100 protein-coding genes and 1 pseudogene (2 of these 101 only partly in view) are annotated in these 112,296 nt (G+C 68.7%); 64 read left to right on the top strand and 37 right to left on the bottom strand.

Annotation, left to right across the window (positions count from 1 at the left end):
• Positions 1-1,873: the 5' portion of an acetamidase/formamidase family protein gene (locus AC1PZ7_RS18285; protein WP_482356612.1), read on the bottom strand. The gene continues 467 nt to the left of window position 1, outside the view; 1,873 of the gene's 2,340 nt are visible here — the first part of the coding sequence; it begins with the start codon at positions 1,871-1,873; its stop codon lies beyond the left edge, outside the window.
• Positions 1,874-2,166: 293 nt separating this feature from the next.
• Between AC1PZ7_RS18285 and AC1PZ7_RS18290 the strand changes: the two genes are divergently transcribed.
• Genes AC1PZ7_RS18290 through AC1PZ7_RS18305 form a run of 4 tightly spaced genes read left to right on the top strand, consistent with a single transcriptional unit; the run spans position 2,167 to position 6,722 of the window.
• Positions 2,167-3,261 carry a TRAP transporter substrate-binding protein gene (locus tag AC1PZ7_RS18290; RefSeq protein ID WP_482356613.1) on the top strand — a complete coding sequence of 365 codons (1,095 nt, stop codon included), beginning with the start codon at positions 2,167-2,169 and terminating at the stop codon, positions 3,259-3,261.
• Positions 3,258-3,803: a TRAP transporter small permease subunit gene (locus tag AC1PZ7_RS18295; protein ID WP_482356614.1), complete on the top strand. Its 546-nt coding sequence runs from the start codon at positions 3,258-3,260 to the stop codon at positions 3,801-3,803. The genes AC1PZ7_RS18290 and AC1PZ7_RS18295 overlap by 4 nt, the downstream gene beginning before the upstream one ends.
• On the top strand, positions 3,793-5,118 hold the full coding sequence (locus AC1PZ7_RS18300) for a TRAP transporter large permease (protein WP_482356615.1): 1,326 nt from the start codon (positions 3,793-3,795) through the stop codon (positions 5,116-5,118). The genes AC1PZ7_RS18295 and AC1PZ7_RS18300 overlap by 11 nt, the downstream gene beginning before the upstream one ends.
• Before the next feature lie 14 nt (positions 5,119-5,132).
• A complete protein-coding gene (locus AC1PZ7_RS18305) occupies positions 5,133-6,722 on the top strand; it encodes a gamma-glutamyltransferase family protein (RefSeq protein ID WP_482356616.1) in 1,590 nt (529 codons plus the stop codon).
• Positions 6,723-6,735: 13 nt separating this feature from the next.
• On the opposite strand, the gene AC1PZ7_RS18310 is transcribed toward AC1PZ7_RS18305, so the two are convergent.
• Positions 6,736-7,371 carry an NrsF family protein gene (locus AC1PZ7_RS18310; RefSeq protein WP_482356617.1) on the bottom strand — a complete coding sequence of 212 codons (636 nt, stop codon included), beginning with the start codon at positions 7,369-7,371 and terminating at the stop codon, positions 6,736-6,738.
• The gene (locus tag AC1PZ7_RS18315; RefSeq protein ID WP_482356618.1) at positions 7,361-7,924 is read right to left on the bottom strand and encodes a sigma-70 family RNA polymerase sigma factor; all 564 of its coding nucleotides are present in this window, start codon (positions 7,922-7,924) and stop codon (positions 7,361-7,363) included. Before AC1PZ7_RS18315 ends, AC1PZ7_RS18310 begins: the two co-directional genes overlap by 11 nt.
• Before the next feature lie 248 nt (positions 7,925-8,172).
• Here AC1PZ7_RS18315 and AC1PZ7_RS18320 point away from each other — a divergent pair, with 248 nt between their 5' ends.
• From AC1PZ7_RS18320 to AC1PZ7_RS18335, 4 genes are all read left to right on the top strand, one after another.
• Positions 8,173-8,457: a BufA1 family periplasmic bufferin-type metallophore gene (locus AC1PZ7_RS18320; RefSeq protein WP_482356619.1), complete on the top strand. Its 285-nt coding sequence runs from the start codon at positions 8,173-8,175 to the stop codon at positions 8,455-8,457.
• Between the two features lie 91 nt (positions 8,458-8,548).
• Positions 8,549-9,403 (top strand): MNIO family bufferin maturase, encoded by an 855-nt coding sequence (gene bufB / locus AC1PZ7_RS18325; protein WP_482356620.1) that lies wholly within the window; start codon positions 8,549-8,551, stop codon positions 9,401-9,403.
• A 7-nt stretch (positions 9,404-9,410) separates the two neighbouring features.
• Positions 9,411-10,193, top strand: a complete 783-nt coding sequence (locus AC1PZ7_RS18330) for an HvfC/BufC N-terminal domain-containing protein (RefSeq protein ID WP_482356621.1) — start codon at positions 9,411-9,413, stop codon at positions 10,191-10,193.
• Positions 10,194-10,197: 4 nt separating this feature from the next.
• Positions 10,198-10,653, top strand: coding sequence for a DoxX family protein (locus AC1PZ7_RS18335; RefSeq protein WP_482359674.1), 456 nt, complete (start codon positions 10,198-10,200; stop codon positions 10,651-10,653).
• A 7-nt stretch (positions 10,654-10,660) separates the two neighbouring features.
• Here AC1PZ7_RS18335 and AC1PZ7_RS18340 read toward each other — a convergent pair whose 3' ends face one another.
• Entirely contained in the window at positions 10,661-11,446 is a 786-nt protein-coding gene (locus tag AC1PZ7_RS18340; protein ID WP_482356622.1) for a DeoR/GlpR family DNA-binding transcription regulator, read from the bottom strand.
• A 157-nt stretch (positions 11,447-11,603) separates the two neighbouring features.
• Here AC1PZ7_RS18340 and AC1PZ7_RS18345 point away from each other — a divergent pair, with 157 nt between their 5' ends.
• The 7 genes from AC1PZ7_RS18345 (at position 11,604) to AC1PZ7_RS18375 (ending at position 21,241) form a co-directional block, all read left to right on the top strand.
• Positions 11,604-12,572, top strand: a complete 969-nt coding sequence (locus AC1PZ7_RS18345) for an ABC transporter substrate-binding protein (protein ID WP_482356623.1) — start codon at positions 11,604-11,606, stop codon at positions 12,570-12,572.
• 111 nt (positions 12,573-12,683) lie between these two features.
• Positions 12,684-13,751, top strand: coding sequence for a quaternary amine ABC transporter ATP-binding protein (locus tag AC1PZ7_RS18350; protein WP_482356624.1), 1,068 nt, complete (start codon positions 12,684-12,686; stop codon positions 13,749-13,751).
• A gap of 96 nt (positions 13,752-13,847) precedes the next feature.
• Complete coding sequence (locus AC1PZ7_RS18355) at positions 13,848-15,749, top strand: ABC transporter permease (RefSeq protein WP_482359675.1); 1,902 nt, start codon at positions 13,848-13,850, stop codon at positions 15,747-15,749.
• Complete coding sequence (locus tag AC1PZ7_RS18360) at positions 15,746-16,642, top strand: phosphotransferase (protein WP_482356625.1); 897 nt, start codon at positions 15,746-15,748, stop codon at positions 16,640-16,642. Before AC1PZ7_RS18355 ends, AC1PZ7_RS18360 begins: the two co-directional genes overlap by 4 nt.
• Positions 16,639-19,089 carry a GcvT family protein gene (locus tag AC1PZ7_RS18365; RefSeq protein ID WP_482356626.1) on the top strand — a complete coding sequence of 817 codons (2,451 nt, stop codon included), beginning with the start codon at positions 16,639-16,641 and terminating at the stop codon, positions 19,087-19,089. Before AC1PZ7_RS18360 ends, AC1PZ7_RS18365 begins: the two co-directional genes overlap by 4 nt.
• On the top strand, positions 19,086-20,309 hold the full coding sequence (locus tag AC1PZ7_RS18370; RefSeq protein WP_482356627.1) for an NAD(P)/FAD-dependent oxidoreductase: 1,224 nt from the start codon (positions 19,086-19,088) through the stop codon (positions 20,307-20,309). The genes AC1PZ7_RS18365 and AC1PZ7_RS18370 overlap by 4 nt, the downstream gene beginning before the upstream one ends.
• An 11-nt stretch (positions 20,310-20,320) precedes the next feature.
• Positions 20,321-21,241, top strand: coding sequence for a choline/ethanolamine kinase family protein (locus AC1PZ7_RS18375; RefSeq protein ID WP_482356628.1), 921 nt, complete (start codon positions 20,321-20,323; stop codon positions 21,239-21,241).
• A 50-nt stretch (positions 21,242-21,291) separates the two neighbouring features.
• Here the strand turns inward: AC1PZ7_RS18375 and AC1PZ7_RS18380 are convergent, their stop codons facing one another.
• Positions 21,292-22,059, bottom strand: coding sequence for a LamB/YcsF family protein (locus AC1PZ7_RS18380; RefSeq protein WP_482356629.1), 768 nt, complete (start codon positions 22,057-22,059; stop codon positions 21,292-21,294).
• 249 nt (positions 22,060-22,308) lie between these two features.
• Here AC1PZ7_RS18380 and AC1PZ7_RS18385 point away from each other — a divergent pair, with 249 nt between their 5' ends.
• From AC1PZ7_RS18385 to AC1PZ7_RS18445, 13 genes are all read left to right on the top strand, one after another.
• On the top strand, positions 22,309-24,651 hold the full coding sequence (locus AC1PZ7_RS18385; protein WP_482356630.1) for a xanthine dehydrogenase family protein molybdopterin-binding subunit: 2,343 nt from the start codon (positions 22,309-22,311) through the stop codon (positions 24,649-24,651).
• Positions 24,648-25,487: an FAD binding domain-containing protein gene (locus AC1PZ7_RS18390; RefSeq protein ID WP_482356631.1), complete on the top strand. Its 840-nt coding sequence runs from the start codon at positions 24,648-24,650 to the stop codon at positions 25,485-25,487. The genes AC1PZ7_RS18385 and AC1PZ7_RS18390 overlap by 4 nt, the downstream gene beginning before the upstream one ends.
• On the top strand, positions 25,484-26,701 hold the full coding sequence (locus AC1PZ7_RS18395) for a xanthine dehydrogenase family Fe-S subunit (protein WP_482356632.1): 1,218 nt from the start codon (positions 25,484-25,486) through the stop codon (positions 26,699-26,701). The genes AC1PZ7_RS18390 and AC1PZ7_RS18395 overlap by 4 nt, the downstream gene beginning before the upstream one ends.
• A gap of 171 nt (positions 26,702-26,872) precedes the next feature.
• A complete protein-coding gene (gene npdG, locus AC1PZ7_RS18400) occupies positions 26,873-27,523 on the top strand; it encodes an NADPH-dependent F420 reductase (protein WP_482356633.1) in 651 nt (216 codons plus the stop codon).
• A 15-nt stretch (positions 27,524-27,538) separates the two neighbouring features.
• The gene (gene cofE, locus AC1PZ7_RS18405) at positions 27,539-28,321 is read left to right on the top strand and encodes a coenzyme F420-0:L-glutamate ligase (RefSeq protein ID WP_482356634.1); all 783 of its coding nucleotides are present in this window, start codon (positions 27,539-27,541) and stop codon (positions 28,319-28,321) included.
• A complete protein-coding gene (gene cofD, locus AC1PZ7_RS18410) occupies positions 28,318-29,301 on the top strand; it encodes a 2-phospho-L-lactate transferase (RefSeq protein ID WP_482356635.1) in 984 nt (327 codons plus the stop codon). The genes cofE and cofD overlap by 4 nt, the downstream gene beginning before the upstream one ends.
• Positions 29,298-30,005: a 2-phospho-L-lactate guanylyltransferase gene (cofC, locus tag AC1PZ7_RS18415; protein WP_482356636.1), complete on the top strand. Its 708-nt coding sequence runs from the start codon at positions 29,298-29,300 to the stop codon at positions 30,003-30,005. Before cofD ends, cofC begins: the two co-directional genes overlap by 4 nt.
• The gene (cofH, locus tag AC1PZ7_RS18420) at positions 30,002-32,434 is read left to right on the top strand and encodes a 5-amino-6-(D-ribitylamino)uracil--L-tyrosine 4-hydroxyphenyl transferase CofH (protein ID WP_482356637.1); all 2,433 of its coding nucleotides are present in this window, start codon (positions 30,002-30,004) and stop codon (positions 32,432-32,434) included. Before cofC ends, cofH begins: the two co-directional genes overlap by 4 nt.
• 193 nt (positions 32,435-32,627) lie before the next feature.
• Positions 32,628-34,037, top strand: coding sequence for a pyridoxal-phosphate dependent enzyme (locus AC1PZ7_RS18425; RefSeq protein ID WP_482356638.1), 1,410 nt, complete (start codon positions 32,628-32,630; stop codon positions 34,035-34,037).
• A gap of 39 nt (positions 34,038-34,076) precedes the next feature.
• Complete coding sequence (locus AC1PZ7_RS18430) at positions 34,077-35,039, top strand: CoA transferase subunit A (RefSeq protein WP_482356639.1); 963 nt, start codon at positions 34,077-34,079, stop codon at positions 35,037-35,039.
• Positions 35,032-35,802: a CoA-transferase subunit beta gene (locus tag AC1PZ7_RS18435; protein ID WP_482356640.1), complete on the top strand. Its 771-nt coding sequence runs from the start codon at positions 35,032-35,034 to the stop codon at positions 35,800-35,802. The genes AC1PZ7_RS18430 and AC1PZ7_RS18435 overlap by 8 nt, the downstream gene beginning before the upstream one ends.
• Before the next feature lie 25 nt (positions 35,803-35,827).
• Positions 35,828-36,811 carry an LLM class flavin-dependent oxidoreductase gene (locus AC1PZ7_RS18440; RefSeq protein WP_482356641.1) on the top strand — a complete coding sequence of 328 codons (984 nt, stop codon included), beginning with the start codon at positions 35,828-35,830 and terminating at the stop codon, positions 36,809-36,811.
• Positions 36,812-36,874: 63 nt separating this feature from the next.
• Positions 36,875-38,149: an ArgE/DapE family deacylase gene (locus tag AC1PZ7_RS18445; RefSeq protein WP_482356642.1), complete on the top strand. Its 1,275-nt coding sequence runs from the start codon at positions 36,875-36,877 to the stop codon at positions 38,147-38,149.
• Positions 38,150-38,327: 178 nt separating this feature from the next.
• On the opposite strand, the gene gltA is transcribed toward AC1PZ7_RS18445, so the two are convergent.
• From gltA to AC1PZ7_RS18505, 12 genes are all read right to left on the bottom strand, one after another.
• A complete protein-coding gene (gltA, locus tag AC1PZ7_RS18450; protein ID WP_482359676.1) occupies positions 38,328-39,602 on the bottom strand; it encodes a citrate synthase in 1,275 nt (424 codons plus the stop codon).
• Between the two features lie 73 nt (positions 39,603-39,675).
• Complete coding sequence (locus tag AC1PZ7_RS18455) at positions 39,676-40,398, bottom strand: ABC transporter ATP-binding protein (protein ID WP_482356643.1); 723 nt, start codon at positions 40,396-40,398, stop codon at positions 39,676-39,678.
• Entirely contained in the window at positions 40,391-41,200 is an 810-nt protein-coding gene (locus tag AC1PZ7_RS18460; protein ID WP_482356644.1) for an ABC transporter ATP-binding protein, read from the bottom strand. Before AC1PZ7_RS18460 ends, AC1PZ7_RS18455 begins: the two co-directional genes overlap by 8 nt.
• Positions 41,197-42,234, bottom strand: coding sequence for a branched-chain amino acid ABC transporter permease (locus tag AC1PZ7_RS18465; protein ID WP_482356645.1), 1,038 nt, complete (start codon positions 42,232-42,234; stop codon positions 41,197-41,199). Before AC1PZ7_RS18465 ends, AC1PZ7_RS18460 begins: the two co-directional genes overlap by 4 nt.
• Entirely contained in the window at positions 42,231-43,103 is an 873-nt protein-coding gene (locus tag AC1PZ7_RS18470; protein ID WP_482356646.1) for a branched-chain amino acid ABC transporter permease, read from the bottom strand. The genes AC1PZ7_RS18465 and AC1PZ7_RS18470 overlap by 4 nt, the downstream gene beginning before the upstream one ends.
• A gap of 92 nt (positions 43,104-43,195) precedes the next feature.
• A complete protein-coding gene (locus tag AC1PZ7_RS18475) occupies positions 43,196-44,356 on the bottom strand; it encodes an ABC transporter substrate-binding protein (protein ID WP_482356647.1) in 1,161 nt (386 codons plus the stop codon).
• Between the two features lie 258 nt (positions 44,357-44,614).
• Positions 44,615-45,826: a diaminopropionate ammonia-lyase gene (locus tag AC1PZ7_RS18480; RefSeq protein ID WP_482356648.1), complete on the bottom strand. Its 1,212-nt coding sequence runs from the start codon at positions 45,824-45,826 to the stop codon at positions 44,615-44,617.
• 60 nt (positions 45,827-45,886) lie between these two features.
• On the bottom strand, positions 45,887-46,315 hold the full coding sequence (locus AC1PZ7_RS18485) for a CBS domain-containing protein (protein WP_482356649.1): 429 nt from the start codon (positions 46,313-46,315) through the stop codon (positions 45,887-45,889).
• Between the two features lie 29 nt (positions 46,316-46,344).
• A complete protein-coding gene (locus AC1PZ7_RS18490) occupies positions 46,345-47,742 on the bottom strand; it encodes an NAD(P)(+) transhydrogenase (Re/Si-specific) subunit beta (RefSeq protein ID WP_482356650.1) in 1,398 nt (465 codons plus the stop codon).
• Positions 47,743-47,752: 10 nt separating this feature from the next.
• A complete protein-coding gene (locus AC1PZ7_RS18495; protein ID WP_482359581.1) occupies positions 47,753-48,205 on the bottom strand; it encodes a proton-translocating transhydrogenase family protein in 453 nt (150 codons plus the stop codon).
• A 234-nt stretch (positions 48,206-48,439) separates the two neighbouring features.
• Positions 48,440-49,597, bottom strand: coding sequence for a Re/Si-specific NAD(P)(+) transhydrogenase subunit alpha (locus tag AC1PZ7_RS18500; RefSeq protein WP_482356651.1), 1,158 nt, complete (start codon positions 49,595-49,597; stop codon positions 48,440-48,442).
• Positions 49,598-49,949: 352 nt separating this feature from the next.
• Entirely contained in the window at positions 49,950-50,765 is an 816-nt protein-coding gene (locus AC1PZ7_RS18505; protein WP_482356652.1) for a GntR family transcriptional regulator, read from the bottom strand.
• 395 nt (positions 50,766-51,160) lie between these two features.
• Here AC1PZ7_RS18505 and AC1PZ7_RS18510 point away from each other — a divergent pair, with 395 nt between their 5' ends.
• Positions 51,161-52,090, top strand: a complete 930-nt coding sequence (locus AC1PZ7_RS18510; RefSeq protein WP_482356653.1) for an alpha/beta fold hydrolase — start codon at positions 51,161-51,163, stop codon at positions 52,088-52,090.
• On the top strand, positions 52,087-53,676 hold the full coding sequence (locus tag AC1PZ7_RS18515) for a rhodanese-like domain-containing protein (RefSeq protein WP_482356654.1): 1,590 nt from the start codon (positions 52,087-52,089) through the stop codon (positions 53,674-53,676). Before AC1PZ7_RS18510 ends, AC1PZ7_RS18515 begins: the two co-directional genes overlap by 4 nt.
• A gap of 181 nt (positions 53,677-53,857) precedes the next feature.
• Here the strand turns inward: AC1PZ7_RS18515 and AC1PZ7_RS18520 are convergent, their stop codons facing one another.
• The 3 genes from AC1PZ7_RS18520 to AC1PZ7_RS18530 form a co-directional block, all read right to left on the bottom strand.
• Positions 53,858-55,432: a tripartite tricarboxylate transporter permease gene (locus AC1PZ7_RS18520; protein ID WP_482356655.1), complete on the bottom strand. Its 1,575-nt coding sequence runs from the start codon at positions 55,430-55,432 to the stop codon at positions 53,858-53,860.
• Positions 55,433-55,441: 9 nt separating this feature from the next.
• Positions 55,442-55,942: a tripartite tricarboxylate transporter TctB family protein gene (locus AC1PZ7_RS18525; protein ID WP_482356656.1), complete on the bottom strand. Its 501-nt coding sequence runs from the start codon at positions 55,940-55,942 to the stop codon at positions 55,442-55,444.
• A 76-nt stretch (positions 55,943-56,018) separates the two neighbouring features.
• A complete protein-coding gene (locus AC1PZ7_RS18530) occupies positions 56,019-57,014 on the bottom strand; it encodes a tripartite tricarboxylate transporter substrate binding protein (RefSeq protein WP_482356657.1) in 996 nt (331 codons plus the stop codon).
• Positions 57,015-57,480: 466 nt separating this feature from the next.
• On the opposite strand from AC1PZ7_RS18530, the gene AC1PZ7_RS18535 reads away from it, so the two are divergent.
• Genes AC1PZ7_RS18535 through AC1PZ7_RS18560 form a run of 6 tightly spaced genes read left to right on the top strand, consistent with a single transcriptional unit; the run spans position 57,481 to position 63,689 of the window.
• The gene (locus AC1PZ7_RS18535; RefSeq protein WP_482356658.1) at positions 57,481-58,587 is read left to right on the top strand and encodes an AbrB family transcriptional regulator; all 1,107 of its coding nucleotides are present in this window, start codon (positions 57,481-57,483) and stop codon (positions 58,585-58,587) included.
• A complete protein-coding gene (locus AC1PZ7_RS18540; protein ID WP_482356659.1) occupies positions 58,571-59,365 on the top strand; it encodes an SDR family NAD(P)-dependent oxidoreductase in 795 nt (264 codons plus the stop codon). The genes AC1PZ7_RS18535 and AC1PZ7_RS18540 overlap by 17 nt, the downstream gene beginning before the upstream one ends.
• An 11-nt stretch (positions 59,366-59,376) precedes the next feature.
• Positions 59,377-60,744, top strand: coding sequence for an MmgE/PrpD family protein (locus AC1PZ7_RS18545; protein WP_482356660.1), 1,368 nt, complete (start codon positions 59,377-59,379; stop codon positions 60,742-60,744).
• Between the two features lie 10 nt (positions 60,745-60,754).
• On the top strand, positions 60,755-61,852 hold the full coding sequence (locus tag AC1PZ7_RS18550) for an isocitrate/isopropylmalate dehydrogenase family protein (RefSeq protein WP_482356661.1): 1,098 nt from the start codon (positions 60,755-60,757) through the stop codon (positions 61,850-61,852).
• Positions 61,839-62,945: a tartrate dehydrogenase gene (locus AC1PZ7_RS18555; RefSeq protein ID WP_482356662.1), complete on the top strand. Its 1,107-nt coding sequence runs from the start codon at positions 61,839-61,841 to the stop codon at positions 62,943-62,945. The genes AC1PZ7_RS18550 and AC1PZ7_RS18555 overlap by 14 nt, the downstream gene beginning before the upstream one ends.
• 42 nt (positions 62,946-62,987) lie before the next feature.
• Positions 62,988-63,689 carry an FCD domain-containing protein gene (locus tag AC1PZ7_RS18560; RefSeq protein WP_482356663.1) on the top strand — a complete coding sequence of 234 codons (702 nt, stop codon included), beginning with the start codon at positions 62,988-62,990 and terminating at the stop codon, positions 63,687-63,689.
• 166 nt (positions 63,690-63,855) lie between these two features.
• Here the strand turns inward: AC1PZ7_RS18560 and AC1PZ7_RS18565 are convergent, their stop codons facing one another.
• From AC1PZ7_RS18565 to AC1PZ7_RS18575, 3 genes are all read right to left on the bottom strand, one after another.
• Positions 63,856-64,884: a PdxA family dehydrogenase gene (locus tag AC1PZ7_RS18565; RefSeq protein ID WP_482356664.1), complete on the bottom strand. Its 1,029-nt coding sequence runs from the start codon at positions 64,882-64,884 to the stop codon at positions 63,856-63,858.
• 5 nt (positions 64,885-64,889) lie between these two features.
• Positions 64,890-65,630, bottom strand: coding sequence for an FCD domain-containing protein (locus AC1PZ7_RS18570; RefSeq protein ID WP_482356665.1), 741 nt, complete (start codon positions 65,628-65,630; stop codon positions 64,890-64,892).
• Between the two features lie 140 nt (positions 65,631-65,770).
• On the bottom strand, positions 65,771-65,944 hold the full coding sequence (locus AC1PZ7_RS18575; protein ID WP_482356666.1) for a hypothetical protein: 174 nt from the start codon (positions 65,942-65,944) through the stop codon (positions 65,771-65,773).
• Here AC1PZ7_RS18575 and AC1PZ7_RS18580 point away from each other — a divergent pair.
• Both AC1PZ7_RS18580 and AC1PZ7_RS18585 read left to right on the top strand, forming a co-directional pair.
• Positions 65,928-67,013 (top strand): tartrate dehydrogenase, encoded by a 1,086-nt coding sequence (locus AC1PZ7_RS18580; RefSeq protein WP_482356667.1) that lies wholly within the window; start codon positions 65,928-65,930, stop codon positions 67,011-67,013. The two genes, AC1PZ7_RS18575 and AC1PZ7_RS18580, sit on opposite strands and share 17 nt — an antisense overlap.
• A gap of 26 nt (positions 67,014-67,039) precedes the next feature.
• The gene (locus tag AC1PZ7_RS18585) at positions 67,040-68,467 is read left to right on the top strand and encodes an MmgE/PrpD family protein (protein ID WP_482356668.1); all 1,428 of its coding nucleotides are present in this window, start codon (positions 67,040-67,042) and stop codon (positions 68,465-68,467) included.
• Positions 68,468-68,528: 61 nt separating this feature from the next.
• On the opposite strand, the gene yghU is transcribed toward AC1PZ7_RS18585, so the two are convergent.
• Positions 68,529-69,404, bottom strand: a complete 876-nt coding sequence (gene yghU / locus AC1PZ7_RS18590; RefSeq protein WP_482356669.1) for a glutathione-dependent disulfide-bond oxidoreductase — start codon at positions 69,402-69,404, stop codon at positions 68,529-68,531.
• Positions 69,405-69,624: 220 nt separating this feature from the next.
• Between yghU and AC1PZ7_RS18595 the strand changes: the two genes are divergently transcribed.
• Complete coding sequence (locus tag AC1PZ7_RS18595) at positions 69,625-71,394, top strand: chloride channel protein (RefSeq protein ID WP_482356670.1); 1,770 nt, start codon at positions 69,625-69,627, stop codon at positions 71,392-71,394.
• 6 nt (positions 71,395-71,400) lie between these two features.
• Here the strand turns inward: AC1PZ7_RS18595 and AC1PZ7_RS18600 are convergent, their stop codons facing one another.
• Entirely contained in the window at positions 71,401-72,819 is a 1,419-nt protein-coding gene (locus AC1PZ7_RS18600) for a helix-turn-helix domain-containing protein (RefSeq protein WP_482356671.1), read from the bottom strand.
• A gap of 142 nt (positions 72,820-72,961) precedes the next feature.
• Between AC1PZ7_RS18600 and AC1PZ7_RS18605 the strand changes: the two genes are divergently transcribed.
• The 3 genes from AC1PZ7_RS18605 to AC1PZ7_RS18615 all read left to right on the top strand — a co-directional run bounded on the left by AC1PZ7_RS18605 (position 72,962) and on the right by AC1PZ7_RS18615 (position 77,119).
• The gene (locus tag AC1PZ7_RS18605) at positions 72,962-73,213 is read left to right on the top strand and encodes a hypothetical protein (RefSeq protein WP_482356672.1); all 252 of its coding nucleotides are present in this window, start codon (positions 72,962-72,964) and stop codon (positions 73,211-73,213) included.
• A 137-nt stretch (positions 73,214-73,350) separates the two neighbouring features.
• A complete protein-coding gene (gene aceA / locus AC1PZ7_RS18610; RefSeq protein WP_482356673.1) occupies positions 73,351-74,649 on the top strand; it encodes an isocitrate lyase in 1,299 nt (432 codons plus the stop codon).
• Between the two features lie 283 nt (positions 74,650-74,932).
• Positions 74,933-77,119, top strand: coding sequence for a malate synthase G (locus tag AC1PZ7_RS18615; protein ID WP_482356674.1), 2,187 nt, complete (start codon positions 74,933-74,935; stop codon positions 77,117-77,119).
• Positions 77,120-77,188: 69 nt separating this feature from the next.
• Here AC1PZ7_RS18615 and AC1PZ7_RS18620 read toward each other — a convergent pair whose 3' ends face one another.
• Complete coding sequence (locus AC1PZ7_RS18620; protein WP_482356675.1) at positions 77,189-77,548, bottom strand: hypothetical protein; 360 nt, start codon at positions 77,546-77,548, stop codon at positions 77,189-77,191.
• 80 nt (positions 77,549-77,628) lie between these two features.
• The gene (locus tag AC1PZ7_RS18625; protein WP_482356676.1) at positions 77,629-78,240 is read right to left on the bottom strand and encodes a nitroreductase family protein; all 612 of its coding nucleotides are present in this window, start codon (positions 78,238-78,240) and stop codon (positions 77,629-77,631) included.
• Between the two features lie 170 nt (positions 78,241-78,410).
• Here AC1PZ7_RS18625 and AC1PZ7_RS18630 point away from each other — a divergent pair, with 170 nt between their 5' ends.
• The gene (locus AC1PZ7_RS18630; RefSeq protein ID WP_482356677.1) at positions 78,411-78,731 is read left to right on the top strand and encodes a GNAT family N-acetyltransferase; all 321 of its coding nucleotides are present in this window, start codon (positions 78,411-78,413) and stop codon (positions 78,729-78,731) included.
• A 151-nt stretch (positions 78,732-78,882) separates the two neighbouring features.
• On the top strand, positions 78,883-81,612 hold the full coding sequence (locus AC1PZ7_RS18635) for a DNA translocase FtsK (RefSeq protein ID WP_482356678.1): 2,730 nt from the start codon (positions 78,883-78,885) through the stop codon (positions 81,610-81,612).
• A 48-nt stretch (positions 81,613-81,660) separates the two neighbouring features.
• On the opposite strand, the gene AC1PZ7_RS18640 is transcribed toward AC1PZ7_RS18635, so the two are convergent.
• The gene (locus AC1PZ7_RS18640) at positions 81,661-82,182 is read right to left on the bottom strand and encodes an MgtC/SapB family protein (RefSeq protein WP_482356679.1); all 522 of its coding nucleotides are present in this window, start codon (positions 82,180-82,182) and stop codon (positions 81,661-81,663) included.
• 149 nt (positions 82,183-82,331) lie between these two features.
• Between AC1PZ7_RS18640 and AC1PZ7_RS18645 the strand changes: the two genes are divergently transcribed.
• The 5 genes from AC1PZ7_RS18645 (at position 82,332) to AC1PZ7_RS18665 (ending at position 87,019) form a co-directional block, all read left to right on the top strand.
• Positions 82,332-83,792 (top strand): NAD-dependent succinate-semialdehyde dehydrogenase, encoded by a 1,461-nt coding sequence (locus AC1PZ7_RS18645; protein WP_482356680.1) that lies wholly within the window; start codon positions 82,332-82,334, stop codon positions 83,790-83,792.
• A gap of 87 nt (positions 83,793-83,879) precedes the next feature.
• On the top strand, positions 83,880-84,722 hold the full coding sequence (locus AC1PZ7_RS18650; RefSeq protein ID WP_482356681.1) for an SMR family transporter: 843 nt from the start codon (positions 83,880-83,882) through the stop codon (positions 84,720-84,722).
• A gap of 175 nt (positions 84,723-84,897) precedes the next feature.
• A complete protein-coding gene (locus tag AC1PZ7_RS18655; protein WP_482356682.1) occupies positions 84,898-86,244 on the top strand; it encodes an ATP-dependent DNA helicase in 1,347 nt (448 codons plus the stop codon).
• A 58-nt stretch (positions 86,245-86,302) separates the two neighbouring features.
• Positions 86,303-86,452 carry a hypothetical protein gene (locus AC1PZ7_RS18660; protein ID WP_482356683.1) on the top strand — a complete coding sequence of 50 codons (150 nt, stop codon included), beginning with the start codon at positions 86,303-86,305 and terminating at the stop codon, positions 86,450-86,452.
• A gap of 117 nt (positions 86,453-86,569) precedes the next feature.
• Positions 86,570-87,019: an RrF2 family transcriptional regulator gene (locus AC1PZ7_RS18665; RefSeq protein WP_482356684.1), complete on the top strand. Its 450-nt coding sequence runs from the start codon at positions 86,570-86,572 to the stop codon at positions 87,017-87,019.
• A 233-nt stretch (positions 87,020-87,252) separates the two neighbouring features.
• Here the strand turns inward: AC1PZ7_RS18665 and AC1PZ7_RS18670 are convergent, their stop codons facing one another.
• Complete coding sequence (locus tag AC1PZ7_RS18670) at positions 87,253-88,494, bottom strand: acyl-CoA dehydrogenase (RefSeq protein ID WP_482356685.1); 1,242 nt, start codon at positions 88,492-88,494, stop codon at positions 87,253-87,255.
• Between the two features lie 312 nt (positions 88,495-88,806).
• On the opposite strand from AC1PZ7_RS18670, the pseudogene AC1PZ7_RS18675 reads away from it, so the two are divergent.
• From AC1PZ7_RS18675 to AC1PZ7_RS18695, 5 genes and pseudogenes are all read left to right on the top strand, one after another.
• Positions 88,807-90,365, top strand: a pseudogene (locus tag AC1PZ7_RS18675) (ABC transporter substrate-binding protein).
• A 180-nt stretch (positions 90,366-90,545) separates the two neighbouring features.
• Complete coding sequence (locus tag AC1PZ7_RS18680; RefSeq protein ID WP_482356686.1) at positions 90,546-91,559, top strand: ABC transporter permease subunit; 1,014 nt, start codon at positions 90,546-90,548, stop codon at positions 91,557-91,559.
• Between the two features lie 46 nt (positions 91,560-91,605).
• Positions 91,606-92,484 (top strand): ABC transporter permease subunit, encoded by an 879-nt coding sequence (locus AC1PZ7_RS18685; protein WP_482359677.1) that lies wholly within the window; start codon positions 91,606-91,608, stop codon positions 92,482-92,484.
• The gene (locus tag AC1PZ7_RS18690) at positions 92,484-93,473 is read left to right on the top strand and encodes an ABC transporter ATP-binding protein (protein WP_482356687.1); all 990 of its coding nucleotides are present in this window, start codon (positions 92,484-92,486) and stop codon (positions 93,471-93,473) included. The genes AC1PZ7_RS18685 and AC1PZ7_RS18690 overlap by 1 nt, the downstream gene beginning before the upstream one ends.
• Positions 93,470-94,477, top strand: a complete 1,008-nt coding sequence (locus AC1PZ7_RS18695) for a dipeptide ABC transporter ATP-binding protein (RefSeq protein WP_482356688.1) — start codon at positions 93,470-93,472, stop codon at positions 94,475-94,477. Before AC1PZ7_RS18690 ends, AC1PZ7_RS18695 begins: the two co-directional genes overlap by 4 nt.
• A 42-nt stretch (positions 94,478-94,519) precedes the next feature.
• Here the strand turns inward: AC1PZ7_RS18695 and AC1PZ7_RS18700 are convergent, their stop codons facing one another.
• The 4 genes from AC1PZ7_RS18700 to AC1PZ7_RS18715 all read right to left on the bottom strand — a co-directional run bounded on the left by AC1PZ7_RS18700 (position 94,520) and on the right by AC1PZ7_RS18715 (position 98,705).
• Positions 94,520-95,389, bottom strand: a complete 870-nt coding sequence (locus AC1PZ7_RS18700) for an energy transducer TonB family protein (RefSeq protein ID WP_482356689.1) — start codon at positions 95,387-95,389, stop codon at positions 94,520-94,522.
• Entirely contained in the window at positions 95,386-95,952 is a 567-nt protein-coding gene (exbD, locus tag AC1PZ7_RS18705) for a TonB system transport protein ExbD (protein WP_482356690.1), read from the bottom strand. Before exbD ends, AC1PZ7_RS18700 begins: the two co-directional genes overlap by 4 nt.
• Before the next feature lie 6 nt (positions 95,953-95,958).
• Positions 95,959-97,062: a tonB-system energizer ExbB gene (exbB, locus tag AC1PZ7_RS18710; RefSeq protein WP_482356691.1), complete on the bottom strand. Its 1,104-nt coding sequence runs from the start codon at positions 97,060-97,062 to the stop codon at positions 95,959-95,961.
• A gap of 215 nt (positions 97,063-97,277) precedes the next feature.
• Complete coding sequence (locus tag AC1PZ7_RS18715) at positions 97,278-98,705, bottom strand: FAD-binding oxidoreductase (protein WP_482356692.1); 1,428 nt, start codon at positions 98,703-98,705, stop codon at positions 97,278-97,280.
• A gap of 56 nt (positions 98,706-98,761) precedes the next feature.
• On the opposite strand from AC1PZ7_RS18715, the gene AC1PZ7_RS18720 reads away from it, so the two are divergent.
• The 10 genes from AC1PZ7_RS18720 (at position 98,762) to mgtE (ending at position 108,074) form a co-directional block, all read left to right on the top strand.
• Positions 98,762-99,049: a type II toxin-antitoxin system ParD family antitoxin gene (locus AC1PZ7_RS18720; RefSeq protein ID WP_482356693.1), complete on the top strand. Its 288-nt coding sequence runs from the start codon at positions 98,762-98,764 to the stop codon at positions 99,047-99,049.
• Entirely contained in the window at positions 99,039-99,344 is a 306-nt protein-coding gene (locus tag AC1PZ7_RS18725; RefSeq protein ID WP_482356694.1) for a type II toxin-antitoxin system RelE/ParE family toxin, read from the top strand. Before AC1PZ7_RS18720 ends, AC1PZ7_RS18725 begins: the two co-directional genes overlap by 11 nt.
• Positions 99,345-99,391: 47 nt before the next feature.
• Positions 99,392-101,227, top strand: a complete 1,836-nt coding sequence (locus tag AC1PZ7_RS18730) for an ABC-F family ATP-binding cassette domain-containing protein (RefSeq protein ID WP_482356695.1) — start codon at positions 99,392-99,394, stop codon at positions 101,225-101,227.
• Positions 101,228-101,363: 136 nt separating this feature from the next.
• Positions 101,364-102,170, top strand: a complete 807-nt coding sequence (locus AC1PZ7_RS18735; protein WP_482356696.1) for a TrmH family RNA methyltransferase — start codon at positions 101,364-101,366, stop codon at positions 102,168-102,170.
• Between the two features lie 246 nt (positions 102,171-102,416).
• Entirely contained in the window at positions 102,417-103,025 is a 609-nt protein-coding gene (locus tag AC1PZ7_RS18740) for an amino acid kinase family protein (RefSeq protein ID WP_482356697.1), read from the top strand.
• Positions 103,022-103,588, top strand: coding sequence for a flavoprotein (locus AC1PZ7_RS18745; RefSeq protein WP_482356698.1), 567 nt, complete (start codon positions 103,022-103,024; stop codon positions 103,586-103,588). The genes AC1PZ7_RS18740 and AC1PZ7_RS18745 overlap by 4 nt, the downstream gene beginning before the upstream one ends.
• Positions 103,581-105,041: a DUF6513 domain-containing protein gene (locus tag AC1PZ7_RS18750; RefSeq protein ID WP_482356699.1), complete on the top strand. Its 1,461-nt coding sequence runs from the start codon at positions 103,581-103,583 to the stop codon at positions 105,039-105,041. Before AC1PZ7_RS18745 ends, AC1PZ7_RS18750 begins: the two co-directional genes overlap by 8 nt.
• Complete coding sequence (locus tag AC1PZ7_RS18755; protein ID WP_482356700.1) at positions 105,038-105,604, top strand: DUF447 domain-containing protein; 567 nt, start codon at positions 105,038-105,040, stop codon at positions 105,602-105,604. The genes AC1PZ7_RS18750 and AC1PZ7_RS18755 overlap by 4 nt, the downstream gene beginning before the upstream one ends.
• A 33-nt stretch (positions 105,605-105,637) precedes the next feature.
• Positions 105,638-106,369 carry a (5-formylfuran-3-yl)methyl phosphate synthase gene (locus tag AC1PZ7_RS18760; protein WP_482356701.1) on the top strand — a complete coding sequence of 244 codons (732 nt, stop codon included), beginning with the start codon at positions 105,638-105,640 and terminating at the stop codon, positions 106,367-106,369.
• A 325-nt stretch (positions 106,370-106,694) separates the two neighbouring features.
• Positions 106,695-108,074: a magnesium transporter gene (mgtE, locus tag AC1PZ7_RS18765; protein WP_482356702.1), complete on the top strand. Its 1,380-nt coding sequence runs from the start codon at positions 106,695-106,697 to the stop codon at positions 108,072-108,074.
• Between the two features lie 110 nt (positions 108,075-108,184).
• Here mgtE and AC1PZ7_RS18770 read toward each other — a convergent pair whose 3' ends face one another.
• The 4 genes from AC1PZ7_RS18770 to AC1PZ7_RS18785 form a co-directional block, all read right to left on the bottom strand.
• The gene (locus AC1PZ7_RS18770; RefSeq protein WP_482356703.1) at positions 108,185-108,985 is read right to left on the bottom strand and encodes a formylmethanofuran dehydrogenase subunit C; all 801 of its coding nucleotides are present in this window, start codon (positions 108,983-108,985) and stop codon (positions 108,185-108,187) included.
• A complete protein-coding gene (gene fhcD, locus AC1PZ7_RS18775; protein WP_482356704.1) occupies positions 108,982-109,914 on the bottom strand; it encodes a formylmethanofuran--tetrahydromethanopterin N-formyltransferase in 933 nt (310 codons plus the stop codon). Before fhcD ends, AC1PZ7_RS18770 begins: the two co-directional genes overlap by 4 nt.
• A gap of 148 nt (positions 109,915-110,062) precedes the next feature.
• A complete protein-coding gene (locus tag AC1PZ7_RS18780; protein WP_482356705.1) occupies positions 110,063-111,730 on the bottom strand; it encodes a formylmethanofuran dehydrogenase subunit A in 1,668 nt (555 codons plus the stop codon).
• Positions 111,731-112,296: the 3' end of a formylmethanofuran dehydrogenase gene (locus tag AC1PZ7_RS18785; protein ID WP_482356706.1), read on the bottom strand. The gene runs 676 nt beyond the window's last position; only the last 566 of its 1,242 coding nucleotides appear in the window; its start codon lies off the right edge, out of view — the gene reads right to left on this strand; it ends in the stop codon at positions 111,731-111,733.

Genomic DNA, 112,296 nt, shown 5'->3' on the forward strand with positions numbered 1-112,296 from the left:
GATAGACCGAAGCGCCCTGCCCGGCCCGCCAGTTGTCGACATTGCCGCCGAAATAGCCCGGCGGCACGGAATCGACGATGTCGGTCTCGCGCGGCGCCACCGCGATGAAGCCGAAATGCGGACGCACCGGAATGCGCGCGCCCTTCAGCACGCCGTGCCGCTTCGCGATGCGGGTATGGTCCACCGGCACGCCGGGATAGTCGATGGTCTCGTGGACCACGCCGAACGGGTCGGTCTGCGGCGCCCAGTGATAGGAATACACCGCCTCGGCATAGCCGCTCTCGCCAGCGGCGTCGGTGCGGTAGATGGTGATGACCTCGCGCTTGCGCGGCTCGTCGAGAATGTCGTCGTGGTGGAAGCCCCAGGCCGCCGCCACGTTGGAGCCGAAGGCGAAGCCGGCATGGGCGGGATTGGCGCAGGGGCGCGGCTTGAGCCGCAGGATCTGCACCTCCAGCACGTCGCCCGGCTCGGCCCCGTGCACGAAGATCGGCCCGGTGCAGATGTGCACGCCGAAACCCTCGCCCGCCCCGCGCCCGAAGATGCTGGCGTTCATCGGCCCGGCGCCGCGCCGGTCCACCGCCTTGTAGTCGCGGCTCCAGTGAAACACGTCCTCGGCGCCGGCGTCGCCGCGGATCATCCGCTCATGGTCGTCATAGGCGTGCTGGGTCAGCGTCTCGATCGTGACGAGCGCGCCCGAGCGCACGCGCAGCACCGGCGCGATGCTGCGCGAGAGATAGCCCCAGTGCACGCTCTCGCGCGACACCGGCAGGTGATGGTGTCCCGGCTCGCCGGGCTCCGAGGGGCGCGGCGGCGCCACCCTCGGCGCGCCCTCCTCGTTCTCCGGCGGCAGGTGCGCGGCGGCCGGCGCCGGCCGCGAGGGGCGCACCCCCGAATGCATCGGCCGCCCGCGCGTCCAGCGCGTCGCCACCGTCGAGCCCGACGACTTGCGGAAGTCGCGCGGCGAGATGCCGTAGGCGCCGCTGAACACCCGGCTGAAATGCGCCTGATCGGAAAAGCCCCAGCGGAAGCCGATCTCGGCGATGGAGCGGTCGGCGTGCTGCGGGTTGACGAGGTCGCGCCGGCACTGCTCCAGCCGGCGGTGGCGGACATAGTCGGAGAACGAACGGTCCTGCCCCTCGAACAGGCGCTGGATGTAGCGCGCCGACAGCCCCTCCGCCTTGGCGATGTCGGCGACCGACAGCTCCGGCTCGCGCAGGCGCGCCTCGATCTGCGTGCAGACGCGGGCGAAATGCGCGGCCTGCACCTGGGTGGCGGTGTCCTCCTCCGGCCGCGCCTCGGCGAGCAGCGCCGAGAGCACCAGCTCGACCACGGCGGCCTCGGCGGCCATCAGGTCGCCATCCTCCATGACGGCGAAATTCGCCGCCAGCGTCCGCATCATCGGGCGCGCCGCCGTCGCCGAGACCGATTCGCCGAGCACCAGGGTCGGCACGGTGGAGGCGCGGCCGAGCCGGCCGGCCAGCCGCTCGCGCGGCACCTGCAGCAGCAGCAGCTCGAAATCGTTGCGGAACTGGATGGCGAAGGGCGTCGCCGGGTCGCACACCCACAGGTCGCCATCGGCGAATTCGGCGGCCCGCCGGCCGGAATCGGTAAGGTGGCCGCGTCCGTAATTGACGAAGCCGATCAGCAGATGCCGGTCGCCCGCCGCCACGGCCGAGAGATCCTGCGCCGTCGAGCGCAGCAGCGCCGCCGTGCCGCCGGTCGGCGAGCGCTTGATCGACACCTCGCCGAAATGGAAGGCGACGTCCTTCGGCAGGCGCCCGGCCAGCGACAGGCTGGCCAGTGTTTCCCACCACACCGCCTCCTGCTTGCTGGCGGGAAAGGCGTTGATGGAGACGGGAACGGCTCGGTTCATGGCTGTGCTGTCTAGGTCGGAGAGGCCGGTTGCCGCCAGTGAAGCACTTTGACGAATGGCGCACAAAAACTTGTCCGTGATACCACCCGCCAGCCCGCCCAATTCTCCGGCACGACGATCTTACATATTGATACAACAACGTTTTTCGACGCGATCCTGACGTCCGAGAAGCGATCGACGGCGGTCCACTGCCCCCATTAGGGCATTGCCCATGCCGCGCCGCGGCGGAATATCTAGCCCATCTGAGGCACCGCGGCGTCAACGCGGGCCCATTCCGGATCAAGGGGACCATCATGGATCGTCGTGGATTTCTGGGCGCGGGCCTTGCCGGCACCGCCGCCGTCGCCACCCTGGCCGCGCCGCACGTCGCCCGCGCGCAGCAGGTCTTCAACTGGAAGATGACCAACGCCTACGGCCCCGGCGCGCCGTTCTACGTGACCGGCCCGGGGAGCCCGACCTATTTCTGCGAGCTGGTCGGCAAGATGTCGAGCGGGCGCCTCAACATCCAGCATTTCGCGGCGGGCGAACTGATCCCGGCGCTGGAGGGCTTCGACGCGGTCTCCTCCGGCACGGTCGAGATGAACGCGGCCAATTCCTATTTCTGGGCCGGCAAGGTGCCGGCGGCGCAGTTCTTCACCTGCGTGCCGTTCGGGCTCAACTTCCAGGGCCAGAACGCGTGGATCTATCATGGCGGCGGCCTGCAGCTCTGGGAGGAGCTCTACGCGCCGTTCAACCTCGTGCCGATGCCGCTGGGCAATACCGGCGTGCAGATGTCCGGCTGGTTCCGCAAGCCGATCGAGAAGGTCGAGGACTTCAAGGGCCTGAAGATGCGCATCCCCGGCCTCGCCGGAAAGGTCTACGCCCAGCTCGGCGTCGACGTGAAGCTGCTGCCGGGCGGCGAGATCTTCCCGGCGCTGGAGCGCGGCGTGATCGACGCGGCCGAGTTCGTCGGCCCCTATCAGGACCGCCGCCTCGGCCTGCAGAAGGCGGCCAAGTACTACTACACCACCGGCTGGCACGAGCCGAACAACGTCACCGAGCTCATCGTCAACAAGGGCGCGTGGGACAGCCTGCCGGACGACCTCAAGGAGATCGTGCGGGTGGCCGCCGCGGCCTGCAACGTCATCAGCCACACCTGGTGCGAGGCGACCAATGGCGAGGCGATGACCGATCTGGTGCAGAACCAGGGCGTCATCGCCGGGCCGTATCCGACGCCGGTGGTCGACAAGCTGCGCGAGGTCACCACGACCACCCTGCAGCAGCTCGCCGACTCCGACCCGAAGATCAAGAAGGTCTATGAGAGCTTCACGGCCTTCGCCGCCAAGCACAGCCAGTGGGCCGGCCTCTCCGAGGCGGTCTACCAGACCCAGATCCGCAGGGGCTCATGAGCGACGTCCTCGAAAAGGTGGCCCGGGGCCTCGACGCGATCGTCGAGGCCTGCGGCTGGGTCGCGGCGTGGACGGGCCTCGCGCTCGTCCTCGTCATGGCCGGCAACGTCCTGCTGCGCTACGTCTTCAACACCGGGTCGGTGGCGATGCAGGAGCTGGAATGGCACCTGATGAGCCCGCTCACGCTGCTGTGCATCGCCTACACCATCAAGCATGAAGGCCATGTGCGGGTGGACATCCTCTATGCCCGCCTGCCGGCCGGCGCGAGGAATGTCATCGACCTGTTCTCGGCGCTGAGCGTGGTGGCGCTCTCGGTGATCGTGATCGTGCTGTCGTGGCGCTACGTGATGCAGTCCTACCGCATCGGCGAAGGCTCGCCCGATCCCGGCGGCCTGCCCTACCGCTTCATCCTCAAGGCGATGATCCCCGCCGGCTTCGTGCTGCTGCTCCTCCAGAGCCTCGCCGCGACCCTTCGGGCGGTCCAGCCCTTCCTCGGCGGCGGCCCACGGCCTGCCGCGACGGTGCCTGCCGATGCCTCTTAATGAAATCCTGGCGATCGCCTGCATCGCCTCCTTCTTCGTGCTGCTGCTGGTCGGCGTGCCGGTGGCGCTCACCCTCGCCATCAGCGGATTCTTCTTCGGCTGGCTCGGCTTCGGCACCACGCTGTTCAGCCTGCTGCCGGCGCGCATCTACGGCGTCACCGCCAATTACACGCTGATCGCCATTCCGCTCTTCGTGTTCATGGGCGTGATGCTGGAGAAGTCGCGCCTCGCCGACGAACTGATGGAGGTGATCGGCCATCTCTCGGGCAGCCTGCGCGGCGGCATGGGGCTCGGCATCGTGCTGGTCGGCATGCTGATGGGCGCGACCACCGGCATCGTCGGCGCCACCATCGTCACGCTCGGCCTGCTCACCCTGCCGACCCTGCTGCGGCGCGGCTACGACAGGAGCCTGTCCTGCGGCGCCATCTGCGCCTCCGGCACGCTCGGCCAGCTCATTCCGCCCTCGACCATCCTCATCCTGCTGGCCGACATTCTCGGCGAGTCGGTCGGCACGCTGTTCGCCGCCGCCCTCATGCCGGGCCTGCTGCTCACCGGCATCTTCTGCGCCTACATGCTGATCGTCGGCATCATCTGGCCGGAAAAGGTGCCCGCCATTCCGCTTGAAGAGCGCCGCGCCATGCCGCGCCGCGAATTGTGGCTGAAGGCGCTCAAGGTCGGCCTGCCGCCGATCGGCCTGGTGCTCGCCGTGCTCGGCTCGATCATCGGCGGCGTCGCCGCCCCGACCGAGGCCGCCAGCATGGGCGCGCTCGGCTCCATCCTCGTCGCCGCCGTCGCCGGGCGCTTCACCTGGCGGACGCTGGTGGACACGGTGCAGACCACCGCCCGCATCACCGCGATGATGTTCTTCGTGCTGATCTGCTCGCAGGTCTTCGCCCTCGCCTTCCGCGGCCTCGGCGGCGAGCGGCTGGTGCACGACGCCTTCGCCCTCGTGCCCGGCGGCACGAACGGCATCCTCATCTTCATGCTGCTGATCATCTTCGTGCTCGGCTTCTTCATCGAGTGGATCGAGATCAGCTACATCGTGGTGCCGATGTTCCTGCCGCTGATGCTCAACGCCAATGTCGACCTGGTCTGGGCGGCGGCGCTGATCGCCACCGTGCTGCAGACCTCCTTCCTGACGCCGCCTTTCGGCTGGGCGCTGTTCTACCTGCGCGGCGTGGCGCCGCCGGAGGTGGCGACCGGCGACATCTATCGCGGCGTCCTCCCCTTCATCGCCCTCCAGCTCGCGGCGGTGGCACTGGTCTTCACCTTCCCGGCGCTGGCGACCTGGCTGCCCCGGGCCATCGGCTGGTAACGACGGATCCTTCCATGTTGAACACGGTACGTGCCCGGCGCGGCATGGCGACCTCGCCGCATCATCTGGCGACCGAGGCGGGGTTGCGGGTGCTGCGCGAGGGCGGCAATGCGGTGGAGGCCACCGTCGCCATGGCGGCGGCGCTCGCCGTCGTCTACCCGCACATGACCGGCATTGGCGGCGACGGCTTCTGGCTGATCGGCGCGCCGGGCGAGGCGCCGGTCGGCGTCGAGGCCTGCGGCCGCGCGGCGGCGAAGGCGACCCCGGCGCTCTATGCCCGCGCCGGCCATGCGACGATCCCCCAGCGCGGGCCGCTCGCCGCCAACACGGCGGCGGCGACCGTCGCCGGCTGGGGCGAGGCGCTGGCGGTGAGCGCTGAGCATGGCGGCAAGCTGCCGCTCGCCCGGCTGCTGGAGGACGCGATCTGGCACGCCGAGAACGGCTTTCCGGTCACGGTCAGCCAGAACGAACTGACGGCCGAGAAGCGGCCCGAGCTGGCGGACGTGCCGGGCTTCGCCGAGACCTTCCTCGTCGGCGGCGCGGCACCCGTCGTCGGCAGCACGATGCGCCTGCCGGCGCTCGCCGCCACGCTGCGCCGCCTCGGCCGCGAGGGCACGGAGAGCTTCTACCGCGGCGCCCTCGCCCGCGACATCGCCGCCGATCTCGACCGCGTCGACGCGCCGGTCGCGGCGGAAGACCTCGCCGCCTGCCACGCCCGCCGGGTCCGCCCGCTCGCGGTGGACATCCCCGGCGCGCGCCTGTTCAATTTCCCGCCGCCGACGCAGGGCCTCGCCTCGCTGATGATCCTCGCGCTGTTCAGCCGTCTCGGCGTGCGCGAGGCGGAGGGCTTCGACCATGTGCACGGCCTGGTCGAGGCCACCAAGCAGGCCTTCCTCGTGCGCGACCGCCTCATCGGTGACCCTGACGCCATGGCCGGCGATCCCGCCGACTGGCTCACCGACGCCGCGCTCGACCGCCTCGCCGCCCGCATCGACACGGCGCGCGCCCTGCCCTGGCCGGCGCCGCCTTCGGCCGGCGACACGGTCTGGCTCGGCGCCATCGACGGCGACGGGCTGGCGGCCAGCTTCATCCAGAGCATCTATTTCGAGTTCGGCTCCGGCATCGTGCTGCCGCAGACCGGCATCGTCTGGCAGAATCGCGGCTCCAGCTTCCAGCTCGCCGGCGAGGGCCCGCGCGTGCTGGCGCCCGGCCGCAAGCCGTTCCACACGCTCAACCCGGCGATGGCGAGCTTCGAGGACGGCCGCCACATGGTCTATGGCACCATGGGCGGCGAGGGCCAGCCGCAGACGCAGGCCGCGCTGTTCTCGCGCTATGCCCTGTTCGGGCAGGAGCTGCAGGCCGCCATCACCGCGCCGCGCTGGCTGCTCGGGCGCACCTGGGGCGCGGAAACCGTGACGCTGAAGCTGGAGGACCGCTTCCCGCCGGCGCTGGTCGAGCGGCTGCGCGCGGCCGGCCACGACATCGAGATGGTGGAGCCCTTCACCAGCATGATGGGCCATGCCGGCGCGGTGGTGCGCCATGCCGACGGCATGCTGGAAGGCGCCAGCGACCCGCGCAGCGACGGCGCCGCGCTCGGCTTCTGAGCCGGGTGCGCGCTCACCAGCGCAGCAGGCGGCGGCCGATCAGCGCGCCGGCGGTGGTGACGAGGGCGATGGCCAGCACGTACCAGACCGCGACGAAGAGCGGGCTGTCGTCCGGGCAGTGCCAGGCATAGAGCGCCGCGCCGATGGCGCCCGCCGACAGGCCGGCGACGGCGCCGGCGAGCGTCGGGCTCGCCGGGGCGCCCTCGCGCAGCGCCAGCAGGAGGCCGGCGAGCGGCGCCAGCGACAGCACGGGGATGAGGAACAGGCAGAAGGCGGCGTTGTGGCCCATCATGTTGGCCCGCCAATCGCCCGCCGGCACCACGGCGAGCTCCAGCGCCACCGCGGCCGCGAGCAGGGCCGCCGGCAGGAGCAGCAGCGTCCCGCGCGTGCGCAGCGACAGGCCGGGGCGGCCGATGCGCAGCGCCAGCGCGGCGGCGAGCCCCGCGAGCAGCAGCGTCGCGCCGATCTTGAACAGCACCCGCGCGGTCTCGATCACGCTGGCGATATCCTGGCGCAGCCCGTAGGTGGCGAGGAGCAGACCGCCCGAGGCGAGGATGCCCGCCGCCAGCGCGGCATAGAGCCGCCGGTCGAGATGGCTGCGCGCCGGAGCGTCGGCGGCCAGCAGGGCGATCAGATCGTCAGTTTTCACCCGAATCTCTCCGATAGAGCGCGGCCAGCGATTTCAACGCCCGGTGCAGCGCCACGCGCACCGCCCCCTCGCTCATGGCCAGCCGCGCCGCCGTCTCCCTCACGCCCGCCCCCTCCAGCGAGATGGCGCGCACGATATCCTGCTGCGGCGGCTTCAGGCGGCCGAGGAAATACTCGACGTCGAGCCTGTCCGTGGCGTCGGCGCCCTGCGGCGATTCCAGCGTCTCCAGCACGTCCTCGATCGGCACGCTGACCTGGCGGCCGCGCCGGCGCAGACTGTCGATCAGCTTGTGCCGCACGATGGTGGACAGCCACGGCCCCACCGGCCGCTCCGGGTCCCACGTCCCGCGCTTGAGATGCACCGCCAGCAGCACGTCCTGCACCACGTCCTCCGCCTCGCTCTCGGGCGCGCCGAACTGCCGGCAGCGGCGAAGGGCCATGGTGCGGATGCGCGGCGTCACATCGGCGAGGAAACGGCGATATGCCGCCGAGTCCCCCGCAATGGCGAGGCGCAGGCAACGGGCCCATTCGTCTTCGTCGGCGGAATGCGTCACCCAACGTCATCCTTACGCAGACGGGGACCTCATCATTACCGCACAGGCGGCATATTTTTCCGCCGCGCGCAAGTCCGCGCGCAAGCCATGCTCGCGCAAGTCGCTCTTGCACAAGGCTGTCCCGATCGCCCGCGGCGCGGCGGTGCCTGCATCCGGAAAAATTCTCCGCCGAGGCTGTAACGCCGCCGCCGCCTTCTCCGTAGCCGATGTGTCCGCTGCTCGCGGCGACACATCAACGGAGACCTTCCATGAAAACCACCATCGCCACCCTGGCCCTTGCCGGTTCGCTCGCCACCGCCCTGGCCGCCGTCGCCGCTCCCCCCGCCCATGCCGACGAGGGCAAGGAGAAGTGCTACGGCGTCGCCATGAAGGGGCAGAACGACTGCGCCGCCGGGCCGGGCACCACCTGCGCCGGCACCTCGAAGGTCGACTACCAGCAGAACGCGTGGAAGCTGGTTCCCAAGGGCACCTGCGTGTCGATGAAGACCCCGATGGGCCATGGCTCGCTGATGCAGGGCAAGGCGCCGTCCTGATCGCGGCTCCCGTTTCATGGCGTGCGGCGCGGCCCCGCGCCGCCGCCTTCCCCTCCTTCGCTCCCCCTCCCCTGTGCGCGAGGACGCTGCCATGATCGCTTCCGCCCTGCCCGGCCGCGCCGGCGTCGGCTTCAAGCCGCAACATTTCGCCGCCATCGACGCCGCGCCGCAGCCGATCGGCTTCTTCGAGATCCACGCGGAGAACTACATGGGCGCGGGCGGCCCGCCGCACGCCCAGCTCGGCCGGCTGCGCGCCGACTATGCCCTGTCGGTGCATGGGGTGGGCCTGTCCATCGGCTCGATGCAGCCGCTCGACCGGGCGCATCTCGCGCGGCTGAAGGCGGTGTGCGGGCGCTACCAGCCGGAGAGCTTCTCCGAGCATCTGGCCTGGTCGACGCACGACACGGTGTTCTTCAACGACCTACTGCCGCTGCCCTACACGGAAGCGACGCTGGCCCGCGTCGCCGAGCATGTCGACGAGGTGCAGACGGCGCTCGGGCGGCAGATGCTGCTGGAGAACCCGGCGACCTATCTCACCTTCGAGGAGAGCACGCTGGAGGAGACGCAGTTCCTCGCCGAGGTGGTGCGCCGCACCGGCTGCGGCCTGCTGCTCGACGTCAACAACGTCTTCGTCGCCAGCACCAATCACCAGCTGGAACCGCGCGCCTATCTCGCCCGCTTCCCGCTGGAGGCGGTGCGCGAGATCCATCTGAGCGGCCATAGCGAGAGCGTCGACGATGCCGGCGCGCCGCTGCTGATCGATTCCCACGACACCCCGGTCAAGGATCCGGTCTGGGCGCTCTATGAGAGCGTCGTCGCCCGCACCGGCCCGGTCGCCACCCTCATCGAGTGGGACAATGACGTGCCGGACTGGCCGGTGCTGCGCGCCGAGGCGCAGGCCGCCGAGGCCGTCCTGCAGCGCGCGCGCCAGCGCCGGGTGGCGTGAGGGCGCCATGTCCGACCGCGTCCAGAGCACCTTCGCCGCCGCGCTGACCGACCGCGCGCGGCCGCTGCCCGCCGGCCTCAAAGCGTGGAACGGCGCCCCGCCCGAGCGACGCTTCGGCGTCTACCGCTCCAATGTCGCGGTCGGGCTGCGCGATGCGCTGGCCACGCGCTTTCCCGCCACCGAGCGCATCGTCGGTGCGGATTTCTTCGCCGCCATGGCGCAGGATTTTATCGCCGCGCACCCGCCGCGCTCGCCGCTGCTGCTCGCCTATGGCGAGGATTTTCCCGATTTCATCGCCACCTTCGCGCCGGCCGCCGGGCTCGCCTATCTGCCCGACGTCGCGCGGCTCGAGACCGCCCGCGGGCGGGCCTACCACGCCGCCGACGCGGCGCCGCTCGACCCCGGCGCGCTCGCCCGGCTCGCGCCCGACCGGATCGCCGGGCTGGTCCTGCGTCCTCACCCCGCCATGAGCGTGCTGCGCTCACCCCATCCGGTCGTCGCCATCTGGGCGATGAATGCCGGCGAGGCGCCGCTCGCCCCGATCGAAGAGTGGAGCGGCGAGGACGCGCTCGTCGTGCGCCCGGCGCTCGCCGTCGAGGTGCGGCGCCTGCCGCCGGGCGGCGCCGTCTTCCTCGGCGCGCTGGCGGCGGGAACCCCGCTCGGCGTCGCGGCCGGGCAGGCGGCGGGAGAGGCGGACGGCTTCGACCTCACCTTGAACCTCACCATCGCGCTGGCCAGCGGCGCCTTCGCGGCCCTCGCGGGAGACCACGACCATGACCCCGATGCCTGAGACGATGACCGCAAAGCCGCCTCGCACCACGCTGGGCGACGCCTGGGCGCGCCTCGCCCGGCTGTTCGCCCGCATCCCCGACGATCTCGTCGCGCTGCTCGCCCGGCTGTCCATCGCCGGCGTGTTCTGGCAGTCCGGCCAGACCAAGGTGGAGGGCTGGCACGTCACCGACAGCGCGGTCTACCTGTTCGAGAACGAGTACCGCCTGCCGCTCGTCGACCCGTGGCTGGCGGCGCATCTGGCGGCCTTGGCCGAGCACCTGTTCCCGGTGCTGCTGGTGGTCGGCCTCGCCAGCCGGCTGTCCGCCCTCGCTTTGCTCGGCATGACGCTGGTGATCGAGATCTTCGTCTATCCCGACGCCTGGCCGACGCACGGCACCTGGGCGGTGTGCCTGCTCGTCATCCTCGCACGCGGCCCGGGCCGGTTCGCGCTCGACCACCTGATCGCCGCGCGGGCCTGAGCCGCCTTCAGGCGGCGGCGTCCTCGTCCGTCACCACCAGTTCGATCCCCGACTCGGCGATCCAGCGCCGGTCGGCGGGCGCGGGCGCCCGGTCGGTCACCAGCACGTCGATCTCGCCCGAGGCGCAGATCTCGACGGCGGCGCGGCGCCCGAACTTCGAATGGTCGGCCACCACCAGCGCCTCGCTCGACGCCTCGATCATGGCGCGGGCGATGCGCGCCTCGTCGAGGTCGAAATCCATGAACGCGCCGGTCTCGTCCACCCCCGCGACGGACAAGATGGCGAGGTCGGCGCGGAATTGCCGGATGAAGGCCAGCGCCTCCGGCCCCACCGCCGCGGCAAGGTCGGCGCGCAGCTCGCCGCCCGCCATGTAGATGCGGTTGCCCTCGCGCCCGACCAGATGGCGGGCGATCTCCAGCGAATTGGTGACGACGGTCAGGTCGCGCCGGGCGGTCAGCGCCTCGGCGACATAGGCGGTGGTCGAGCCGGTGTCGATCAGCAGCACCTGGCCGTCGCGCACGCGGGCGGCCACCGCCGCGCCGAGCGCGCGCTTGGACGCCGCGTTGACGCGCATGCGGCGGTCGAACGGCGCCTCGGCCCCCGGCCCCGCCCAGGCGACGCCGCCATGGGCGCGCGTCAGCATGCCGCCATCGACCAGCCCGCGCACATGCCGGCGCACCGTCTCGTCCGACACGCCGAGCTTCTCGGCCAGCACGCTGATCCGGCTGAACCCGTCCTCGCGCACCGCCTCAAGGATCGCCGCCTGCCAGCGCGTTGGGTGCGGAATGTTCATTCATTGCCTCCGATGCGGGCATCCTGTGGGGTTGGATCGATGAAATCAACAAATTTGAGGGAACGTTGTTGATTTTCGTGGGAATGGCACCGATCCTGCAGAGCGTCGGGTCGGTCGTCATCCATTGGCCGCCTCTTCCAGCTCGGGAGCATTTCTCATGGTCCGATATCTCACGCGCCGATTTCTCCCTCGCCTCGCCGTGACCAGCCTTCTCGCCCTCGGCCTCGCCTCCGGCGCCGCCCGGGCCGAGGTGGAATCAACCGACCCGATCAAGATCACCCTGCACGACTGGACCGGCCAGTTGCTCAGCGCCCGCATCATGGGCGAGGTGCTGAAGAAGGCCGGCTACAATGTGGATTACGTGCAGGCGGATTACCTCGCCCAGTTCGCCGGCCTCAAGACCGGCGACCTGCACCTCGCCATGGAAATCTGGGCCACCACCGGGCAGGAGGCGCTCGACGAGGGTGTGAAGTCCGGCAAGGTGGAAAATCTCGGCGAGACCGGGATGCTGGCCATCGAGGAATGGTGGTTCCCCGACTACATGAAGGAAAAATGCCCCGGCCTGCCGGACTGGAAGGCGCTGCAGAAATGCGCAGCCGAATTCTCCACGCCGGAGACCGCGCCCAAGGGCCGCTATCTCGGCGGCCCGGTCACCTGGGGCGGCTTCGACGAGGAGCGGGTGAAGGCGCTCGACCTCGATTTCGAGGTGGTGCATGCGGGCACCGACGCGGCGCTGTTCGCCGAATTGCAGAGCGCCTATGACCGCAAGGCGCCGATCGTGCTGTGGATCTACGCGCCGCACTGGGCGCCGATCAAGTACAAGGGCGAGTGGGTGGCGTTCCCGGCCTATGAGCCGGCCTGCTACACCGACCCGGCCTGGGGCCTCAACAAGGAGGCGACGCATGATTGCGGCAAGCCGCGCGGCCCGATTTGGAAGGCCGGCTGGGCCGGCCTGAAGGACAAGTGGCCGGGCGCCCACGAGGCGATCAAGCACTTCAAGATCGACAATGACGAGATGGGCGCGCTGGTCGCCCGCGTCGATCTCGACGGCGAGAAGGTCGAAGCCGTGACCGACGACTGGATCGCCAAGAACGAGGCGCGCTGGAAGGAGTGGCTCAAGAAGTAGCCGCACCGGCAGGCGGCCACCTCGACAGGCCGCCCCTCGACCGACCCATGACCCGCCGGCGACGCCCGACGCCGCCGGCGGCTCCTCTCAGCGTCAATTACGGAGCAGCCCGTGCCTGCGCCAGCGGACGACGTCGTTCTCGCCTGCCGCCACGTCTCCAAGCTCTACGGCCATGACGTCGGGCGTTTCCTCGACGGCAGCGGCCGCGCGGGCCGGGCCGGCGCGGCGCAGATGGCCGCCGCCGGCGTGGTCTCGGCCGTCATCGACGTCGATCTCGACATCGGGCGCGGCGAGACCTTCGTCATCATGGGCCTGTCCGGCTCGGGCAAGTCGACCCTGGTGCGCTGCCTCGCCGGGCTGATCGAGCCGAGCGGCGGGCAGGTGCTGTTCGAGGGGCGCGACCTTTTCCGCCTGCCCGAGCGCGAGCTGATCCAGCTCCGGCGCCACAAGATGGGCATGGTGTTCCAGCACTTCGCCCTGCTGCCCCATCTCACCGTGCTCGGCAACGTCGCCTTCCCGCTCGACGTGCAGGGCGTGCCCCGCGCCGAGCGCGAGGCGCGCGCGCAGGAGATGATCGAGCTGGTCGGCCTCAAGGGGCGCGAGCGGCATTTCCCGCGCGAGCTGTCCGGCGGCCAGCAGCAGCGCGTCGGCATCGCCCGCTCGCTCGCCGCCGACCCGGAGCTGTGGTTCCTCGACGAGCCGTTCTCGGCGCTCGACCCGATGATCCGGCGCGAGATGCAGGACGAGCTGCAGCGCCTGCAGTCCATTCTCAACAAGACCGTCGTCTTCATCACCCATGATTTCGACGAGGCGGTGCGCCTCGCCGACCGCATCGCCATCATGAAGGACGGGCGGCTGGTGCAGGTCGGCACGGCGGAGGAGCTGATCCTCCACCCCGCGAGCGACTATGTGCGCGCCTTCACCCGCGACGCGCCGCGCGCCAAGATCCTCACCGCCCGCGCCATCATGCGGCCGGTCGCGCCGGGCGAGACCGGCGTCGCCGGCATGGTGCCGGCGTCGAGCCCGATCGCCGGCTTCGCCCAGCAGGTCGAGGCGTCCGACAGGCCCTTCGCCGTGGTGGAGGACGGGCGCATTCTCGGCGTGATCGACCGCCGGGCGATGATGGACGTGCTGGTCGGGCGTGACCTCGCGCCGGCCGCCGGGGAGCCGTCGGCGTGAGCGCGCAGACCCTCGACGCCGCCCTTTGCGCCCGCGCGGCCGCGCGCGAGCGCGCTGCTGTGGCCGGCCGTCGGCGCGATCACCCTCCTTCTGGTGATGCTGCCGACCTCGGCGCTGCCGGGCTGGTTCTGGAAGCTGCCGGCCGGCTGGAAGCTGCCGGTCGCCGCCGAGGTCTCGGCCTTCATGAAATGGTTGGTGGAGGACGCCGCGCTCGGCCCGGTCAGCTTCCTCGACCTCACCCGCGCCTTCTCCTGGCTGCTCGACTGGCCGCTGGCGCTGGCGCGGGCGCTGCTGGTGGCCGGCGTCACCACCGGGCAGGGCTCGCAGGCGGTGCAGTGGTTCCCGCCCCTGCCCTGGTTCGCCGTCCTGCTGCTCGCGGTCGCCGGCGCCGCGCGGGCCGGCGGCTGGCGGCTGGCCGTGTTGATGGCCGCCGGACTCGGCTACCTCCTGGTGTTCGGCCAATGGGCGAGCGCCATGGTGACGCTGGCCTCGGTCGTCGTCGCCGCGCCGCTGGCGGTGCTCGGCGGGTTGCTCGTCGGCATCGCCTGCTACCGCTCGGCGCGGGTCGAGAAGGCGATCACGCCGCTGCTCGACCTCGCCCAGACCGTGCCGATCTTCGCCTATCTCGTGCCGATCCTGTTCCTGTTCGGCTTCGGCCCGGTCTCGGCGATGATCGCCACCATCCTCTACGCCCTGCCGCCCATGGTGCGCGTGGCGGCGGCGGCGTTCCGCGCGGTGCCGGAGGAACTCGTCGCGCTCGCCCGCATGAGCGGCTGCACGCGGCGCCAGTTCACCTGGAAGGTGCTGGTGCCGACCGCCAGGCCCGCGCTCATGCTCGGCGTCAACCAGGTCATCCTGCTCACCCTCAACATGGTGATCATCGCCTCGATGATCGGCGCCGGCGGGCTCGGCTACGACGTGCTGGCCGCGCTGCGCCGCCTCGCCATCGGCGCCGGCATCGAGGCCGGCCTCGCCATCACCGTGCTCGCCGTGCTGCTCGACCGGCTGGCGCAGGCCATGGCCCGGCGCAGCGAGCGCGGCCGGCACCATGGCGAGACCGGCGCCCGCGCCTACTGGACCGCCGTGCTCGGCACCGGCGCGGCGCTGTGGCTCGCCGCGTGGCTGGTGCCGGCGCTGGCGGTGTTCCCCGAGAGCCTGCACGTCTCCACCGCGTCCTGGTGGGACGAGCTGGTGCGCTGGATCAACATCACCTTCTTCGACGCGCTCGACGCGTTCAAGACCTTCGTCCTGCTCAACCTGCTGGTGCCGGTGAAGCGCTTCGCGCTCGCCCTGCCCTGGCCGTGGGTGGCCTTGGTGGCGGGCCTCGCCGGCTGGCGCAGCGGCGGCCCGCGCCTCGCCCTCGGCGCGCTCGCGGGCGTGCTGTTCATCGTCTTCGTCGGCCTGTGGGAATACGCGGCGCTGACGCTCTATCTGTGCGGCGTCTCGGTGCTGATCGCGGTGGCGCTCGGCGTGCCGATCGGCATCGCCTCGGCGGCGAGCCCGCGCCTGTGGCGGGTGGTGGAGGTGGTCATCGACACGCTCCAGACCCTGCCCTCCTTCGTCTACCTGATCCCCATCGTGATGCTGTTCCGCGTCGGCGACTTCACCGCCATGATCGCCATCGTGCTCTACGCCATCGCCCCGGCGATCCGCTACACCGCGCATGGCCTGCGCGGCGTGCCGGCGCCGCTCGTCGAGGCCGGCATCGCCAATGGCTGCACGCGCCGGCAATTGCTCACCCGCATCAAGCTGCCGCTCGCCCTGCCCGACATCCTGCTCGGGGTGAACCAGACCATCATGCTGGCGCTGTCCATGCTGGTCATCACCGCGCTGGTCGGCACGCGCGACCTCGGCCAGGAGGTCTATTCGGCGCTGGCCAAGGCCGATGTCGGGCGCGGCGTGGTGGCGGGGCTGTGCGTCGCCCTCATCGCCATGGTCGCCGACCGGCTGATCTCCGCCTGCGCGCAGCGGCTCAAGCGGAGGCTCGGCCTGGCATGACCGACACGCTCGACAAGGTGCGCAACCTCTTGCTCTGGCAGGGCAAGGTCGACCCCGTGCCGCTCGCCGGCGGCATCACCAACACCAACTTCCTCGTGCAAGACGCCGGCCGGCGCTATGTGGTGCGGGTCGGCGCGGACATTCCCGAGCACGGCATCTCGCGCGCCGCCGAGCTCGCCGCCAGCCGCGCCGCCCATGCCGCCGGCGTCTCCCCCGCCGTGCGCCACGCCGAGCCGGGCATCCTGGTGCTCGACTACATCGAGGGCCGGACCTACGCGGCCGAGGACGTGCGCGCCGATCTCGACCGCGCGGTGGCGCTGGTGAAGCGGGCGCATGAGGGCGTGCAGCTTCACCTGCGCGGCGGCGCCCCGGCCTTCTGGGTGTTCCATGTCGTGCGCGACTACGCCCACCGGCTGGAGGCCGCCGGCTTCCGGCTCAGGGGCGAGCTGCCGCGCCTGCTCTCCATCGCCGAGCGGCTCCGGCGCGCGGTCGGCCCGGTCGATCTGGTCTTCGGCCATAACGACCTGCTGCCGGCCAACTTCCTCGACGACGGCACGCGGCTCTGGCTGATCGACTGGGACTATGCCGGCTTCAACTCGCCGCTGTTCGATCTCGGCGGCCTCGCCTCCAATAACGGCTTCAGCCCCGCCGAGACCGAGCGCGCGCTCGCACTCTATTTCGGCGCGCCGCCGGACGATGCGCTGCGCCGCTCCTTCCAGGCCATGCTGACCGCCTCGCTGCTGCGCGAGGCGATGTGGAGCATGGTCTCGGAAGTCCATTCCAGCATCGACTTCGACTACCGCGCCTACACCCAGGACAACCTCGCGCGGTTCGAGGCCGCCTTTGATGCCTTCAACCAGCTTGCCGCGTTCAACGAAATGGACCGCCGATGAGTGCCAATGATCTCCCCTCCTCCGCCCGCGTCGTCGTCATCGGCGGCGGCATCGTCGGCTGTTCCACCGCCTATCACCTCGGCAAGATGGGCTGGACCGACGTCATCCTGCTGGAGCGCAACAAGCTGACCTCCGGCTCCACCTGGCACGCGGCCGGCCTCGTCGGCCAGTTGCGCACCAGCGCCAACATCACCCAGCTGCTCGGCGAATCCGTCGCGCTCTACAAGCGGCTGGAAGCCGAGACCGGCCTCGCCACCGGCTGGAAGATGAATGGCGGCCTGCGCCTCGCCTGCAATGCCGACCGCTGGACCGAGGTGAAACGTCAGGCCACCACCGCCAAGAGCTTCGGCCTCGACATGCAGCTCCTCACCCCGAAGGAGGCGCAGGAGCTGTGGCCGCTGATGACCGTCGACGACGTGGTCGGCGCCGCCTTCCTGCCCACCGACGGGCAGGCCAACCCCTCGGACATCACCCAGGCGCTGGCCAAGGGCGCGCGCATGGCCGGCGTCACCATCGCCGAGGAGGTCGGCGTCGACGCCATCGAGGTGGAGAACGGCCGGGTGAAGGCCGTCGTCACCACGCGGGGCCGCATCGCCTGCGACAAGGTGGTGATCTGCGCCGGCATGTGGTCGCGGGCGCTCGGCGCGCTGGCGGGGGTGAACATCCCCCTCGTCGCGGTGCAGCACCAGTACATGGTCACGGAGCCGATCGCCGGCGTGCCGCGCAATCTGCCGACCCTGCGCGATCCCGACCGTCTGACCTATTACAAGGAGGAGGTCGGCGGGCTGGTCGCCGGCGGCTACGAGCCCAACCCCATCCCCTGGGCGCAGAAGGGCGTTCCCGACGGCTTCCACTTCTCGCTGCTGCAGGAGAACTGGGAGCATTTCGAGCCGCTGATGGACCTCATGCTCGGCCGCGTGCCGGCGTTGGAGACGGCCGGCGTGCGCCAGCTCATCAACGGCCCGGAGAGCTTCACGCCGGACGGCAATTTCATCCTCGGCGAGGCGCCGGAGGTGAAGGGCGTCTTCGTCGGCGCCGGCTTCAACGCCTTCGGCATCGCCTCGGGCGGCGGCGCCGGCATGGCGCTCGCCGAATGGGTGGCGAGGGGCGAGCCGCCCTATGATCTGTGGCCGGTCGACATCCGCCGCTTCGGCGCCAACCACCGCGACGAGGGCTGGGTGCGCACCCGCACGCTGGAAGCCTATGCCAAGCACTACACCATGGCGTGGCCTTCCGAGGAACATGCGAGCGGGCGCCCGCTGCGCCGCTCGCCGCTCTACGACCGGCTGAAGGCGGCCGGCGCGGTGTTCGGCGAGAAGCTCGGCTGGGAGCGCGCCAACTGGTTCGCGGGAGAGGGGGAAGAGCCGCGCGACCGCTATTCCTTCGAGCGGCCGAACTGGTTCGCCGCGGTCGGGCGCGAGCACGCCGCCTGCCGCGAACGCGCGGTGCTGTTCGACCAGACCTCCTTCGCCAAGTTCGAGCTGGTCGGGGCCGATGCCGAGGCGGCGCTGTCGTGGATCTGCGCCAATGACGTGGCGAAGCCGCCGGGCGCGCTCATCTACACCCAGCTCCTCAACGCGAAGGGCGGCATCGAATGCGACCTCACCGTCGCCCGTCTCGCGCCGGACCGCTACTACATCGTCACCGGTACCGGCTTCGCCACGCATGATTTCGACTGGATCGCCCGCAACATCCCCGCGGGGATGGACGCGCGGCTGGTCGACGTCACCTCGTCCAACGCGGTGCTGTCGCTGTTCGGCCCGAGAGCGCGCGACATCCTCGGCGCGCTGACGGATGACGACATATCGAACGAAGGCTTTCCCTTCGCCCGGGTGAAGCGGATCAGCGTCGCCGGTGCGCCGGTGACCGCGCTGCGCGTGACCTATGTCGGCGAGCTCGGCTGGGAACTGCACCTGCCGGCGGAATTCGCCGCGACGGTGTTCGACGCCCTGGTCGAGGCGGGCCGGCCGCACGGCCTCGCGCTCGCCGGCTACCGCGCCATCGAGACGCTGCGGCTGGAAAAGGGCTACCGCGCCTGGGGCGCGGAGATCGGGCCGGATCACTCGCCGCTGGTCGCCGGCCTCGGCTGGGCGGTGAAGCTCAGGTCGAACCAGCCCTTCCTCGGCCGCGAGGCGCTGGAAGCGCAGCGGGCCCGGCCCCTGCCGCGCCTGCTCGCGGCCTTCACGGTGGACGATCCCGATGTCGTCCTGCTGGGGCGCGAGACCATCTTCCGCGATGGGCGCCGCGCCGGCTGGCTGTCCAGCGGCGGCTATGGCTACACGCTCGGCAGGCCCATCGGCTACGGCTATGTCCGCGACCCCGGCGGGGTCGACGCCGACTATGTGCTGTCCGGCCGCTACGAGCTGGAGGTCGCCGGCCTCCGGGTGCCGGCGACCGTCTCCCTCGCCCCCCTCTACGACCCCAAAATGATCAAGGTGAAAGCGTGAGCACGTCGGCGCACATCGTCATCATCGGCGGCGGTGCCGTCGGCACCGGCGTCGCCCTCCAGCTCGCCGAGGCGGGCTTCCGGGACATTCTTCTGCTGGAGCGGGAATCCTCGCTCTGCGCCGTCACCAGCCCGCAGGCGGCGGGCCTCGTCGGGCAGGTACGCTCTTCCCTCGAGCGCACCAGGCTCGCCATGTGGTCGGTCGCCACCTTCGCCCGGCTGGAGCGCGAGTCGGAGATGAAGCCGAGCTGGCGGCAGACCGGCAGCCTGCGCCTCGCCCAGACCGAGGCGCGCGTCGCCGAATTCCGCCACATGATGGCGGTGGCGAAGGAGGCCGGGCTCGAGGTCGAGCTGCTCGACGCCGCAGCTGCGACGAAGCTGTGGCCGCAGCTTGATTTTGCAGCAGCGCTTGCAGTGCTCCACTGCCCGACCGACGGCTATCTGCAACCGGCCGATCTCGTCGCTTCCTACCAGCACGAGGCGCGAAAGCTCGGCGTGCGGTTCAAGACCAGCGCCGGCGTTTCCGGCATCCGGCTGGAGAACGGCCGCGTCGCCGGTGTCGTCACGCAGGAGGGCGAGGAGATCGCCTGCGCCATGGCGATCAACGCCGCCGGCGCCCATGGCTATCATGTCGGGCGCCTCGTCGGCCTCGACCTGCCGGTGATCCCGGTGCGCCACCATTACATGATCACCACGCCAACCGATTGGATTCGCCCGGATTTTCCGGTCCTGCGCATGCCGGACGGCACGCTCTATGCCCGCGCCGACGTCAATTCGCTGCTGATCGGCGGCTGGGAGCCGGAGGCGATGTCGCTCGACCCGCGCAGCTATGGGCTGGGCGAGCGCCTGCCCGCCATCGCCGAGGACTGGCCGGTGCTGGCGAACTTCATGGAGGCGTTCCGCCCCTTCGGCGGCGCGCTGTGCGACCAGCCGATCCGCCACGTCTTCACCGGCTGGCCGACCTTCACCCCGGACGGTCGCTTCATCATCGGCGAGAGCGCAGCGGTCCCCGGATTCATCGCCGCAGCCGGCTGCAACGCCCACGGCGTCTCGGGTTCAGCCGGAATCGGGCGCCATGTGGTCGAGGCGCTGACCGAGAAGGAGCCCTCGCCCTATGTGAAAAGCCTGTCGCCCGACCGCTTTGCGGGCGGCGTCGACTGGGACGAGGCACGGCGCAAGGCGCAGCACGTCCTCGAAACCTACTATCACATCGGCCATTGAGGGAGACGGCGGTGAGCGAGCAGCAGGCCCGGGCGGCGCTCGCCTCCCTCCCCCTCTTCGCCGGACGCGACCTTTCCGGCGCGACGCTCGCGCGGCTGGGCGGGCTCACCAATCTCGTCTATCGCGTCGAGACCGACGGCGAGGTCTATTGCCTGCGGCTGCCGGGCGCCGGCACCGAGGCCTATATCGACCGCGGGGTCGAAGCGATCAACGCGCGCGCCGCCGCCGCCGCCGGCGTCGCCCCTGAAGTGCTTTCGACCGACGCGAGCGGCCTGATGCTCTCGCGTTTCGTCGACGGCGCGACGACCATGAGCCCAGAAGGCTTCCGCGCCTTCCCGGGCGCGGTCGAGCGGGCCGGGGCGGCGCTCAGGCGCCTGCATGCGAGCGGCGAGACCTTCGCCTTCCGCTTCGAGCTGTTCGCCATGATCGACGAGTATCTCGGCGTGCTGTCGAGGCTCGGCGCGCCGCTTCCCGCGGGCTATCACGACGTGGTGGCGGAAGCCGGCGCGGTGCGCGAGGCGCTCGCCGCGCGCGAATGGCCGCTGGTACCCTGCCATTGCGACCCGCTGTGCGAGAACTTCATCGACACCGGCGCGCGCATGTGGATCGTCGACTGGGAATATTCCGGTATGAACGATCCGATGTGGGACCTCGGCGACGTCTCGGTCGAGGCCGGCTTCGACGCGGCGCAGGACGAGGCGCTGCTCGCCGCCTATTTCGGCGGGCCGGCGGGCGCGGCCGACCACGGCCGCATGGTGCTCTACAAGGCGATGTGCGACCTGTTGTGGACGCTGTGGGGCCTGATCCAGCACGCCAACGGCAATCCGGTCGACGATTTCTGGGCCTATGCGGTAAACCGCTTCGAGCGCTGCAAGCGGCTGATGGCCGAGCCGGACTTCACCCGCCATCTCGACGCGGTGCGCCGGGGCTGACCAGATAGAACACCCCTGGTTCGCCGGACGCAAAACGGCGCCGGCCTCGATCATCCCAGCAGCACAGGCAGCGGAACGATTTCGATGCCCGCCGCCTGCAGCGCGGCGCGGACCGCCTTCATGACCGGCACCGCCGTCGGCTCGTCGCCATGAATGCAGAAGGAATGCACCTCGGCGGGAATGCGCTTTCCGGATCGGGTGACGAGCGCGCCTTCCTGCAGGATGCGCATCACCTGTTCGGCGGCGCGGGCGGGATCGCGGATCACCGCATCCTCGTCTTCGCGCGGCAGCATCCTGCCGGTGTCGTCATAGGGCCGGTCGACATAGGCCTCGTTGGCCACGCGCAGCCCGAGGCGCGCGCCCGCCTTGGCCATTTGCGAGCCGACATTGGCGACATAGATCAACTCGCGGTCGGCGGCGCGGATTCCCCGCCCGATCGCCATCGCATAGGCTTCGTCGTCATGCGCCATGTTGTTCAAAGCGCCGTGCGGCTTCACATGGGTGACGGCGATGCCCACCGCCCGGGCGAGCGCCTGAAGCGCGCCGATCTGGTAGGTGACGAGATATTCGAGATCCGTCGCGCTCATGCGGATCTGCCGGCGGCCGAAGCCCCAGACATCGTTGAAGCCGGGATGCGCGCCGACGGAGACCCCATTGGCGAGCGCGCTCTGCAACGTCGCCACCATGATGGTGGGATCGCCGGCATGCATGCCGCAGGCGACGTTGGCCGAGCCGATGAGCGGCATAAGTTCGGCGTCATTGCCAATGCGGAACCTGCCATAGCTTTCGCCGATGTCGGCGTTGATGTTGATCTGCATGTGCATTCTCCCCAATGAGGTCAGGCGGAGCGCGGGACCGCACCGGGCATGGGCACGCCCTGCCGGCCACCGCGCGGCGCCGTGGCATCGGCCCGCCCTTGCAAGCGGTTGCCAATGCTCCGCAATCTAGCATATTGCTATCATACTAAAAATAGTATGATATGAACCTAACCGTCTGATCCTCCATCCCTTGCGCAGGCTTGCCCGGCCAAGGGAAAGATCGGTCGACACGAATAAACGAGGGCGGGAATGACAGACCAAGGCGTTGGCGCACGCCTTCTCCGCAAGGAGGACGAGCGCTTCCTGCGCGGGCGTGGACAATATGTCGGGGACATACGCCTCGCCGGCATGAAGGACGTGGCGTTCGTGCGCAGCCCGCTCGCCCACGCCCATGTCCGCGGCGTCCATGTCCCCGCCCATCGTGCGGGCAGCGTCTTCACCGCCGCGTCGCTGACCGGCGTCAGGCCGATCCGCGCCGTCTCGGGCCTTCCCGGCTTCAAGCCGTCCGACCAGCCGGTGCTCGCCGTCGACAAGGTGCGCCAGGTCGGCGAGCTGCTCGCCATGTGCGTGGCCGACACTCGCGCCCAGGCCGAGGACATCGCGGCGGAGGTCGAACTCGACCTTGAGGAACTTCCCGCCGTCCACGACATGCTGGCGGCCCGCAGGCCGGGCTCGCCCCTGCTGCACGAGCACTGGGGCGACAACGTCTTCCTGGAGACCCAGGTCGAGGTCAACATCGAGGCGGCGCTGTACTCCCCGGTCAAGGTGACGCGCGAAATCTCCACCGCGCGCCAGAGCATGGCGCCGATCGAAGGGCGCGGCACGGTGGCGCTGTGGGACAGCCGGATGGAGCAGCTCGTCCTCTACACCGGCAGCCAGATGCCGCACATCGTGCGGCAGGGCCTCGCCGAATGCCTCGGCATCGAGCAGGGCCAGATCCGCATCGTCTCGCCGGATGTCGGCGGCGGCTTCGGCTACAAGGGCATCCTGCTGCCCGAGGACATCTGCCTGGGCTGGCTGGCCATGCGCTGCGGTCATCCGGTGCGCTGGATCGAGGATCGACGCGAGCACCTCACCGCCGGCGCCAATTGCCGCGAGCACCATTATCTGATCACCGGCTATGCCGACCGCGAGGGCAACCTGCTCGGCATCGACTGCGAGGCCACGGTCGATTCCGGCGCCTATTCCTCCTACCCCTTCTCCGCCTGCCTCGAAGCGGCACAGGTGGCGAGCATCCTGCCGGGCCCGTACGACTTCCCGTCCTATCGCTGCCGCACCTGGTCGGTGGCGACCAACAAGTGCCCGATCCTGCCCTATCGCGGCGTCGCCCGCACCGGCGTGTGCTTCGCGCTCGAACTGGTGCTCGACGCGCTGGCCCGCGAGATCGGCATGGAACCACACGAGTTCCGCCTGAAGAACCTGGTGCGGCCCGACCAGATGCCGTTCGACAACATCACCCGCAAGCACTTCGACAGCGGCGACTATCCCGAGGCGCTGCGGCGCGCCATGGCGCGCGTCGACCTGCCCGCGCTCCGCGCCCGGCAGGCGCGCGGCGAGGCGGACGGCCGGCGGATCGGCATCGGCCACTCGATCTATTGCGAGCAGGGCGCGCACGGCACCTCGGTCTATGCCGGCTGGGGCATCCCCATGGTGCCCGGGCACGAGCAGGCCACCGCGCGCATGACGCCCGATGGCGGGCTGGAGCTGCGCGTCGGCGTGCATTCGCACGGCCAGAGCATGGAGACGACGCTGCCGCAGGTCGCCCACGAGATTCTCGGCATCGACACCGCGCGCATCAGGCTGGTGCATGGCGATACCGAGTACACGCCCTTCTCGACGGGCAGCTGGGGCTCGCGCTGCGCTGTGATGGCCGGCGGCGCGGTGGCCACCGCCGCGCGCGAGCTGGCCTCGCTGGCCGCACGCATCGGCGCCCATCTGCTGCAGGCCGATCCCGCCGACGTGGTGATCCGCGACGGGCACGCCGTGGCGCCGAACGGCTCGATCAGCCTCAACGAGATCGCCCATACCTGGTACCGTCGCCCGCAGGACCTGCCGGCCGACGTCGATCCGCGCGGGCTGGAAGTGACCATCGGCTACAAGCCGGTGCGCGACAGCGGCACCTTCAGCTACGCCGCCCATGTCGTCGTCGTCGCCGTCGACCCGGAGATGGGCGATGTCGAGATTCTCGACTACGTCATCGTCGAGGACGGCGGAAAGCTGATCAATCCCATGGTGGTGGACGGCCAGATCTATGGCGGCCTCGCCCAGGGCATCGGCACGGCGCTCTATGAGGAAATGCCGTTCGACGCCGCCGGCCAGCCGCTCGCCTCCACCTTCGCCGATTATCTGCTGCCCGGCCCGACCGAAGTGCCCGAGCCGCGCCTCGACCATATGGAGTGGCTCGCGCCCTACACCGAGTTCGGCGTCAAGGGCATCGGCGAAGGTGGCGCCATCGCGCCGCCGGCCGCCATCGGCAACGCCATCAACGACGCGCTGCGCGGCCTCGGCGTCGAGATGCTGCGCGCGCCCATCACCCCGCGCCGGATTCTCGAAGCCATCCAGGCGGCGGACCAACGGAGTCATGCGTTATGAAGCCGGTCCGTTTCGACTATGCGCGGCCGGCCGATCTCGACGCCGCCATCGCGCTCGTCCGGGACGACAGCCTGACCGTCAAGCTGATGGCCGGCGGGCAGTCGCTCGGCCCGATGCTCAACATGCGGCTCGTCCAGCCCGATCTCCTGGTCGACATCTCCGCCATCCCCGCCCTGCGGCGCATCGAGGAGCGCGCCGACGAGATCGTCGTGGGAGCGTGCGTCACCCATGCCGATTTCGAGGATCGCCGGGTGCCCGACGTCACTGCCGGCGCGCTGCCGTCGGTCGCGCGGGGCATCGCCTATCGCGCCGTCCGCAACCGCGGCACGGTCGGCGGCAGCCTCACCCATGCCGACCCCTCGGCCGACTGGATCTCCATCCTGTCGGCGGTCGGCGCCAGCGTCGTGCTGCGCGGACCGGAGGGCGCGCGCGACGTGCGGGTGCAGGACTACATGCTCGGCGCCCTGTCCGCCGACCTGCGTGCCGGCGAGATACTGGAGGCCGTCCGCATCCCGCGCTGCGGCCCCCGCACCCGTTGGGGCTACTACAAGAGCTGCCGCAAGACCGGCGAGTTCGCCCACGCCATCGGCGCGGTCCTGTTCGATCCCGACCGCGACCTGTGCCGCGCCGTGATCGGGGCGACGGAGAGCCGCCCCATCGTGCTCGACGACGCGCGCGCGCTGTTTGGCGGCACGCCGCATGATTTCACGACCGCGCGCTTCGACGCCGAGGCCGCCGCCGGGGTCATCGAGGCCTCCGGCATGCAGGACCCGATCGACCGGCGCACCCATGTCGTCGCCCTGCGACGCGCCGTCCAACAGGCAGAAGCGGCATGACCCTCGTCACTCTCAACGTAAACGGCCGTCCGCTCACCGCCGAGGCCGAGCCGCGCACCCATCTCGCCGATTTCCTGCGCGAGACGCACAATCTCACCGGTACGCATCTCGGCTGCGAGCATGGCGTCTGTGGCGCCTGCACCCTCATCGTCGACGGCGAGCCGGCGCGCTCCTGCATCACCTATGCGGTGGCCTGCGAGAACGCCGATGTCACCACCATCGAGGGGCTCGACGAGGACGAGGTGGCGATTCAGCTGCGTGCCGCCTTCCGGCGCGAGCATGCCCTGCAATGCGGCTTCTGCACCCCGGGCATGATGGTGTCCGCCCGCGACGTCGTGCTGCGCATGCCGGAGGCGAGCGAGAACGAGGTGCGCGTCGCGATGAGCGGCAATCTGTGCCGCTGCACCGGCTATGTCGGCATCGTGCGGGCGGTGCTGGCGGTGATCGCCGAGCGCCGGGAGGCCGGCCAAGCCGACGGGCGGAACGCCCGCAGCACGCTCGGCCCGGTCGGCTCCGGACACGCCGCCGCGACCGGTGCGCACGCTTCCACGGCGCGCGCCGTGGCGCCCGCCAAAGCCAGCCCTGCCCGGGCGCCGGCGACACGCGAGGCCGTCGCGTTCGATCCGGACTGGAAGCCGCAGATCACCTTTGGCAAGGATTTTACCGTCGCCCATCCACCCGACAAGGTCTGGGATTTCTTCGGCAATGTCGGCGCGGTCGCCCACTGCCTGCCGGGCGCCTCGCTCACCGGCACCCCGTCCGACACGCATGTCGAAGGACAGATTCGCGTGAAGGTCGGCCCAATCACCGCCGAGTTCCAAGGCGTCGCCGACATCTCCCGCGACGACGCTGCCCGCACGGGACGCATCCTCGGCGCGGGGCGCGACACCCGCAGCAATTCCGCCACGCGGGGCCTCATCACCTATGCCCTCGCGCCCGAGGATGACGGGCGGGCGACGCGCGTGGATGTCAGCATCGGCTACACGCTGACCGGCATGCTGGCGCAGTTCGGCCGTTCCGGGCTGGTGCAGGACATCGCCGGACGGCTGATCGCGGCCTTCGTGCAGAATCTGGAAGCCAACCTCAACCACGCACGGAGCGGCGGTGCCGCCGAGGCACCGGCCATGGTCTCCGAGCTGAATGCCGCCTCGCTCGTCTTCTCGGTGATCGCCGAACGGCTGAAGGCCTTCTGGAACAAGCTTTTCGGCCGCTAGGACGCCTCTCCCGCCAGCGGATTCCGCGCGGTAGGCGACAAATCCCTCTATCATCCTATTTTTAGTATGATAGATTCTTCAGTAATCAAGCGGTCGAGGCGCTGGCTCCGCGGCGCCCGCCTCTCCGCTGGCAGCCGCGCGACGGATGCCGTTTCAACAATGGGAAGCGAAATGCCTGGCAATACGACGATCGGAATTCTCGGCGGCACCGGCGACCTCGGCTCGGGGCTCGCCAAGGCCTGGGCCCGTGCCGGCTACACGGTGGTGATCGGCTCCCGCTCGGCGGAGAAGGCGCAGGCAGCCGCCGGCGAGATGGAAGGTAATGTGCACGGCGCGGGCAATGCCGACGCCGCCCGCCAGGCCGATGTCGTCGTGCTGGCCGTGCCCTTCGCCAGCCATGAGGCGACGCTGCTGGAAGTCCGCGACGCGGTGCAGGGCAAGATTGTCGTCGACGCCGCCGTTCCGCTCGTGCCGCCCAAGGTCTCGACCGTTCAGCTCCCCGCCGAGGGTTCGGCGGCGCAGATCGCCCAGAACCTGCTCGGCGAGGGCGTGCGGGTCGTCTCGGCCTTCCACAATGTCGGGGCGACGAAGCTTCATTCCGGCGGGCGTGCCGATTGCGACGTGCTGGTCTTCGGCAACGACAAGGACGCGCGCGAGACGGTGATCGGGCTCGCCAATGCCGTGGCCACGCGCGGCGTCGATGGCGGCGTGCTGGCCAATTCCGCCGCCGCCGAGGCGCTGACCTCCGTGCTGATCGGCATCAACCGCCGCTACAAGGTCCCCGGTGCCGGCATCCGGATCACCGGCCTCGAGATTTCCTGACGCGTCCGGCCCGCCATGTCCCTCGCCACTGCCGTGCAGCCCGTCTCCTATTTCCCGATACCGGGGATCCCGCTCGTCGAGCCGGGAGACGACCTTGCCGGGCTGGTCGAGGATGCGCTGCGCGGCTGCCAGCTCGAACTGCAGACGGGCGACATCCTCGTCCTGGCGCAGAAGATCGTGTCGAAGGCCGAAGGCCGCTATCTCGACCTCGACGGCTTGGAACCCTCGCCCCGCGCGCGGGAGATCGCCGCCCGCACGGGCAAGGATCCCCGTCATGTTGAGGCCGTGCTGTCGCAGTCGGACGAGGTCGTCCGGGAGGGCAAGTACGTCCTCATCGTCGCCCATAGGCTCGGTTTCGTGATGGCGAACGCCGGAATCGACGAATCCAACATCTCCCATCCCGAGGGCACGCACCGCGTCCTGCTGCTGCCCGAGAATCCTGATGCCTCCGCCGCCGCGCTCAAGGAGCGGCTCGACGCCGCGTTCGGCGTCGACGTCGGCGTCGTCATCAATGACAGCTTCGGCCGTCCGTGGCGCAACGGCGTCGTCGGCGTCGCGCTCGGGGCGGCGGGCGTCGCCGCGCTGGTCGACCGCGTCGGCGCGCCCGATCTGTTCGGGCGGCGGATGCAGGTGACGGAGATCGCCATCGCCGACGAGATCGCCGCCGCCGCCTCGCTGCTCATGGGCCAGGCCGACGAGGGGATTCCCCTCGTGCTGGTCCGCGGCCTGCGGCGGCCGGGTCCCGCGCGTCCGGCCACCGCCCTCATCCGCCCCCGCGAACGGGACATGTTCCGATGAGCGCCACTCCTTTCCCCGGCACCTATGTCGCCCTCTCCGGCGGCGTCGGCGGCGCCAAGCTGGCGCTCGGCCTGTCGCGCGTGCTCGGGCCGTCGCTCTCCGTCGTGGTGAACACGGGCGACGATTTCGAACATCTGGGCCTGCGCATCTGCCCTGATCTCGACAGCGTGCTCTACAAGCTCGCCGGCCTCAGCGACGAGGAACGCGGATGGGGGCGCGCGGGCGAGACCTGGTCGTTCATGGATGCGCTCGCCGGCCTCGGCGGAGAAACCTGGTTCCGGCTGGGCGACAAGGATCTCGCGCTCCATGTCGAACGCACGCGGCTTCTGAGCGAGGGCGACACGCTGAGCCGCGTGAGCGCGCGGATCGCCCGCCGGCTCGGCATCGCCTCGGCGATCCTGCCGATGACCGACGACGCGGTGTCCACCGAGGTCGATACCTCCGAGGGACGGCTGGCGTTCCAGCGTTATTTCGTCGAACGCCAGTGCCAGCCGACGCTGCACGGGCTGCATTATGCCGGGGCGCGCATCGCCCGCCTGACCGATGGTGTGGCGCGCGCGCTGAAGGCGCCGGAACTGCGGGCCATCATCATCTGCCCTTCGAACCCCTATCTCAGCATCGACCCCATCCTGTCCGTGCCGCCGCTGCTGGCGGCCATCCGGGCGACGGGCGTGCCGGTCGTCGCCGTGTCGCCGATCATCGGCGGAGCGGCGGTGAAGGGGCCGACCGCCAAGATCATGACCGAACTCGGCCTCGCGCCGAGCTCCCCGGCGATCGCCCAGCACTATCACGGCCTGATCGACGGGCTGGTGATGGACGCCGGCGACGGTGCCGAGAGCGCGCAGATCGCCCTGCCCGTTCACCTCACCCCGACGCTGATGAAGACCGGAGCGGACAGCGAGAGGCTGGCGCGCGAGACGCTCGGCTTCTGCGAGCGGCTGGTGGCGGCGGGGACATCGACACGGCGGGCGGAGCGATGACGGCACATGTTGCGAGACTCCGGCCCTGGGCCGTCGTGCCGGTGAAGGCGTTCGCCCAGGCGAAGCGGCGCCTCGCGCCGGTGATGGCGCCGGACGAGCGCGCCGCTCTGGCGCGCGCCATGCTGCACGACGTGCTGGCGGCGCTGGCGGGCTCCGACGATCTCGCCGGCATCCTCGTGATCACCAGCGACCCCGCCGCCGCCGAACTCGTGCGCGACTACGGCGCCGTGGTGCGGCCGGATGGGCTCGATCAGGGCACCAACGCCGCCGTCTGCCAGGGCCTGCGCGTGCTGCAGCGCCACCGCCAGAAGGGCGCAATGATCGTGCCCGGCGACGTGCCGTTCATCACCCGCGCCGAGATCGGCGAGGTGGTCGACGCCATGACGGCCAGGCCGCTCGTTCTGGTGCCGGCGGCGCGCGACGGCGGCACCAACCTGCTGGCCGGCGCCCTGCCCCTGCCCATCGCCCCGGCCTTCGGAACGGGCAGCTTCTCCCGCCATCTCGCCGCGGCGCGCAGCTGCGGAATCGACCCCGCCGTGATCCGGCTGCAGGGCCTCGGCCGCGACATCGACGTCGCGGGCGACCTTGCCGGTCCGGCCGAGGGCGCCCCGCGCAGCCGCGCCCTGATCAACCGGTTCGCCCCGCTTGCGCCGACACCGTCGCGGGGCTGGTCCCTGCCGAACGAGGAGCCGTTGACGACATGACCCGCCATGTTTTTCTGGAGCGCCTCGCCGACGGTTCCCGCCTGATGCCCGATGAAGCCCATGCCACCGCCGGGATGGACGACCTCGCCGCACTGATCGAGGTGGCCGGGCGGCGGCGCGACGCCTTTCACGGGCGAACCGTGTCCTATTCCCGCAAGGTGTTCATCCCGCTGACCCAGCTCTGCCGGGACGTCTGCCATTACTGCACCTTCGCGCACGCGCCGAAGAAGGGCATCAAGGCCTTCCTGACCCGCGACGAGGTTCTCGCCATCGCCCGCGCGGGCAAGGAGGCCGGCTGCAAGGAGGCGCTGTTCACCCTCGGCGACAAGCCGGAGCTGCGCTACCGCGTCGCCCGCGAGGAACTTGACCGGCTCGGACACCCCACGACGCTCTCCTACCTCGCCGAGATGGCGGAGGCTGTCTTCCGCGAGACCGGCCTGCTTCCGCATGTGAATCCCGGCCTGCTGACCGCCGACGACATCGCCCTGCTGCGCAAGGTGTCGATCTCGCAGGGCATCATGCTGGAGAGCGCGTCCGAGCGGCTCTGCGCCCGGGGCGGCCCGCATTTCGGCTCGCCGGACAAGGCTCCCGCCGCGCGGCTGGAAACGATCCGGCTCGCCGGCGAGCAGGCGGTGCCGTTCACCACCGGCATTCTCATCGGCATCGGCGAGACCCGCGCCGAACGCATCGCCTCGCTGCTGGCGCTGCGCGACCTCAACGACGCGCACGGGCACATCCAGGAGATCATCGTCCAGAACTTCCGGCCGAAGCCGGGAACGCGGATGGCCGACGTCGAGGCGCCCTCGCTCGACGAGCATCTGTGGACCATTGCCGTGGCGCGGCTGCTGTTCGACCCGGAGATGAACATCCAGGCGCCGCCCAATCTCAGCCCCGGCGCGCTGAACCGTCTCGTCGCGGCCGGTATCAACGATTGGGGCGGCGTGTCGCCGGTGACGCCGGACCATGTGAACCCGGAGGCGCCGTGGCCGCATCTGCGCGTGCTCGACGCCGCGACGCGGGCGACCGGCAAGGTGCTGACCGAACGCCTCGCCATCTATCCCGCCCATGCCGCCCATCCCCGGCGCTGGGTCGACGCGTCCCTGCGCACGGCCCTGCTCGACCGCATCGACGCCGACGGATGGCCGCGCACGGACGAATGGTGCCCCGGCGACACCGGACGCCCGCCGGAGGCCGAGGCCGCGCGGCTGGCGCCGTCCTTCGTCGCCAGGCCGGGCGCGCGCATCCAGTCCGTGCTGGCACGGCTCGAAGCGGGCGCGCCGGCCCGCGAGGCCGATATTGTGAGCCTGTTCAGGGCGCGCGGCGACGACCTCGCGGTGGTGTGCCGGGCGGCGGACGATCTGCGCCGCCGGGTGAATGGCGACGTCGTCAGCTATGTCGTCACGCGCAACATCAACTACACCAACATCTGCTACTTCAAGTGCCAGTTCTGCGCCTTCTCGAAGGGCAAGCTCAGCGAGAACCTGCGCGGGCGCCCCTACGACCTCGCCATGGAGGAGGTCGCCGGGCGCGTGCGCGAGGCGTGGGAGCGCGGCGCCTCGGAAGTCTGCATGCAGGGCGGCATCCACCCCTCCTATACCGGGCAGAAATATCTCGAACTCTGCGCCGCTGTGAAGGCGGCCGTCCCCGGCATGCACATGCACGCCTTCTCGCCGCTGGAGATCCATCAGGGCGCCAGGACGCTCGGCATCGAGGTCGCCGACTTCCTCGTCCGGCTCAAGCAGGCGGGGCTCGGCACGCTGCCCGGAACAGCGGCGGAAATCCTCGACGACGAGGTCCGCGCCGAGCTATGCGCCGACAAGATCAACACGGATGAATGGCTGGACGTGATGCGCACCGCGCACCGGATCGGCTTCCGCTCCACCGCGACCATCATGTTCGGCCATATCGACCGCTACACGCACTGGGCGCGCCATCTCATCCGCATCCGCGACCTGCAGATCGAGACCGGCGGCTTCACCGAATTCGTCCCCCTGCCCTTCGTGCACATGGAAGCGCCGATCTATCTCAAGGGCCGCTCGCGCCGGGGGCCGACCTTCCGCGAGACCCTGCTGATGCATGCGGTGGCGCGGTTGGTGCTGCACCCGCACATCACCAACATCCAGGCATCGTGGGTGAAGATGGGACCGGAGGGCGTGCGCCTGTGCCTGTCCGCCGGCGTCAACGATCTCGGCGGCACGCTGATGGACGAGACCATCTCGCGCTCGGCCGGGGCCAGCCATGGCCAGGAAATGACGCCGCAGATGATGGAAGCCACCATCCGCGCCGCCGGCCGCACGCCGCGCCAGCGCAACACCGTCTACCAGGACGCGCCGGCTGTGCTGCGCGAACGCGCCTTCGCGAGCGCCGCCGCGCGTTCCGTCGCCATGGAAGACGCCCTGCCGCGCCTGGAAAGCCTCTCCGCCCACTGAGCCGCATCGTGGGCCTTTGACAGCGCCTGACGCGCAAGGTAAGTATCTATCATACTAATGTTAGTATGATAGATATCGAAGCAAACCGCTTCCTTCACGAGGTTCCCGAACGATGGCCGACCCGGCGACGCAGCCCTGCGCGATGAATTCGGAAGGCCGCCGCCGCGCCGTCCGCCAGGCCAGGGCGCGTGGCATGAGGCTGCCGACCTTCCGCGAGCTCACCGATCCCCAGACGATTCCCGATGACATCGCCGCGCGGCTGGCGACGATCGACCCGGACGCGCCCGATCCGGCGAACCTGTGGCGCATCCACTGGTACAATAGCGCCGACCGCCGCAGCCGGGTGGAGATTCCCGGCCATGTCGTGCTGCCCAAGGCGCTCACCGGGGTCGACGCCACCATCGTGGTGATGCTCGGCTGCCGCTTCCCGATGATCGGCGCCCACAAGGTGCTGCCGGCCTATGCCGGCCTCGTCGGCGCACTCGTCACCGGGGCGTTCGATCCGACCTACCACCGGGCGGTGTGGCCCTCGACCGGCAATTACTGCCGTGGCGGTGTCGCCGTCTCGCGCATCCTCGGCTGCACCGGCATCGCCGTGCTGCCGGAGGGCATGAGCCGCGAGCGCTTCGAATGGCTGGAGCGCTGGGTCGGCTCGCCCTCGGACATCGTCCGCACGCCGGGCACCGAGAGCAACGTCAAGGAAATCTACGACGCCTGCCACGAACTGGCGCGGCACGACGAGAACGTCATCCTCAACCAGTTCTCGGCCTTCACCAACTACATGGCGCACCGCGCCTGCACCGGCGCGGCGTGCGACCATGTCTTCGCCCATCTGCGCCGGAGCCATGCCGGACTGCGCCTGTCCGCCTTCGTCTCGGCGACCGGCTCGGCCGGCACCATCGCCGCCGGCGACCATCTCAAGGCGCAACACGGCACCCGCATCGCCGCCGTCGAGGCGCTCGAATGCCCGACCCTGCTCGAAAACGGCTATGGCGAGCACAACATCCAGGGCATCGGCGACAAGCACATTCCGCTCATCCACAACGTGATGAACACGGATGTCGTCATCGCCGTCTCCGACCGCGCGAGCGACCATCTCAACGTGATGTTCGGCGCCCCGGCCGGGCGCGACTATCTGGCCCGGCGCCGTCAGGTCGACCCGGAGCTTCTCGCCCATCTCGACGAGATCGGCATTTCCGGCATCGCGAACATCGTCGCGGCGATCAAGCTCGCCAAGTACATGCGCTACGGCGCCGACGACGTGGTGATGACCGTCGCCACCGACAGCGCCGCCATGTACCGCACCGAAGGCGCGCGGCACGCCGCGCGGCACTATCCCAACGGCTTCGACGAGGTCGATGCCGGCGCCGTGTTCGGCGAGTTCATCGCCGGCGCCGCCCCCGACGCGGTGCTGGAGCTGAGCCTGCCGGACCGGCGGCGGATCTTCAACCTCGGCTACTACACCTGGGTCGAGCAGCAGGGCATTCCGCTCGACCAGTTCGAGCAGAGAAAACACCAGCAATTCTGGGATGAGATCCACGACCAGCGCGATCACTGGGACCGCCTGATCGATGAATTCAATGCTCTGCCAGACCTCGACTGAGCAGACGCGAAAAAACACGTCCGGAGGAGACAGCCCACAATGACGACCGGCGTCGAGCCTTATGTCCAGTTGCGCGAAAAACTGTCAAAGCGCGACCGTAGTCTTCGTGAAAAAGTCATGTCGCTGGAGGAGGCCACCGCCTTCGTGCGCGACGGCGACACGGTCGGCATCGGCGGCTCGACCATGTCGCGCACGCCCATGGCGCTGATCTGGCAGCTGATCCGCGACCGCCGCAAGAATCTGTCCTGCTCGCGCAGCATCATCTCGACCGACGGCGACCTGCTGTTCGGCTCGGGGATCAGCGATCACATCGAAACGAGCTGGTTCGCCCAGGGCATCCTGTGGGGCCTGTCCAAGGTGATGCGCCACAATGTCGAAAGCGGCAAGGCCCGCTACGACGAGTGGAGCCACATGGCGGTCGGCATGCGCTTCCGCGCCGGCGGCATGGGCGTTCCCTTCCTGCCCATACGCTCCATGCTCGGCTCCGACGTTGCCCGCATGCGACCCGAGGCGAAGGAGATCGACTGTCCCTTCACCGGCGAGAAGCTGCTGCTGGTGCCCGCGCTCAACCCCGAGGTGGCGCTCATCCACGTCCAGCGTTGCGACGCCTATGGCAATGCGCAGATCGACGGCCTGCAGTTCATGGACATCGATCTCGCCCTGGCGGCCAACCGGGTGATCCTCACCACCGAGCGCATCGTCTCGAACGACCAGATCCGCCGCGCGCCGGACCAGACGAAGATCCCGTTCTTCTGCGTCGATGCGGTCGTCGAGGTTCCCTATGGCAGCGCCCCGCACGAGTGCTTCGGCCTCTACGAGCCGATGCTCACGCACATGGATCGCTATGTCAGCCAGGTCAACAAGGACCCGGTCGGCGGGATGCAGGACTATCTCGACCGTTACTTCTACGAGCCGAAGTCGTGGAACGACTACCTCGCGCTAATCGGCATGGACGAGGTTCTCGAAGCGAGCCGGCGCGGCAGGAGCATCTACAATGACTGATACCAGCACCTATACCGCCGCCGAGATACTGGCGGTCCTCAGCGCCCGTCAGCTCAGGGACGGCCAGGTCGTCTTCGCCGGCGTCGGCATCCCGCTGCTCGCCGCGACCCTCGCCCAGCGCCTCGACTGCCCCCGCCTCACCATCCTGTTTGAGGGCGGCGTGATCGGCGCCTTCGTCGAGCCGGGCAAGCTGCCGCCCTCGACCAACGACCAGCGCTGCACCAAGCGGGCGAACATGGTGCTCGGCAGCGCCGACGTGCTGCTCCTGCTGCAGCGCGGCTATGTCGATATCGGCTTCATGGGCGGCGCCCAGATCGACCAGTACGGCAATCTTAACTCGTCCTTCATCGGCGATTCCGCCCACCCCAAGACCCGCCTGCCGGGCACCGGCGGCGGCAACGACATCTCCAGCCTCACCAACATGATCGTCGCGATGAAGCACGAGAAGCGCCGCTTCGTGGAGAAGGTCGACTTCATCACCAGCCCCGGCTTCATCCGCGGCGGCAACAGCCGCGCCGAAAGCGGCCTGCCGATGGGCGGCATGTTCCGCGTCATCACCGAGCTGGCGGTGTTCTCCTTCGACGATGCCGAACGGCGCATCAAGGTGATCGCCCTCAATCCCGGCGTCACCCGCGAAGAGGTGCAGGACAACACCGGCTTCGACCTCGTCTTCGACGACCACCTCGCCACCACCGAACCGCCGACCGAGAACGAGCTCGCCACGCTGCGCCTGCTCGATCCCGAGCGCTCATTCATCGGCTGAGCCAAATATTCCTGGGAGGAATTCAATGACTATGCTGTCCAAGACGTTCGGCATCGCGGCGCGGAACTTCGTCGCCTACCCGAACATGCCCGATGCCCGCGCTCTGGTTGACTATGGGGTTCGCGTCGAGGAACTCGGCTATGATTCCGTTTGGGTCTGGGACCACATGCTGCTGGGGGTCGACCCGAACTTCCCGATTATCGACTCTCTCACCACGCTGACCGGCATCGCCGCCCGCACCACCAAGATCCGCATGGGCACCGGCATTCTGGTGCTGCCGCTGCGTAATCCGGTCGCCCTTGCCAAACAGCTTTCGTCGATGGACCAGCTGTCGAACGGCCGCCTCGTCATGGGCATGGCCGCCGGCTGGTACAAGCGCGAATTCGACGCCATGAGCCTGCCCTTCGGCAAGCGCGGCAAGATCATGGACCAGAATCTCGAGATCATGCGCCGCCTGTGGACCGAAGAACTCGTCACCGGCGACTACAAGATCGAGGACGAGGCGACCGGCGTTCAGCTGAACTACAAGCTGTCGAAGGCGGTGATGTATCCGAAGCCCGTGCAGAGGCAGCTTCCCATCCTGATCGGCGGCTATGCCGACGCGGCGCTCAAGCGCGCTGGTGCCACCGGCGACGGCTGGCTGACCTATTTCTACCGCGCCGAAGACTTCAAGAAGTCCTGGGACAAGGTGCTCGGCTTCGCCAAGGAAGCCGGCAAGGATCCGAACCAGGTCATGAACGCCTCGCAGCTGCCGATCATGGTCGGCCCGTCCAAGGACGCCGTCCGCGAGGACATGATGGACTGGCTGAACAAGGAATGGGACTTCCCCGAGCACAGCGACTGCACCCGCGAGAGCGCCATCATGGGCTCGGTGGACGAGTGCGTCGCCCAGCTGAAGGAGCATATCGACGCCGGCGTCCAGAAGATCATCTTCGTTCCCTACAAGTATCAGATGGACCAGATCGAGACGATCGCGCGCGAGATCATTCCGCGTCTGAAGGCGCTCTGAGCGTCGCCGCGTGGCGGAGCGGCCCGCCCGCTCCGCCCTTCCTCACGTCACGGAGACATTCCCATGAGCACCGTCTCGCGGCAGGAGATCCTGTCCGTCATCGACGCCAATCGCGACAAGGCCATCGCCTTCCTGCAGAAGATGGTCTCGATCCCCAGCGTCACCGGGGACGAGGCCGCCATCCAGGACTATCTCGCCAAATACATGAGCGGCATCGGCCTCGACGTCGACATGTGGGAGACCGACTGGGAGGAGCTGAAAAAGCACCCCGGCTACCGGCCCGTCGCCCGCGGCTATGAGAACCGCCCCAACATCGTCGCCACCTGGAAGGGCGCCGGCGGCGGCCGCTCGCTGCTGCTGAACGGCCATACCGACGTCATCCCCGTCGGCAATGGCGAGGGCTGGAGCGACGACCCGTGGTCGGCGGCCATCAAGAATGGGCGCGTCTACGGGCGCGGCTCGTGCGACATGAAGAGTGGCGTCGCCAGCCATATCCTCGCGGTGCAGTTCCTGCAGGCGGCCGGCGTCAAGCTCAAGGGCGATGTCTACATCAACGTCGTCATCGACGAGGAGGTCAGCGGCCACGGCACGCTCGACACCGTCATCCGCGGCTACACGGCCGATGCCGGCATTTCCGGCGAGACCAGCGACCTCGCGGTGCAGCCGGCCTGCATCGGCCGCATCTGGTTCGAGATCGAGATCCAGGGCAAGCCGGCGGGCATCCAGCAGCGCTACCAGGGCGTCAGCGGCATCGAGCTCGGCTACAAGATCACCCAGGCGGTGAACGAGCTGGAAGCCAGGCGCGTGGCGACCGTCTCCCATCCGCTCTACCCGAGCGCGCTCGACTCCCTGCCCTGCATCATCGGCAGCTTCTCCGCCGGCAACTACCCGAGCGCCTTCCCCGCCACCTGCCTGCTCAAGGGCAGCATCGGGACGGTGCCGGGCGAGGACCATGAGGGCGTCAAGCAGAGCCTCGTCGACCACATCGCCAGAGCCGCCGCCGAGGACCCGTGGATGAAGGACCACTCGCCGGTCGTCCGTTTCGTCGGCTACGACGCGCAGGCCTCGGAGATCCCGCGCGACCACGCCATCGTCACCACGGTCTGCGACGCCTACACCGAGATCACCGGCAAGGCGCCGGTCATCAGCGGCCGCCAGGGCGCCGCGGACACCCGCTTCCTCAACCTCTACGCCGACACGCCGACCGTCATCTTCGGCCCCGGCTCCACCGCCGTGATGCACTCGGACGACGAGTATGTGTCGATCGACGACTACATCACCTCGATCAAGGTGATGGCGCTGAGCATCCACGACTGGTGCGGCGCGGCCGAGGGCTGAACACCCGTCCCCTCCAGGCGTCTCGAAAAACTCAAGCCCCAGCGCCACCCGGCGCAGGGGCTTTTCTCTTGTCGGGGCTTATCGCTTGCCGGGGCCTGCGCCGGCCGCAGGCGGGAGGCAACGAAAAAGGCCGCCGCCAGGGCGTGGCGACGGCCTCGATGCGCGGGAGCGTGGCTTCTCAGGCGCGGCGCGCGGTCGGCACGTAGTCGCGCGCGGCCACGCCGGTGAAGAGCTGGCGCGGGCGGCTGATGCGCTGCGCGGGATCCTCGATCATCTCCTGCCACTGGGCGATCCACCCCGCCGTGCGCGCGACGGCGAACAGCACGGTGAACATGGTGCTCGGGAACCCCATCGCGCGCAGCGTCAGCCCCGAATAGAAATCGACGTTCGGATAGAGCTTGCGCTCGATGAAATACGCGTCTTCCAGGGCGATCCGTTCGAGTTCGAGCGCCACCGCGAACAACGGATCGTTGCCGAGCCCCGCCTCGGCCAGCACCTCATGGCAGGTCTTCTGCATGATCTTGGCGCGCGGATCGTAGTTCTTGTAGACGCGGTGCCCGAAGCCCATCAGGCGGAACGGGTCGTCCTTGTCCTTGGCGCGGGCGATGAAGGCCGGGATGTTCTCCGGGCTGCCGATCTCGGCCAGCATGTTCAGCGCCGCCTCGTTGGCCCCGCCATGCGACGGTCCCCACAGGCAGGCGATGCCGGCGGCGATGCAGGCGAACGGGTTGGCGCCCGAGGAACCGGCGAGGCGCACGGTGGAGGTCGACGCGTTCTGCTCGTGATCGGCGTGCAGCGTGAAGATGCGGTCGATGGCGCGGCTGAAGACCGGGTTGGTGCGGTACTCCTCGCACGGCACCGCGAAGCACATCTTCAGGAAATCGGAGGCGTAGTCGAGGCCGTTGGTCGGCTGCACGAAAGGCTGACCGATCGAGTACTTGTAGGCCATCGCCGCCAGCGTCGATATCTTGGCGATGACACGGATCGTCGCGGTGGTGCGCTGCTCGGGATCCGAGATGTCGGTGCTGTCGTGATAGAAGGCGGCGAGCGCGCCGGCCGACGCCACCAGTACCGCCATGGGATGGGCGTCGCGGCGGAAGCCGAGGAAGAACCGGGTCATCTGCTCGTGCACCATCGTGTGGCGCGTGATGGAGCGGTCGAAGCTCGCCTTCTGCTGCGCGTCCGGCAGTTCGCCGTTGAGCAGGAGATAGCAGGTCTCCAGGAAGTCGCCATGCTCGGCGAGCTGCTCGATCGGATAGCCGCGATAGAGCAATTCGCCGGCATCGCCGTCGATATAGGTGATCTGGCTCTCGCAGGAGGCGGTGGAGGTGAAGCCGGGATCGTAGGTGAAGATCCCGGATTCCCCGTACAGCTTGGCGATGTCGATAACGTCCGGACCGAGGCTTCCCGCGCGCAGCGGCAGGGACCAGCTCCGGTTGCCGATGGTGAGCATCGCGACCTTCGCCGCGCCGTTATCGACCACGTCCATTTTGTCTCCTGCCAATGGTTGCCGAACGCCCGGACCTCTAGAAGCTGTGGGCCATGCCACCGCCCAGATAGGCCTCGCGCACATGCGGGTTGCTTATCATCTCCTCGCCCGGTCCTTCGAGTGCCATCGAGCCGGTTTCGAGCAGATAGGCATAGTCGCACATATCGAGCGCGGAATAGGCATTCTGCTCGACCATCAGCACCGTGGTGCCACTGTCGCGGATGCCGCAGATGATCTCGAAGGTCCGTTCGACGATGTTCGGCGCCAGACCGAGCGAGGGCTCGTCGAACAGGATGAGCGAGGGACGGGACATCATGGCGCGGCCGATGGCGAGCATCTGCTGCTCGCCGCCCGACAGCGTGCCGGCGACCTGACGCCGGCGCTCCGCCAGGCGGGGAAACTGTTCGAAGGTCCGCTCGAGATCGATCTCGACCTCGGCCCTGTCCCGGCGCAGATAGCTGCCCATGCCGAGATTTTCGGCCACCGTCATGTGCGGGAAGACGCGCCGGCCTTCCGGACAATGGGCGATGCCGAGGCCGAGGATCCGGGCGGGCGAGGCCCGCGTGATGTCCACGCCGTTGAACAGGATCTGCCCGCTGACCGGCGGCACCAGTCCGGAGATCGAGCGCAGCGTGGTGCTCTTGCCGGCGCCGTTGGCGCCGATCAGCGCGACCAGCTTGTTCTTCGGCACGGTGAGGCTGATGCCCTTCAGCGCCGTGACCTTGCCGTAGCGGCAAACGATGTTGCGGATTTCAAGCACACTTCGCTCCCTGGCCGAGATAGGCGCGGATCACCTCCGGGTCGTTCTGGACGACCGAGGGCGGCCCTTCCGCAATGAGGCGACCGTTGTTGAGCACCACGACGCGGTCGGAGATGCCCATCACCATCGGCATGTCGTGCTCGACCAGCAGGATGGTGATGCCGCGCTCGCGTATCTTCTTGAGCAGCCGCACGAAGCTGCCGGTCTCGGTCGCGTTCATGCCCGACACCGGCTCGTCGAGCAGCAGCGCGGTCGGGTTCGCGGCGAGCGCGAGCGCCACGCCGAGCAGGCGCTGCTCGCCATAGGGCAGGCTGCCGCCGAGTTCGGAGGCGCGATGCTCGATGCCGACGAGGCGCAGGATCTCCCACGCCTCCTCGCGCAGTTTCTCCTCGGCACGCCGGCTGCTCGGCAGGGCGAAGATGGTTGCCAGCAGTCCGGTATGGATGCGCCGGTGCAGGCCCATCAGCATGTTCTCGAACACCGTGCAGGTGTCGAAGACGCTGGTACGCTGGAAGGTGCGCACCAGGCCGAGCTTCGTCACCTCGTGCGGCTTCAGCCCGGTCAGCGACGCGCCGCGATAGACCACCCGGCCCTTGGTCGGGCGCAGGAAGCCGGTGATGACGTTGAACGCCGTTGTCTTGCCGGCCCCGTTCGGGCCGATCAGGCTGACCAGCTCACCCTCGCCGACCGTGAAGTGAAGGTCGGAGATCGCAATGAGGCCGCCGAAATGGACGGCGACATGCTCGATGGAAAGAGCCACGGGCCGTTCATAGGTCGCGGCGGCGGCCATGCTTGCGTTCATGCGCTCTCTCCCTTCCCGGCAATGGCGGGTTGCGCGAGGTCTTCGGACCGGTTCGACCGGCTGAACCACTGCTCGATGGCCGGAACGATGCCCTGCGGCAGCACGAAGACGACGATGATCATCAGCAGGCCGTAGAGGATCCACTGGATCTCCGGCCCGACATAGGAGCGCAGCACCACCGGCGCCATGCCGAAGATCAGGCCCCCGACCATCGGTCCGGCAAGCGTGCCCTTGCCGCCGGTGATCACCATGATGACCATGGTCACGGTATTGAGGAACATGAAGATCATCGGGTCGATGATCTGGATGTAGTGGGCGTAGAGCGCCCCCGCGCAGCCCGCCATGCCGGCCGAGACGATGGCGGCGAGCACGAGGTAGCGGGTCACGTCGATACCGACCGAGGTCGCCAGCGATTCATTGCCCTTGAGCGCGATCATGGCGCGGCCGAAGCGCGAATTCACCAGCCGTTTGATGAGGATGTAGGCGAGAATGATGAAGGCGAGGACGACGTAGTAATTCTCCACCTTCTCCCACAGCGTCATGTAGCCGAGGCCGGGAAAGCCGATCGTCAGGGGCGGAATGCCCGGCAGCGCGAGCGGGCCCTGCGTCAGCTCGACCCAGTTCAGCGACACGAGGCGCGTCACTTCCGCGAAGCTGATCGTCACGATGACGAAATAGGCCCCACGCACCCGGAAGGAGAGCTTGCCGATGACATAGCCGCACAGCGCGGCAACGACGGTGCCGAAGAACAGACCGAAGACGGGCGGCCATGGCTCATGGACGACGCGGAACAGCCCGAACAGCTCGACATCGAAGCCGAGCGCGGTCAGCGCGCTGGTGTAGGCGCCGATGCCAAAGAAGGCGACATGGCCGAGGCTGAGCTGCCCGGTATAGCCGAGCAGCAGGTTGAGGCTCATCGCTGCGAGAATGAAGATGCCCGTCGTGATGAGGGTATGCAGCAGGTACTGGTCCGTCAGCCAGAAGGGGACGGAGACGAAGAACAGCACCACCAGTAGGGGGGTCAGACGGTTCATCCAATCCGCTCCACGCGCGCGAAGATGCCGGTCGGCCGGAACAGCAGCACGACGATGATGATGAGGAAGCCCATGGCGTCGCGGTAGCCGGACGAGATGTAGCCGGCGCCGATCTCCTCGGCGAAGGCGAGCAGGAAGCCGCCGATGGTCGCGCCAGTGATGTTGCCGAGGCCGCCGAGGATAACGATGGCGAACGCCTTGAGCGAGGCGAGGTCGCCCATGGTCGGCGTGACGACGAAGACCGGACCCAGCAGCGCGCCGGCGGCCGACGCCAGGCCCGAGCCGAGCGCGAAGGTCATGGTGTAGACGGCACGGATGTTCACGCCCATCAGCGCGGCCGTGTCCGTGTCCTGGAAGGTCGCCCGCATCGCATTGCCGAGCCGCGTGCGGTTGATGAGCAGGTAGGTGGCAATGATCAGCAGGATAGCGACGCCGAACACGAAGATCCGCAGCCACGACAGCGAGACCGGCCCGAGGACGAGCGGCTCGGTCGGGAAGGGCGAGGGAATGGACTTGGCGACGCTGCCCCAGGCGAGATGCTCGGTGTTCTGCAGGACGATCCAGGCACCGATCATCAGGAGCATGGTGGTGTCGATGTCGGCCCCCCGCTTGGGGCGCAGCAGCACCAGCTCGATCAGCGCGCCCAGCACCATGCCGCCGGCAATGGAGAACAGGATCGCGACATAGAAGTTCATGCCGAGCACGACCGACACGAAATAGAGCAGGTAGGCGCCGAAGGCATACAGTTCGCCGTGGGTGAAATTCACCACGCGCATGATGCCGAAGATGAGCGTCAGGCCGATGCCGAGCAGCGCATAGGTGCCGCCCATGATCAATGTGTTGGCCAAGTGTTGAGATAGCTGGTCCACGTCCGTGCCTCATCCGTGCCGGCCCAGAGATCGAGCGGCTTCCTGTCGGGCGAAGAAAATCGGGCGGGCCGTTCGACCCGCCCGAGGCAAAGCTACTGGAGAACGTCGACCTTGCCGTTCACGACCTTGCCGATATAGGTCGCCGGCACGCTCTGGCCGCTCTCGCGGCCTTCCGGACCCGCTTTGTTGAAGACGATCGGCCCGTTCAGACCCTCGACCTTGATCTGCCAGAGCGCGTTGCGGATTGCCTCCGGCTCGGCCGAACCGGCCTTCTCGATGGCGGCGGCGATCGCGTTGATGCCGTCATAGCCGCGATAGCTCTCGGTCAGGCCGGCCGGCTGGAAGCCCTTCTTCGACCAAGCCGCGATGAAGGCCTCGGACTTCTGCGGATAGGCCGACTTCTCCGGCTGCCAGGGCGCGAAGAACACCATGTGCATGGTGCCTTCCGTCGCCTTGCCGGCCTGCTCGATGAGCTGGTCGGGATTCTGCGACCCGCCGGTGGTGATGATCTGGCGCTTCAGTCCGAGTGCCTCGACCTGCTTCAGCACGAGGGTGAGTTGCTCGACCGCGGCGGTGATGAACAGCGTGTCGGCGTCCGACGCCTTGATCTTGGAAAGCTGCGCGCTCATGTCCTGCGCCGACTGGTCCATGATCTCGACGAGGCCGACCTCGACGCCGCGCTTCTTCAGCATCGCCGAGAAGTCAGTCGCCGAGCCGCGTCCCCAGTCATTGTTGATGACGAGGAAGTCGGCCTTCTTGATGTTGAACTTGTCGAGAACCTTGGCAAGGTTCTCCGCCTCCAGCGAGGACGGCGCCGAGATGCGGAAGACGTAAGGGTTGCCCTGCAGGGTGATCTTGCTCGACGAGGACGTCTCGACGATCATCGGCACCTTGTACTGCATCAGCTTCGGCATGACCGCCAGGGTGAGGCTGGAGCCCCACGCGCCCATCATCACCGGCACCTTGTCGCGAACGATCAGCTTCTCCGCTACGGCGGCGGCCTCGGTCGGATTGCTCTTGTTGTCCTCGATGACGAGGCGGAGCGGCCTGCCGAGCACGCCGCCCCGTGCATTGATCTCGTCCGCCGCGATGCGCGCGCCCTCGGCGACGAAGGTTCCCGATGCCGCGAAGGCCCCGGTGAGCGGCATGTTCACGCCGACCGGAATGTCATCGGCGGCGGCCGCGGCCCCGCTGAAGGCAAGCGCGAAAGCACCGGCCAGACCCACTTTCTTCGCAAGACTTATGCGTATCATCCGTTGCTCCTGAAAGGTTTTGCTTTTGTTGTTTCTGCTTTGATTTGAATGAGAAAACCCGGATCAAGCCAGGCTTCTTCCGATGCCTGCGCAAAGCACGCCGGCAAGGCACATCACATCCGGTCCCAGCGCGGGACCAAGAATAATATCATCCTATTGTTAGAATGATATGATGTAAAGCCATTGTCAGCCTTATGCCTTTCATCGCGTGTGGGAATTGGGCGTGACGGCGGGGGCGGCGGATGGCGGCTGAAAGGGCTAGACCGGCGCCGCCGCCAGACGCCTGGCGACGACGCGCTCCGGCTCCAGATCGGTCAGGCGGACATAGAGCGCGCGGTCCGTCGCCCCTTCCGTGTTGAATAGCAGCACGCGCGACGTCGCCTCGAGGCCCAGCGCCTGCCGTGCCTGCGGATCGTCCAGCGCCGCGACGAGCGCGGCCAGGCCGGCGCCGCCGCTTTCTCCGGCGACGATGGCGGGATCGCTGCCCAGCGGGCGCGCCAGCATGTTCATCGCCGCCGGGGCGCTCGCCTCGTCCACGGTCATGAAGGCATGAGCGAGGCGCGACAGCACCCGCCAGGCGACGAGCGAGGGCTCGTAGCACTCCAGCATGGCCATCACGGTCGATTCCTCCGCGGGGATCTTGACCGTATGGCCGGCCGCGTGGCTCGCCATAAGGCAGGCGGCGCGCGCCGGCTCCACCACGACGAAGCGCGGCGCCTGCACGCCATAGGCCTGCGCGAGATAGCCAGCCATGGCCGCCGCCAGCCCGCCGACACCGGCCTGCAGGAAGCAATGGGTCGGCGCCTGCGGCAGCGTCTCGACCACCTCCTGGCCCATGGCCGTGTATCCCTCCATCACGAGGGTCGGAATGCGCTCATAGCCAGGCCAGGACGTATCGGAGACCAGCGTCCAGCCATTGTCGGCGCAGGCCTTCTCCGACGCCGCGACGGAATCGTCGTAATTGCCCTCGACCCGGACGATCTCTGCGCCGAAGCGCGCAATGGCCGCCTCGCGCTCGGCGCTGACGCCGGCGTGCAAGAAGATGACCGCGCGGCATTTCACCAGCGAGGCGCCCCAGGCGACCGAGCGGCCGTGATTGCCGTCGGTGGCGCTGGCGACGACGAGCGCGGAGGTCGCGGCACGCACCGCCGGCTGCTCCAGTTCGGAAAGCGCCACGGGGCGCCCCAGCGCCGCCTCCGCCGCCTCCAGCGCCAGACGGATGACGGCATAGGCGCCGCCGAGCGCCTTGAAGCTGCCCAGCCCGAGCCGGGCGCTTTCGTCCTTCACATGGAGGTTCGCCACGCCGAGCCTGCGGGCGAGCGCCGGCAGGCTGAACAGCGGCGTCGCGGCATAGTCGGCGCAGCGCCGGAACACCGCGCGCGACCGCTCCGCGGCCGCGGCGCTCAGGGCCTCGCCATCGGCGCTCTCCAGGCTCGCGCCGCGCTCGGCGAGCGAATTGACGACCAGCATTCCGTTGTCCTCCCAGACTAACCGACATCTATTGTCCACCAATGGCCATCGACGCTTATATTACGCGGCTATATAGGCCTTAAGTGCTTCACGTTCGCGTTCGATGACGTCTATTCTCGACTTCACGACATCGCCGATGGAGACAATTCCGATCATTCTATTGTCTTCCATGATCAGCATGTGGCGCATCTGCTTGTCGGTCATGCGCTCGCCGATCTCGTCGAGGCTGTCGCCCGGCCCGCACACGCCGAGCAGCCGCGACATCACGCCGGCCACGTCGCCCTTCAATATGTCGGGGCCGTGCGCGGCATAGCGGTAGACGATGTCGCGCTCGGTCAGCAGTCCCACCACCTCGCCGCAATCATCGACCACGGGAAGCGCGCCTATCCGGTGCTTCGCAAGCAGGTTGGCCGCATCGACGATCGCCACATGCGGGCCGACGGTGACGAGATCTTGCGATTTGGATGCAAGAAGAGCCTTGGCGTGCATGATTTCCTCCCATTGTTCGCAGGCGCGCCTCAGAGGTTTTTGACGATGTCCTCGACCATTTTCTTTGCGTCGGCGAAGAGCATCATGGTGTTGTCGCGGAAGAACAGCTCGTTCTCGACGCCGGCATAGCCGGCGGCCATGCCGCGCTTGATGAACAGCACGGTCTTGGCCTTCTCCACGTCGAGGATCGGCATGCCGTAGATCGCCGACGTCGGGTCGGTCTTGGCCGCCGGGTTGGTCACGTCGTTGGCGCCGATCACGAAGGCCACGTCGGCTTGAGCGAACTCCGAGTTGATGTCCTCCAGCTCGAACACCTCGTCATAGGGAACATTGGCTTCCGCCAGCAGCACGTTCATGTGCCCGGGCATGCGCCCCGCCACCGGGTGGATGGCGTATTTCACCTCGACGCCCTCCTCCTTCAGACGGTCCGCCATCTCGCGCAGCGCGTGCTGCGCCTGCGCCACCGCCATGCCGTAGCCCGGCACGATGATCACCTTCGACGCGTTCTTCATGATGAACGCCGCGTCCTCGGCCGAGCCCTGCTTCACCGGCCGGCTCTCCACCGCGCCCGCCGGACCCGCCGCTGCGTCGCCGCCGAAGCCGCCCAGGATCACCGACACGAAGCTCCGGTTCATCCCCTTGCACATGATGTAGCTCAGGATCGCGCCCGAGGAGCCCACCAGCGCACCGGTGATGATCAGCGCCGTGTTGCCCAGCGTGAAGCCGATGCCCGCCGCCGCCCAGCCCGAATACGAGTTCAGCATCGACACCACCACCGGCATGTCGGCGCCGCCGATCGGGATGATCAGCAGCCCGCCGAACACCAGGCTGGCCAGCACGATCAGCCAGAACACCGTGTGGCTCTCGGTCAGCGTCAGCACCACCACCAGAACCACGATGGCCAGCGCCAGCGCGATGTTGATGACGTGGCGCGCCGGCAGCAGGATCGGCTTGCCCGACATGTTGCCGTTCAGCTTGGCGAAGGCGATCACCGAACCTGTGAAGGTGATGGCGCCGATCGCCACGCCGAGGCTCATCTCGATCAGTGCCTGCGCGTGGATATGGCCGGGATCGCCGATGCCGAACGCCGCCGGCGCGTACAGCGCCGCCGCCGCCACCATCACCGCCGACAGGCCGACCAGCGAGTGGAACGCCGCCACCAGTTGCGGCATCTGCGTCATCGCGATCTTGCGCGCGATCACCGCCCCGGCGCCGCCGCCGATGATGAGCCCGCCGAGCACCAGCGCCCAGCCGCCCAGACCCGCCGGCGGCGAGGAGGCCAGCGTCGTGGCGATGGCGATCGCCATGCCCACCATGCCGAACAGATTGCCCTGGCGGGACGTCACCGGGCTCGACAGCCCGCGCAGCGCCAGGATGAACAGGACCCCCGAGACGAGGTAGAGGAGCGCGACCAGATTGGCGTTCATCGGGGCGCCCTCACTTCTTCTTCGAGTACATGGCGAGCATCCGGCTGGTCACCAGGAACCCGCCGAAGATGTTCACCGACGCCAGCACCAGGCCGACAAAGCCGAAGCCCCGCGCCCATTCCGTGCCGTCCGCCACCGTGTCCACGCCCACCGCCAGCAGCGCCCCCACCACGATCACCGAGGAGATCGCGTTGGTCACGCTCATCAACGGCGTGTGCAGCGCCGGCGTCACCGACCACACCACGTAGTAGCCCACGCACACCGCCAGCACGAAGATGGCGAGGCGGAACACGAACGGGTCGATCGCCCCGCCCGTCAGCGCATGCGCCGCCGTGCCCGCCACATCGCCCGCGATCTCCGCATAGCTCTGCGCCGCGGCATCCGCATAGGCCCGCGCCGCCTCGGCGGCCTGGCGCGCCACTTCCGCCGCCATGCGCGCGCCTTCCGCCGCGTTCTGCGCCATCGCGTCCCCGCTCGGCGCGTTCTGGGCGAGTATCACGCCCCCTGCCGGATTGGCCATTTCCTCAATTCCCTTTGGATCTCGAAGGTCGCCCGAGGCAACCCATGGGCTTGCTGTTTCCTGAACCGCATGGCGAGAACGTCATCCCGGCCGGCGCCAAGGCGCAGAGCCGGGAGCGTCGCCTGAGTGGCACGCGCTCCCGCAGCGGCCTGCCGCCGTCCGGGAGGACGGCGCTCCTCAAGCCGCCGGCGAAACCTCCGAAGCCGGCGCGAACCCCGGATGCACCACCGCGCCGTCCCTGGTCAGCAGCGTCGCCTTCACCAGCTCGTCGTCCCACTTCACCGCGAGGCTCTTCGTGCCCTTGTCCACCAGCGTCTCGACGAAGGCGTACAGGTTCTTGGCGTAGAGCTGCGACGCCGTCGCCGCCAGCCGCCCCGGAACGTTCAGGTGCCCGACGATCTTCACGCCATTGGCCGTCGTCGCCACCTCGCCGGGGACCGCCCCTTCGACATTGCCGCCGCGCTCCACCGCCAGGTCGATGATGACCGAGCCCGGCTTCATCGACGCCACCATCTCGCCCGACACCAGCTTCGGCGCCGCACGCCCGGGGATCAGCGCCGTGGTGATCACGATGTCCTGCTTGGCGATGTGGCTCGCCACCAGCGCCGCCTGCTTCTGCTGATACTCGCCCGACATCGCCTTGGCGTAGCCGCCCGACGTCTCCGCCTGCTTGAACTCCTCGTCCTCCACCGCGATGAACTTGGCGCCCAGGCTCTCCACCTGCTCCTTCGCCGCCGGGCGCACATCGGTCGCCGACACCACCGCGCCCAGACGCCGCGCCGTGGCGATCGCCTGCAGCCCCGCAACGCCCGCGCCCATCACGAACACCCGCGCCGCCGGAACCGTGCCCGCCGCCGTCATCATCATCGGAAACGCCCGGCCGAACTCCGCGCTCGCGTCGATCACCGCCCGGTAGCCCGCCAGGTTCGCCTGGCTGGACAGCACGTCCATCACCTGCGCCCGGGTGATGCGCGGCATCAGCTCCATCGCGAAGGCCGACACCCCCGCCTTGGCCAGCGCCTCGAGCTCCTTCTCATGCCCGTGCGGGTCCATGATCGCGATCACCAGCGCCCCGGGGTTCGCCCCCTTCAGCGCCGCCGCCGCCGGACGGCGCACGCACAGCACGATGTCCGCCCCCGCGACCGCCGCGGCGTTGTCCGCCACCACCCGCGCGCCCGCACCCTCATACTCCCCGTCGCCAATCCCAGAGGCCACACCAGCCCCCGACGACACGACAACCTCAGCTCCCAATCCGACATAACGACGAACCGTATCCGCAGACGCGGAAACCCGTGGCTCAAAGGCAGAGCTCTCGCTGACAATCGATATGCGCATGGCCATCTTCCGCTGGGACAGGTCTCGGGTCGAAGGGGCGCTTCCACCGCCGGTCCCCTGCCTCTTCAGGCGAGGGATCGACATGCGCGCACGGAAGAACCACCCCGCGAAAATGACGCTATGATACTATCTTTAGTAAGACAATACATTTTGTTCGACTTTATACGCATGCGGCCCGGCGGACGCGTTGCGGGAGGTCCGACGCCGTCCCTCGCGATCCGACGGGTGCGGGCACGACCGGGCGGCGCCGCTGCCGGGCAGCTGCCCCAGTTCCGCCGAGATTTGCTTGAGAGGAGCGGCGCGGCCCGCGCTACGGCTTGCCGCCAAGGACTTGTCGCCGAGGACTTGTCGCCTACGACTTGCCGCGCGTCTTGCGCTGGGCTGGAGCCGCGACCGGGGGCTCGTCATCGGCCATCGGCTGGCCGTTGGTCAGCAGATCGATATCGATCCGCACGCAGTCGCTGCGATAGATGATGTCCGCGACATAGATCACGACATCGGCGGCGTCGGTGACGATGCACCGGCACATCGCCGTCGGCGTGCCGAGTGCGACCTTGAGCAGGTCCGCGACCTCTGGATCGGCACCGCCGATGGTGATCGACTGCCGCGCGGTCTTCACCTGCACCTGCTTGAGTTCCGCCAGGATGGGCAGGGCCGGACGGGAAGCGAATCCGGCGGGGTCGAGATCATAGACATGGCGCGCGAGCTGCAGGTTGACGATGCCGTAGGGCTCGTTGTCCTTGAACTGCACGCTGCGCAGGAAGACATAGCCGTCGGCTGGCTTGCCGTCATCCGGCGACAGCGCCGGCCGCGGCGCGACTTCCGGCGCCGCGATCAGCCGCGGAACATTGCCCTTGAGGGAATCGGCGAGCGACTGCCAGTCGGTGGCCAGCTTGAGCCAGCGCTTGTCGGTCTTCTTCTCGAGAATGAAGGTGCCGCGCCCCTGCCGGCAATAGAGCAAGCCTTCCTTACGCAGGATGTCGACGGCCTGCCGCACGGTGACGCGGGCGACTTGGAACTCGACCTCGAGCTGCTCGAGCGTCGGAATCTTGGCGCCCGGCAGCCACTGCCGCGCCTCGATGCGCTGGCGCATGACCTCCGCAACTTGGAGGTAAAGCGGCACGCGGCTACGATCATAGGTACGCTGGAGGTTCAAGGGACCATTCATATTAAGTTTCGAACATTGAGCACTTAAGATATTCTATATCATCGGGAAATCAAGGATGGCCGAGAGCCGGCGCGAAAGACCGGCATTTTCGGCGCCACGCGGCGTGCCGTCGATGGCGGCTAGGCCACTCCAGCGCACCTGTCGCGGCATGATTGGCATCTGGATGCCGACACTGTCGACAACCGATGCCCACCGATGCGGAACCGCGGCGAGGCCCATACGGCAGGTCAACCCGCAACGATGCTTGATTGTGCTTTATTCCTAGACAACCCGCCGCCCCGCGCTGCCGATTTTCACGGGAGCACCTCCATCGACAAACCTTGCCTTTTTCGCCTAATTGTTGACAGTTGGCACAATAAGGATAGACACGACCCAGATGATGAGAGGAGGCGCCCATGGCCGTCACAGAAGCCGTTCCCGAGCTCGTACCGTCCACCCGGCTGATGGAAGGCTTCACCTTCCAGCGCATCAGGACCCGGGGCGCTGAGATCAACGTCGCCACGGCCGGCGAGGGCCCACCCCTGCTGCTGATCCACGGCAACCCGCTGACCCTGGCGAGCTGGCACAAGGTCGCGCCCTCGCTGGCGCGCGACTTCTCGGTCGTCGCCATCGACATGCGCGGCTATGGCGACAGTTCCAAGCCCTATGGCGGCGAGGACCATTCCGGCTATTCGTTCCGCGCCATCGGCGAGGACGCCTTCGACGTGATGGACGCGCTCGGCCACCAGACCTTTGCCGTCGCCGGCCATGATCGCGGCGCCCGCGTCGGCTTCCGCATGTGCCTCGACCAGCCCGAACGCATCACCCGCTACGCCGCGCTCGACATCGTGCCGACCCATCATGTGCTGAACAACATCACGCTCGGCTGGGCGCGCGAGAGCTATCACTGGTTCTTCATGGCGCAGAAGGCGCCGTTCCCGGAGAACCTGCTCGGCGCCGACCTCGACTATTACATGCGCTACAAGCTCAACAAGAAGGGCGTCGGTCTCGACATCTTCACGCCGGAGGCGATGGAGGAATATGTACGCTGCGCCACGCCGGAGCAGATCCACGCCGTCTGCGAGGATTACCGCGCGACCATCACCGTCGACCTCGACATGGACACCGCCGATTACGGCAGGCGCAGGATCGCCTGCCCGACACTGGTCATCTGGGGCACCAACAGCCATTGCGGCCGGCACTTCAAGCCGGTCGAGGCGTGGTCGGAATGGGCCGACGACCTGGTCGGCCTGCCCGTGCCGACCGGCCACTACCCGGCCGAGCACCGCCCCGACCTCATCTACGCCGCCTTCCATCGCTTCTTCCGCGGTGAGCCGGTGGCATGAGCGTGCGCCCTGTGACGGCGGAGGCGGCGAAGGCCCGCCTCCATGCCGGTGAGGAGATCGCCTTTCTCGACATGCGCGAGGCGGCGGCCTTCGGCGAAGGACATCCGCTCTTCGCGGTCTCCTGCCCCTATAGCCGGCTCGAACTGTCGGCAGTATCGCTGGTGCCGCGTGCCGATTGCCCGATCCTGCTCATCGATGATGGCGACGGCACGGCGGAAAAGGCGGCACGGCGGCTCGCCGCCTGCGGCTACACCGACATCGCCTTCGTCCAGGGCGGGCTTCCCGCCTGGAAAGCGGCCGACTTCGGTGTCTTCGCCGGCGTGAACGTGCCGAGCAAGACGCTCGGCGAGTTGCTGGAACATGATCATCACCCGCAGATGATCGACGCCGCCACGCTGGATCGCTGGCGGCGCGAGGGGCGCCCGCACGCCTTCTTCGACGCCCGCCCGCCGGCCGAATACGCCAAGATGCGCATCATGGGGGCGCGCTGCATGCCCAATGGCGAACTTGCCCACAGGCTCGACGCGGCGGTGCCGGACGAGGCGACACCCATCGTCATCACCTGCGCCGGGCGCACGCGCGGCATCGTCGGCGCGCTGACGCTGCGCGCCATCGGCGCCGGCAACCCGGTCTACGCGCTGGAGAACGGCACGCAGGGATGGGCGCTGGCCGGCCTGCCGCTCGAGCGCGGCGCCAGCGCCGATCCCATGCCGATGCTGGACGCGGCGCAGAAGGACGCCAGCCGCGCCCGCGGGGAGAGTCTCATCGCCCTGTCGCAGCTGTCGCGCATCGCCGTCCCCCAGGCGGCGGATTTTCTGGCGGAATCCGACCGGACGACCTTCCTGTTCGACCTGCGCACCGCCGACGAACGGGCCGCGCGGCCGGTGCCCGGCGCCGTACCGGCGCTTGCCGGCCAGCTGATTCAGGCGACGGATCAATATGTTGGCGTGCGCCATGCGCGGCTGATCCTGATGGACGACACCGGGCTGCGGGCAGCGCTGGCCGGGTTGTTCCTGCGCGCGCTCGGCTTCGAGGTACATGTACTGGCGCTCGATGCCGGGCCGGAAACCGCAGGCCTCGCCGTTCCCTCCTCCGCACTGGAGCCGCCCGCGCCGCCCGCGATGCTCGGCGCCGGGGCCGCGTGGATGCTGGCGCAGAAGGGCGTTCCGGTGCTGGACCTGCGCCCCTCGTTCGAGTGGGAGGGCTGCCGCCTGGAGGGTGCGCGCTGGACCTTGCGCGGCGACCTGCCGGGAACCCTGCCAGCCGGCACCCGGCGGGCCATCCTGCTCGGCGACGCCGCTGCCGTCGCTGCTGCCACCACCGAGCTGCTAGCTGCCGGCATCGGCGCCGGCTGGCTGACGGCCGATCTCGATGCCTGCGCGGCGGCGGGCTGGCCGGTCGACCGCGTGCGCCGGCGGATGAGCCGCGAGGACGCGCGCGACCGCGTCTGGTTCGTCCATGACCGCCATGACGGCAACGCCGAAGCCTCCCGCCAGTATCTCGCCTGGGAGATGGGCCTGATCGACCAGCTCGACGCGCAGGAGCGCGCCGCCTTCGGTTCGGTGGCTCTCGACGCGCGCGCCTGACGCCGGAACGACGGACGACTGAAAGCCCCTTCCGCCACCGGCGGGAGGGGCTTTTTCATGCCGGACGGGAATGCAATCCCTGGCCATCGCGCTGACAGAGGTGGGAGCCCCTCCCCTGTCACCCCCACAAAGAAAAAGGGCGGGTTCGCGCCCGCCCCTGGGGGAGAAGCAATGGAAGGCCTCAGCCCTTGCTCGGCGTCGTGTGCGCCCGCGCCGCCGCCGCTTCCTGCTGGAGGCGCAGCATCGCGGCCTCCTCCTCGGCCTCGGCCCTGTGCTGCTTGCGCTTGCCCCACGCCGTCATCGCCAGCGACGCCAGCATGACGGCGACGATCGCCATCGCCCCCGGCCGCTCGAAGATGTAGAGCGGGTTGCCGCCCGAGAGCTGGTAGGAACGCAGGAACTCTGTCTCCAGCATGCGCCCGAGCAGGATGCCGACCACCACCGCCGCGACCGGATACTGGTAGCGGGCGAGCGCGAAGCCGAGCAGCGCGAAGACGAAGAGCGTGATCGGTCCCGCCGTCTCGCCGGTCACCGCATAGGTGCCGAGCGTGGCGATAACCAGGATCGCCGGCAGCACGTAACGGGTGCGGACCTTCATGATGTTGGTCGCGGCGTAGATGAAGCCGATGCCCACCACCAGCAGCACGATCGCCTGGACGATGTTGTTGAGGATGATGGCGTAGACCATCGGCTTCTGCGTCTCGATGAAGCTCGGGCCCGGCACGATGTTGTGCATCATGAAGGCCGCGATCAGGATCGCCGTCGCGCCGCCGCCGGGGATGCCGAGCGCCAGCATGGTGGCCATCGAGCCGCCCTCGGCGCTGGCCACGGCGGATTCAGCCGCCACCACGCCCTTGGGGTTGCCCTTGCCGAAGGTCGCGCTGTCCTTGGCGGTACGCTTGGTTTCGGCATAGGCGATGAGGTTGCCGATCGAGGAGCCGACGCCCGGCACCGCGCCGATGACGATGCCGATGATCGAGCCGCGCAGCAGCACGCCGGGGAACTTCAACGTGCCCCAGCAGCCCTTGAGGATGCGGCGCAGGCTGACCTCGCGCGAGCCTTCGGCCTCGATGATGTAGTCGCGGCTGGCGAGGCTGAGCAGCTGGCCCGCCGCGAGCAGGCCGATCATCGCCGGGATCGGGGCAATGCCGTCGAGCAGCACCGGCAGGCCCATCGTGCCGCGGGTGAAGCCGGCGGTGTTCATGCCGACCGTGCCGAGCAGGATGCCGAAGGCGGCGGCGAGCAGTCCACGGCTGACATAGGTGGAGCCGAGCGAACCGAGCAGCAGCATGCCCCAGATCGCCACCGCGAACATCTCGACCGGCCCGATCCGCAGCACGATGTCGGCGAGCGGCTCGATCACCAGCAGCAGCAGCAGATAGCCACCGATGCCGCAGATGGTGGAGGCGAACAGCGCGTAGCCCAGCGCCTCGTTATGCTCGCCCTTCTGCGACATCGCGTAGCCGTCGAAGGTCGTGGCGAAGGAGGATGGCGAGCCCGGTATGTTCATCAGGATCGCCGGCACCGACCCGCCGAACCCCGCTCCGGTATAGACCGAGGTGAGAAACACGATGGCCGAGAAGAAATCCATGTAGAGCGACATCGGCAGCACGATCGCCATGGCCATGGTGATCGAGATGCCGGGAATGGCGCTGAAGACCAGGCCGACGATCAGGCCGGGAACGATCCATCCCCAGGACCCGACCGACGAGAACATGATGCCCAGCGCATCCTGGAAGGCGGAAATGTCGATCATGCTCGCGCCTCAAAGGATGCTGGTAAACATGGGAAAAGGGATCAGCGCCCGGAACCCGTAGATCGCCACCACGGTGACGACGAGCGAGAAGAGCAGCAGATGGACCGGTCGCCGCTCGCCGCAGATCGCCATGGCGGCGGCGGTGAAGCAGAACAACGCGACGTCGAAGCCGACCACGTCGAGCAGGAACACCATCAGGCCCAGCGAGAGGCCGAGCAGGGCCATCTTGATGACATCGGCCCGCTCCGACGGCAGCGTGGGCGAGAGCGGATCCTGTTCGGCCGGCGCCTTCGCCGCTTCCCTCGCGTCGACCCTGTGGAAGCACTGGGGAATGATGAAGAGGTACATCGCCAGCGCGAAGATCGCGATCGGCTGGAGCAGAAGAAGGTTGTTGATGCTCAGCGAGACACTGCGGGCGTCCAGCAGATACCAGAAGACGGCGGCCGCAATGAGCGTGATGAGAGCCAGATGGCCGTAGTCGATGGCGTAGTTTTGCCGACCGATACGCATCGTCATCTCCATTATTCGAAGGAGGGAGAGAGAGGGCAGACGGGACCGGGCCCCGCCCGCCTTCCGATGATGCGGCCTACTTCAGCAGGTCGACGTACTTGGCCATCTTGGCCGCGTTGTCGAGATACGCCTTGTTGGAGGCCTCGGGGCCATACCAGGTGGTGGCGAGTTCCTGCAGCTTGAGGGCCTCGACCGCCTTGGGGTTCGTGCTCGCCCGCTCGACCGCGCCGGCCAGGAACTTGTAGACATCGGGCTGCTCGTTCCGGAGCTTGGTGGTGACCGCCCAGCCGCGCTGCGAGCCCTCGACGAAATCGATCTTGAGGCCGCTCTCGCCGATCAGCGGCGCGTCGGGATACCAGTCGACCTTCTCGGCCGCGAAGATGGCCAGTGGGCGGATCTTCGTCTTGAGCGGGAGGAAGCCCTCGCCGCCGACGAAGCCGACATCGACCTGGGCGCCGGCGGTGGCGTTGCGGGCCGGGCCACCGCCGTCATAGGTGACGATGCGCAGCTTGGTCGGGTCGATCTCGGCGGCCTGGAAGGCGAGCACCATGTTGGCATAGTCGGCGGAGGCCGGCTGCACGCCGATGCTGAGGCTGCCCGGGTCCTTCTTCAGCGTCTCGATCACCTCGGCGAAGGTCTTGACCGGACCGCCGATCGAGGTCGCCGCGAGCGTGTAGTCGCGCGACGGCAGGTTCAGCATCGAGAAGTCCTCGACCTTGTAGGGCGCGTTCTGCAGCAGCACGGTCAGCGGGATGTACGGCGCCGCCGAGGTGCACATGATGCTGTAGCCGTCGGCAGGCTGGTTGAGCGCGTAGGAATTGCCCAGCTGGGTACCGGCGCCGGGCTTGTTCACGATCACCAGCGGCTGGCCGATCTCCTTTTCGAGATAGGGCGCGAAGGCACGGGAGAGGCGGTCATTGTAGCCGCCGGTCGCGAATGGCACGATGACGTTGATCGGACGCGTGGGATAGGCCGCCGCGCGCAGGATGGACGGCATCGCGATCAGGCCGCCGGCGGCCGCAAGCCCGCCCGCGGAAATTTTGAATGCATCTCTGCGTGTGAAATCTGTCATGTTTTCCTCCCGCCGTTCCATCTGGATCATTCGGCCGATGGCGATGCGCTGCCCGGCCCGCGTGGATTAGGCAGGCTCAGACTGTTCCCCTATCCGTCAACTGTCAACAGATTTGCATTCCAGCTTGGCGCAGGTTTTTGCCCCGCGCGGCGCAAATACGCGGTCGCATCGCCCTTTTGGCCAGCAACTTCCGTGAGGAACCACCCGGCCTGCGCCGCCGGAATGGCCGGGAGAAGAGGCTGCGGATAAGTTCGATCTGTTGACAGTTGTCATTCTTGCTGTCTCAATCTCCCAAGGCTCCGCCGGCGGATCGAACCGCGTCGAGACGCGAGCCACGGGAGGTCGCCATGTCCATTCGCCCCGCCCTTCACCGGGCATGTCCGTCGTCCAGGCCCGCGCGAATCCTCGCCGGGGCGCGGCACGACGGCATGCGCGGCGAGGGCATGCGCGGAAGGGCGGACGACTGATGGCGGAAATCCCCAAGGAGTCGGACAGGACGGGCCTGCTGCGTTCCCCGGCCCTGCGCTGGTGGCTGCGCCTCGTCGCCACCTATGTCGTGGCGGCGGCGGCCGGGTATCTCGCTTCGCTGCTGCACGTTCCGCTGCCCTGGATGCTCGGCCCGCTGTTCGTCTGCGGCGCGCTCACCGTGCTCGGCGTGCCGCTGCAGGCCGGGCCGCATCTGCGCGAGATCGGGCAGGTCATCGTCGGCCTCGCCATCGGCATGCGCTTCACGCCGCATCTTCTGCTGGTGTCGCTGGAACTGCTGCCGGCAATGCTGGTGTCCACGCTCTACATCATCGTGGCGACCTTTCTCGGCGCGCTGCTGATGCGCCCGCTGGCGCGCATCGACGCGACGACGGCGTTCTTCGCCACCGCCGCCGGCGGCATGGCGGACATGGCGGTGGTGGCCGCCGCGCGGGGCGGCGACACCAATGCGGTGTCCATCGTCCACGCGCTGCGCGTGACCACCGTGGTCAGCATCGTGCCGTTCATGGTGTTCGCCTTCGGCGAGCTCGGCACGATCAGCCAGGTCGACCCCGCCGCCTCGCACGACCTGCTGCTGCTCGGCCTCGGCCTCGTCGTCGCCTATCTCGGCGCGCAGGCGCTGCGCCCCACCGTGATCCCCAACCCGTGGCTGCTCGGCTCGCTGCTGCCGAGCGCCGCGCTGGGGGCGTCGGGGCTGCTGAACGTGGCGGTGCCCGGCATCCTCATCGTCGCCGCGCAGATCATGATCGGCGTCTGGCTGAGCATGCGCTTCCGGCGCGACCTGTTCGTACGCCTGCCGCGCGTCGCCGCCGCCGGACTGCTGATCGCCCTGCTGCTGATCCTCGCCGCCGCCGTCGGGGCCGAGGTGCTGTCGCTGGCCACCGGGCTGCCGCTGACCACCAGCTTCCTCGCCCTCGCGCCAGCGGCGATCACCGAAATGGTGCTGACCGCCAAGGCGATGCACGCCGACGCCGAGCTCGTCACCGCCTTCCACATCGTGCGCATCGCGGTGATCTCGTCGACCATCCTGGTGGTCTTCCGCGTCTATCGTTTCGTCCTGAGGAGCCACTATGAATCTGGGATTTGACGGCCGCCGCGCCGTCATCGTCGGCGGCAGCTACGGCATTGGCGAGGCCACCGCCGAGATCCTGCTGCGCGAGGGCGCGCAGGTGATCATCGCCTCGCGCAGCCGCGACAATCTCGATGCTGCGAGCGCCCGCCTCGTCGTGGCCACGGGCCGCGCACCGCAGCTTTTCGTCGCCGACATCGTGCAGGACGCCGGATCGGCGGCGACGCTGATGGACGAGGTCCGGACGCGCTGGGGCGCGCTAGACATCCTCGTCAGCGCGGTCGGCGGCAGCGTGCGCGCCGACTTCGAGACGCTGACCGACGAGGACTGGCTCGCCAGCTACCATTTCAACGTGCTCTCGACCGTGCGCGCCATCCGCGCCGGCGTGCCGCTGCTGGCGAAGGGCGACGCGCCCGCCATCGTCACGCTGGGAGCGGCGGCGGCCAAGATGCCCTACGCCCATCAGGTGATGACCAATGTCCACAAGGCCGGCCTGCTCGGCCTCGTGAAGACGCTGGCGCTGGAACTCGGCGAGCAGGGCATCCGCATCAACAGCGTCGGGCCGGGCCGCACCAGGACCCCACTCTGGATCAATCGCGCCAGCCGCATGGCGGCGGAGCGCGGCGTCGCCATCGAGGAGATCTTCGAGGAATTCTCGCACGAGATTCCCCTCAATCGCTTCGCCGAGCCGGCCGAGATCGCCGTGATGGTCGCCTGGCTCGCCAGTCCGCTGGCCAGCTACGTCACCGGCCAGGCCATCAATGTCGACGGCGGCATCGCGCGCGGCCTCGTTTAAGGGAGAAGAAAATGTCCGACAAAGACGTCACCAAGAAGCTCGCCGCCTGGATCGTGGGATGCCGGCTCGACAACATTCCGCCGTCGGTGCGCGAGGAGGGCGTGCGGACCTTCTTCAACTGGATGGGTTGCGCCGTCGGCGGTGCCCGTCACGAGACGGTGGACCGTGCGCTGGCCGGCATTATGCCCTTCGCCGGCAAGCCGCAGGCGACCGTGATCGGGCGCGGCGAGCGGCTCGACGTGCCCAATGCGGCGCTGGTCAACGGCATCTCCTCGCATGTGCTCGACTATGACGACACGCATCTGAAGACCATCATCCACCCCGCCGGTCCGGTCGCCTCCGCCCTGCTGGCGGCGGCGGAATATCATCCGATCTCCGGCCGCGACTTCCTGAACGCGCTGATCGTCGGCATCGAGGTCGAGTGCCGTATCGGCAACAGCGTCTATCCCGAACATTACGACCGTGGCTGGCACATCACCGGCACCACCGGCGTGTTCGGCGCCGCCGCCGCTGTCGGCCACATGCTGAAGCTCAATGAGACCCAGATGACCTGGGCTCTCGGCATCGCCGCGACGCAGGCCTCGGGCCTGCGCGAGATGTTCGGCACCATGTGCAAGAGCCTGCATCCCGGCGCCGCCGCCCGCAACGGAGCGCTGGCGGCCTTCCTTGCGCAGGCCGGTTTCGACAGCTCGCTGCAGTCGATCGAGGCGCCGCGCGGCTTCGCCAACGTGCTTTCCACCAAGCAGGACTACAACGAGATCCTCGGCGGGCTCGGCCAGAGCTGGGAGGCCGGGTTCAATTCCTACAAGCCCTTCGCCTGCGGCATCGTCATCCACCCGACCATCGATGGCTGCCAGCAGCTGCGCGAGGAGCTGGGCGACGCGGTCGCGCATATCGCGGCGGTGCGCCTGCGCACCCATCCGCTGGTGCTGGAACTGACCGGCAAGCGCGAGCCCAGGACCGGACTGGAGACCAAGTTCAGCGTCTTCCACGCGGCGGCCTGCGCGCTGCTGCGCGGCGACGGCTCGCCCACCGCCTTCACCGACGAGGCCGCCAACGCGCCGGAGCTGATCGCCCTGCGCCGCAAGGTCTCCGCCACCTCCGACCCGGCGATCCACGAGGCCTCGGTCGTCATCGAGATCGCGTTCGACGACGGCCGCGTGATCGAGAAGACGATCGAGCGCGCCATCGGCAGCCATGATCGCCCGCTGAGCAACGAGCATCTCGAGCGCAAATTCGCCCACCAGTCGGCGCTCGTGGTCGGCGACGAGGTGACCGAGCGGCTGATGGCGGCGTGCTGGCGCCTGCCGGAGCTGGCGAATGTCGGCGACATCGCGCGCGCCTCCGTGCCGGCCGACCTGCGCAGCGCGGCCGAGTGAGGGGACGCAGGTGAACACAACCGCACCACTGCGCATCGGCGTCCTCAACGGCGACGATATCGGCCACGAGATCGTTCCCGCCGCCCACGCTATTGCGGCAGCGGCGGCGCAGGCCAGCGGCCTCGCCATCGACTGGCGGCCCATGCCGCTCGGCCGCACGGCGCTGGACGAGCTCGGCCACACCATGCCGCCGGGCACGCTGGAGACGCTCGGCACGCTCGACGGCTTCATCCTCGGCCCGATCGGCCATCAGGCCTATCCGAAGGTGCCGGAGGCGATCAATCCGCACCCGATCCTGCGCAAGAGCTTCGACCTGTTCGCCAATGTGCGTCCGACCCGCTCCTATCCCGGGCTCGGCTGCCTCTATGACGACATCGACCTCGTCATCGTGCGCGAGAACAATGAGGGCTTCCAGCCCGACCGCAACGTGGTGGCCGGCTCGGGCGAGTTCCGCCCCACGCACGACACCACCATCTCGGTGCGCGTCATCACCCGCGAGGGCAGCCGCAAGGTCGCCCGCGCCGCCTTCGAGATCGCCCGGGCGCGCAAGAAGCGGCTCACCGTCGTACACAAGAACACCGTGTTCAAGCTCGGCTGCGGCATGTTCGTGGAGGAGTGCTACGCGGCCGGCGAGGAGTTCCCCGACGTCGCCATCGAGGAGGTGATCGTCGACACCTTCGCGATGAAGCTGGTGCGCGAGCCCCAGCGCTTCGACACGGTAGTGACCACCAACATGTTCGGCGACATCCTCACCGACGAGGCGGCCGGGCTGGTCGGCGGGCTCGGCATGGCGCCGGGGCTGTGCATCGGGCGCGGCGACATCGCCATGGCGCAGGCCACGCACGGCTCGGCGCCGGACATCGCCGGCAAGGGGCTGGCCAATCCCTACGCGATGATCGAATCGACCCGGATGCTGATCGAATGGCTCGGACGCCGGCGCGGCATTCCCGCCGCCGGGCGGGCGGCCGCCCTGATGAAGGCCGGCATCGACGCGACGCTGGCGAACCCCGCCACCCGCACGCCCGACATTCGCGGCACTGGCACCCAGACCGACATGGTCGACGCCATTCTAGACTTCATGGAGAACCACGCACATGCGGCGGCATAAGATCGCTCTCATCCCCGGTGACGGCATCGGCTCCGACGTCATCCACGCCGGCCGCCAGGTGCTCGACGCGCTCGCGGCGGCGGATGGCGGCTTCGGCGTCGACTTCGAGAGCTTCGACTGGGGCTCCGACCGCTACCGCCGCGTCGGCAAGATGATGCCGGACGACGGCGTCGACACGCTGCGCGGCTTCGACGCCATCTATTTCGGCGCGGTCGGCGACCCTGGGATTCCCGACCACATCACGCTGTGGGATCTGCGGCTCGCCATCTGCCAGGGGCTCGACCAGTACGCCAATGTGCGCCCCTCGCGCCTGCTGCCGAACATCACCGGCCCGCTGCGCCCCGATCTCGGCAAGGACATCGACTGGGTGATCGTGCGCGAGAACAGCGAGGGCGAGTATGCCGGCGCCGGCGGGCGGGTCCATCGCGGCCTGCCGATCGAGGTCGGCATCGACGTCTCGGTGTTCACCCGCACCGGCATCGAGCGCGTCGCCCGCTTCGCCTGCGAGCTCGCCATGTCGCGCCCGCGCAAGAAGCTCACCATCGTCACCAAGTCGAACGCCCAGCGCCATGGCATGGTGCTGTGGGACGAGGTCTGCCGGGGCGTGGTGAAGGACTTCCCCGAACTCGACGTCGACTGGATGCTGGTCGACGCCATGACGATGCGCCTGGTGCTGCGCCCCGGCACGGTCGACACCGTGCTGGCCACAAACCTGCACGCCGACGTGCTGTCCGACCTCGCCTCGGCGCTGAGCGGCAGCCTCGGCATCGGCGCCACCGCGAACCTCGCGCCCGACCGCGCGACACCCTCCATGTTTGAGCCGATCCACGGCTCTGGCTTCGACCTGATCGGCAAGGGCATCGCCAACCCGATCGGCGCCTTCTGGAGCGCGGTGCTGATGCTGGAGCATCTGGGCGAGGATAACGCCGCCGCGCGGCTCATGGACGCCATCGAGCGCGTGACGGCGGAAGGAACCGCGCTGACGCCCGATCTCGGCGGCACCGCGCGCACCAACGAGGTGACGGCAGCGGTGATCGGCATTATCAAACGACAAAATGACGCAGAAACCGGCTCCTCACGCAGCGTAGCGTAGAAACCAGGAGCCTTCCAACGCGAGATTGTTTACAATTAACGAATGAACATGGATAGCGATTCCAGTCATTTGAACGATCTCACCGTGGTGAAGAGCGTCTCCCTCACGAGCGCGCTGGAGAAGGAACTCGAGCGCCTCATCCTCACGGGCGAGCTGGAGCCGGGCGAGCGGATCAACGAGATTCACCTCTCGAACCGCTTCGGCACCAGCCGCGGCCCGATCCGCGAGGCGACGCGCAGCCTCGAGGCCAAGGGGCTGGTGGAAGTCGTCCGCAACCGGGGCGTCTTCGTGCGCCGGCTGTCGGTCGAGGACGCGATCGAAATCTACGACGTACGCGCCGCGCTGTTCGGGCAGGCGGGGCGCCTGCTGGCCGAGCGCATGACCGACGGGCTGCTCTCGCAGCTCACGCGGCTGGTCGACGAGATGGACCAGGTGGCCGAGCAGGGCAATTTCGACGACTACTACCCGCTCAACCTCGCCTTTCACAATCTGATCGTCAGCTCGTGCGGCAACCGCACGCTGATGGCCGAGTACCACCGCTTCGTGAACAAGCTGCATCTGTTCCGCGCCCGCGCGCTGGTGCAGGGCGGCGGCCTCGCCGTCTCCAACCGCGAGCACCGTACCATGCTGGAGGCGCTGGCCTCCGGTGACGGCGACCGGGCGCAGATGACGCATTGGCGCCATGTCGCCCTCGCCAAGCGCCGGCTCATCGCCGCCGTCGACGGCGCCTCGCGCATCGACTGAGGGGCCGGCGCTCATTGCGCGCGGCCAAGCTCCCTCTCCCCACGGGGAGAGGGTTGGGGTGAGGGGTCTTGCCGACGTCCCAGCGCTGCGCCCCCTCACCGACCCGCTGCGCGGGCCACCTCTCCCCGACGGGGAGAGGACGAGAAGATCACGGAGGGAGGCCCCCTCACGCGGCCGCGGCGCGTGCCTCGATCTTGCGCGCGGCGACCCGGGCCGCGAGGCGAACGGCGGACTGGAACGCGCCGATATCGGCCACGCCCTTGCCGACGATGTCGAACGCCGTGCCGTGCGCCGGGGTGGTGAACACCACGTCGAGCCCCGCGGTGATGGTGACCCCCTTGTTGAAGCCCCTGAGCTTGGTCGCGATCTGGCCCTGGTCGTGATACATCGCCAGCACGCTGTCATAGGCCCCTGTGAAGGCCTTGAGATAGACCGTGTCGGAGGGGAACGGGCCCTCGCAGGCGATGCCCTCCATCGCCATCGCCTCGACTGCCGGGCGGATGATCTCGATCTCCTCGGTGCCGAACAGCCCGCCCTCGCCGCCATGCGGATTGAGCGCGGCGACGGCGATGCGCGGATGGTCGATGCCGGCCTTGCGCATCGTCTCATCCGCCAGCCGCAGCGCGCCGCAGACGCTGTCGAACGTCACCTGATCGAGCGCGGTGCGCAGCGAGACATGCGAGGTGACGCGCGTCATCCACTGGTTCTCCAGCACGTTCATCTCGCTGAACGGGCCTTTGTGGTCGAGCAGATGGGCGAACATCTTGTGCTCGTCCGGGAAGCGCCAACCACCCCTGAACATCGCCTGCTTGTTGAGCGGCGCGAAGCAGACGCCGTCGACCTCGCCGGCCTTGGCGAAGTCGATGGCGCGGGAGAGCGTCTCGCCGGTCAGCCGGCCGGATTCGGGATCGGCCACGCCGAGCTCGAACGTCGCCGGGTCGGTATTGCCGAGATCGACCAGCGCAATCTCCGGCGCGCTCCAGTCGACCGCCGCCGGCGAGGCATAGCGCCTGTAGCCGAGCGTCACGCCGGCGTGGCGCGCGCCCATGTCCAGCACGCGCGCATCACCGACCACGACGAGCCGCGCCACCTCGCGCAGGCCACCCTCGCCGAGAAGGCGCGCCGTCTGTTCCGGCCCGATGCCGGTGCAGTCGCCGGGAACGAGGGCGAGGACGGGAAGCGGGGTGCGCGTCATGGGAACTACCTGTCTTTGAATCGGGAATTCTTCGGGTCGAGCGGACCGGGCCGCGCGTCGGTTGCGCTGTCGTCCTCCAGCGTGCGCAGGAAGCGCGCCTTGCCGGCGAGGATGTGCCGTTCGAGCAGCCGCGCGGCAGTCGTGCCGTCGCTCTGGTGCAGCGCGTCGAGGATCGCCTTGTGCTCGTCATTGGAGGTGCGCATCGATCCCGGCAGGACCAGGCCCCGACGGCGGAAGAGGTGCAGTTCCGCCTCCAGCAGCGGGTAGAGCTCTATCAGCTTGTTGTTGTCGGAGGCGACCACCACCTGGCGGTGGAACTCGTTGTTCAGGGTGTAGAAGGTGGCGATGTCGGGCGCCTCGATCGCCGCGTCCATCTGCCCGATGAGATCCTCCAGCGCGCGAAGCTGCGTGGTGGCGATGATCGACGCCGCCAGCCGCCCGGCCGTGCCGAACAGGCCGGCACGGATGTCGTAGAGGTCCAGCGCCTCCTTGGTGGAGACCTCGCGCACGAAGAAACCGCGATTGAGCTCGCTGCGCAGCAGGCCGATCTGTTCCAGCGCCCGGCACGCCTCGCGCACCGGCCCCCGGCTGATGCCGATCCGCAGCGCCAGCGTGCTCTCATTGATGCGCGTGCCGCCGGTGAGTTCGCCGGTCCCGATCATCCGCTCGATCTCGCGCTGGATCACCGGCACGAAGGACGCGGTGCGCGGGGTGCGGACAGGAGCTGTGGAGGAGCGGCGGAGCATGGCGCCATCTGGCCTCCGGAATCGACGATTGTCAACACTGATGGTCAATATGCGCCGGAATGTGCCTTTGCTGTCTCTGCGAGACGCTGCCGCTAGGGAAATGGTGGAACGCCGGCAGATCGATCAAAACATCAATATTATCAAAGATTTTCTAGGCATTTGAACATCTGCTGCCAGCACCGGCTTCGCCATTCCTGTTGCAGCGAAAGGCAAAAATTGTTGACAGTTGTCGGATCGTTGAACACTGTCCCATCGGCGACCGTGCCGTTGCCCGCCGCCAGATATCCAGGAGTTTCCATGACGACGTATTCCATAGCGGTCATCCCCGGCGACGGGATCGGCAACGAGGTCGTGCCCGAGGCGCAGCGCGTGCTCGAGGCGGCGAGCCGCATCGGCGGCTTCTCCTTCGACTGGACCCATTACGACTGGAGCTGCGAGCGCTTCGCCAAGACCGGCGCGATGATGCCGGCCGACGGGCTCGATCAGATCCGCGACAAGGATGCGATCTTCCTCGGCGCCGTCGGCTTCCCCGGCGTGCCGGACCATGTCTCGCTCTGGGGCCTGCTGATCCCGATCCGCCGCAGCTTCCATCAATATGTGAATTTGCGCCCGGTGAAGCTGCTCGCCGGCGTCGAGAGCCCGCTTAGGGGCCGCGAGGCCGGCTCGATCGACTTCTACGTCGTGCGCGAGAACAATGAGGGCGAGTACTCGTCCATCGGCGGCCGGCTCTATGAGGGGCTGGAGGACGAGTTGGTGATGCAGCAGTCCATCTTCACCCGCCGCGGCTGCGACCGGGTGATGCGCTATGCTTTCGAGCTGGCCAAGGGCCGCAAGAAGCACGTCACCTCGGCCACCAAGTCGAACGGCATCAGCCACACCATGCCGTACTGGGACGAGCGTTTCGCGGCGATCTCCAGGGAATATCCCGGCTTCACCACCGACCAGTTCCATATCGACATCCTGACCGCGCATTTCGTGCGCAACCCGGACTGGTTCGACGTGGTCGTCGCCTCGAACCTGTTCGGCGACATCCTGTCCGATCTCGGCCCGGCGGTCGTCGGCTCCATCGGCATCGCGCCGGGCGGCAACATCAATCCCGAGAAGGACTACCCCTCCATGTTCGAGCCGGTGCACGGCTCGGCGCCGGATATCGCCGGCAAGGGCGTCGCCAATCCCATCGGCCAGATCTGGTCGGGCGCGATGATGCTGCGCCATCTCGGCGAGGAGGCCACCGCCGGCGCCATCGAGAAGGCCATCGAGGACGTGCTGGCGCGGCGCGACAGCCTCACCCGCGACCTCGGCGGCACCGCCGGCACCCGCGAACTCACCGACGCCATCATCGGCGCCCTGCCTTCCTCCGCCGCCCGCGCCCCGGCGGCCTGACACCCGATAAAAAGAGGAAACGCCTCATGACTCTCCACCAGACCAACCCCGCCCAGGCCCAGCCGATCGTCGAGGGTCTCACCCACGAAGTGGCGGAATTCGTCGTCGGCACGCGCTATGCCGACCTGCCGGCCGAGGTGATCGAACTCGGCAAGAAGTCGATCCTCGACGGCATCGGCCTCGCTCTCTCCGGCTCGGTGGCCAAGAGCGGCGAATATATCCAGGCCTACCTCGAAGGGCTCGGCATCAAGGAAGGCCCGGCAACGGTGATCGGCACCGCGCTGAAGGTGCCGCCGCGCTTCGCCGCCTTCGCCAATGGCGTCGGCATCCATGCCGACGACTATGACGACACCCAGCTCGCCGTCGCCAAGGACCGCGTCTACGGCCTGCTCACCCACCCGACCGCCCCGGCGCTGCCGGCCGCGCTGGCCGTGGCCGAGGCGGGTGGCCGCTCGGGTCCGGACATGATGCTGGCCTATCATCTCGGCGTCGAGGTGGAGTGCAAGATCGCCGAGGCGATCAACCCGCGCCACTACCAGCACGGCTTCCACGCCACCGCGACCTGCGGCACCTACGCCGCCGCCGCCGCCGCCGGCAAGCTCAAGGGGCTGGATGTCGAGCAGATGGTGCGCGCCTTCGGCTGCGCCGGCAGCCAGTCGGCGGGGCTGCGCGAGAATTTCGGCACCATGATGAAGCCGTTCCACGCCGGCCGCTCCTGCGAGAGCGGCGTGGTGGCGGCGGACTTCGCCGCGCTCGGCTGGACGACGACGGACAAGATACTGGAGGCGCCGCGCGGCTTCTTCCAGGCGGCCGGCGGCGGCTTCGACCCCAATGCAATCGTCGGCAAGCTCGGCCAGCCCTGGACGTTCGCCTTCCCGGGCGTCTCCATCAAGCCGCATCCGTCGGGCTCGCTCACCCATCCCGGCATGACCAAGATGCTGGAGCTGATCCGCACCCATTCCATCAAGGCGGAGGATGTCGAGCGGGTCGATGTCGGCACCAACCAGAACATGCCGAACGCGCTGATCCACCACCGCCCGAAGAACGAGCTTCAGGCCAAGTTCTCGATGGAATTCTGCATGGCGATCCTGCTGCTCGACGGGCGCGGCAGCCTCCCCGAGTTCACCGACGAGACAGTGGAGCGCAACGACGTGAAGGCGATGATCGAGAAGGTGAACTTCCATGTCCACCCGGAGGCCGAGGCCGCCGGCTATGACAAGATGACCACCATCATCGACATCCACATGAAGGACGGGCGCACCATCTCCGGCCGCTCCGACTTCGGCAAGGGCAGCCCGGCCAACCCGATGACCTATGACGAGGCCGCCGACAAGTTCCGCGGCTGCGCGGAATTTTCCAAATGGGACAAGGCCAAGACCGAGTCCATCGTCGAGACGGTTCGCCGGCTGGAACAGGTGCGTGATATCCGCGAACTCACGCGCCTCTGCGCCTGACGACGACACGTCGAGAGGAGGGGCGCCCCCGCGCGGGGCGCCCTTTTTTCGTGTCTGAGCCTCAGCCGGCCGCTTCCAGCTTGTCCTGCGTGCGCGTGTCGAAATCGCTCGCGTCGTGGCGCTCGCGCAGCTGCTCGGAAAGTTCGCCGCTCATGCGGTTGACCATGCGCCCGCGCCTCACCGCCGGGCGTTCGAGGATGGCGTCGGCCCAGCGCAGCACATTCGTGTATTCGTGCACCGAGAGGAACTCGGCGGCACCATACTGCCAGCCCTTCACCAGGCCGCCATACCAGGGAAACACGGCGATGTCGGCGATGGTGTAGTCGGGGCCGGCGATATAGGCGCTCTCGGCGAGGCGCCGGTCGAGCACGTCGAGCTGGCGCTTGGTCTCCATCGCGAAGCGGTCGATGGCGTATTCGATCTTCATCGGCGCATAGGCGTAGAAATGGCCGAGCCCGCCGCCGACATAGGGCGCGCTGCCCATCTGCCAGAACAGCCAGGACAGGCACTCGGCGCGCGCGGCGGGATCGCCCGGCAGGAAGGCACCGAACTTCTCGGCGAGATAGAGCAGGATCGCGCCGGATTCGAAGACCCGGATCGGCTTCTCGCCGGAACGGTCCAGCAGCGCCGGAATCTTCGAGTTCGGGTTGACCGCAACGAAGCCCGAGCCGAACTGCTCGCCCTCGCCGATCTTGATCAGCCAGGCGTCGTACTCGGCGCCGCTGTGCCCGAGCGCCAGAAGCTCCTCCAGCAGGATCGTGACCTTCTGGCCGTTCGGCGTCGCCAGCGAATAGAGCTGGAGCGGATGCCGGCCGACCGGCAGCTCCTTGTCATGCGTCGGCCCGGCGATGGGCCGGTTGATATTGGCGAACTGGCCGCCGCCGCCCTTTTTCCAGGTCCATACCTTCGGCGGCGTGTAGTCGGACGCTTCCGTCATCGGCAAAACTCCAATCCTTGCGGCGGCGCGCGGCGCGTGGCCGGCAGGCCGCGAATCCTCATGGCTTCGGAGCGACTTTAAGCGCGGCGCGGCGGCGGTCGACGCCCCGCACCATCAAATCCCGGCGACACGCGCTTTCATGCCCGCATGGCTGCGTTGCCGGTTGCGCAGGGCGCCGCCATTGCCTAGTCAAACGAAACAGAGCTGAGACGAGCGGCACGTGACATCCGAACCTGCCCCCAGCCCCGAAGCCGTCCCGCAGGGCCTGCGCCAGCTGGTGCGGACGAGCGAACTCGGCATCGTCGCGCTCGCCGGCGTGGTGGGCGTGCTCGCCGGTCTCGTCGTCGTCGCCATGAACACGACGCTGCAGGCGCTGCACGAACTCATTTTCCGCATCCCCCATGGCAGCCATCTCTCGATCACCGCCGGTATCGCGCCGGCGCTGGTGCTGCTCGGCCCCGTGCTCGGCGGCCTCGCCTTCGGGCTCGCGGCGTCGCGGGTGCTGCGTACCGTCGCCAGCCCGCCGGTCGATCCGATCGAGGCGAACGCGCTGCAGGGTGGGCGCATGTCGCTGCGCGACAGCCTCGTCGTGGCGCTGCAGACGCTGTTCTCCAGCGGCGTCGGCGCCTCGGTGGGGCTGGAGGCCGGCTACACCCAGGCGGCCAGCGGCCTCGCCTCGCGGATCGGCCAGATGTTCCACGTCCGGCGCGCCGATCTGCGGCTGCTGGTCGGCTGCGGCGCGGGCGCGGCCATCGGCGCGGCGTTCGATGCACCGTTGATGGGCGCCTTCTACGGTTTCGAGCTGGTGCTCGGCACCTATGCCATCCCCGCCTTCGTGCCGATGATGACGGCGACCTTCACCGCCGCCCTGACCCAGCAGGTGCTGGCGCCGCAGCACCACCCGCCGCTGCCCGCGCTCAGCGCGCCGAGCCTCGTCGACCTGCCGGCCGTGCTGCTGCTCGGCCTGGTCTGCGCGCTCGTCGGCATCGCCGTCATGCGCGGGGCGACGCTGGTGGAGGCCGGCTTCCGGCGCTCCGCCCTTCCCGCCTATCTGCGGCCGGCCATTGGCGGGCTGGTCGTCGGCGCGCTCGCCCTGTGGAACCCGGCCGTGCTCTCGGCCGGCCATGGGGCGGTCTATCATTTCCTCGCCGCCGACAGCACGCTGGCGCTGGCCGGCCTGCTGCTGGTGGCGAAGGTGACGGCCTCGTCGGTCTCCATCGGCGCGGGCTTTCGCGGCGGCCTGTTCTTCGCCTCGCTGCTGATGGGCGTGATGGCGGGACGGGTCTACGCCGCCGGCCTGGAATTGGTGCTGCCCGACCTCGTGCCCTCGCACGCCTTCTACGCCCTCATCGGCATGAGCGCGCTGGCGGTCGCGGTGGTCGGCGGGCCGATGACCATGACGCTGCTGGCGCTGGAGATGACCGGCGACCTGCAACTGACGCTGGCGGTGCTGGCGGCGGCCGGCACCGCCTCGCTGGTCACCCGGCGGCTGTTCGGCTTCTCCTTCGCCACCTGGCGCTTTCATCTGCGCGGGGAGAACATTCGCGGCGCGCACGACATCGGCTGGCTGCGCGAGCTCACCGTCAGCGCGCTGATGCGCCACGAGGTGCCGCAGCTCGACGTCGACACGCCGCTCACGGAGGCCCGCCACCGCTACCCGCCGGGCTCCACCGCCTATCTGGTCGCCACCGAGGATGGCCGCTACGCCGGCATGGTGCCGCCGGCCGCGCTCTACGATGCCATGAAGGCGGACGGCGCGCCCCCTGCGACACTGCGCCCGCTGCTGCGCCATGCCGGGGAAAGCCTGCGGCCGCAGGCGACGATCCGCGAGGCGCTCGACCTGTTCGAGCGCACCGAGACCGACGCGCTCGCTGTCACCGCGCCGGACGGGCAGGTGGTCGGCATCCTCAGCGAGGCACACGCGGTCAGGCGCTACAGCGACGAGATGGGTCGGCGGCTCAGCGAAGTGACCGGCGAGCGGCTCGACTGAGCGCGGTCAGATGCCCCGCCGCGCCGGGGCGTAGAAGCTCTCCGACATGTCGATCTCGTTGAGGGTGAAGCGGTGGTCGGTCGGCGGCTGGGCGCGCTGCTCGCAGTCGAGCCGCGGGCAGATGCGGCAGCCCACCCCGATCGCCACCGTCTGCGAGGGATCGGAGAGGTTCATGCCGTCGGAATAGACCATCTGCTGCGCGTGGCTGATGTGGCAGCCGAGCCCGATCGACAAATGCCGGCGCGGCGCGTTGTGCCGGTGCCCGCCCTTGGTGATCGAGCGGGCGATGCAGAAATAGCGCTGCCCCTCCGGCATCTGGCTGATCTGGACGTTGATCCGCTCGGGATGGAGGAAGGCGGCATAGACGTTCCAGCGCGGGCAGGCGCCGGAATGGCGCGAGATGTGGATGCCCGACAGCGAGAAGCGCTTGGAGATGTTGCCGGCGATGTCGGTGCGCACCAGGTGCAGCGGAATGCCGGCCTTGCCCGGCCGCTGCAGCGTCGTCATGCGGTGGCAGACCTGCTCGAAGCTGGTGCGGAAGCGGCGCTGGATGCGCTCGACGTCGTAGCGCGTCTCCTGGCAGGCGGCGAGGAACGGCTCGTAGGGCATGACCAGAGCCGCGGCGAAATAGCTCGCCAGCGCGTTGCGCGTGACCACCGGCGCGTCGGCGGCGAGATTGCCCGCCTCGATCAGCTCGTCGATCTGCCGCGAGGCCGCGAGCAGGCCGAGCTGGTGGGCGACGGCGAACAGCGCGGATTCCGGCGGCAGCACCTCGGCGGTGATGAGCTCATGCGCGCCCGCGTCATAACGCCGGGCGATGCCGGCGGGCAGCGAGGCGGAACGCCAGTTCAGCCCGAAGACGTTGAAGAGATAGGTCTTCAACCCGTGCTCGAAGGAATCCGAGGAGAAGTCGATGTCGTGGCGGATGCGCTCGGCGGCGGCCTCCAGCGTCGGGAAATAATTGGCGTTCTCCTGGATGAAGTCGGAGACCGCGTCGGTCGCCGGGTGGTAGCCGACATCGTCGTCGAGCGCGCCGGTGGCGCCGGTGCGATGGGCCTCGCGCAGCGTCTTGAACTGGTCGTAGAGCCGCACCACGGCGCGCCCGACCGCCGGGTTCGAGGCCGCCAGATCGCGAATGTCCTGATTGGTGAGCGCATTCTCGGCGAACAGCTCGTCGCTGAACAGCTCCATCATGTCGCCGACCAGGCGGGACTCGTCATTCTCCACCAGCTCGCCCGGCTCGATGCCGAAATAGCCCGCCAGCTTCATCAGCAGCGGCACGGTGATGCGCCGGCGATTGTGCTCGATGAGGTTGAGATAGCTCGCGGAAATGCCGAGCGCGCTCGCCAGGTCCGCCTGCGAGATGCGCTTGCCCCGGCGCAGCCTCTGCACCCGGCTGCCGATGCGCGGTTCGGTGGCGAGCATGTCCGCTCCTTTGCTCGGTTTACAAAACAGGCCTGTAAACTTTACAAGCCTTATCAGCTTAACACACTCAAATCACTATAGTTATTGCCTTTCAGTGTCGAGTGTTAAATCTTTACATCACACCTCGAAGGGAGGAATTGACATGAGCGCGATCGAGAACACACCCGCCACGACCGGCGAGGACGAGTTCGTCACCATCATCGGCGGCGACGCCGAGGAGATCGGTCAGGTCTTCAAGGCGGAAGGGCTCGCCGCCAAGGACTTCTCCATCGTCCACCGCATCGGCCGCCACCGCATCGCGATGGCGCCGGGCCAGCAGGACATGAGCGCCCTCATCGGCGCCCTGCTCGGCGGACGGCTCGTGGCCGCCACCTACACCCGGCGATCGCGGTAGTCCGATGGCTGCAAGGCCGCGCTTTCGGCCGATCCGTTTCGAGGACGCGCGACACGGACCGGCTGGCGCGGGGGCCGAAACCTCCTCGGCACCCGCGCCCACTTCATCCTCCTCCACCTCAACAGCAGGGAAGAACCATGCTGGACAAGCTTCGCGACACCACGCCCGACCAGTTCCCCGCCCCGCACTGGGCGCCGGAGCGCTGGCAGGGAATCCACCGCAGCTACGCGCCCGCTGAGGTCGCCCGCCTCGCCGGCTCGCTGCGCATCGAGCACACGCTGGCCGCGAACGGCGCCCGCCGGCTCTGGGACCTCCTGCAGACGCAGGACTTCGTGCCGACCATGGGCACCTATACCGGCATCCAGGCGGTGCAGCAGGTGAAGGCCGGTCTGGAGGCGATCTATCTCTCCGGCTGGCAGGTGGCGGCGGACGCCAACTCGTCCGGCGACATGTATCCCGACCAGAGCCTCTACCCCGTCGACAGCGTCCCGGCGGTGGTCCGTCGCATCAACAAGGCGCTGATGCGCGCCGACCAGGTGCAGACGATGGAGCGCGCCGACGGCGTGAAGGGCCCCGAGCTCGACTATTTCGTGCCGATCATCGCCGATGCCGAGGCCGGCTTCGGCGGCCAGCTCAACGCCTATGAGCTGACCAAGGCGCTGATCGAGGCCGGCGCGGCGGCGGTGCATTTCGAGGACCAGCTCGCCTCGGAGAAGAAGTGCGGCCATCTCGGCGGCAAGGTGCTGGTGCCGACCCGCCAGTTCATCCGCACGCTCAACGCGGCGCGGCTCGCCGCCGACGTGCTCGGCGTGCCGACCGTGCTGATGGCCCGCACCGATGCGGAATCGGCGCGGCTCATCACCTCCGACATCGACGAGCTGGACCGGCCCTTCATCACCGGCGAGCGCACGCAGGAAGGCTTCTACCGCTACAATGGCGGCTTCGAGGCCGGCATCGCCCGCGCGGTCGCCTATGCGCCCTACGCCGACCTGCTGTGGTGCGAGACCTCGACGCCGAGCCTCGACGATGCCCGCCGCTTCGCCGAAGGCGTGCACAAGGTGCATCCGGGCAAGATGCTCGCCTATAACTGCTCGCCCTCCTTCAACTGGGCCAAGCACATGGACAAGGCGCAGATGAAGACCTTCCAGCGCGAGCTGGGGGCCATGGGCTACAGGTACCAGTTCATCACGCTGGCCGGCTTCCACAACCAGTGCCTCACCACTTTCGAGCTGGCGCGGCGCTACCGGGAGGACGGCATGGCCGCCTATTCCGAGCTGCAGCAGCGCGAATTCGCGGCCGAGGCACAGGGCTTCACGGCCACGCGCCACCAGCGCGAGGTCGGCACCAGCTACTTCGACGCCATCGCCACCGTGCTCAGCGAAGGCATGAGCGCCACCACGGCGATGCAGGACTCCACGGAAACCGCGCAATTCTGACGGCTCGTCATCCCGCGGCGCGAGCACGGCGAGCCTTCGAGGGGGTCTGGGGAGACCTCCGCGAAGGTCCGGCAAAGGCCGGGCGCCGCGGGATGACATTTTCATCGCCTGACGCAGTGCAAACGCTGCGTAACCCGTTGAATTGACAAAGGCGCCCCTTGTATGGGGCGCCTCTCCGACTATGTGCGATGTTGCGCCGCACCCGCACTTTTGTTTATTGGAAGGCACAGCTGTGCCGGACGCTCGTAGCGACCGGCTTTCCGCTCGCGTGAAGGGACCCGTCATGAGCTATACCGACGTCGCCGGCCTGAAGGTGGATTCCGCTCTTGTCGACTTCATCAATAATGAAGCCATTCCCGGCACCGGGGTCGACGTAGCCGCCTTCTGGCAGAGCTTCGCCGGCATCGTGGGGGATTTCGCCCCGCGCAACGCGGAGCTGCTCAAGCGCCGCGACGAGCTGCAGGCGCAGATCGATTCCTGGCACCGCGCGCACCGCAACAAGCCGGTCGATCCCGTCGCCTATGAGGTCTTCCTCGCCGAGATCGGCTACCTGCTGCCCGAGCCCGAGCCCTTCGAGGTCGTCACCGCCAGGGTCGACGAGGAACTGGCCCGCATTCCCGGCCCGCAGCTCGTGGTGCCCGTCACCAATGCCCGCTACGCGCTCAACGCGGCGAATGCCCGCTGGGGCAGCCTCTACGACGCGCTGTACGGCACCGACGCGCTGCCCGAGGACAACGGCGCCAGCCGCTCCAACGGCTTCAACACGATCCGCGCCCAGCGCGTGATCGAGCGCGCCCGCGCCTTCCTCGACGAGAGCGTTCCGCTGGCAAGCGGCAGCCATGCCGACGTCGCCGGCTACCGCGTGTCCGAGGGCAGGCTGCAGGCCGTGCTCGGCTCCGGCGCCGTCGTCGGCCTGAAGGACCCGGCCCAGTTCGCCGGCTTCGGCGGCGAGGCGGGAACGCCCTCCTCGGTACTGCTGGTCAATAACGGGCTGCACATCGACATCGTCATCGACCGCGGCCACCGCATCGGCAGGACCGACCCGGCCGGCGTCGCCGACATCGTCATCGAGGCCGCCGTCACCACCATCGTCGACTGCGAGGACAGCGTCGCGGCGGTGGACGCCGAGGACAAGGTTCTGGTCTACCGCAACTGGCTCGGCCTGATGAAGGGCACGCTCAGCGCCACCTTCGCCAAGGGCCGCGAGACGGTCGAGCGCAGCCTCGCCGAGGACCGCCGCTACACCTCGGCCACCGGCGACGAGCTGACCCTGCACGGGCGCAGCCTGATGCTGGTGCGCAATGTCGGCCAGCACATGCTGACCGACGCGGTGCTCGACGCCAACGGCCACGAGATCCCCGAGAGCATTCTCGACGCCACCGTCACCACGCTGATCGCGCTGCACGACCTCAAGGGCACCGGCAAGCTGCGCAACAGCCGCACCGGCTCGGTCTATATCGTGAAGCCGAAGATGCACGGCCCCGAGGAGGTCGCCTTCGCGGTCGACCTGTTCGCCCGCGTCGAGCAGCTTCTCGGCCTCGACACCAACACGCTCAAGATCGGCATCATGGACGAGGAGCGCCGCACCAGCGCCAACCTCTCCGCCTCGATCCGCGCCGCCCGCGAGCGCGTCGTCTTCATCAATACCGGCTTCCTCGACCGCACCGGCGACGAGATCCACACCTCGATGGAGGCGGGTCCGATGGTGCGCAAGAACGAGATGAAGGCGCAGGCCTGGATCAAGGCCTATGAGGACAACAATGTCGACGCCGGCCTCGAAGCCCATCTCGACGGCCATGGCCAGATCGGCAAGGGCATGTGGGCGATGCCCGACCGCATGGCCGACATGATCGAGCAGAAGATCGTCCATCCGCTGGCCGGCGCCAACACCGCCTGGGTGCCCTCGCCGACCGCCGCCACGCTGCACGCCCTGCACTACCACAAGGTCGACGTGTTCAAGCGCCAGGCCGAGCTTCGCTCCCGCAAGCGCGCCTCCCGGCGCGACCTGCTGACCATTCCGGTGGTCGACCGCGGCAACTGGGAGCCGGCGGCGGTGCAGGAGGAGCTGGACAACAACATCCAGGGCGTCCTCGGCTATGTCGTGCGCTGGATCGACCAGGGCGTCGGCTGCTCCAAGGTGCCGGACATCCACGATGTCGGGCTGATGGAAGACCGCGCCACGCTGCGCATCTCCTCCCAGCATGTCGCCAACTGGCTGCTGCACGGCGTGGTCACCGAGGCGCAGGTCGAGGAGACGCTGCGCCGCATGGCCCGCATCGTCGACGAGCAGAACGCCGGCGATCCGAGCTACACGCCGATGGCCCCGGACTATGACGGCTTCGCCTTCCGCGCCGCCCGCGACCTGATCCTCAAGGGCCGCACGCAGCCCAACGGCTACACCGAGTTCATCCTCACCCGCCGCCGCCGCGAGGCCAAGCAGGCGCAGGCCCAGGCCCAGGCCGCCGCCTGATCCACCCTTCGAGGAAACGCCAAAAACGCCAAGAAGAGGGGCCGTCCCGGTTCGCCGGGGCGGCTTTTTTCATGGCTGAGGTGCTGGGTCCCCAAGGGGCGGCATCAGAAGCTGGGCCAAGAATTCGACAGAGAAAGGCTCGCCGGGTCGATGTGAAAAATGCAGAATGTCGGTCGCACCCTCGAAAAATCGATAGGTTTCAAACCTCTCGCCGAACACCTCGATCTCGAAATTGTCCCAGAACAGGCTGAAGGTGCTCCAGTAGCCCTTGTCGAATCCATCCGGCGGAGTGAAGCGCTCGCGGAGATAGTGGATCAGCTCGCGGCCGTTATCGATGGTGTCCTGCTCAAACGGTTCTGGCGCCTGCGCGACGATACAATCAAGGCGAGAGATGACGTCGTCCCATGACGCGCAGGCCCCTTCCGCCATCACGGCCCCCTAACCTTCTGCTCGCTCTGTCAGCCCGCCCCAAAGGCTGGCCAAGCGTCATGCAGGCGGACTATGCGCGCTCAACCCGGCGCCGACCAGCGGGTGGTGAGCGCCGCGACATCCGGGCGCGGACGCTCCGACGGAGGTTCGGCCGCCGTGCCGACATGGATAATGCCGGCGACGCGCTCGCCCTCACTGAGGCCGAGAATCGACCGGGCGGCCGGATGGGTCGCCGCCCAGCCCGTCACCCAGATGGCGTCGAATCCCAGCGCCCGCGCGCCGGTGAGAAGATTCATGCATGCCGCGCCAGCCGACAGCTGCTGCTCGAAATCGGGAATCATCGTGCCGCCGACCGGCCGGCTGACCACGATCACCGCCAGCGGCGCGGGAAACAGCCGCGACATGATGCCGGCGAACTTCTCGCGCTTGTCCGGCGCCATCTGGGGATTGCCGGCGCGATAGGCCTGCGCCAGCAGCGCCCCGATCTCGGCCCGGGCCGCGCCCTCGACCAGAATGAAGCGCCAGGGCACCAGCATGGCGTGGTCGGGCACGCGGGCGGCGATGGCGAGCAGGCGCCGCACCTCGTCCAGGTCCGGTCCGGGCGCGCCGAGCGCGGCGGCGGCGACCGAGCGGCGGCTTTCCAGCGCCGCGAGCCATTCCGGCGGCGGCGGGCGGCGAGTGAGCGCGGACATGATGCAGCCTTCCCGATGAACCTCAGGGCGCTATATCGGACCCGGCCGATAATTTCATCCCGCGCGATCGATCGGGGGCGACGCGGCGCCCGTTTTGGTCGACAATATCCCATGGCACCCGAACGCCACCGAAAGCCATCCAGAACCGGGCGCCACCCAAGGAGCAGAAAATGAGCATGAACGGTGAAATCCCGGTGCGCGACAACCGCGCCGCCGACCGCTTCGAGATCGAGCAGGACGGCCACCTCGCCATCGCCCAGTACATCCTCGCGCCCGACCACATCATCTTCACCCACACCGAAGTGCCGGCCGAGCTCGGCGGGCGCGGCCTCGCGACGCGGCTCGTCGAGGCCGGCCTTGCCAGCGCCCGCGAGCGCGGCCTGGCCGTCGTTCCGCGCTGCTCGGTGTTCGGCCGCTACATGATCAAGCATCCCGAGACGCACGACCTGATGCCGTCGGAGATCCGCCAGACGCTCGGCCTGCCGGCCTGACGTCACGAAGTGACCGGCGCCGGGGGAAAACCCGCTGCTCCATACCGTTCGTTAACGCTGTGCTTCTAACCATGGAGCACGGCCGAGACGGCGCCTTCCGCGCCAGCGGCGGAAGGCCCAGCGGCAGCAGCGGTAAAGGTTCCAGCGTCCCATGCGTAACCCGGCGAGTCCCTCCGATCCGAACGCGGACAAGGCTTCCGAGACGAAGGGAAGCGCCCCGACGCGGGTGTTCTCCCGGGCGAACCCGCAGGTGACGCACGCGCCGCCCGCGACCAAGGCGTCCAAGCCGGCCGCCAGCACAGCGCCGCGCGAGGTGGTGCCGAGCTGGCTGCAGCCCTTCTCCATGCCGCCCAACACCCGCTTCACCCGTACGCCGGACTATCTGCTGCGCCAGCCGCCGGCCGTCGCGCCCATATCCACGCCCGCCCCCGACATGGCGGAGGCGCCGGCCACCGCGACCGCCGCGCTGCCGCCGCGTCCCTCGCAGACGCCGGTGCTGCGCGTGCCGCCGCGCAAGCCGCCGCTCGGCGCCGTGCCGAAGGCGCTGATCGCCGCCCATGCCCGCCGCGCCCTCGCCGCGCAGCCGACGCCCGACGCCGCCGCGCCGGCCCTCGTGGCCGAGCCCGTGCCCGAGGCGCCCGCCGCCCCGGTGGCAGCGGCGCCGGTAACTGTCGCACCAGTGGCTGCCTCGCCAGTGGCTGTCGCACCAGTGGCCGTCGCTCCCGCGACGCCTTCCGCCGAGCCGCCGAGCTCCATCCGGCAGATCGCCGGCATGATCCAGTTCGGCTGGGACGCACCGCCGGTCAGCCCGCCGAAGCTGGAGACCACGCCGGTCGACTGGATGCCCGACGAGGAATTCGTCGCCGCCAACGACGCGACGGGGACCTATGGCGGCTCGACCTATGCCGTCGCGGAGGACGAGGCGGAGTTCTACGACGAAGACGCCTTCGCAATTGAGCCGGAGGCTGAGACGGCCGCCATGGTCGAGGCCGCGGCGTTCGAAGAAGATGACGACGAGGCCTTCAACGACGAGACCTTCGAGGACGAGGCGTATGCCGACGAGCTGATCGAGGCGGCGGCCACCATGGCGGCGCCGGTCGCGCCGGTCGCGCCGGAACCGACGGCCGCCGCGCCGAGCGGCTTCGGCGGCTATGGCATCAGCCCGTCCGACGTCTCCTTCTCCTGGCCGGTCTTCGGCATGGTGCCGGTCTCGGTGGCGCCGCCCGCGCCTGTGGCCGCACCCGTGACGGTGGCGGCGCCCGCCCCCGCTCCGGCGCCCGTTCGCGCGCCGGCACCGGCTCCCGTGGCGGCGGCGCGCCCGGCGCCCGCCCCGCGCCCGCCGCGCGACGAGGAGGCCGAGTACGAGCTGCCCCCGCTCGACCTGCTGACCGAGCCGCCGGCCAACGAGCCGGACTACGAGCTCTCGGAAGAGTTCCTCGACCGCAATTCGGTGAAGCTGCAGCAGGTGCTGCATGATTTCGGCGTGCGCGGCGAGATCATCGACGCCAATCCCGGCCCCGTCGTCACGCTGTACGAGCTGGAGCCGGCGCCCGGCATCAAGTCGAGCAGGGTCATCGGCCTGTCCGCCGACATCGCCCGCTCGATGAGCGCGATTTCCGCCCGCGTCGCCGTGGTGGAAGGGCGCAACGTCATCGGCATCGAGCTGCCCAACCAGCGCCGCGAGACGGTGTGGCTGCGCGAGATGCTGGCGAGCCACGAATTCGAGGCCGCCCGCGCCAAGCTCGGCATCGGCCTCGGCAAGACCATCGGCGGCGAGCCGGTGATCGTCGACCTCGCCCGCATGCCGCATCTGCTGGTTGCCGGCACCACCGGCTCGGGCAAGTCGGTGGCCATCAACACCATGATCCTCAGCCTGCTCTACCGGCACCGTCCGGACCAGTGCCGGCTGATCATGATCGACCCGAAGATGCTGGAACTCTCGGTCTATGAGGGCATCCCCCACCTCCTCACGCCGGTCGTCACCGACCCGAAGAAGGCGATCGTCGCCCTCAAATGGGCGGTGCGCGAGATGGAGGACCGCTACCGCAAGATGAGCCGCCTCGGTGTGCGCAACATCGACGGCTTCAACGCCCGCGTCGCCGAGGCGCAGGCCAAGGGCGAGATCATCACCCGCACGGTGCAGAAGGGCTTCGACAAGGAGACCGGCGAATTGCTGGAAGAGGAGGAGATCATGGATCTCGCTCCCCTGCCCTTCATCGTCATCGTGGTCGACGAGATGGCCGACCTGATGATGGTCGCCGGCAAGGAGATCGAGGGCGCCATCCAACGCCTGGCGCAGATGGCCCGCGCCGCCGGCATCCACCTGATCATGGCCACCCAGCGCCCGAGCGTCGACGTCATCACCGGTACCATCAAGGCGAACTTCCCGACCCGCATCTCCTTCCAGGTGACCTCGAAGATCGACAGTCGCACCATTCTTGGCGAGATGGGTGCCGAGCAGCTGCTCGGCCAGGGCGACATGCTCTACATGGCCGGCGGCGGGCGCATCTCGCGCGTGCACGGCCCGTTCGTCTCCGACCAGGAGGTCGAGCGCGTCGTCGAGCACCTTAAAAGCCAGGCCCGGCCGGAATATCTCGAGGAGGTCACGGCGGAAGAGGAAGAGGAGCCGGCCACCGACGACACCGCCGTGTTCGACAAGTCCGCCAACGGCGCCCTCTCCGGCGAGGATTCCGGCGACCTCTACGACCAGGCCGTGGCCGTGGTGCTGCGCGACAGGAAGGCGTCCACCTCCTACATCCAGCGCCGCCTGCAGATCGGCTACAACCGCGCCGCCTCGCTGATGGAGCGGATGGAGAACGAGGGCATCGTCGGTCCCGCCAACCATGCCGGCAAGCGCGATATCCTCAAGGACGCGCGCTGAGCCGCGGCGGCCGATCCGGAAGGAGAACGGCGCGCACCGCGCGCCCGGTCAGTGGTCGGCGCGCGGCTCCGGGTCGCGCGGGCGCTCCTCCCCGCCTTTCGGGGCGCGCGCGGCCGCGAGGCGCTCGACCAGACGCTCAAGAGGATTGACCACCACCAGCAGCGCCATGGTGATGAGCATGCCGAGCGCGATCAGGTGCCAGCTCGCCAGCGCGCAGGCGATGCCGAGCGTCGCCGTCACCCACACGGTCGCCGCCGTGGTGAGGCGGTGCGCCTCATGGCTGTCGGGCGCGCCGCGCAGCACCACGCCGGCACCGATGAACCCCACGCCGGTGAGCACGCCCTGCAGCACGCCCTGCACGACGCGGCTGGTCGCGTCGGGATGCTGGACCAGTTCGCCGACCTGCATCGCGGTGAGCGACACCAGCGTCGCGCCCATGCACACCAGCCCCAGCGTGCGCATGCCGGCCGGCTTGCCCTTCAGATCGCGGTTGGTACCGATCGCCATGCCGATGATGGTCGCGGCCAGCAGGCGCAGCAGGCTGTCGAGATCGGTGTCGGTGACGAACATCGAGAACCTCGCTGGGGCGGACCGGGAACAGCCCTTCCCACGGCCGAGAAAATGGATCCAATTCCCCAGCGGCAGGCGGCCTTTGCCCTTTCCGTCCGGCATCGGGGCGATTAGGTATGCGCCAGCATCCTAGCTTGAAAGGTCCGGCCATGCAGCATTCCGTGTCCTATCCCGAGGTCCAGCTCTTCATCGACGGCAAGTGGCGCGGAGGCAGCAATCACGGCGGCGCACCGGCGAGTCAGCCGGTCATCAACCCGGCGACGGAAGAGGCGATCGGCACGGTCGCCCATGCCAGCCGGGACGACCTCGACGCGGCGCTGGCCGCCGCCGAGAAGGGTTTCGCCGTGTGGCGCCACACGGCCCCGCACGAGCGCTACAAGATCATGCGCAAGGCGGCGGAAATCCTGCGCGAGCGCCATGAGGCGATCGCCACCCTGATGACCATGGAGCAGGGCAAGCCGCTGCCCGAGGCGCGCATGGAGACGCTCGCCTCCGCCGACATCATCGACTGGTTCGCCGAGGAAGGCCGCCGCCAGTATGGCCGGCTGATCCCCGCCCGCGCCGCCGGCGTGCAGCAGACCGTGCACCGCGAGCCGGTTGGCGTCGTCGCCGCCTTCACCCCGTGGAACTTCCCGATCAACCAGGCGGTGCGCAAGGTTTCCGCGGCGCTGGCCGCCGGCTGCGCGGTGATCCTCAAGGGGCCGGAGGAGACCCCGGCGAGCTGCGCCGAGCTGGTGCGCGCCTATGTCGATGCGGGCGTTCCCGCCGGCGTGGTCAACCTTGTCTTCGGCGTGCCGGCGGAAATCTCGCAGTACCTGATCCCGCACCCGATCGTGAAGAAGATCTCCTTCACCGGCTCCACCGTGATCGGCAAGCAGCTCGCCGCGCTGGCCGGCGCGCATATGAAGCGCGTCACCATGGAACTCGGCGGCCATGCCCCCGCCGTGGTGTTCGAGGATGCGGACGTCGACGTCGCGGTGAAGCTGCTTTCCGGCGCCAAGTTCCGCAATGCCGGGCAGGTCTGCGTCTCGCCGACCCGCTTCCTCGTGCATCAGGACATCTATTCGCGCTTCGTCGACGGCTTCACCGAGGCGGTGAAGGGCGTGAAGGTCGGCAACGGCCTCGACGAGGGCGTGCGCATGGGCCCGCTGGCCAATCCGCGCCGGGTCGAGGCGATGGAGGCGCTGACCGCCGACGCCGTCTCCAAGGGCGCGACCCTGCGCACCGGCGGCGCGCGCATCGGCAACAAGGGCTATTTCTTCGAGCCCACCGTGCTCACCGACCTCTCGCCGGATGCGCGCATCCTCAATGAGGAGCCGTTCGGGCCGATCGTGCCGATCATGCCGTTCTCCTCGACCGAGGCGGTAATCGCCGAGGCCAACCGCCTGCCCTACGGCCTCGCCGCCTATGCCTACACCACCTCCTCCGCCCGCGCCGACGAGTTCGCCCGCCGGGTGGAAAGCGGCATGGTCTCGATCAACCATCACGGCCTCGCCCTGCCCGAGGTGCCGTTCGGCGGCATCAAGGATTCCGGCTATGGCTCGGAAGGCGGCACCGAGGCGATGGAAGCCTATGTGAACACCAAATTCGTCACCCAGCTCGGCGTCTGACGCCGGCCGGACCGACGACAGTCTCGGCAGCGGGCGCGGAATCGGCTATCTCCGCGCCCGTCCCTCCTCTTTCCGGCCACCCCCTGCATGGAACCGAGCGTCTTCCTGGCGGTCATCGCCGCCGCCGCGATGCATGCGGGGTGGAACGCCGTTCTCAAGATCCGGCTCGATCCGTTCCTCGCCGTGGTGCTGGTCAATGCCGCCTGCGGCGTCATCGCCCTGCCGGTGGCGTTGTATCTCGGCCCGCCGGAACTCCACGTCTGGCCGTGGATCGCCGCCTCGGTGGCGATCCACCTCGCCTACTACCTGACGCTCAGCGGCGCCTACCAGCGCGCCGACATGGGGCTGGTCTATCCGATCGCCCGCGGCAGCGCGCCGCTGCTCACCACCATCCTGTCGGTGACGCTGGTTGGCGAGGCGGTCGACGCGCAGGGCTTCCTCGGCGTCGTGCTGCTGGCGCTCGGCATCCTCTCCATCGCCTGGCAACGCGCCGGCGGCACCGCCTTCGACCGCACGGCGCTGCGCCTGGCGCTCTTGTGCGGCCTGTCCATCACCGCCTACACGCTGGTGGACGGCCTCGGCGCCCGCAGCTCCTCCTCGCCGCACATCTACACGTCCTGGCTCTTCGTCGCCGACAGCCTCGTCATCACCCTGTTCGGGCTGGCATGGAAAGGCCCGCGCGCGCTGGCGCCGACGCTCTCCTTCATCGGGCCGGGCCTGGCGGGCGGGGCGATGTCGCTCACCGCCTACTGGATCTCGATCTGGGCGATGACCAAGGCGCCGATCGGCCTCGTCGCGGCGGTGCGCGAATCGAGCGTGCTGTTCGGCGCGGTGATCGCCGTGGTGGTGCTGCACGAGCCGCTGCGCCGCGAGCGCATCTTCGCCGCCGCGCTCATCGTCGCCGGATTGGTGCTCATCAAGCTGCACTGAGCGCACCGATCGACCTTCGTCATCCCGGCCGAAGGCGAAGCCGCGGAGCCGGGATCGCGTGTCATAATGGCCAACGATCCCGGATCGGCGTTCGGCCGTCCGGGATGACGACGCGGGTGCGGCACGAGCACCCCCCGCATTCGCGCCGCCGGCCCTCCTGTGCTCCATTGCGCCGATGAACGAGAAAATCGCGCTTCCGATTCGTCCGGTCATCGCCGAGGACGCCTTCGCCGGCCCGCTGGCGCTGGTGGGCTCCGGCGCGCCGCTGGTAATGGTGCTCGGCGGCGCCGGCACCGGCAAGACCACCTTCCTGCACGCGCTGCGCAAGCATGGCGGCGGCCGGCAGGCCTTCCTCGCGCCGACCGGCGTCGCCGCGCTGCAGCTCGGCGGCCAGACCATCCATTCCTTCTTCGGCCTGCCGCCGCGCCTCGTCGATCCCGACCAGGTCAAGCCGCGCTCACCCAAGCGCACCTTGATGAAGAAGCTGGAGCGGCTCGTCATCGACGAAGTCTCGATGGTCCGCGCCGACGTGCTCGACGCGGTGGACCGGAGCCTGCGCATCGTGCGCGGCAATCCGGAACCGTTCGGCGGGGTGCAGGTGGTGCTGGTCGGTGACTTCCTGCAATTGCCGCCGGTGGTGCCGACGGCCGAGCGCGAGATTCTCGGCCATCTCGGCTATGAGGGCCCCTTCGCCTTCGACGCGCGCGTGCTGCGCGAGGTAGAGCCGGCGCGGCTGCCCTTCACGCAGGTCTACCGCCAGACCGACGACGCCTTCGTCGGCTATCTCGCCGAGTTGCGCGCCGGCCGATATGTCGGCGATGCCATCGCCGCCATCAACGCCGCTTCGTTCCGCGAGCACCGGACCGGACGCACCCCGGTCGTGCTGGCGCCGACCAATATGCGCGTCGATGCCTATAACCGGCGCGGCCTCGACGCCCTCGCCGATGAGGGCCGCCGCTACGAGGGCAAGAGCGAGGGCGAGTTCGACCTCGCCAATGATCGCCTTCCGGTGCCCGAGGCACTGGCGCTCAAGGTCGGCGCCCGCGTCATGACGGTGCGCAACCATCCCGAGAAGCAGTGGGTGAACGGCTCGGTCGGCACCGTGACCGGCCTCGCGCCGGACCGCGCCTATGTCCGGCTGGACGGCGCCGGCGTGGTCGAGATCGAGCGCACGAGCTGGGAGCGCATCCGCTACGACTGGGACGAGGCGACGGGCAAGGTCGCGGCCAAGGTGGTGGGGACCTACACCCAGCTTCCGCTGGTTCCCGCCTGGGCGGTGACGGTGCACAAGGCACAGGGCCTCACCCTCGACGACGTGCGCATCGACTTCGACAGCGGCGCCTTCGCGGCCGGGCAGGCCTATGTCGCGCTTTCCCGCGCGCGCTCGCTGGAAGGGCTGTCGCTCGTCCGGCCGCTGCGCGCCTCGGACATACGAATCGACCGCCGCGTCGCCGCCTTCACCTCGGCCTTCGAGAACGGGGCGTCGCTGCGCGTCGACCCGCCCATGTACGACGAGGACTGATCCACTTTACAAAATACATATTGTTGATAGACTACCTTTCTAGATCGGAGAGGGACTCATGGGCCAGACCGGCTTCCGCCGTTATCGCGACAAGCTGCTGTTCGCGCTGGCTTATGGTGCCGTGGTCGGCGCCATCCTCTTCGCGCATCCGTTCCGCGACGCGCCCGAGGCACCTTCGGTCGTGGCCGCCGCCGCGACCGCGGGCTGAGCCCACTGGTAAAATTCCCGCTGATCTACCATCTATATAGTGTGCTGCCGGCAGGAGATTCGTCGGCGTCGCTTTTGTTGCGGGCACCGATGCGACCAGCCGGGTGATGATGCGGACATGCTGACCAACAAGGGCAAGTACGGCCTGAAGGCGATGCTCTATCTCGCCCGGCTCGAACCCGGCTCCAGCGCGATGGGCCAGGAAATCGCCACCGACAACAACATTCCCAAGAAGTTCCTCGACGCGATCCTGCTCGAACTGCGCAATGCCGGCATGCTGCGCTCCAAGAAGGGTCCAGGCGGCGGCTACGCCCTCGCCAAGACGCCGCGCGAGATCCGCATCGGCCACATCATCCGCACGCTCGACGGCCCGCTGGCCCCGATCAGCTGCGCCAGCAAGAGCGCCTATGTGCCCTGCCAGGACTGCGAGGACCTCGAGACCTGCGCCGTGCGCATCACCATGAGCCGCGTGCGGGACGCGATGTCGGACATTCTCGACGGCATGTCGCTGCAGGACATGATCGTGTTCGCGCAAACGCCGAATGCCGACCTGATGTACAATATTTGAGAGAACTCCGCCGGACGACCCGGGGATTTTGCAGAGAGTCTTTCGCTGGATCCCGGATCAGCGCCGCGCTCTGCGCGGCTTGTCCGGGAAACAGTTTCCCCGTGTCCCGGACAAGCGACGCCGTAGGCGGAGCACCGATCCGGGACCCAGCGCAAGACCCTTCAGCGCAAGACTCTTCGGCGTAAGACTCTTCGGCGTAAGACTCTTCGGCCGAACCCCAAGCCAGCGCGCTCTCAGAAGAACGCCTGGTGCCCGGTGATGGCCCGGCCGAGAATCAGCGCGTGGATGTCGTGCGTGCCCTCATAGGTGTTCACCGTCTCCAGGTTCACCATGTGGCGCATCACCGGGAATTCACCCGAGATGCCGTTGCCGCCATGCATGTCGCGGGCGAGGCGGGCGATGTCGAGCGCCTTGCCGCAATTGTTGCGCTTCAGCATGGAGATGGATTCGATCGGCAACTGGCCTTCGTCGAACAGCCGGCCGGCGCGCAGCGCGAGCTGCAGGCCGAGCGCGATCTCGGTCGCCATGTCGGCGAGCTTCTTCTGGATCAGCTGGGTCGCCGCCAGCGGCTTGCCGAACTGCTTACGGTCGAGCGTGTACTGGCGGGCGCTCGCATAGCAGGCCTCGGCCGCGCCCATCACGCCCCAGCCGATGCCGAAGCGGGCGCGGTTGAGGCAGCCGAACGGCCCCTTGAGGCCGGAAACGTTCGGCAGGAGGTTCTCCTCGGGCACCTCGACGCCGTCCATCACGATCTCGCCGGTGATGGAGGCGCGCAGGGACAGCTTGTGGCCGATCTTCGGCGTGGTGAAGCCCTTCATGCCGCGTTCCAGCAGGAAGCCGCGAATCTCGTCGCCATGGGCGGCCGACTTCGCCCACACCACCGCGAGGTCGGCGATCGGCGAGTTGGTGATCCACATCTTGGCGCCGGAGAGGCGGTAGCCGCCGTCGATCTTCTCGGCCCGGGTGCGCATGCCGGCGGGGTCGGAGCCGGCGTCCGGCTCGGTCAGGCCGAAGCAGCCGACCAGTTCGCCGGTGGCGAGCTTGGGCAGGTATTTGCGCTTCTGCGCCTCGCTGCCATAGGCGTTGATCGGGTGCATGACCAGCGAGGACTGCACGCTCATCGCCGAGCGATAGCCCGAATCGACCCGCTCCACTTCGCGCGCCACCAGCCCGTAGGACACGTAGCCGAGGCCCGCCCCGCCATATTCCTCGGGGATGGTGGGGCCGAGCAGCCCCAGCTCGCCCATCTCGGTCATGATCTCGCGGTCGAAACGCTCGTCCATGAAGGCGGAGGTGACGCGCGGCTGCAGCCTGTCCTGCGCGTAGTCGCGCGCCGTGTCGCGCACGAGCCGCTCCTCCTCGGTGAGCTGCCCCTCGAAGTCGAAGGGATCGGCCCAATCGAACACGGCCCGCCCGCCGGAGGTGGCGGAAGCGGCTGGGGCGGCGGTGGAAACGGAGGACGGCGCGGCACTCATGAAAACTCTCCCGAACGGTCCGGCGGCAGAAGCGCGACAGATGGCGCCGGCTCCATGCTCTTACAACTTCGCACGCCTTTATGCATCCGAAGGGCGGTACGCCGGGTCCTGGAAACCCTTTCCATCCCTGCGTCATCAGACTTTGGTCTGGGGGCGGGGTGTGATTGCGCAATATTCCGACACATGTTTCAGTTCCACATCGGACTGCGGTGACAAAAAGATGAACCCCGGAAAATGCGGGGCCGCCGCGTGTCCTCAAGAGGGGAATACACAATGCCGGTCATCAATCCGAAAGTGGCCCTCGCGGCCGCCATGCTTACCGCGTTCGCGGCTCCCGCCTACGCGGCGAAGACGCTCGTCTACTGCTCGGAGGGAAGCCCCGAGAACTTCACCCCGGCGCTCAACATCACCGGCACCAGCTTCGATGCGGCGCGCCCGGCCTACAACCAGCTCGTCGAGTTCGAACGTGGCACCACCAATGTGGTTCCCGGCCTCGCCGAGAGCTGGACGGTCAGCGACGACGGCAAGGTCATCACCTTCAAGCTGCGCAAGGGCGTGAAATTCCACTCCGGCGTCAACGGCTTCAAGCCGACGCGCGACTTCAACGCCGACGACGTGCTGTTCTCGTTCGAGCGCCAGTGGAAGCCGGAGAACCCGTACCACAAGGTCACGGGCGGCGCGTATGACTACTTCAACGACATGGGCATGCCCGACCTGCTCAAGTCGATCGACAAGGTGGACGACTACACGGTCAAGTTCGAGCTGAACGAGCCGAACGCGCCGATCCTGGCGAACCTCGCCATGGACTTCGCCACCATCATGTCGAAGGAATATGCTGACTTCCTGCTGAAGAAGGGCGCCCCCGAGCAGCTCGACCAGATCCCGGTCGGCACCGGCCCGTTCCAGTTCGTCGCCTACCAGAAGGACGCGTGATCCGCTACAAGGCGTTCCCGGACTATTTCGAGGGACCGGCCAAGATCGACAACCTCGTCTTCGCCATCACGCCGGACCCGACGGCGCGCTACGCCAAGCTGAAGAAGGGCGAGTGCCATGTGATGATCGCGCCGAACCCGGCCGACATCGCCGGCCTGAAGACTGATCCGGTGGTGAACCTGCTGTCGCAGCCGGGCCTCAACATCGCCTACTGGGCGTTCAACGTCGAGAAGCCGCCCTTCGACAAGAAGGAGGTCCGCCAGGCCTTCAACATGGCGATCGACAAGGCCGCCATCATCAAGGACGTCTACCAGGGCGCCGGCCAGGCGGCGATCAACCCGATCCCGCCGACCATCTGGTCCTACAACACCGAGGTCAAGGACTACGCCTACGATCCGGAAAAGGCCAAGCAGATGCTGGCCGATGCCGGTGTCAAAACCCCGCTCGACATCGACCTGTGGTGGATGCCGGTGCAGCGCCCCTACAACCCCAACGCCAAGCGCATCGCCGAGATGATGCAGTCGGACCTCGCCAAGCTCGGCGTCAACGCCAAGCTGGTCTCCTATGAGTGGGGCGAGTACCGCAAGCGCATGCAGGAAGGCGAGCACATGACCGGCCAGCTCGGCTGGACCGGCGACAATGGCGACCCGGACAACTTCTTCTTCCTGCTCGGCTGCCCCGCCGCGCGCAAGGGCGGCCAGAACCTCGCCAAGTGGTGCAACAAGGACTTCGACGCGCTGATCACCAAGGCGCGCACCATCGCCGACAAGGACGAGCGCACCAAGCTCTACGAGCAGGCGCAGGTGATCTTCAAGGAAGAGGCACCCTGGTTCACCATCGCCCATTCCATCGTCTACGAGCCGACCCGCAAGGAGGTCGTGGACTACAAGGTGAGCCCGTTCGGCCGGCACGAGTTCTACGGCGTCGACCTGAAGTGATCGGGCGATAGCCCCTCGTCTCGCCATCACGAACGTCATCCCGGACGCGGCTTGCCGCGATCCGGGACCGCCATCCGTTAAGACGCATCCCCGTCTCGCGATCCCGGACACCGCCGCGCGGTGTCCGGGATGACGGCCGCATTTTAGCGATCAGGCACGACTTATGGGTACGTCCCACACATGCTGAAACTCTTTCTCCGCCGCGTCGCGCTGACGCTGCCGACCTTCGTGGCGCTGATGTTCGTCACCTTCGTCGCGGTGCGCCTCGTGCCCGGCGATCCCATCGAGGTACGCACCGGCGAGCGCGGCATCTCGCCCGAGCGCCTCGCCCAGTTCCGCCACGAGCTCGGCCTCGACCGGCCGATCTGGCAGCAGTTCGGCGACTACGTGTACGGTTTGCTGCACGGCGATTTCGGCGTCTCCATCGTCACCAAGACGCCGGTGCTGGACGAGTTCCTGATCCTCTTCCCGGCGACGCTGGAACTCTCGCTCTGCGCGCTGATCTTCGCCATCTGCCTCGGCGTGCCCGCCGGCGTGCTGGCGGCCGTGAAGCGCGGCTCGGTGTTCGATCACGCGGTGATGACCGCGGCGCTGGCGGGCTATTCCATGCCCATTTTCTGGTGGGGCCTGCTGCTGATCATGTTCATGTCGGAATATCTCGGGCTCACCCCCGTCTCCGGCCGCATGGACCTGATCAACTACTATTTCGAGCCGGTCACCGGCTTCATGCTGATCGACAGCCTGCTGTCCGACCAGGAAGGCGCCTTCGGCGCGGCGGTGGCGCATCTCATTCTGCCCTCCATCGTGCTCGGAACCATTCCGCTCGCCGTCATCGCCCGCATGACGCGCTCCTCCATGCTGGAGGTGCTGGGCGAGGACTATGTGCGCACCGCCCGCGCCAAGGGCCTGTCGCCGCTCCGGGTGGTCGGGCTGCACGCGCTGCGCAACGCGCTGATCCCGGTGGTGACGGTCATCGGCCTGCAGACCGGCACGCTGCTCGCCGGCGCGGTGCTGACCGAGACCATCTTCGCCTGGCCGGGCGTGGGCAAATGGCTGATCGAATCGATCTCGCGCCGCGACTATCCGGCGCTGCAGGGCGGCATCATGCTGATCTCCGGCATCGTCATCCTCGTCAATCTCATCGTCGACATGCTCTACGTCGCGATCAATCCGAGGATACGTCATGGCGGGTGAGAGCATGAGGGAAGGCCCGGCCTTCGATCCCGCCGCCCTCGCCGCGATGGAGACGGTGCCGCCGGAAATCTCCTCGCTGCGCGCCTTCTGGTCCGCCTTCAGCGAGAATCGCGGCGCGGTGATCGGCCTGATGGTGGTGGTGTTCATCGCCTTTCTGGCCCTGTTCGCGCCGCTGGTGGCCCCGCACTCGCCGATCGAGCAGTTCCGCCAGCATGTGCAGCAACCGCCGGTCTGGGCTGGCGGCAGCTGGGCGTTTCCGTTCGGCACCGACGCGGTCGGGCGCGACGTGCTCTCCCGCCTCATCTACGGCGCGCGCATCTCGCTCGGCATCGGCCTGTCGGTGATGATCGTCTCGGTGGCGGTCGGCATCGTGCTCGGCCTCGCCAGCGCCTTCATGCGCGGCATCGTCGAGGTGGTGGTGATGCGCATCATGGACGTGGTGGTGGCGATCCCGAGCCTGGTGCTCGCCATCCTCGTGGTGGCGGTGCTCGGCCCGAGCCTTTCCAACACCATCATCGCGGTCACGGTCGTCTACCTGCCGCGCTATGTCCGGCTGGTGCGCGCCGCCGCCATCGCCGAGCTGTCGAAGGAATATGTCGTCGCCGCGCAGGTGGCCGGCGTCGGCAAGATCCGGCTGATGTTCGTCACCGTGCTGCCGAACTGCCTCGCCCCGCTCATCGTGCAGGCCGCTCTCGGCATCTCCGACGCCATATTGGAGGCCGCCGCGCTCGGCTTCCTCGGCCTCGGCGCGCAGCCGCCGACCCCGGAATGGGGCGCCATGCTGGCCGATTCCCGCGAGTTCATCCGCTCGGCGCCGTGGATCGTCACCCTGCCGGGCCTCGCCATCCTCGTCACCCTGGTCGCCATCAACCTGATGGGCGACGGCCTGCGCGACGCGCTCGACCCCAAGCTGAGGAGGAGCTGATGCCGCTGCTCTCCATCCGCAACCTCACCGTTTCCTTCGCCACCTCGCGCGGCCCGTTCCGCGCGGTGGACGGGGTGGACCTCGACGTCGAGGCCGGCGAACTGGTGGCCATCGTCGGCGAATCGGGGTCCGGCAAGTCGGTCGCCATGCTGGCGGTGATGGGCCTGCTGCCGTGGACCGCCAGCGTCAGCGCCGACCGGATGATGTTCGACGGCCGCGACATGCTGGCGCTGTCGGCCCGCGAGCGCCGCAAGATCATCGGGCGCGACCTCGCCATGATCTTCCAGGAACCGATGTCGAGCCTCAATCCGTGCTTCACCGTCGGCTTCCAGATCCGCGAGGCGATGGCCGCCCATCTCGACCTTTCGCGCGCCCAGCGGCAGGCGCGGGCGGTCGAGCTGCTGGAGCTGGTCGGCATTCCCGAGCCGGAACGGCGGCTGAGCGCCTTTCCGCACCAGCTTTCCGGCGGTATGAGCCAGCGCGTGATGATCGCCATGGCCCTCGCCTGCCGGCCGAAGCTGATCATCGCCGACGAGCCGACCACCGCGCTCGACGTCACCATCCAGGCGCAGATCCTCGACCTGCTGCTGAAACTGCAGAAGGAAAGCGGCGTCGGGCTTGTGCTGATCACCCACGACATGGGGGTGGTCGCCGAGACGGCGCAGCGGGTCTGCGTCCACTATGCCGGCCAGCAGGTGGAGATGCAGGACACGCGCGGCCTGTTCCGCGACCCGCACCATCCCTACACCGCCGCGCTGCTCGCGGCGCTGCCCGAGCGCGCGCAGGGCCGCCTGCTGCCCTCCATCCCCGGCATCGTGCCCGGGCTGGCCGACCGGCCGAAAGGCTGCCTGTTCTCGCCGCGCTGCCGCTTCGCCACCGACACCTGCCGCACCGTGCCGCCGCCGCGCGCCGGCTCGGAACTCGGCCTCGCCCTCTGCCACACCCCGCTCGTCGCGGGCGTGCCGCAGCACCGGGAGATCGCGGCATGAACCCGATCGCCGCCAATGAGATCGCCGCCCATGAAACGACCGCCGCCGACGCGGTGATGGAAGCTGTCGACCTCGCCCAGAGCTACGAGGTCGCGCGCGGCCTGTTCGCCAAATCCGCTACGGTGAAGGCGGTCGCCGGCATCAGCTTCCGCCTCGCCGCGCGCTCGACGCTGGCGGTCGTCGGCGAATCGGGATCGGGCAAGTCGACGCTGGCCCGCATGCTCACCCTGATCGAGCGGCCGGGCGCCGGCTCGCTGCGGCTCGACGATGTCGACGTCGCCGAGGCGGATGCGCGCACGCTGCGCCGTTATCGCGGCGAGGTGCAGATGGTGTTCCAGAACCCCTTCGGCTCGCTCAATCCGCGCCAGACCGTCGGCAATGCGATCGAGGAGCCGCTGCTGGTCAACACGCCCCTCTCCGCCTCCGAGCGGCGCGAGCGCGCGCTCGACATGATGAAGCGCGTCGGCCTGCGCCCCGAGCATCATGGCCGCTACCCCCACATGTTCTCCGGCGGCCAGCGCCAGCGCATCGCCATCGCCCGCGCGCTGGTGCTGCGGCCGAAGATCCTCGTGCTGGACGAGCCGGTCTCGGCGCTCGACGTCTCGGTGCGGGCGCAGGTGCTGAACCTGCTGGTGGAGCTGCAGGAGCAGCTCGGCGTCGCCTATGTGTTCGTCTCGCACGATCTCGGCGTGGTGCGGCACATGGCGGACGAGGTGCTGGTGATGTATCTCGGCCGCGCCGTCGAGCACGGCCCGCGCGAGGCCATCTTCGAAGCGCCCCGGCACCCCTATACGCGCGCCCTGCTCTCCGCGACGCCGGTCGCCGACCCGGAGGCGAAGAAGGAGCGCATCGTGCTGGAGGGCGAACTGCCCTCGCCCTTCAACCCGCCCAAGGGCTGCCCCTTCAACCCGCGCTGCCCGCTGGTGATCGACCGCTGCCGGGTGGAGATGCCGCCGCTGGAACGCAAGGGCGAGCAACTGGTGGCCTGCTGGGTCGCGTCGTAGTTCCCGGACGGATGGAGATGCGACCAGACGCCGGGGCGGGCGTCAGCGCAGACTGAACAGCACCGGCACGGTGAAGGTGATCGTCCCGCCCGGCACGTCCGGCGGCGGCGGCGGCACCGGCGAGGCACGGCGCACCATGGCGATCGCCTCCGCGTCGAAGCTCGGATTGCCGGAACTGCCGGCCAGCCGTGCCGACAGCACCCGGCCCGACCGATCGATGGAGAAGGCGACGCGCGCCTTGCCGCTACCGTTCTCGCCGCCCGGATAGCGCTTGTGCCGGTTGAGATGCGCCATCAGCCGCGAGCGCCAGTTGGCCGGCGCCCGGCTGGAGGAGGTCGACGCTCCGGCGGTCGGCGCGGCGATGCGGTTCGAGCGCGCGGCGTCGATCGAGGGCGCGGCGGAGGTGCGCGGCGCCGGCGGCTTCTCGCTCTTCTCGCGCTCCTTCGGCTTGGGCTTGGGCTTCGGCCGCGCCTTGGGCGGATCAGGCTTCTTCTCCGGCGGCGTCAGCTCCGAGGCGAGCGGCGGCGGCGGCGGCAGCGGCACCTCGATATCGGGCGCCGGGCTCTCGGCGACATCCGGCACCGGCTCCTGCTCGGGCAGAGGCTCGGGCGGCGGCACGTCCTCCTCCTTCGCCAGCGGATCGGGCGGCACGTCCTGCTCGACCTCCTCCGGCGCTTCCATCATCTGCGGACCGGGCGGCAGATCGACGGGTTCCGCCTCCGGCGCGACCGGCATTTCGGCGAGTTCGATCATGATCGCCGCCGGCTCATCGGCCGCGACGATGGGCGGCTCGGCCAGCATGTAGCCGAGCGCCCCGCCATGCACGGCCAGCACGACGGCGCCGCAGACGAGCCAGCCGCTCGCCTCGCGCAGCCGGTGCCCCCGGCTGCCACCCAGCAGCATCAGGCTCATGGAGCCGGCGCTCCGGCGGCAGGCGCGGCGGGAGCCGGAACGGCAGGGGTCGCGCCGGGAGAGGCAGGGATCGCGGCGGGTGTGGCCGACGGCGCGGCGCCGGGAGCGGCGGGGAGCGCGGCACCCGGCGGCAGGGTCGGCTGGCCGGCCATTTCCAGCCCGACCAGCGCGATCTTGAGATAGCCGGCGGCGCGCAGGAGGTTCATCACCTCCATCAGCGCGCCATAGTCGACGCTCTTGTCGGCGCGCAGGAAGATGCGCGTGTCGCGCTTGCCCTCGGTGGAGCGGTCGAGCGTGGCGCCGAGCGCCTCGCGGGCGACATCCTCATTGCCCAGCGCGAGCACGAGGTCGCTCTTCACGGTGAGATAGACCGGCTTGTCCGGGCGCGGCTGCACCTGCGCATTGGAGGCCGGCAGGTCGACGGCGACATCCACCGTGGAGAGCGGCGCCGCCACCATGAAGATGATCAGCAGCACCAGGATGACGTCGATGAATGGCGTGACGTTGATCTCGTGGTTCTCGACGAGATCGTCGCTGTCACTGCTCTGGAGCTTCGCCGCCATGGCGCCTCACTCCGCGGCCGCGCGCAGCCGCGCCGCCTCGGCGCGGTTGCCGCCCCGGTGACCGGCGTCGCGCCGGTCGAGGTCGCGCGAGAGCAGGCGCAGCACCTCGGCCGAAGCGTCGCCCATCAGCACGCGATAGCCCGACACCTGGCGCGAGAAGTGGTTGTAGATCACCACGGCGGGAATCGCCGCCACAAGGCCGATGGCGGTGGCCAGCAGCGCCTCGGCGATGCCGGGCGCCACCACGGCGAGATTGGTGGTCTGCGCCTTCGAGATGCCGATGAAGGAATTCATGATGCCCCACACGGTGCCGAACAGGCCGACGAAGGGCGCGGTGGCGCCGATGGTGGCGAGAAGGCCGGTGCCGCGGGTGATGGCGCGTCCGGCCGCCACCTCGATGCGCGAGAGCGAGATCGACACGCGCTCCTTGATGCCTTCGGCCGGCAGATCGCCGGAGCGCTGCAATTCGAGATCGGTGGCGCGGAGCATGGCGCCCGCCGGGCCATTCGGCGCCACGCGGCGCGCCTCGTCCAGCGAGGCGCTGGCGAGATAGCCCCTCAGCGCGCGGCGAAGCCGGCGCCGCGCCACCATGAGCTCGAAGGTCTTGGCCAGCCACACCGTCCACGTCACCACCGAGGCGAAGGCGAGGCCGATCATCACCGCCTTCACCACCCAGTCGGCAGCCATGAACATGCCCCACGGCGACAGGTCATGCGGCAGCTGGGCGGCGACGCTGGGGTCTTCTCCCTCATGCAGCGGCAGCGGCGCGCCGGCGGCGGACGGATCGGCGATGTCCATGCCGGCGGGCGGCAGGGAATTGGCGGCATCGTTGGCAAGCCCGGAGGCCGGCGCCAGCGGCGGCACCAGCGGATCGACCGCCTCGGACACCGCAGGCGCGCCGGCCGGGGCGGTTTGTTCGGCCGCCGGCTGGGCGGGCGCCGGCAGGACGGGCACCGGCTGGGCGGGCACCGCTTGGCTCGCTGCGGCCGGCGCCTCCGTCGATAATGGCACCTGCGCCGACACGCCCGCCGGGGCCGCGAACAGGACGGCCAGCGCCAGCAGCGCGCTCAGGACCGGGCGGTGTTGAAGGCTGGTGCGAGATGTCGACATTGCGGCTTTCCGATATCCGGGGTGACCCCTCTCGCCGCGCTTCATCGTGCGGGCATGGAAGCGAGGAGTCCGTCAGTCACCGGTCTCCATACCCCCGCAAGCGCGCAGTCGACAATATCAAAAAGGCTCTTCGCGCAACTGTGGAACGCTTCAAAACAGTAAATACACGTATGAAACCTAATTTGATATCGTTCTAGACAAGCCAATATTGCTGCTTAGCAACCGATCACCTTGCCCGGATTGAGCGTTCCAGAGGGATCGAGCGTAACCTTCAGCCGGTGCATCAGGTCGAGTGCGACCGGATCGGCGTAATGCGCCAGTTCCCCGCGCTTCAGGAGGCCGATACCGTGCTCGGCGGCGATGGAGCCGTCCATGTCCGCGACGATGTCGTGGACGATGCGGTTGAAGGTCTCCCACAGGGCGATGAAGGCGGCCTTGTCCATGCCGACCGGCTGGCTGAGGTTGAAATGGATGTTGCCGTCGCCGACATGGCCGAAGGGACAGGGCCGCAGCCCCGGCAGCGCCGCCATGCAGGCAGGAAGGGCCCGTTCCAGGAATTCCGGCACCCGCGAGACCGGCACCGACACGTCGTGCTTGATCGAACCGCCCTCATGCTTCTGCGCCTCGGACATGTCCTCGCGCAGGCTCCACAGCGCCGAGGCCTGCGCCTCGCTGGCGGCGATCGTGGCGTCCAGCACCTCGCCCGCCTCCATGGCGGCGGCGAGGCTTTCCTCCATCAGCGCACCGATGTCGAAGGCCCGGGTCGGCGAGGAGAACTCCGCCAGCACGTACCAGTCGTAGCGCTCGCGCAGCGGCCGCACCGCGCCGGGCATGTGCTTGAGCACCGTCTCGATGCCGAAGGCCGCCATCAGCTCGAAAGTGGTCAGCGCGTCGCCCGCCTCGCCGCGCAGCCGCTTGAGCAAAGCGAGCGCGGCGGCGGGATCGGGAACGGCGAGAAAGGCGGTCGCGCGCTGCGCGGGCGTGGGAAACAATTTCAAAACCGCGGCGGTGATGATGCCGAGCGTGCCTTCCGTGCCGAGGAAGAGCTGCTTGAGATCGTAGCCCGCATTGTTCTTGCGCAGCCGCTTCAGCCCGTTCCACACCCGTCCGTCGGCCAGCACCACTTCGAGCCCCAGCACCAGCTCGCGCGCATTGCCATAGCGCAGCACGGCGGTGCCGCCGGCATTGGAGGCAAGGTTGCCGCCGATGCGGCAGGAGCCCTGCGAGGCGATGTGGAGGGGAAACAGGCAGCCGGCCGCCTCGGCCGCCTCGTGCACCTTGTCGAGGATGCAGCCGGCCTCGACCGTCATCGTCATGTCGACCGGATCGACGTTGCGGATGCGGTCGAGCCTCTGCAGCGAGAGCAGCATCTGCCCGAACGGCATCTGCCCGCCGACCAGCCCGGTATTGCCGCCCTGCGGCACGAGGGCGACGCCCGCCCGCGCGCAGGCCTCGACGACGAACGCCACTTCCTCGGTGCTGCCCGGCCGCAGCACGGCGGGCGCCTCGCCCTTATAGAGCCCGCGCTCCTCGCGCAGATAGGGCGCTATGTCCACGGGGTCGGTCAGCACATGGGCCGCGCCGATGCGCTGGGCGATGGCGGCGAGCAGGGGGGCGAGGGAGGGCGAGGCTGCGAGTGTCATTGAAATCTCGGGGGGCGAGCGGTATGAATAATTCATACTATGGAATGGAGGTCTTTATGGCGAATGCCGAGAAGCGCACCTTCAGTCTGCCACGCGAGCAGACGGAATTCATAGACCGGCTGGTGGATTCCGGCACCTATGGCAGCGCCAGCGAAGTCATCCGCGCCGGCCTGCGCGCGCTTCAGGAGCGCGACGCGGCGGTGGAGCGCTGGCTGCGCGAGGAAGTGGCGCCGGTGATGCGAGCGGCTCAAGCAGACCCTTCGTCACTCCTCACCGAAGAGCAGGTGTTCGCAGAGATCCGGCGTCACCATGAGGAACGTATGAAGAGCCATCGTGCGGTATGAGATTCGATTTACCACGGCGGCGCTGCAGGATCTCGTGGGCATCTACGATTACGTTGCCCAGCGTTCCGGACCGTTGACCGCGTTCGCCTATGTCGAACGCATCAAGGCCCATTGTCGTGGCTTCGCGGATTTCCCCGCACGCGGCACCTGCCGCGACGATATCGCTCCCGGCCTGCGCATCGTCGGTTTCGAGCGCCGCGTGACGATCGCCTTTCATATCGAGCGCGAGCGCGTGGTGTTCGACCGCATTCTCTATGGCGGGCGCTCGCTGGAAAGGCTGGGCGACGACGACTGACGCGCCCTCCCCTTGCCCCGGCGCGGCTTTCCCCCTATCCCCGCGCCATGGCGCCTCCTCTTCTTCTGCTTCAAGATACCAAACTCACCTTCGGCGGCACGCCGCTGCTGGAGGGGGCGGAGCTTTCCGTCTCCGCCGGCGAGCGCGTCGGCCTCGTCGGCCGCAACGGCTCGGGCAAGTCTACCCTGCTCAAGATCGCCGCCGGCCTGGTCGCGGCCGACAGCGGCGCGCGCTTCGTGCAGCCGGGCGCAACGGTGCGCTATTTGCCGCAGGAGCCGGACCTCACCGGCTTCGCCACCACGCTGGCCTATGTCGAGGCCGGCATGGGGCCGGGCGACCAGGAATATCGCGCGCAGTACCTGCTGAACGAGCTCGGCCTCACCGGCGAGGAGAACCCCACCAACCTCTCCGGCGGCGAGGCGCGCCGCGCCGCGCTGGCCCGCGTGCTGGCGCCCGAGCCCGACATCCTGCTGCTCGACGAGCCGACCAACCATCTCGACCTTCCGGCCATCGAATGGCTGGAAGCCGAGATCGCCTCGCTGCGTTCGGCGCTGGTGCTGATCAGCCATGACCGCCGCTTCCTGCAGGACCTCACCCGCGCCACCGTCTGGCTCGACCGTGGCCGCACCAAGCGCATGGAGCGCGGCTTCGCCTTCTTCGAGGAATGGCGCGACCAGGTGCTGGAAGAGGAAGAACGCGACCAGCAGAAGCTCGCCCGCAAGATCGTCGCGGAAGAGCACTGGATGCGCTACGGCGTCACCGCGCGGCGCAAGCGGAACGTGCGCCGCGTCGGCGAGCTGGCGGCGCTGCGCGCCCAGTTCCGCGATCATCGCGGCGCGGTCGGCAGCATCACCATGGCCGCCACCGAGGCGGAGGTCTCCGGCAAGCTGGTGATGGAGGCCGAGCACATCTCCAAGGCCTATGGCGAGCGCGTGATCGTGCGCGACCTCTCCATCCGCATCCAGCGCGGCGACCGCATCGGCATCGTCGGGCCCAACGGCGCCGGCAAGACCACGCTGCTCAAGATGCTGACCGGCGAGCTGCCCCCCGACAGCGGCAAGGCCAAGATGGGCACCAATATCGAGATGGCGACGCTCGACCAGCGCCGCGCCGCGCTCGACCCCAACCGCTCGGTGCGCGAAACGCTCACCGACGGGCGCGGCGACCAGGTGTTCGTCGGCGGCAATCCGCGCCATGTCATCGGCTACATGAAGGACTTCCTGTTCACGCCGGAACAGGCGGGCACCGCCGTCTCGCGGCTGTCCGGCGGCGAGCGCGGGCGGCTGCTGCTGGCCTGCGCGCTGGCGCAGGCCTCGAACCTGATGGTGCTGGACGAGCCGACCAACGATCTCGACCTCGAGACGCTCGACCTGCTGGAAGAGATGATCGACGACTATGCCGGCACCGTGCTGCTGGTGAGCCACGACCGCGACTTCCTCGACCGCACCGTCACCGCCACCATCGCCTATGAGGGCGACGGCAATTGGGAAGTCTATGCCGGCGGCTATTCCGACATGGTGGCCCAGCGCGGCCATGGCGTGAAGGCGCGGGCCGCGGCGGCGGCGGCCGCGACGCCGTCACCGGCCAAGCCCGTGACGGCCAAGCCAGCTGCCGCATCGCCGGCGGCGCCCACGGCAGCCTCCAAGCGCAAGCTCTCCTTCAAGGAGAAGTACGCGCTGGAGCAACTTCCCAAGCGCATCGCGCAGCTGGAATCCGACGTCGCCCGGCTGAACAACACGCTGCACACGCCGAATTTCTACACCCGCGACCCCGCCGGCTTCCAGAAGGCCACCGCGGAGCTGACCCGCGTGCAGGCCGAGCTCTCCAAGGCCGAGGAAGAATGGCTGGATCTGGAGATGCTGCGCGAGGAGCTCGGGGCGTGAGTGGGCGTGCCCCTTCGGTCCGGCCATCATCCCGGCCGCAGCGAAGCGGCGCGCCGGGATCGTTCTCCATTGCCCTCGCAATCCCGGATCGGTCCTGCGGACCGTCCGGGATGACGCTCGTCGCAGCCTTCTAGCCATGCCCAGCCTCATCCCCCTCGCCTCGCCGGACGATCCGCGCATCGACGCCTATCGCGTGATCAAGGAACGCGACCTCGTCGGGCGCGGCGGGCGCTTCATCGTCGAGGGCCGCACCGTGCTCGACGTGGCCTTGTCGGCGCGCAACCGCTTCGCGCTGGAATCGCTGCTGCTGGCGGAAAGCCGGGTCGACGCGCTCGGCCCGCTGCTGGCGCAGGCGCCCGACGACCTGCCGATCTATACCGCCAGCCAGACCATTCTCGACGGCATCACCGGCTTCCACATCCATCGCGGGCTGCTCGGCGTGGGGCTGCGGGGCGCCCTGCCCTCCATGGCGGAGCTGGTGGCCACCCTGCCGGAGGAAGCGTTGGTGGTGGTGCCGCTCGGCATCGCCAATCACGACAATGTCGGCGGCATCATGCGCAACGCCGCCGCCTTCGGGGCCGACGCGGCACTGTTCGACTTCGCCTCCTGCGACCCGCTCTACCGCAAGGCGATCCGCGTTTCGGTCGGCGGCAGCCTCGTCGTGCCCTTCGCCCGCGAAGGCTCGGCGGAGGCGGTGCTCGACCTGCTGGCGGCGCACGGCTTCGAATTGCTGGCGCTGAGCCCGGCCGGCGCGACGACGCTCGCCGAGGTGCGACGGCCCAGGCGCGCCGCGCTGCTGCTCGGGGCGGAGGGGCCGGGCCTGCCGGCCGCCATCCTCGCGCGGACCCGCACGGTACGCATTCCGATGCAGGCGGGCTTCGATTCGCTCAACGTCGCCACGACGAGCGGCATCGCGCTACACGCGCTGACGGCCGGTGCATAACGCCCGCGTGAAGCGGCGAATCAGTTCTCGACATTCGCTGAGACGAGGCGCATGCTTCCGAGACTTCATACGGACGGGTAGCCGTCTGACTGATCGTCACCTTTTCAGGGCCCGGAGCATCGCTTCGGGCCTTTTTCTGTTGGCTGGCACCTTTGGGGCCGGGGATTTTGCTGATATCCGGGCGGCTTGCGCCGGTTTGCGCGGCCCGGCGTTTGGCGTAGCCTCGGCCCGAACGGAAATTAAGCCATGCCGACCCCTGAGCCCTCCCGCCGTCCCGAGATCGTCAAGCTCGGCGGCAGCCTGATCGGCCATCCGCGCCTGCCGGCGCTGCTGGACGCGCTTGCCCGGCGCGGCGCACCGCTGCTACTCGTCACCGGCGGCGGCCCGCTGGCCGATGGCGTGCGCGCCCTGCAGCCCCGCCTGTCGCTGAGCGATGCCGCCTGCCACCGCATGGCCATCCTCGCCATGGAGCAGACCGCCCTCGCCTTCGCCGACCTCGCGCCCGGCCTCGTGCTGGCGGACAGCCCGGAAGCCGTCGCCCGCGCGCAGGCGCAGGGCCGCGCCGCGCTGTGGCAACCGGCGCGCATGGCGCTTGCCACGCGCGACCTGCCCGAAAGCTGGGACCTCACCTCCGACAGTCTGGCCGCCTGGCTCGCCGGCGAGCTGGACGCGGCGCGCCTCATTCTGGTGAAGTCCGCCGCCGCCCCGCCCGGCGGCACGCCGGCCGAATGGGCCGGCGCCGGGCTCGTCGATCCGTTGTTTCCGGCCTTTGCCGCACGCCTGTCCTGTCCCGTCGCGATCACGACGGCCGAGGCCGCGCTGGCCGCCTTCGCGCAGGGGACACTCGCCGCATGAGCACGAACAAGGGGCATTACCCGCGCTGGGCCTGGGCGCTGACCGGCTCGGGGCATTTCTTCACGGAATCGATCGCGCTCATCAAGGCGCTCGACGCGGTGGACCTGTTCGTCTCGAAGGCGGCGGACGAGGTGCTGCGCATGTACAAGCAGGAACTGCCCGCCGACACCCGCATCTTCAGGGAGACGACGGCGAGTTCCGCCCCGGTCGGGCGCTTCTATGAGGGGCTCTATCACACGCTGGTGGTCTCCCCCGCCTCCTCCAACACGGTGGCGAAGGCGGTGTTCGGCATCTCCGACACGCTGGTGACGAACTGCTTCGCGCAGGCCGGCAAATGCCGCGTGCACGCCATCGTCTTCGCCTGCGACACCGCGCCGGAAATGATCACCATGGCGCCGAAGGGCCCGGTATCGGTCTATCCGCGCCGCATCGACCTCGAAAACACGGCGAAGCTCAAGGAATTCGACGACACGACCGTGGTCGAATCGATCCACGATCTGGAGGCCGCCATCGCCGCGCGCCGCCTGCACCTCGCCGAGAAGGCCGCCCCCGTCGATGGCTGACGAGAGCTCCTCCGATCCGACCAGGAAGCCGTCGAGGATCGCCCTCGTCACCGGCTCGCTGGCCGAGCCGCGCCTGACGAGGATCGCCGGCGAGATCGCCGATGCGGCGCTCGACCCGGTGGTGGTCAATGTCGGGGTCAAGGTCGCGGCGTTGATGACCGCCGAGATCGTCGAGCGGCGGCTGAAGCTGCCCGAGGGTACCGACCGGGTGCTGATGCCCGGCCGCTTCCGCGGCGACCTCGACCGGCTGGAACGCTTCTTCGGCGTGCCCTTCGCGCGCGGGCCGGACGAGGTGGCCGACCTGCCGGATTATTTCGGCCAGCAGCGCCGGGCGGCGGACCTGTCGAAGCACGACGTGACCATCTTCGCCGAGATCGTCGACGCCACCGTGCTCGACGTCGAGGCCCTCATTGCCCGCGCCCTGTTCCTCAAGGGCGAGGGCGCGGACGTGATCGACCTCGGCTGCCTGCCGGACACGGCGTTCCCGCATCTGGAGGAGGCCATCGCCGCCCTGCACGCGGCAGGGCTGAAGGTCAGCGTCGATTCCTTTGATATTTCGGAACTCAGCCGCGCCACCCGCGCCGGCGCCGATTATCTGCTCAGCCTGAACGAGAACAACCTGCACATCGCGCGGGAAGGTCCGGCGGTGCCGATCCTGGTGCCGGCGACGCAGGGCGACCTCTCCTCGCTCTGCCGCGCCGTGGATGCCTGCCTCGCCAGCGGCCAGCCCTTCTATGCCGACCCGATCCTCGATCCGATCCATTACGGCTACACCGCCTCCGTGGTGCGCTATGCCGAGCTGCGCCGGCGCTACCCGGACATTCCCATCCTCATGGGCATCGGCAACGTCACCGAGTTGACCGATGCCGACACCACCGGCATCAACGCCATCCTGATGGGGATGATCTCCGAACTGCACATACAGGCGGTGCTGGCGGTGCAGGTGAGCCCGCATTGCCGCACGGCGGTGCGCGAATTCGACCGCGCCCGGCGCGAATTCTACGCCGCCCGCCAGGCCGGCGCGCTGCCGCAGGGCTTCGGCGGCGGGCTGATGGCCTTGCGCGACCGCAAGCCCTATGCCGCCTCCCCCGAGGACATCGCCCGGCTCGCGGGGGAGGTCCGCGACCGCAATTTCCGCGTCGACGTGGCGGAGGACGGCATCCACATCTACAACCGCGACGGCCACCATGTGGCGAGCGAGCCCTTCGCGCTGTTCCCCCATCTCAAGGTCGAGGAGGATGGCGCCCATGCCTTCTATCTCGGTGTCGAGGCGGCGCGGGCGGAGATCGCCTTCAAGCTCGGCAAGCGCTATGCGCAGGACGAGGGCCTCAAATGGGGAGTGGCCGGCGAGATCGCCGGCAGCCCGGAGGAGGCCCATCGTTTGACATTCAAGGAGGCCGGCACAACGTTGCAGGCTAGATCCGCCAAGGCGAAAGCCGGAGAAACCCCGTGATCCGTGAAGTCATCGTCACCACCCGCTCGCTCGCCGGCGAGCCGCACATCGCCCCCATGGGCGCGACGGTGGTCGAGGGCGGCTATGTGCTCCAGCCCTTCCGCCCCTCGCGCACGCTGGACAATCTCGCCGCCACCCGCATCGCGGTGATCAACTTCACCGACGACGTACGCATCTTCGCCAGCTGCGTGGTGGGACAGCGCTTCCAGGTCGACGTGCGCAAGGCGACCTATATCGACTGCCCGCGCCTCGCCGACGCGCTGTCCCATGACGAGGTCACGGTGGAAAGCGCCGAGGACGATCCGCAGCGGCCGAAATTCTTCTGCAAGACCTATCATTCGGAAGGCCATACCCGCTTCGAGGGGATGAACCGCGCCAAGGCGGCGGTGCTGGAAGCCGCCGTGCTGGTCAGCCGGCTCCATCTCCTGCCGGACGAGAAGATCGACCAGGAGATCGCCTATCTCGCCATCGCGGTGGAAAAGACTGCCGGGCCGGAGGAGCTGGAGGCCTGGGGCTGGATGATCGAGGCCATCGCCGAACACCGCCGCAAGCGGGCGTCGTGAGCGCGCCGCATGACGTTGCCGGATGAACCCGTCATGAGCGAGACCGCGCCCGGCCTGCTCGCCAGCGTCGCCGACCTCCACGAGATGGAGATGGCGCGCGCCGGCGGCGCCGACATCGTCGATCTCAAGCAGCCGGCCTTCGGCGCGCTGGGCGCCTGGAGCACCGAGGCGCTGACCGCCGCGGTCATGCTGTGGAACGCCTGGGGCGACCAGCTCGGCGAAGCCGGCCGGCCGGCGCTCAGCGCCACGGCCGGCGACCAGCCGATGGTGCCCGCGCTCATCCGCGCCGCCGCCGAGCGGGTGGCCGGCACCGGCGTGCCCATCGTCAAGGTCGGCCTGTTCGCCTCCCAGCACACCAATGAGTGCGTCGAGGCGCTGGCCCCGCTCGCCGGCCGGGTCCGCATGATCGGCGTGCTGTTCGCGGATGAAGCTCCCGATTTCGGTGTGCTGGCCGCGCTCGGCCGCGCCGGCTTCGCCGGGGTGATGATCGACACCTCGGACAAGAAGTCCGGCTCGCTGACCGAGCATCTCGACGCCCTCACCCTCGGCCAGTTCGTCGCCGAGGCCCGCCGCCACGGGCTGATCACCGGGCTTGCCGGCTCGCTCAAGCTCGACGATATCCCCGCCCTTGTCGGCGTCGGCGCCGACTATCTCGGCTTTCGCGGCGCGCTCTGCGAAGGCGGCCGCAGCGGCGCGCTCGATCCCGTGCGGCTCGGCCAGGTCCATGCGCGGCTGCGCGCACCGAGCGACCATCCGCGCCCCTGATCCCGCCGCCGTCGTCCCGGCCGAGGTGAAGCCGAGAGCCGGGATCACGTGCCGGTCTCCTTCGGAGGGACCGGTCCTGACGGACCGTCCCGGATGACGGCGTGGAGAGAACGCGACAGCTTGACTTTGCCATCAGCGAAGTTCATCTCCCCGCCGTCGCGTGTCACCGCGACGCAACCGGAATCCCCTATCCATGCCCAGCGACAGTACCAGTCGATTGTCCGGCCGGCGGCGGCCGGCGCCGTGAGCCGACCTCGGGACTGACCCCGCGTTTCGGCTCCCCGCGCCCGCCTTCCGAAGGCCGGACAGCGGAGAGAGAGCCGAAATGGAAGAACGGACGGAAGACCGGCGCGACGACGCGCTCATTGATGCCGCAGCCCTGGCGGCCGAGCTCGCCGAGGAACACCCCGCCGACATCGCCGAAGCCCTCGACGAGCAGGAGCCGAGAACCGCCTCCGCCGTGCTCGCCAGCCTGCCGCGCGAACAGCAGGTCGAGGTGCTTGACGGGCCCGATGTCGACCTCACCAGCGAACTCATCGAGGCGCTGCCGGTCGAGGAGGCGGTACGCCTCGTCTCCGACATGTCGGCCGACCGTGCCGCCGACCTGTTCCGCTGGATGGACGAGCCAGCCCGCTCGCATCTCTTCGCCCGCCTGCCGCCGGAGACGCAGGCCGAGCTGAACCGGCTGCTCGCCTGGCCCGAGCACAGCGCCGGCAGCCTGATGACCACCGAGTTCGTCACCGTCCCCTCCACCTGGACCGTCGGCGAGACGCTGCGGCACATCCGCGAGACCGAGCGCACGCGCGAGACGATCTACGCCATCTACGTGCTGGATCCGCTCACCCACAAGCTGCTCAAGGCGGTGACGCTGCGCCGCCTGATCACCGGCGAGACGGGCCAGCCGATCCTTTCCGTCGCCCCCAAGCATGATCCCATCACCACCACGCCGCTCACCGACCGCGAGGACGTGGCGCGCCTCATTTCGAAATACGACCTGCTCGCCGTGCCGGTGGTGGACGAGAACGAGCATGTGCTCGGCATCGTCACCGTCGACGACATGATCGACGCGATCATCGAGGAGGGAACCGAGGACGCGCAGAAGTTCGGCGGCATGGAGGCGCTGGACGAGCCCTATATGGAGATCGGCTTCTTCGACATGATGAAGAAGCGCGCCGGCTGGCTCTCCATCCTGTTCCTCGGCGAGATGCTGACCGCCAACGCCATGCAGCATTTCGAGGACGAGCTGGAGCGCGCCATCGTGCTCACCTTGTTCATCCCGCTGATCATGAGCTCGGGCGGCAATTCCGGCTCGCAGGCGACCTCGCTGATCATCCGCGCGCTGGCGCTGGGCGAGATCAAGCTGAAGGACTGGTGGCGGGTGGCGCTGCGCGAGCTGCCCTCCGGCCTCGTGCTCGGCTCGATCCTCGCCGCGCTCGGCGTCACCCGCATCACCATCTGGCAACTCGCCGGCTTCCACGATTATGGCGAGTACTGGGTGCTGGTGGCGGCGACCATCGGCGCGACGCTGATCGCCATCGTCACCTTCGGCTCACTGATCGGCTCGATGCTGCCCTTCGTGCTGCGCCGGCTCGGCTTCGACCCGGCCAGCGCCTCGGCGCCGTTCGTCGCCACCTTCGTCGACGTGACGGGACTGGTGATCTACTTCACCGTCGCGCTGGTGATCCTGAACGGCACGCTGCTCTGACCAATGAGCGGCGTCATCCCGGCCGAGCCCAGCGAGAGCCAGGATCGCCCTCCGTCACGGCACGATCCCGGATCGGCCCCCTGGGCCGTCCGGGATGACGTTTGACCGCCCTACGCCGCCGCCAGCACTTCCCCCTGCCCACCCATCAGCGTGTCGCCGACGAGGCGGCGCGCATGGGTCCAGCCGGCGAGCATGTCCTTCAGCTCCGGCACGCGCCGGGCGAGAAGGCGCAGCGCGATCAGCTCGTGCGCGCCGGTGTCGACGAAGCCGGCCGGCAGTTCCGGCACCGCGTTGACGAAGACCGTGCCGCGCTTCATGCCGCGCCCCATCAGCGGGCCGATGGCACCGCCGACGCTCACCGTGCCGGCGATCATGTCGGTCGCCAGCCCCTCGCCGGCGTCACCGGCGATGGTGATGAGCCCGCCGCGCTGGCGCTCGGCCGCGCGGTCCCCCGCATTGCCGCCGATCTTGAGCAGCCCGCCCGACATGCCGCGCCGCGAGCCGGAGGAGGCCCCGCCGGCATGCGCGCCGGCAGTGCCGGCCAGTTCGATGCGCCCGCCGGAGAGTTCGGCGCCGAGGAAGTCGCCGGCGTCGCCGCCGATGCGCAGCACGCCGCCGCCCATGCCGCGACCGGCCCAGGCGCCGACCCGGCCATCGACGATCAGTTCGCCCTCCAGCATGCCGGCACCGACGCCGTCGAGCCGCTCGTCGCCGATCTCGATCAGCAGCACGCCCTCAGGGGCGCTCTCGATGAAGAACAGATCGGCCAGCTTCACGCTGCGCGCGCCATAGGGAACGCCGATGTGCTCCAGCTCGCGCAGGGTGAGCGGGCAGGTGACGGCCGGCGTGATGCCGGAAAAATCCACCCGCGCCTCGAAGGGCGCGCGCGGCTTGAGAGAAACCCCGCTCATGCCGTCTCTCCCGCGCCGTTCTGCATGATCTCGCGCAGCTTGAAATGGAACGGCCCGAGATTGCCGCCGTAATTGCCGGCGTCGATCGCCACCACGCCGCCCTCGGCGCCGATGGCGCACACCGCCTCGATGCCCACGCGCGTCGCCTCCGACACCGCCTCGAAGCTCACGCCGTCGATGACGATCTCCAGCACCGAGCCGACGTCCGGCGGCAGGGCGCTCGGCCGCGTGCCGCGCAGGGTCGGGCAGTAGGCGTCGTTGGTGGAGGCGAACAGCCCCTTGTACTTCGAGCCGACCTTGGAGCCCGAGCGCACCACCCCGCCGGGGAAGGGCAGGATGATGCCCGGTACCTGAACCATCGCCGCCACCGCCGCCTCGGCCGCCCTCAGGGCCTCTCCCCGCGAACGGGCGAGGATGAGGAAATTGCCGCCGCCGACGCCCTCGACGGAGCCGGTATCCTCGTCGCAGACGAACTCGCCCTCCATCACCGGCAGGCGCCAGAAGCGCGTTCCCGCGCCCTTGCCGTCGCCAATCTTCTTGGAGATCTGGTTGCCGTCGGCGAAGTAGCGGATGGTCTTGGCCAGCGGCACGCGTTTGCCGCCCTCGATGCCGGCATAGCAGGCCGTCGTCGGGCAGGTCAGCACGCACTGGCCGAGGCGCAGCGGCACCACCTTCTTCAGCGAACCGAAGTCCATCGCGAAGATGAGCAGCGACACGCCCGGACGCCCGTCGGGCGTCTCCTCGGGCGCCAGGGTGCGCTCGATGCCGGCCTCGCAGCCGCAGCCGATGACCGAGGTGGCGAAACCCGTCGTCGTGCGGCCCGCCGTCAGCGCCCATTCCGGCGTGTCGGCGGTGACGATGAGGCGGGTGCCGACCATCGGGAAGGCTTCCGCGAACGTGTCGCGGATCTCGACGCCGTTGAGGATCATCGGGCGTCCTCCACGACCATCCTTCGAGGCTCGCTGCGCGAGCGCCTCAGGATGACGTTGCTCTTGAAGAAGGCCGTCATCCTGAGGTGCCCGGCAGCGCCGGGCCTCGAAGGATGCTCCGGCGGAAACGCGCAGTGCATGCCTGTCATCATGACGCCACCCCTTGGCATTTGAGGATGGTCGGGCCGGCGCCGTTCCTGACTTCACCGTCGCTGACGCGGAAATGCTGCGCCTTGAGGCCTACCGCCTCGTCGAACCAGCGCTGCATGTCCTTGTCGACCGAGCGGTCGAAGTCCGGGCGCACGACGTGGGTCGTGCCCTGCGCGAGTTCCACCACCACGCCGTCCTTCACGATCAGCCGGCCGTTCTTGAACACGAAGCGCGTGGTCGAGAACATCGCCTCACGGTCGCTGTCCTCCGTATGCACCGCGATGTCCGCCACCGCGCCGGGACCGAGATGGCCCTTGTCCTTCAGCCCGAGGATGCGGGCCGGGGCGGCACGCGTGAGGGTGGCGACCTCCTCCAGCGAATATTCGCGTTTGATCTCGGCGAGCAGCGTGTGCTTCTGCGCTGCCTTGTTGAGCGTGGCGAGCTGGGCGTTGCGGAAGTCGCGGTCCATCAAGAGGCGGATGAGGTGCGGATAGGTGGTGAACGGCCCGCCATTGGGGTGGTCGGTGGTCAGGAAGATCCGCCAAGGATCCTCGACCAGCAGGAACAGCTCCAGCCCGATCGCCCATTGCAGCGCGTTGACGAAGGACTTGTCCTTGTACTCGAACGGCACCACGCCGCAGGCGGCGTCCAGCTCGATGTCCATGCCGATGGACTTGTTCGGGCTGGCGAGGCCGCGATTGCGGTACTGCGACATGTAGTCGGCCGAGGCGGTGATGGTCTGGCCGAACATCACCTGCCCGACATCGACCGAGATGTTGGGATTGGCGTTGACCATCTCGGCGATCCGCGCCGCCGAGGAGGAGAAGCGCTTGTCGCCCTCGGTGCCGTAGGAATGAAACTGCAGATGCGTCAGGTGCAGCCGCCTCCCCTCGGTGGCGAGGATGGTGGCGAGCGTCGTCTCGTCATTTCCCGGCACGCCGAGATTGCAGCCATGCAGGTGGATCGGATGCGGCAGGCCGAGCTCCGTCACCGCCCGGATCAGCGTGGTCAGCACCTTGCGCGGGCTCACCCCGTAATGCGGGTTGGCCTCGTCGAGGTCCATCTTGCGGGCGTTGAACTTGAAGGCGTTGATGCCACCCGGATTGACGATCTTGATGGCGAAGGCCTGCGTCGCCTCGATCATCCAGCCGACATAGGCGTTGACCTGCTCCTGCCCGGCGCCGGCGGCCAGCAGGCGCTGGAAATAGTCGTCATTGCCAAGCACCAGATAGGCGCCGGTGTCGAGATTGGGGATGTCCGCCATTTCCAGATGCGCGCCGCGCGCATTGGCGCCGACCATCGCCGGCTCGAACACCGTCGTATAGCCCAGCTCGGCATAGCGGCAGCCGGTGGCGTGCGCGGTCGGCACCGCGCGTCCGCCGCCGCAGCCGCAGAAATTGCCCGGCATCTCCGGAAAGGCCCGCCGGTCCTCCTGCATCAGCAGGCGGGCGAGGTTCATCTTGCCGCCGGCGATGTGACTGTGCAGATCGATGCCGCCGGCCATGACGACATCGCCGCCCAGGTCGTACTCGGCATCGGCCTTCAGGCCGGTGGCGGCGACGATGCGCCCATCCTCGATCTCGATGTCACGCACGGTCCCGGTGGCGACACCGTTTTCGCCATTGGCCGGGTCGAGCACACGCCCGCCCTTCAGCCGCAGTCTCATTTACCCCTCCGCTATGCGACGCACAGCCTCGGCGACGCTGGGAAGCGTCGCGACGCGCAAGGCGCCGAGCGGCAGGCTCACGATGGAATCCATGCGGAACACCGTTCCGGCGTGGTCGACGCCGGGAGTGCCCACAGGGATAAGAACATCAGGTTCTGTTTCGAATACTGTTTCGGGATGGGCAAGGGCAATGACCTTGCCGGCGAAGGCAGGCGGCGGCTCCGGCCGGAACGCCGACACCCAGACGAGCACGTCGGCGTCCACGAGCGCCGCCTCGGTGGCGTGGAGCGCGCCATCATGCGCGCTCGACTGGCCGCGCACGACGGTGCGCAGCGGGTAGCCGAGACGCCACAGAAGCAGCTGGTTGACGCCGATCAGGTTGTCGCGCCCGCCGAGCGGAAACACGCCGGCGCGGGTGGTGAGGTTGAGCGCATCGACCAGCGCGGTCGCCCGCTCGGCCACGAGGTCTCCCTCGTCAAGCTCCGCCGCGCTCCAGGTGACAACCGCGTAATGGGCGTTGCGCAGTTCCTCCGCCACTCCCGCGAGCACATCCGCGCCCACCCCGC

Source organism: Ancylobacter sp. TW_SC_1, from assembly GCF_056836805.1.

What these genes read in the sequence shown, in the direction of transcription:
- AC1PZ7_RS18745 (WP_482356698.1), top strand. Translation starts at nt 103,022, where the DNA reads ATGAGCACGAACAAGGGGCATTACCCGCGCTGGGCCTGGGCGCTGACC.
- AC1PZ7_RS18460 (WP_482356644.1), bottom strand. Translation starts at nt 41,200, where the DNA reads ATGAACGCAAGCATGGCCGCCGCCGCGACCTATGAACGGCCCGTGGCT.
- AC1PZ7_RS18580 (WP_482356667.1), top strand. Translation starts at nt 65,928, where the DNA reads ATGACGACGTATTCCATAGCGGTCATCCCCGGCGACGGGATCGGCAAC.
- AC1PZ7_RS18645 (WP_482356680.1), top strand. Translation starts at nt 82,332, where the DNA reads ATGCAGCATTCCGTGTCCTATCCCGAGGTCCAGCTCTTCATCGACGGC.
- gltA (WP_482359676.1), bottom strand. Translation starts at nt 39,602, where the DNA reads ATGCTCACCATCGGCAACCGGAGCTGGTCCCTGCCGCTGCGCGCGGGA.
- cofD (WP_482356635.1), top strand. Translation starts at nt 28,318, where the DNA reads ATGAGCGCCACTCCTTTCCCCGGCACCTATGTCGCCCTCTCCGGCGGC.
- yghU (WP_482356669.1), bottom strand. Translation starts at nt 69,404, where the DNA reads ATGACGGAAGCGTCCGACTACACGCCGCCGAAGGTATGGACCTGGAAA.
- AC1PZ7_RS18560 (WP_482356663.1), top strand. Translation starts at nt 62,988, where the DNA reads ATGAACATGGATAGCGATTCCAGTCATTTGAACGATCTCACCGTGGTG.
- AC1PZ7_RS18320 (WP_482356619.1), top strand. Translation starts at nt 8,173, where the DNA reads ATGAAAACCACCATCGCCACCCTGGCCCTTGCCGGTTCGCTCGCCACC.
- AC1PZ7_RS18780 (WP_482356705.1), bottom strand. Translation starts at nt 111,730, where the DNA reads ATGAGACTGCGGCTGAAGGGCGGGCGTGTGCTCGACCCGGCCAATGGC.
- AC1PZ7_RS18680 (WP_482356686.1), top strand. Translation starts at nt 90,546, where the DNA reads ATGCTGAAACTCTTTCTCCGCCGCGTCGCGCTGACGCTGCCGACCTTC.
- AC1PZ7_RS18490 (WP_482356650.1), bottom strand. Translation starts at nt 47,742, where the DNA reads ATGAACGCCAATCTGGTCGCGCTCCTCTACCTCGTCTCGGGGGTCCTG.
- AC1PZ7_RS18740 (WP_482356697.1), top strand. Translation starts at nt 102,417, where the DNA reads ATGCCGACCCCTGAGCCCTCCCGCCGTCCCGAGATCGTCAAGCTCGGC.
- AC1PZ7_RS18510 (WP_482356653.1), top strand. Translation starts at nt 51,161, where the DNA reads ATGGCCGTCACAGAAGCCGTTCCCGAGCTCGTACCGTCCACCCGGCTG.
- AC1PZ7_RS18545 (WP_482356660.1), top strand. Translation starts at nt 59,377, where the DNA reads ATGTCCGACAAAGACGTCACCAAGAAGCTCGCCGCCTGGATCGTGGGA.
- AC1PZ7_RS18505 (WP_482356652.1), bottom strand. Translation starts at nt 50,765, where the DNA reads ATGAATGGTCCCTTGAACCTCCAGCGTACCTATGATCGTAGCCGCGTG.
- AC1PZ7_RS18290 (WP_482356613.1), top strand. Translation starts at nt 2,167, where the DNA reads ATGGATCGTCGTGGATTTCTGGGCGCGGGCCTTGCCGGCACCGCCGCC.
- AC1PZ7_RS18480 (WP_482356648.1), bottom strand. Translation starts at nt 45,826, where the DNA reads ATGCTGGTCGTCAATTCGCTCGCCGAGCGCGGCGCGAGCCTGGAGAGC.
- AC1PZ7_RS18655 (WP_482356682.1), top strand. Translation starts at nt 84,898, where the DNA reads ATGAACGAGAAAATCGCGCTTCCGATTCGTCCGGTCATCGCCGAGGAC.
- AC1PZ7_RS18605 (WP_482356672.1), top strand. Translation starts at nt 72,962, where the DNA reads ATGAGCGCGATCGAGAACACACCCGCCACGACCGGCGAGGACGAGTTC.
- AC1PZ7_RS18730 (WP_482356695.1), top strand. Translation starts at nt 99,392, where the DNA reads ATGGCGCCTCCTCTTCTTCTGCTTCAAGATACCAAACTCACCTTCGGC.
- AC1PZ7_RS18640 (WP_482356679.1), bottom strand. Translation starts at nt 82,182, where the DNA reads ATGTTCGTCACCGACACCGATCTCGACAGCCTGCTGCGCCTGCTGGCC.
- exbD (WP_482356690.1), bottom strand. Translation starts at nt 95,952, where the DNA reads ATGGCGGCGAAGCTCCAGAGCAGTGACAGCGACGATCTCGTCGAGAAC.
- fhcD (WP_482356704.1), bottom strand. Translation starts at nt 109,914, where the DNA reads ATGATCCTCAACGGCGTCGAGATCCGCGACACGTTCGCGGAAGCCTTC.
- AC1PZ7_RS18695 (WP_482356688.1), top strand. Translation starts at nt 93,470, where the DNA reads ATGAACCCGATCGCCGCCAATGAGATCGCCGCCCATGAAACGACCGCC.
- AC1PZ7_RS18515 (WP_482356654.1), top strand. Translation starts at nt 52,087, where the DNA reads ATGAGCGTGCGCCCTGTGACGGCGGAGGCGGCGAAGGCCCGCCTCCAT.
- AC1PZ7_RS18625 (WP_482356676.1), bottom strand. Translation starts at nt 78,240, where the DNA reads ATGTCCGCGCTCACTCGCCGCCCGCCGCCGCCGGAATGGCTCGCGGCG.
- AC1PZ7_RS18650 (WP_482356681.1), top strand. Translation starts at nt 83,880, where the DNA reads ATGGAACCGAGCGTCTTCCTGGCGGTCATCGCCGCCGCCGCGATGCAT.
- AC1PZ7_RS18465 (WP_482356645.1), bottom strand. Translation starts at nt 42,234, where the DNA reads ATGAACCGTCTGACCCCCCTACTGGTGGTGCTGTTCTTCGTCTCCGTC.
- AC1PZ7_RS18475 (WP_482356647.1), bottom strand. Translation starts at nt 44,356, where the DNA reads ATGATACGCATAAGTCTTGCGAAGAAAGTGGGTCTGGCCGGTGCTTTC.
- AC1PZ7_RS18720 (WP_482356693.1), top strand. Translation starts at nt 98,762, where the DNA reads ATGGCGAATGCCGAGAAGCGCACCTTCAGTCTGCCACGCGAGCAGACG.
- AC1PZ7_RS18485 (WP_482356649.1), bottom strand. Translation starts at nt 46,315, where the DNA reads ATGCACGCCAAGGCTCTTCTTGCATCCAAATCGCAAGATCTCGTCACC.
- AC1PZ7_RS18615 (WP_482356674.1), top strand. Translation starts at nt 74,933, where the DNA reads ATGAGCTATACCGACGTCGCCGGCCTGAAGGTGGATTCCGCTCTTGTC.
- AC1PZ7_RS18665 (WP_482356684.1), top strand. Translation starts at nt 86,570, where the DNA reads ATGCTGACCAACAAGGGCAAGTACGGCCTGAAGGCGATGCTCTATCTC.
- AC1PZ7_RS18335 (WP_482359674.1), top strand. Translation starts at nt 10,198, where the DNA reads ATGACCGCAAAGCCGCCTCGCACCACGCTGGGCGACGCCTGGGCGCGC.
- AC1PZ7_RS18430 (WP_482356639.1), top strand. Translation starts at nt 34,077, where the DNA reads ATGACGACCGGCGTCGAGCCTTATGTCCAGTTGCGCGAAAAACTGTCA.
- AC1PZ7_RS18425 (WP_482356638.1), top strand. Translation starts at nt 32,628, where the DNA reads ATGAGGCTGCCGACCTTCCGCGAGCTCACCGATCCCCAGACGATTCCC.
- AC1PZ7_RS18495 (WP_482359581.1), bottom strand. Translation starts at nt 48,205, where the DNA reads ATGGCGCAGAACGCGGCGGAAGGCGCGCGCATGGCGGCGGAAGTGGCG.
- AC1PZ7_RS18520 (WP_482356655.1), bottom strand. Translation starts at nt 55,432, where the DNA reads ATGATCGACATTTCCGCCTTCCAGGATGCGCTGGGCATCATGTTCTCG.
- AC1PZ7_RS18600 (WP_482356671.1), bottom strand. Translation starts at nt 72,819, where the DNA reads ATGCTCGCCACCGAACCGCGCATCGGCAGCCGGGTGCAGAGGCTGCGC.
- bufB (WP_482356620.1), top strand. Translation starts at nt 8,549, where the DNA reads ATGATCGCTTCCGCCCTGCCCGGCCGCGCCGGCGTCGGCTTCAAGCCG.
- AC1PZ7_RS18395 (WP_482356632.1), top strand. Translation starts at nt 25,484, where the DNA reads ATGACCCTCGTCACTCTCAACGTAAACGGCCGTCCGCTCACCGCCGAG.
- AC1PZ7_RS18585 (WP_482356668.1), top strand. Translation starts at nt 67,040, where the DNA reads ATGACTCTCCACCAGACCAACCCCGCCCAGGCCCAGCCGATCGTCGAG.
- AC1PZ7_RS18630 (WP_482356677.1), top strand. Translation starts at nt 78,411, where the DNA reads ATGAGCATGAACGGTGAAATCCCGGTGCGCGACAACCGCGCCGCCGAC.
- AC1PZ7_RS18340 (WP_482356622.1), bottom strand. Translation starts at nt 11,446, where the DNA reads ATGAACATTCCGCACCCAACGCGCTGGCAGGCGGCGATCCTTGAGGCG.
- AC1PZ7_RS18635 (WP_482356678.1), top strand. Translation starts at nt 78,883, where the DNA reads ATGCGTAACCCGGCGAGTCCCTCCGATCCGAACGCGGACAAGGCTTCC.
- AC1PZ7_RS18685 (WP_482359677.1), top strand. Translation starts at nt 91,606, where the DNA reads ATGGAGACGGTGCCGCCGGAAATCTCCTCGCTGCGCGCCTTCTGGTCC.
- AC1PZ7_RS18660 (WP_482356683.1), top strand. Translation starts at nt 86,303, where the DNA reads ATGGGCCAGACCGGCTTCCGCCGTTATCGCGACAAGCTGCTGTTCGCG.
- cofC (WP_482356636.1), top strand. Translation starts at nt 29,298, where the DNA reads ATGACGGCACATGTTGCGAGACTCCGGCCCTGGGCCGTCGTGCCGGTG.
- AC1PZ7_RS18770 (WP_482356703.1), bottom strand. Translation starts at nt 108,985, where the DNA reads ATGAGCGGGGTTTCTCTCAAGCCGCGCGCGCCCTTCGAGGCGCGGGTG.
- aceA (WP_482356673.1), top strand. Translation starts at nt 73,351, where the DNA reads ATGCTGGACAAGCTTCGCGACACCACGCCCGACCAGTTCCCCGCCCCG.
- AC1PZ7_RS18345 (WP_482356623.1), top strand. Translation starts at nt 11,604, where the DNA reads ATGGTCCGATATCTCACGCGCCGATTTCTCCCTCGCCTCGCCGTGACC.
- AC1PZ7_RS18530 (WP_482356657.1), bottom strand. Translation starts at nt 57,014, where the DNA reads ATGACAGATTTCACACGCAGAGATGCATTCAAAATTTCCGCGGGCGGG.
- AC1PZ7_RS18555 (WP_482356662.1), top strand. Translation starts at nt 61,839, where the DNA reads ATGCGGCGGCATAAGATCGCTCTCATCCCCGGTGACGGCATCGGCTCC.
- AC1PZ7_RS18570 (WP_482356665.1), bottom strand. Translation starts at nt 65,630, where the DNA reads ATGCTCCGCCGCTCCTCCACAGCTCCTGTCCGCACCCCGCGCACCGCG.
- AC1PZ7_RS18300 (WP_482356615.1), top strand. Translation starts at nt 3,793, where the DNA reads ATGCCTCTTAATGAAATCCTGGCGATCGCCTGCATCGCCTCCTTCTTC.
- AC1PZ7_RS18445 (WP_482356642.1), top strand. Translation starts at nt 36,875, where the DNA reads ATGAGCACCGTCTCGCGGCAGGAGATCCTGTCCGTCATCGACGCCAAT.
- AC1PZ7_RS18380 (WP_482356629.1), bottom strand. Translation starts at nt 22,059, where the DNA reads ATGCAGATCAACATCAACGCCGACATCGGCGAAAGCTATGGCAGGTTC.
- AC1PZ7_RS18360 (WP_482356625.1), top strand. Translation starts at nt 15,746, where the DNA reads ATGACCGACACGCTCGACAAGGTGCGCAACCTCTTGCTCTGGCAGGGC.
- AC1PZ7_RS18390 (WP_482356631.1), top strand. Translation starts at nt 24,648, where the DNA reads ATGAAGCCGGTCCGTTTCGACTATGCGCGGCCGGCCGATCTCGACGCC.
- AC1PZ7_RS18305 (WP_482356616.1), top strand. Translation starts at nt 5,133, where the DNA reads ATGTTGAACACGGTACGTGCCCGGCGCGGCATGGCGACCTCGCCGCAT.
- AC1PZ7_RS18690 (WP_482356687.1), top strand. Translation starts at nt 92,484, where the DNA reads ATGCCGCTGCTCTCCATCCGCAACCTCACCGTTTCCTTCGCCACCTCG.
- AC1PZ7_RS18525 (WP_482356656.1), bottom strand. Translation starts at nt 55,942, where the DNA reads ATGCGTATCGGTCGGCAAAACTACGCCATCGACTACGGCCATCTGGCT.
- AC1PZ7_RS18750 (WP_482356699.1), top strand. Translation starts at nt 103,581, where the DNA reads ATGGCTGACGAGAGCTCCTCCGATCCGACCAGGAAGCCGTCGAGGATC.
- AC1PZ7_RS18295 (WP_482356614.1), top strand. Translation starts at nt 3,258, where the DNA reads ATGAGCGACGTCCTCGAAAAGGTGGCCCGGGGCCTCGACGCGATCGTC.
- cofE (WP_482356634.1), top strand. Translation starts at nt 27,539, where the DNA reads ATGTCCCTCGCCACTGCCGTGCAGCCCGTCTCCTATTTCCCGATACCG.
- AC1PZ7_RS18535 (WP_482356658.1), top strand. Translation starts at nt 57,481, where the DNA reads ATGGCGGAAATCCCCAAGGAGTCGGACAGGACGGGCCTGCTGCGTTCC.
- AC1PZ7_RS18385 (WP_482356630.1), top strand. Translation starts at nt 22,309, where the DNA reads ATGACAGACCAAGGCGTTGGCGCACGCCTTCTCCGCAAGGAGGACGAG.
- AC1PZ7_RS18540 (WP_482356659.1), top strand. Translation starts at nt 58,571, where the DNA reads ATGAATCTGGGATTTGACGGCCGCCGCGCCGTCATCGTCGGCGGCAGC.
- AC1PZ7_RS18575 (WP_482356666.1), bottom strand. Translation starts at nt 65,944, where the DNA reads ATGGAATACGTCGTCATGGAAACTCCTGGATATCTGGCGGCGGGCAAC.
- AC1PZ7_RS18670 (WP_482356685.1), bottom strand. Translation starts at nt 88,494, where the DNA reads ATGAGTGCCGCGCCGTCCTCCGTTTCCACCGCCGCCCCAGCCGCTTCC.
- AC1PZ7_RS18565 (WP_482356664.1), bottom strand. Translation starts at nt 64,884, where the DNA reads ATGACGCGCACCCCGCTTCCCGTCCTCGCCCTCGTTCCCGGCGACTGC.
- mgtE (WP_482356702.1), top strand. Translation starts at nt 106,695, where the DNA reads ATGGAAGAACGGACGGAAGACCGGCGCGACGACGCGCTCATTGATGCC.
- AC1PZ7_RS18715 (WP_482356692.1), bottom strand. Translation starts at nt 98,705, where the DNA reads ATGACACTCGCAGCCTCGCCCTCCCTCGCCCCCCTGCTCGCCGCCATC.
- AC1PZ7_RS18355 (WP_482359675.1), top strand. Translation starts at nt 13,848, where the DNA reads ATGCTGCCGACCTCGGCGCTGCCGGGCTGGTTCTGGAAGCTGCCGGCC.
- AC1PZ7_RS18440 (WP_482356641.1), top strand. Translation starts at nt 35,828, where the DNA reads ATGACTATGCTGTCCAAGACGTTCGGCATCGCGGCGCGGAACTTCGTC.
- AC1PZ7_RS18735 (WP_482356696.1), top strand. Translation starts at nt 101,364, where the DNA reads ATGCCCAGCCTCATCCCCCTCGCCTCGCCGGACGATCCGCGCATCGAC.
- AC1PZ7_RS18330 (WP_482356621.1), top strand. Translation starts at nt 9,411, where the DNA reads ATGTCCGACCGCGTCCAGAGCACCTTCGCCGCCGCGCTGACCGACCGC.
- npdG (WP_482356633.1), top strand. Translation starts at nt 26,873, where the DNA reads ATGCCTGGCAATACGACGATCGGAATTCTCGGCGGCACCGGCGACCTC.
- AC1PZ7_RS18365 (WP_482356626.1), top strand. Translation starts at nt 16,639, where the DNA reads ATGAGTGCCAATGATCTCCCCTCCTCCGCCCGCGTCGTCGTCATCGGC.
- cofH (WP_482356637.1), top strand. Translation starts at nt 30,002, where the DNA reads ATGACCCGCCATGTTTTTCTGGAGCGCCTCGCCGACGGTTCCCGCCTG.
- exbB (WP_482356691.1), bottom strand. Translation starts at nt 97,062, where the DNA reads ATGTCGACATCTCGCACCAGCCTTCAACACCGCCCGGTCCTGAGCGCG.
- AC1PZ7_RS18760 (WP_482356701.1), top strand. Translation starts at nt 105,638, where the DNA reads ATGAGCGAGACCGCGCCCGGCCTGCTCGCCAGCGTCGCCGACCTCCAC.
- AC1PZ7_RS18435 (WP_482356640.1), top strand. Translation starts at nt 35,032, where the DNA reads ATGACTGATACCAGCACCTATACCGCCGCCGAGATACTGGCGGTCCTC.
- AC1PZ7_RS18700 (WP_482356689.1), bottom strand. Translation starts at nt 95,389, where the DNA reads ATGAGCCTGATGCTGCTGGGTGGCAGCCGGGGGCACCGGCTGCGCGAG.
- AC1PZ7_RS18500 (WP_482356651.1), bottom strand. Translation starts at nt 49,597, where the DNA reads ATGCGCATATCGATTGTCAGCGAGAGCTCTGCCTTTGAGCCACGGGTT.
- AC1PZ7_RS18620 (WP_482356675.1), bottom strand. Translation starts at nt 77,548, where the DNA reads ATGGCGGAAGGGGCCTGCGCGTCATGGGACGACGTCATCTCTCGCCTT.